Annotated in this window: 105 protein-coding genes, 1 other RNA gene and 2 pseudogenes (2 of these 108 only partly in view); 37 read left to right on the forward strand and 71 right to left on the reverse strand. The window is 63.3% G+C overall.

What is annotated here, in order from left to right; translation table 11 throughout:
• The 11 genes from hisB to BKX93_RS23735 form a co-directional block, all read right to left on the reverse strand.
• On the reverse strand, positions 1-34 hold the beginning of the coding sequence (hisB, locus tag BKX93_RS12280) for an imidazoleglycerol-phosphate dehydratase HisB (RefSeq protein WP_046156246.1). It extends 560 nt beyond the left edge of the window; only the first 34 of its 594 coding nucleotides appear in the window; its start codon is at positions 32-34; the stop codon falls past the left edge of the window.
• A 7-nt stretch (positions 35-41) separates the two neighbouring features.
• On the reverse strand, positions 42-1,112 hold the full coding sequence (gene hisC / locus BKX93_RS12285) for a histidinol-phosphate transaminase (protein WP_070980019.1): 1,071 nt from the start codon (positions 1,110-1,112) through the stop codon (positions 42-44).
• 79 nt (positions 1,113-1,191) lie between these two features.
• Positions 1,192-2,178 carry an ABC transporter substrate-binding protein gene (locus BKX93_RS12290; RefSeq protein ID WP_070980020.1) on the reverse strand — a complete coding sequence of 329 codons (987 nt, stop codon included), beginning with the start codon at positions 2,176-2,178 and terminating at the stop codon, positions 1,192-1,194.
• 60 nt (positions 2,179-2,238) lie between these two features.
• Positions 2,239-3,543 (reverse strand): histidinol dehydrogenase, encoded by a 1,305-nt coding sequence (hisD, locus tag BKX93_RS12295; protein WP_046167683.1) that lies wholly within the window; start codon positions 3,541-3,543, stop codon positions 2,239-2,241.
• A gap of 90 nt (positions 3,544-3,633) precedes the next feature.
• Positions 3,634-4,275, reverse strand: coding sequence for an ATP phosphoribosyltransferase (gene hisG / locus BKX93_RS12300; RefSeq protein ID WP_021478405.1), 642 nt, complete (start codon positions 4,273-4,275; stop codon positions 3,634-3,636).
• Positions 4,276-4,311: 36 nt separating this feature from the next.
• A complete protein-coding gene (locus BKX93_RS12305) occupies positions 4,312-5,052 on the reverse strand; it encodes a flagellar brake protein (RefSeq protein WP_115616176.1) in 741 nt (246 codons plus the stop codon).
• 69 nt (positions 5,053-5,121) lie between these two features.
• The gene (locus BKX93_RS12310) at positions 5,122-5,700 is read right to left on the reverse strand and encodes an SCO family protein (RefSeq protein WP_070980022.1); all 579 of its coding nucleotides are present in this window, start codon (positions 5,698-5,700) and stop codon (positions 5,122-5,124) included.
• Positions 5,700-6,599: a heme o synthase gene (locus BKX93_RS12315; protein ID WP_070980024.1), complete on the reverse strand. Its 900-nt coding sequence runs from the start codon at positions 6,597-6,599 to the stop codon at positions 5,700-5,702. The genes BKX93_RS12310 and BKX93_RS12315 overlap by 1 nt, the downstream gene beginning before the upstream one ends.
• The gene (locus BKX93_RS12320) at positions 6,596-7,627 is read right to left on the reverse strand and encodes a COX15/CtaA family protein (RefSeq protein WP_046156253.1); all 1,032 of its coding nucleotides are present in this window, start codon (positions 7,625-7,627) and stop codon (positions 6,596-6,598) included. The genes BKX93_RS12315 and BKX93_RS12320 overlap by 4 nt, the downstream gene beginning before the upstream one ends.
• 48 nt (positions 7,628-7,675) lie before the next feature.
• Complete coding sequence (locus tag BKX93_RS12325; RefSeq protein ID WP_046156254.1) at positions 7,676-8,185, reverse strand: hypothetical protein; 510 nt, start codon at positions 8,183-8,185, stop codon at positions 7,676-7,678.
• Entirely contained in the window at positions 8,172-8,786 is a 615-nt protein-coding gene (locus BKX93_RS23735; RefSeq protein WP_160298918.1) for an SURF1 family protein, read from the reverse strand. The genes BKX93_RS12325 and BKX93_RS23735 overlap by 14 nt, the downstream gene beginning before the upstream one ends.
• Positions 8,787-8,889: 103 nt before the next feature.
• Here BKX93_RS23735 and BKX93_RS12335 point away from each other — a divergent pair, with 103 nt between their 5' ends.
• Positions 8,890-9,087, forward strand: coding sequence for a DUF2909 family protein (locus BKX93_RS12335; protein ID WP_021478398.1), 198 nt, complete (start codon positions 8,890-8,892; stop codon positions 9,085-9,087).
• A gap of 6 nt (positions 9,088-9,093) precedes the next feature.
• Here the strand turns inward: BKX93_RS12335 and BKX93_RS12340 are convergent, their stop codons facing one another.
• From BKX93_RS12340 to bioD, 6 genes are all read right to left on the reverse strand, one after another.
• Positions 9,094-9,951 (reverse strand): cytochrome c oxidase subunit 3, encoded by an 858-nt coding sequence (locus BKX93_RS12340; RefSeq protein WP_046156255.1) that lies wholly within the window; start codon positions 9,949-9,951, stop codon positions 9,094-9,096.
• A 10-nt stretch (positions 9,952-9,961) separates the two neighbouring features.
• Positions 9,962-10,138: a DUF2970 domain-containing protein gene (locus tag BKX93_RS23740; protein ID WP_082107175.1), complete on the reverse strand. Its 177-nt coding sequence runs from the start codon at positions 10,136-10,138 to the stop codon at positions 9,962-9,964.
• Between the two features lie 2 nt (positions 10,139-10,140).
• Positions 10,141-10,683, reverse strand: a complete 543-nt coding sequence (locus BKX93_RS12345; RefSeq protein ID WP_070980025.1) for a cytochrome c oxidase assembly protein — start codon at positions 10,681-10,683, stop codon at positions 10,141-10,143.
• A 14-nt stretch (positions 10,684-10,697) separates the two neighbouring features.
• The gene (gene ctaD, locus BKX93_RS12350; protein ID WP_070980027.1) at positions 10,698-12,335 is read right to left on the reverse strand and encodes a cytochrome c oxidase subunit I; all 1,638 of its coding nucleotides are present in this window, start codon (positions 12,333-12,335) and stop codon (positions 10,698-10,700) included.
• Positions 12,336-12,348: 13 nt separating this feature from the next.
• On the reverse strand, positions 12,349-13,464 hold the full coding sequence (coxB, locus tag BKX93_RS12355; protein ID WP_070980028.1) for a cytochrome c oxidase subunit II: 1,116 nt from the start codon (positions 13,462-13,464) through the stop codon (positions 12,349-12,351).
• A gap of 174 nt (positions 13,465-13,638) precedes the next feature.
• Positions 13,639-14,271 (reverse strand): dethiobiotin synthase, encoded by a 633-nt coding sequence (gene bioD, locus BKX93_RS12360; protein ID WP_070980030.1) that lies wholly within the window; start codon positions 14,269-14,271, stop codon positions 13,639-13,641.
• Between the two features lie 228 nt (positions 14,272-14,499).
• Between bioD and BKX93_RS12365 the strand changes: the two genes are divergently transcribed.
• Positions 14,500-14,943, forward strand: a complete 444-nt coding sequence (locus tag BKX93_RS12365; protein ID WP_021478391.1) for a hypothetical protein — start codon at positions 14,500-14,502, stop codon at positions 14,941-14,943.
• A 272-nt stretch (positions 14,944-15,215) separates the two neighbouring features.
• Here the strand turns inward: BKX93_RS12365 and BKX93_RS12370 are convergent, their stop codons facing one another.
• From BKX93_RS12370 to BKX93_RS12380, 3 genes are all read right to left on the reverse strand, one after another.
• Positions 15,216-17,003, reverse strand: a complete 1,788-nt coding sequence (locus BKX93_RS12370; protein ID WP_070980032.1) for a 2-isopropylmalate synthase — start codon at positions 17,001-17,003, stop codon at positions 15,216-15,218.
• A 185-nt stretch (positions 17,004-17,188) separates the two neighbouring features.
• A complete protein-coding gene (locus BKX93_RS12375) occupies positions 17,189-18,592 on the reverse strand; it encodes a sensor histidine kinase (RefSeq protein WP_070980034.1) in 1,404 nt (467 codons plus the stop codon).
• Complete coding sequence (locus BKX93_RS12380) at positions 18,582-19,238, reverse strand: response regulator (RefSeq protein WP_046156262.1); 657 nt, start codon at positions 19,236-19,238, stop codon at positions 18,582-18,584. The genes BKX93_RS12375 and BKX93_RS12380 overlap by 11 nt, the downstream gene beginning before the upstream one ends.
• Positions 19,239-19,444: 206 nt before the next feature.
• On the opposite strand from BKX93_RS12380, the gene BKX93_RS12385 reads away from it, so the two are divergent.
• Together BKX93_RS12385 and asd are read left to right on the forward strand one after the other, a co-directional pair.
• Complete coding sequence (locus tag BKX93_RS12385; protein ID WP_070980036.1) at positions 19,445-20,431, forward strand: DUF2860 family protein; 987 nt, start codon at positions 19,445-19,447, stop codon at positions 20,429-20,431.
• 216 nt (positions 20,432-20,647) lie between these two features.
• Entirely contained in the window at positions 20,648-21,490 is an 843-nt protein-coding gene (gene asd, locus BKX93_RS12390; RefSeq protein WP_046167691.1) for an archaetidylserine decarboxylase, read from the forward strand.
• Positions 21,491-21,631: 141 nt separating this feature from the next.
• Here asd and BKX93_RS12395 read toward each other — a convergent pair whose 3' ends face one another.
• From BKX93_RS12395 to ilvB, 4 genes are all read right to left on the reverse strand, one after another.
• Positions 21,632-21,994 (reverse strand): hypothetical protein, encoded by a 363-nt coding sequence (locus BKX93_RS12395; protein ID WP_144408815.1) that lies wholly within the window; start codon positions 21,992-21,994, stop codon positions 21,632-21,634.
• A gap of 178 nt (positions 21,995-22,172) precedes the next feature.
• Positions 22,173-23,189, reverse strand: a complete 1,017-nt coding sequence (ilvC, locus tag BKX93_RS12400; RefSeq protein ID WP_070980037.1) for a ketol-acid reductoisomerase — start codon at positions 23,187-23,189, stop codon at positions 22,173-22,175.
• A 45-nt stretch (positions 23,190-23,234) separates the two neighbouring features.
• Positions 23,235-23,726 (reverse strand): acetolactate synthase small subunit, encoded by a 492-nt coding sequence (gene ilvN, locus BKX93_RS12405; protein ID WP_011134142.1) that lies wholly within the window; start codon positions 23,724-23,726, stop codon positions 23,235-23,237.
• Positions 23,727-23,736: 10 nt separating this feature from the next.
• Complete coding sequence (ilvB, locus tag BKX93_RS12410; protein ID WP_046156267.1) at positions 23,737-25,503, reverse strand: biosynthetic-type acetolactate synthase large subunit; 1,767 nt, start codon at positions 25,501-25,503, stop codon at positions 23,737-23,739.
• Positions 25,504-25,696: 193 nt separating this feature from the next.
• Here ilvB and BKX93_RS12415 point away from each other — a divergent pair, with 193 nt between their 5' ends.
• From BKX93_RS12415 to BKX93_RS12430, 4 genes are read left to right on the forward strand one after another with little or no spacing between them, the layout of a single operon-like run.
• Positions 25,697-26,263 (forward strand): RNA polymerase sigma factor, encoded by a 567-nt coding sequence (locus tag BKX93_RS12415; RefSeq protein WP_021478381.1) that lies wholly within the window; start codon positions 25,697-25,699, stop codon positions 26,261-26,263.
• Positions 26,260-26,640: a DUF3619 family protein gene (locus BKX93_RS12420; RefSeq protein ID WP_046167693.1), complete on the forward strand. Its 381-nt coding sequence runs from the start codon at positions 26,260-26,262 to the stop codon at positions 26,638-26,640. Before BKX93_RS12415 ends, BKX93_RS12420 begins: the two co-directional genes overlap by 4 nt.
• Positions 26,633-27,028 (forward strand): DUF3106 domain-containing protein, encoded by a 396-nt coding sequence (locus tag BKX93_RS12425; RefSeq protein ID WP_070980039.1) that lies wholly within the window; start codon positions 26,633-26,635, stop codon positions 27,026-27,028. Before BKX93_RS12420 ends, BKX93_RS12425 begins: the two co-directional genes overlap by 8 nt.
• Complete coding sequence (locus BKX93_RS12430; protein WP_046156269.1) at positions 27,025-27,546, forward strand: RDD family protein; 522 nt, start codon at positions 27,025-27,027, stop codon at positions 27,544-27,546. Before BKX93_RS12425 ends, BKX93_RS12430 begins: the two co-directional genes overlap by 4 nt.
• 48 nt (positions 27,547-27,594) lie before the next feature.
• Here the strand turns inward: BKX93_RS12430 and BKX93_RS12435 are convergent, their stop codons facing one another.
• The gene (locus BKX93_RS12435) at positions 27,595-28,488 is read right to left on the reverse strand and encodes a LysR family transcriptional regulator (protein WP_046156270.1); all 894 of its coding nucleotides are present in this window, start codon (positions 28,486-28,488) and stop codon (positions 27,595-27,597) included.
• 98 nt (positions 28,489-28,586) lie between these two features.
• Here BKX93_RS12435 and BKX93_RS12440 point away from each other — a divergent pair, with 98 nt between their 5' ends.
• Complete coding sequence (locus tag BKX93_RS12440) at positions 28,587-28,856, forward strand: DUF2798 domain-containing protein (RefSeq protein WP_083340683.1); 270 nt, start codon at positions 28,587-28,589, stop codon at positions 28,854-28,856.
• A gap of 4 nt (positions 28,857-28,860) precedes the next feature.
• Complete coding sequence (locus tag BKX93_RS12445; protein WP_070980042.1) at positions 28,861-29,283, forward strand: carboxymuconolactone decarboxylase family protein; 423 nt, start codon at positions 28,861-28,863, stop codon at positions 29,281-29,283.
• Here BKX93_RS12445 and BKX93_RS12450 read toward each other — a convergent pair.
• Positions 29,252-29,596 (reverse strand): hypothetical protein, encoded by a 345-nt coding sequence (locus BKX93_RS12450; RefSeq protein ID WP_070980044.1) that lies wholly within the window; start codon positions 29,594-29,596, stop codon positions 29,252-29,254. The genes BKX93_RS12445 and BKX93_RS12450 overlap by 32 nt on opposite strands.
• Before the next feature lie 178 nt (positions 29,597-29,774).
• A complete protein-coding gene (gene guaD, locus BKX93_RS12455) occupies positions 29,775-31,085 on the reverse strand; it encodes a guanine deaminase (RefSeq protein WP_070980046.1) in 1,311 nt (436 codons plus the stop codon).
• Between the two features lie 252 nt (positions 31,086-31,337).
• Between guaD and BKX93_RS12460 the strand changes: the two genes are divergently transcribed.
• Positions 31,338-31,835: a MarR family winged helix-turn-helix transcriptional regulator gene (locus BKX93_RS12460; protein WP_046156275.1), complete on the forward strand. Its 498-nt coding sequence runs from the start codon at positions 31,338-31,340 to the stop codon at positions 31,833-31,835.
• Between the two features lie 109 nt (positions 31,836-31,944).
• On the opposite strand, the gene BKX93_RS12465 is transcribed toward BKX93_RS12460, so the two are convergent.
• The 3 genes from BKX93_RS12465 to BKX93_RS12475 are packed head-to-tail and all read right to left on the reverse strand — an operon-like array spanning position 31,945 to position 35,641.
• Positions 31,945-33,252, reverse strand: coding sequence for an Nramp family divalent metal transporter (locus BKX93_RS12465; protein WP_046167699.1), 1,308 nt, complete (start codon positions 33,250-33,252; stop codon positions 31,945-31,947).
• 41 nt (positions 33,253-33,293) lie between these two features.
• Positions 33,294-33,935: a lytic transglycosylase domain-containing protein gene (locus tag BKX93_RS12470; protein WP_046156277.1), complete on the reverse strand. Its 642-nt coding sequence runs from the start codon at positions 33,933-33,935 to the stop codon at positions 33,294-33,296.
• Positions 33,935-35,641: a proline--tRNA ligase gene (locus BKX93_RS12475; protein ID WP_046156278.1), complete on the reverse strand. Its 1,707-nt coding sequence runs from the start codon at positions 35,639-35,641 to the stop codon at positions 33,935-33,937. Before BKX93_RS12475 ends, BKX93_RS12470 begins: the two co-directional genes overlap by 1 nt.
• 303 nt (positions 35,642-35,944) lie before the next feature.
• On the opposite strand from BKX93_RS12475, the gene kup reads away from it, so the two are divergent.
• The gene (kup, locus tag BKX93_RS12480) at positions 35,945-37,810 is read left to right on the forward strand and encodes a low affinity potassium transporter Kup (RefSeq protein ID WP_046156279.1); all 1,866 of its coding nucleotides are present in this window, start codon (positions 35,945-35,947) and stop codon (positions 37,808-37,810) included.
• Between the two features lie 61 nt (positions 37,811-37,871).
• Here kup and BKX93_RS12485 read toward each other — a convergent pair whose 3' ends face one another.
• Positions 37,872-38,438 carry a hypothetical protein gene (locus BKX93_RS12485; RefSeq protein ID WP_046156280.1) on the reverse strand — a complete coding sequence of 189 codons (567 nt, stop codon included), beginning with the start codon at positions 38,436-38,438 and terminating at the stop codon, positions 37,872-37,874.
• Positions 38,439-38,927: 489 nt separating this feature from the next.
• Here BKX93_RS12485 and BKX93_RS12490 point away from each other — a divergent pair, with 489 nt between their 5' ends.
• The 4 genes from BKX93_RS12490 to BKX93_RS12505 are packed head-to-tail and all read left to right on the forward strand — an operon-like array spanning position 38,928 to position 41,936.
• Positions 38,928-39,419, forward strand: a complete 492-nt coding sequence (locus BKX93_RS12490) for a helix-turn-helix domain-containing protein (protein WP_046156281.1) — start codon at positions 38,928-38,930, stop codon at positions 39,417-39,419.
• Positions 39,416-40,159: a queuosine precursor transporter gene (locus tag BKX93_RS12495; protein ID WP_070980048.1), complete on the forward strand. Its 744-nt coding sequence runs from the start codon at positions 39,416-39,418 to the stop codon at positions 40,157-40,159. Before BKX93_RS12490 ends, BKX93_RS12495 begins: the two co-directional genes overlap by 4 nt.
• The gene (locus BKX93_RS12500) at positions 40,156-41,484 is read left to right on the forward strand and encodes a chorismate-binding protein (protein WP_070980050.1); all 1,329 of its coding nucleotides are present in this window, start codon (positions 40,156-40,158) and stop codon (positions 41,482-41,484) included. Before BKX93_RS12495 ends, BKX93_RS12500 begins: the two co-directional genes overlap by 4 nt.
• Positions 41,481-41,936, forward strand: coding sequence for a hypothetical protein (locus BKX93_RS12505; RefSeq protein WP_046156285.1), 456 nt, complete (start codon positions 41,481-41,483; stop codon positions 41,934-41,936). Before BKX93_RS12500 ends, BKX93_RS12505 begins: the two co-directional genes overlap by 4 nt.
• Positions 41,937-41,940: 4 nt before the next feature.
• Here the strand turns inward: BKX93_RS12505 and ampD are convergent, their stop codons facing one another.
• Positions 41,941-42,486: a 1,6-anhydro-N-acetylmuramyl-L-alanine amidase AmpD gene (ampD, locus tag BKX93_RS25690; RefSeq protein WP_260799326.1), complete on the reverse strand. Its 546-nt coding sequence runs from the start codon at positions 42,484-42,486 to the stop codon at positions 41,941-41,943.
• A 57-nt stretch (positions 42,487-42,543) separates the two neighbouring features.
• Positions 42,544-42,960: pseudogene (locus BKX93_RS25695) on the reverse strand (GNAT family N-acetyltransferase); the annotation flags it as partial.
• A gap of 196 nt (positions 42,961-43,156) precedes the next feature.
• Between BKX93_RS25695 and BKX93_RS12515 the strand changes: the two are divergent.
• The gene (locus tag BKX93_RS12515; protein WP_046167702.1) at positions 43,157-43,684 is read left to right on the forward strand and encodes a hemerythrin domain-containing protein; all 528 of its coding nucleotides are present in this window, start codon (positions 43,157-43,159) and stop codon (positions 43,682-43,684) included.
• An 81-nt stretch (positions 43,685-43,765) separates the two neighbouring features.
• On the opposite strand, the gene tal is transcribed toward BKX93_RS12515, so the two are convergent.
• The 3 genes from tal to phoB form a co-directional block, all read right to left on the reverse strand.
• The gene (gene tal / locus BKX93_RS12520) at positions 43,766-44,827 is read right to left on the reverse strand and encodes a transaldolase (protein WP_070980052.1); all 1,062 of its coding nucleotides are present in this window, start codon (positions 44,825-44,827) and stop codon (positions 43,766-43,768) included.
• Positions 44,828-44,921: 94 nt separating this feature from the next.
• Positions 44,922-46,229, reverse strand: coding sequence for a phosphate regulon sensor histidine kinase PhoR (phoR, locus tag BKX93_RS12525; RefSeq protein WP_021475524.1), 1,308 nt, complete (start codon positions 46,227-46,229; stop codon positions 44,922-44,924).
• Positions 46,229-46,918: a phosphate regulon transcriptional regulator PhoB gene (phoB, locus tag BKX93_RS12530; RefSeq protein WP_021475523.1), complete on the reverse strand. Its 690-nt coding sequence runs from the start codon at positions 46,916-46,918 to the stop codon at positions 46,229-46,231. The genes phoR and phoB overlap by 1 nt, the downstream gene beginning before the upstream one ends.
• A 420-nt stretch (positions 46,919-47,338) precedes the next feature.
• On the opposite strand from phoB, the gene BKX93_RS12535 reads away from it, so the two are divergent.
• Positions 47,339-47,782 carry an Lrp/AsnC family transcriptional regulator gene (locus BKX93_RS12535; RefSeq protein ID WP_046156289.1) on the forward strand — a complete coding sequence of 148 codons (444 nt, stop codon included), beginning with the start codon at positions 47,339-47,341 and terminating at the stop codon, positions 47,780-47,782.
• Between the two features lie 67 nt (positions 47,783-47,849).
• Here the strand turns inward: BKX93_RS12535 and gap are convergent, their stop codons facing one another.
• The 6 genes from gap to BKX93_RS12565 form a co-directional block, all read right to left on the reverse strand.
• A complete protein-coding gene (gap, locus tag BKX93_RS12540; protein ID WP_070980054.1) occupies positions 47,850-48,848 on the reverse strand; it encodes a type I glyceraldehyde-3-phosphate dehydrogenase in 999 nt (332 codons plus the stop codon).
• 228 nt (positions 48,849-49,076) lie between these two features.
• Positions 49,077-50,765: an N-acetylglucosamine-specific PTS transporter subunit IIBC gene (gene nagE / locus BKX93_RS12545; protein ID WP_082107195.1), complete on the reverse strand. Its 1,689-nt coding sequence runs from the start codon at positions 50,763-50,765 to the stop codon at positions 49,077-49,079.
• A gap of 76 nt (positions 50,766-50,841) precedes the next feature.
• A complete protein-coding gene (ptsP, locus tag BKX93_RS12550; RefSeq protein WP_070980056.1) occupies positions 50,842-53,337 on the reverse strand; it encodes a phosphoenolpyruvate--protein phosphotransferase in 2,496 nt (831 codons plus the stop codon).
• A gap of 89 nt (positions 53,338-53,426) precedes the next feature.
• On the reverse strand, positions 53,427-54,449 hold the full coding sequence (locus tag BKX93_RS12555; protein WP_244887177.1) for an SIS domain-containing protein: 1,023 nt from the start codon (positions 54,447-54,449) through the stop codon (positions 53,427-53,429).
• The gene (gene nagA, locus BKX93_RS12560; RefSeq protein WP_046167790.1) at positions 54,430-55,551 is read right to left on the reverse strand and encodes an N-acetylglucosamine-6-phosphate deacetylase; all 1,122 of its coding nucleotides are present in this window, start codon (positions 55,549-55,551) and stop codon (positions 54,430-54,432) included. Before nagA ends, BKX93_RS12555 begins: the two co-directional genes overlap by 20 nt.
• Positions 55,548-56,282, reverse strand: coding sequence for a GntR family transcriptional regulator (locus tag BKX93_RS12565; protein ID WP_021475838.1), 735 nt, complete (start codon positions 56,280-56,282; stop codon positions 55,548-55,550). The genes nagA and BKX93_RS12565 overlap by 4 nt, the downstream gene beginning before the upstream one ends.
• A gap of 474 nt (positions 56,283-56,756) precedes the next feature.
• On the opposite strand from BKX93_RS12565, the gene BKX93_RS12570 reads away from it, so the two are divergent.
• Entirely contained in the window at positions 56,757-57,899 is a 1,143-nt protein-coding gene (locus BKX93_RS12570) for a lytic polysaccharide monooxygenase (RefSeq protein WP_046167791.1), read from the forward strand.
• Positions 57,900-58,029: 130 nt separating this feature from the next.
• On the opposite strand, the gene yedA is transcribed toward BKX93_RS12570, so the two are convergent.
• From yedA to BKX93_RS24705, 4 genes are all read right to left on the reverse strand, one after another.
• A complete protein-coding gene (gene yedA, locus BKX93_RS12575; protein ID WP_070980060.1) occupies positions 58,030-58,896 on the reverse strand; it encodes a drug/metabolite exporter YedA in 867 nt (288 codons plus the stop codon).
• 61 nt (positions 58,897-58,957) lie between these two features.
• Complete coding sequence (tolQ, locus tag BKX93_RS12580; protein WP_021475840.1) at positions 58,958-59,626, reverse strand: protein TolQ; 669 nt, start codon at positions 59,624-59,626, stop codon at positions 58,958-58,960.
• A gap of 26 nt (positions 59,627-59,652) precedes the next feature.
• Positions 59,653-60,234 (reverse strand): L-threonylcarbamoyladenylate synthase type 1 TsaC, encoded by a 582-nt coding sequence (gene tsaC / locus BKX93_RS12585; protein ID WP_186009416.1) that lies wholly within the window; start codon positions 60,232-60,234, stop codon positions 59,653-59,655.
• Between the two features lie 135 nt (positions 60,235-60,369).
• Positions 60,370-60,588 (reverse strand): hypothetical protein, encoded by a 219-nt coding sequence (locus tag BKX93_RS24705; protein ID WP_145929310.1) that lies wholly within the window; start codon positions 60,586-60,588, stop codon positions 60,370-60,372.
• Positions 60,589-60,941: 353 nt separating this feature from the next.
• Between BKX93_RS24705 and BKX93_RS12590 the strand changes: the two genes are divergently transcribed.
• From BKX93_RS12590 to BKX93_RS12630, 12 genes and pseudogenes are all read left to right on the forward strand, one after another.
• Positions 60,942-61,883 carry a KpsF/GutQ family sugar-phosphate isomerase gene (locus BKX93_RS12590; RefSeq protein ID WP_070980062.1) on the forward strand — a complete coding sequence of 314 codons (942 nt, stop codon included), beginning with the start codon at positions 60,942-60,944 and terminating at the stop codon, positions 61,881-61,883.
• Positions 61,884-61,906: 23 nt separating this feature from the next.
• Positions 61,907-62,659, forward strand: coding sequence for an ABC transporter permease (locus BKX93_RS12595; RefSeq protein WP_222103257.1), 753 nt, complete (start codon positions 61,907-61,909; stop codon positions 62,657-62,659).
• Positions 62,656-63,327: an ABC transporter ATP-binding protein gene (locus BKX93_RS12600; protein ID WP_070980065.1), complete on the forward strand. Its 672-nt coding sequence runs from the start codon at positions 62,656-62,658 to the stop codon at positions 63,325-63,327. Before BKX93_RS12595 ends, BKX93_RS12600 begins: the two co-directional genes overlap by 4 nt.
• Positions 63,311-64,486: a KpsE/RkpR family capsule polysaccharide export protein gene (locus BKX93_RS12605; protein WP_222103258.1), complete on the forward strand. Its 1,176-nt coding sequence runs from the start codon at positions 63,311-63,313 to the stop codon at positions 64,484-64,486. Before BKX93_RS12600 ends, BKX93_RS12605 begins: the two co-directional genes overlap by 17 nt.
• A 4-nt stretch (positions 64,487-64,490) precedes the next feature.
• Positions 64,491-66,155 carry a polysaccharide biosynthesis/export family protein gene (locus BKX93_RS12610; RefSeq protein ID WP_186009417.1) on the forward strand — a complete coding sequence of 555 codons (1,665 nt, stop codon included), beginning with the start codon at positions 64,491-64,493 and terminating at the stop codon, positions 66,153-66,155.
• Between the two features lie 10 nt (positions 66,156-66,165).
• Positions 66,166-67,287: a non-hydrolyzing UDP-N-acetylglucosamine 2-epimerase gene (gene wecB, locus BKX93_RS23745; protein ID WP_083340536.1), complete on the forward strand. Its 1,122-nt coding sequence runs from the start codon at positions 66,166-66,168 to the stop codon at positions 67,285-67,287.
• On the forward strand, positions 67,284-68,762 hold the full coding sequence (locus BKX93_RS23750) for a capsular polysaccharide export protein, LipB/KpsS family (RefSeq protein WP_083340537.1): 1,479 nt from the start codon (positions 67,284-67,286) through the stop codon (positions 68,760-68,762). The genes wecB and BKX93_RS23750 overlap by 4 nt, the downstream gene beginning before the upstream one ends.
• Positions 68,759-70,597 carry a glycosyltransferase gene (locus tag BKX93_RS23755; protein WP_083340538.1) on the forward strand — a complete coding sequence of 613 codons (1,839 nt, stop codon included), beginning with the start codon at positions 68,759-68,761 and terminating at the stop codon, positions 70,595-70,597. Before BKX93_RS23750 ends, BKX93_RS23755 begins: the two co-directional genes overlap by 4 nt.
• 170 nt (positions 70,598-70,767) lie before the next feature.
• A pseudogene (locus BKX93_RS26035) lies at positions 70,768-71,112 on the forward strand (capsular polysaccharide export protein, LipB/KpsS family); the annotation flags it as partial.
• A 27-nt stretch (positions 71,113-71,139) separates the two neighbouring features.
• Positions 71,140-72,804 (forward strand): capsular polysaccharide biosynthesis protein, encoded by a 1,665-nt coding sequence (locus tag BKX93_RS12620; protein WP_483294888.1) that lies wholly within the window; start codon positions 71,140-71,142, stop codon positions 72,802-72,804.
• A 21-nt stretch (positions 72,805-72,825) separates the two neighbouring features.
• Positions 72,826-74,148 carry a capsule biosynthesis protein gene (locus BKX93_RS12625; protein ID WP_070980072.1) on the forward strand — a complete coding sequence of 441 codons (1,323 nt, stop codon included), beginning with the start codon at positions 72,826-72,828 and terminating at the stop codon, positions 74,146-74,148.
• Positions 74,149-74,331: 183 nt separating this feature from the next.
• Positions 74,332-74,817 carry a hypothetical protein gene (locus BKX93_RS12630; protein ID WP_046156299.1) on the forward strand — a complete coding sequence of 162 codons (486 nt, stop codon included), beginning with the start codon at positions 74,332-74,334 and terminating at the stop codon, positions 74,815-74,817.
• Between the two features lie 47 nt (positions 74,818-74,864).
• Here the strand turns inward: BKX93_RS12630 and galE are convergent, their stop codons facing one another.
• From galE to rnpB, 6 genes are all read right to left on the reverse strand, one after another.
• Positions 74,865-75,869, reverse strand: coding sequence for a UDP-glucose 4-epimerase GalE (galE, locus tag BKX93_RS12635; protein WP_046156300.1), 1,005 nt, complete (start codon positions 75,867-75,869; stop codon positions 74,865-74,867).
• 110 nt (positions 75,870-75,979) lie between these two features.
• The gene (gene purD, locus BKX93_RS12640; protein ID WP_046167803.1) at positions 75,980-77,257 is read right to left on the reverse strand and encodes a phosphoribosylamine--glycine ligase; all 1,278 of its coding nucleotides are present in this window, start codon (positions 77,255-77,257) and stop codon (positions 75,980-75,982) included.
• Between the two features lie 131 nt (positions 77,258-77,388).
• Positions 77,389-78,966: a bifunctional phosphoribosylaminoimidazolecarboxamide formyltransferase/IMP cyclohydrolase gene (gene purH / locus BKX93_RS12645; RefSeq protein ID WP_070980074.1), complete on the reverse strand. Its 1,578-nt coding sequence runs from the start codon at positions 78,964-78,966 to the stop codon at positions 77,389-77,391.
• Positions 78,967-79,146: 180 nt separating this feature from the next.
• The gene (locus BKX93_RS12650) at positions 79,147-79,383 is read right to left on the reverse strand and encodes a helix-turn-helix domain-containing protein (protein WP_011134100.1); all 237 of its coding nucleotides are present in this window, start codon (positions 79,381-79,383) and stop codon (positions 79,147-79,149) included.
• 45 nt (positions 79,384-79,428) lie between these two features.
• Positions 79,429-80,487 carry a tRNA dihydrouridine synthase DusB gene (gene dusB / locus BKX93_RS12655; protein WP_046167805.1) on the reverse strand — a complete coding sequence of 353 codons (1,059 nt, stop codon included), beginning with the start codon at positions 80,485-80,487 and terminating at the stop codon, positions 79,429-79,431.
• Positions 80,488-80,624: 137 nt separating this feature from the next.
• Positions 80,625-81,084: RNase P RNA component class A (gene rnpB / locus BKX93_RS12660), an RNA gene on the reverse strand.
• A gap of 106 nt (positions 81,085-81,190) precedes the next feature.
• Between rnpB and BKX93_RS12665 the strand changes: the two genes are divergently transcribed.
• Complete coding sequence (locus BKX93_RS12665) at positions 81,191-84,355, forward strand: EAL domain-containing protein (protein WP_046167806.1); 3,165 nt, start codon at positions 81,191-81,193, stop codon at positions 84,353-84,355.
• Between the two features lie 10 nt (positions 84,356-84,365).
• Here BKX93_RS12665 and BKX93_RS12670 read toward each other — a convergent pair whose 3' ends face one another.
• The 5 genes from BKX93_RS12670 to BKX93_RS12690 all read right to left on the reverse strand — a co-directional run bounded on the left by BKX93_RS12670 (position 84,366) and on the right by BKX93_RS12690 (position 92,015).
• Positions 84,366-85,286, reverse strand: coding sequence for an FUSC family protein (locus BKX93_RS12670; RefSeq protein ID WP_070980075.1), 921 nt, complete (start codon positions 85,284-85,286; stop codon positions 84,366-84,368).
• On the reverse strand, positions 85,283-85,855 hold the full coding sequence (locus tag BKX93_RS12675) for a cysteine hydrolase family protein (protein WP_046156306.1): 573 nt from the start codon (positions 85,853-85,855) through the stop codon (positions 85,283-85,285). The genes BKX93_RS12670 and BKX93_RS12675 overlap by 4 nt, the downstream gene beginning before the upstream one ends.
• The gene (locus BKX93_RS12680) at positions 85,852-86,316 is read right to left on the reverse strand and encodes a MarR family winged helix-turn-helix transcriptional regulator (protein WP_046167808.1); all 465 of its coding nucleotides are present in this window, start codon (positions 86,314-86,316) and stop codon (positions 85,852-85,854) included. Before BKX93_RS12680 ends, BKX93_RS12675 begins: the two co-directional genes overlap by 4 nt.
• A 103-nt stretch (positions 86,317-86,419) precedes the next feature.
• On the reverse strand, positions 86,420-90,235 hold the full coding sequence (locus tag BKX93_RS12685) for a translocation/assembly module TamB domain-containing protein (protein WP_070980076.1): 3,816 nt from the start codon (positions 90,233-90,235) through the stop codon (positions 86,420-86,422).
• Between the two features lie 4 nt (positions 90,236-90,239).
• Complete coding sequence (locus tag BKX93_RS12690) at positions 90,240-92,015, reverse strand: autotransporter assembly complex protein TamA (protein ID WP_070980078.1); 1,776 nt, start codon at positions 92,013-92,015, stop codon at positions 90,240-90,242.
• A 305-nt stretch (positions 92,016-92,320) separates the two neighbouring features.
• Here BKX93_RS12690 and BKX93_RS12695 point away from each other — a divergent pair, with 305 nt between their 5' ends.
• Positions 92,321-93,328 (forward strand): MBL fold metallo-hydrolase, encoded by a 1,008-nt coding sequence (locus BKX93_RS12695; protein ID WP_070980080.1) that lies wholly within the window; start codon positions 92,321-92,323, stop codon positions 93,326-93,328.
• A 32-nt stretch (positions 93,329-93,360) separates the two neighbouring features.
• On the opposite strand, the gene BKX93_RS12700 is transcribed toward BKX93_RS12695, so the two are convergent.
• Positions 93,361-94,002 (reverse strand): TetR/AcrR family transcriptional regulator, encoded by a 642-nt coding sequence (locus BKX93_RS12700; RefSeq protein WP_083340685.1) that lies wholly within the window; start codon positions 94,000-94,002, stop codon positions 93,361-93,363.
• Between the two features lie 62 nt (positions 94,003-94,064).
• Here BKX93_RS12700 and BKX93_RS12705 point away from each other — a divergent pair, with 62 nt between their 5' ends.
• Positions 94,065-94,607 (forward strand): DinB family protein, encoded by a 543-nt coding sequence (locus tag BKX93_RS12705; protein WP_070981822.1) that lies wholly within the window; start codon positions 94,065-94,067, stop codon positions 94,605-94,607.
• A gap of 10 nt (positions 94,608-94,617) precedes the next feature.
• Here BKX93_RS12705 and BKX93_RS12710 read toward each other — a convergent pair whose 3' ends face one another.
• Complete coding sequence (locus BKX93_RS12710; protein WP_070980081.1) at positions 94,618-95,103, reverse strand: GNAT family N-acetyltransferase; 486 nt, start codon at positions 95,101-95,103, stop codon at positions 94,618-94,620.
• A 239-nt stretch (positions 95,104-95,342) separates the two neighbouring features.
• On the opposite strand from BKX93_RS12710, the gene BKX93_RS12715 reads away from it, so the two are divergent.
• The gene (locus BKX93_RS12715; RefSeq protein ID WP_070980083.1) at positions 95,343-96,539 is read left to right on the forward strand and encodes a GGDEF domain-containing protein; all 1,197 of its coding nucleotides are present in this window, start codon (positions 95,343-95,345) and stop codon (positions 96,537-96,539) included.
• Positions 96,540-96,572: 33 nt separating this feature from the next.
• On the opposite strand, the gene BKX93_RS12720 is transcribed toward BKX93_RS12715, so the two are convergent.
• The 12 genes from BKX93_RS12720 to BKX93_RS25145 all read right to left on the reverse strand — a co-directional run bounded on the left by BKX93_RS12720 (position 96,573) and on the right by BKX93_RS25145 (position 111,063).
• A complete protein-coding gene (locus BKX93_RS12720; RefSeq protein WP_070980085.1) occupies positions 96,573-97,238 on the reverse strand; it encodes a lysozyme inhibitor LprI family protein in 666 nt (221 codons plus the stop codon).
• A 355-nt stretch (positions 97,239-97,593) separates the two neighbouring features.
• Positions 97,594-98,295: an HAD family hydrolase gene (locus tag BKX93_RS12725; RefSeq protein ID WP_070980087.1), complete on the reverse strand. Its 702-nt coding sequence runs from the start codon at positions 98,293-98,295 to the stop codon at positions 97,594-97,596.
• Positions 98,292-98,600 (reverse strand): SMI1/KNR4 family protein, encoded by a 309-nt coding sequence (locus tag BKX93_RS12730; RefSeq protein WP_070980088.1) that lies wholly within the window; start codon positions 98,598-98,600, stop codon positions 98,292-98,294. Before BKX93_RS12730 ends, BKX93_RS12725 begins: the two co-directional genes overlap by 4 nt.
• A gap of 255 nt (positions 98,601-98,855) precedes the next feature.
• Positions 98,856-99,506, reverse strand: a complete 651-nt coding sequence (locus tag BKX93_RS23760; RefSeq protein WP_083340686.1) for an MAE_28990/MAE_18760 family HEPN-like nuclease — start codon at positions 99,504-99,506, stop codon at positions 98,856-98,858.
• Positions 99,503-100,612 carry a DUF262 domain-containing protein gene (locus BKX93_RS23765; RefSeq protein ID WP_083340540.1) on the reverse strand — a complete coding sequence of 370 codons (1,110 nt, stop codon included), beginning with the start codon at positions 100,610-100,612 and terminating at the stop codon, positions 99,503-99,505. Before BKX93_RS23765 ends, BKX93_RS23760 begins: the two co-directional genes overlap by 4 nt.
• A 450-nt stretch (positions 100,613-101,062) precedes the next feature.
• The gene (locus BKX93_RS12735) at positions 101,063-101,584 is read right to left on the reverse strand and encodes an REP-associated tyrosine transposase (protein ID WP_070980090.1); all 522 of its coding nucleotides are present in this window, start codon (positions 101,582-101,584) and stop codon (positions 101,063-101,065) included.
• Positions 101,585-102,079: 495 nt separating this feature from the next.
• Complete coding sequence (locus tag BKX93_RS12740; RefSeq protein ID WP_070980092.1) at positions 102,080-102,472, reverse strand: hypothetical protein; 393 nt, start codon at positions 102,470-102,472, stop codon at positions 102,080-102,082.
• A gap of 320 nt (positions 102,473-102,792) precedes the next feature.
• A complete protein-coding gene (lpdA, locus tag BKX93_RS12745; protein WP_070980094.1) occupies positions 102,793-104,592 on the reverse strand; it encodes a dihydrolipoyl dehydrogenase in 1,800 nt (599 codons plus the stop codon).
• 139 nt (positions 104,593-104,731) lie between these two features.
• On the reverse strand, positions 104,732-106,381 hold the full coding sequence (gene aceF, locus BKX93_RS12750) for a dihydrolipoyllysine-residue acetyltransferase (protein ID WP_070980096.1): 1,650 nt from the start codon (positions 106,379-106,381) through the stop codon (positions 104,732-104,734).
• 120 nt (positions 106,382-106,501) lie between these two features.
• Complete coding sequence (gene aceE / locus BKX93_RS12755; protein ID WP_046168855.1) at positions 106,502-109,165, reverse strand: pyruvate dehydrogenase (acetyl-transferring), homodimeric type; 2,664 nt, start codon at positions 109,163-109,165, stop codon at positions 106,502-106,504.
• Between the two features lie 300 nt (positions 109,166-109,465).
• Entirely contained in the window at positions 109,466-110,917 is a 1,452-nt protein-coding gene (locus BKX93_RS12760; RefSeq protein WP_046159022.1) for a beta-barrel assembly-enhancing protease, read from the reverse strand.
• Positions 110,914-111,063, reverse strand: a complete 150-nt coding sequence (locus tag BKX93_RS25145) for a hypothetical protein (RefSeq protein WP_160300463.1) — start codon at positions 111,061-111,063, stop codon at positions 110,914-110,916. The genes BKX93_RS12760 and BKX93_RS25145 overlap by 4 nt, the downstream gene beginning before the upstream one ends.
• Before the next feature lie 133 nt (positions 111,064-111,196).
• On the opposite strand from BKX93_RS25145, the gene BKX93_RS12765 reads away from it, so the two are divergent.
• Together BKX93_RS12765 and BKX93_RS12770 are read left to right on the forward strand one after the other, a co-directional pair.
• Positions 111,197-112,183 carry a DUF2804 domain-containing protein gene (locus tag BKX93_RS12765; RefSeq protein ID WP_070980098.1) on the forward strand — a complete coding sequence of 329 codons (987 nt, stop codon included), beginning with the start codon at positions 111,197-111,199 and terminating at the stop codon, positions 112,181-112,183.
• 40 nt (positions 112,184-112,223) lie between these two features.
• On the forward strand, positions 112,224-112,707 hold the 5' portion of the coding sequence (locus BKX93_RS12770; protein WP_046159024.1) for a hypothetical protein. Its footprint extends 272 nt past the window's final position; the window shows 484 of its 756 coding nt (coding positions 1-484); its start codon is at positions 112,224-112,226; the stop codon falls past the right edge of the window.

The raw sequence follows: 112,707 nt of genomic DNA on the forward strand, positions 1-112,707 counted from the left end.
CCAGCGTGTTGCGGGTGACAGTTGCGGTTCTCATTGCGGCTTCAGGCGAAAAAACGTTGGATGGCGGACAGCAGCGCGGCGTTTTCGTCCGGACTGCCCACGGTCAGGCGCAGGCAGTTAGCCAGCAGCGGGTGGCTGCCGTGCAGCTGCTTGATCAGGATGCCGGACGCCTTCAAGTGCTGAAACAGGGCCGGCGCGTCCAGCGCGCGGACGGTGACGAAATTGGCCTCGGACGGAAACGCCGCCAGTTGAGGCAAGGCGGCCAGCGCCGCCGACAGTTTCGCGCGCTCGGCGCGCAGCTCGGCCGCCTGGCGGTTGAACACGTCCAGGTGCTTCAGGGCGAAACGGGCGGCGGCGAGGGTCAGCACATTGACGTTGTACGGCGGCCGCACCTTGTTCAGCTGCTCGATCCACGCCGGACTGGCCGCGGCGTAGCCAAGGCGGATGCCGGCCAGGCCCAGCTTGGACAGCGTGCGCATCACCAGCAGGTTGCCCAGCTCGCCGGCCAGGTCCATGAAGCTGTCGGAGGCGAAGCTCTGATAGGCCTCGTCCACCACCACCAGCCCCGGCGCGGCGCGGCAGATCGCCATCACCTCGTCGCGGGCGTAGCGCGGCCCGGTGGGATTGTTGGGGTAGGACACGAACACCACCGCCGGCTGCTCGCGCTCGATGGCGGCGAGCGTGGCCGGCAGATCCAGCGTGAAATCACCGTTCAGCGGCACGCCGACGTACTGCAGGCCGGAGAACAGCGCGTTCATCTTGTACATCACGAACGACGGCTCCAGCGCCAGCAGCTTGGCGCCGGGACGCGCCAGCGCCTGGGAGACCAGCGTGATCAGCTCGTCCGAACCGTTGCCCAGCACGATGTCTGCCGCCGCCGGAATGGCGAAGGCGGCGCGCAGATCGTCTTTCAGGCCGCCGCCGTTGGCGTCCGGATAGCGATTCAGCGCCACCTGGGCCAGCTCGGCGGCCAGCTCATGCTGCAGCTCGACCGGCAGCGGCCACGGGTTTTCCATCGCGTCCAGCTTGATGAAGCCGGAGGCGTCGGCCACATGGTAGGCCCCGATGGCGGCGATCTCGGGCCGCACCAGTTGTTGCACAGTCAGTTTCATGTCTCTTTCTCGCCCCTTGCCGGCCGCGCGGCGCGCGCCAGGCCGGAACGTCCATCCTACAAGTTTCGCGGGTTTTGGGCTACTCGACCCAATGCGCCTTGCGCGCCACCTGCGGCGGCAGCGACAGGCCGGAACGCGCCAGCTCGCTGCGACTGAACAGGTATTCGCCTTCCGACGGCGTGACCGGGAACAATGAGGACAGGCTGCGGCTCTCGAACAGCGTCGCCTGCGCCATCCGCGCAGCCTCCAGCCCCTGCTCGCGCCCGGTCAGCACCCGGCCACCTATGGCCTTGCCCTTGCCCACCGCGAAATTCCAGAACGCGAACATCGGCAATTTGCTGTTGGCCGTGGTCCAGCGCATCACTTCGTCGCTAGGCACGACCTTGCCGTTGTCGTCACGCAGCGTGAAATACAATCCTACCCAGATCGCCTGGTAGCGCTGCGGCGCCTGCAGGACACGCTGCTGCCACTCGGCGAAGGTGTAGGGCAGCGCGATGTCGACATCTATGCCGCCCAACCGGATGTTGTCCCGGCCGACGAAGGCTTCGTCGCGGATGATGCGCGAAGTCAGGTCGCTGTCGAACAGGGCCAGCGCGCGCTTCAAGCCGGGCACCATGCGCCCCAGCTCGAAAATATTGCGCAGGATCAGCGGCCGCTCCAGCACGCCGCTGATATTGCTCGGCGTGGACTGGAAATAGTTGCGCGGATTGTTGTTGATGCCGAGATAGATGACCGGAACGCCGGCCTCGGCCAGCTTGCTCCCCACCAGTTGTAACGCGGCATCGTCGCCGACGATGACAAGATCGGGCTGGAAAGCCGCGATGCGCTTGCGCGCCTCCTCAACCCGGATCAGCACTTGGTCTCGCGGCAGGCGCTTGCTGTCCAGCGCATACACCGCCAGTTCGCACCGCCCGGACAGCTTCTCGTACAGCGCCGCGCGGTAGTCATGATCCCACTGGTAATCGCTGTGATAACTCTCCAGCAGGAACACCTTCTTTTCCGCGCCGAACGCCGCCGCGGCCAAGCACAGCAGGCCAACCGCCAGCCATACGCCTATCCTCGCCATCGCTCCCACTCCTCCGCCGGCCTTGCCAGCTTTCAGGGTAGAGGACGGCGCGGAAATGCCCTAGCCCGGCTTCCCATCCTCCAGCCGCAGCTCGGCGGCGCGGGCGTGAGCGGTCAGGCCCTCGCCGTGCGCCAGCAGGCTGGCGATGCGGCCCAGCTTCTGCGCGCCCGCCTGCGACACGCGGATCAGGCTGCTGCGCTTCTGGAAGTCGTAGACGCCCAGCGGGCTGGCGAAACGCGCGGTGCGGCTGGTCGGCAACACGTGGTTGGGGCCGGCGCAGTAGTCGCCCAGGCTCTCCGAGGTGAAGCGACCCATGAAGATGGCGCCGGCGTGGCGCAATTGCGACAGCAGGGCTTCCGGATCGGCCACCGACAGTTCCAGATGCTCCGGCGCGATATAGTTGCTGATCTCGCAGGCTTCGGCCAGATCGCGCACCTCGATCAGCGCGCCGCGGTTGGCGAGGCTCTGCTCGATGATGGCGCGGCGCGGCATGGACGGCAGCAGCCTGGCGATGCTGGCCTCCACCTTGGCGATATAGTCCGCCGACGGGCACAGCAGGATGGCTTGGGCGATCTCGTCGTGCTCAGCCTGGCTGAACAGGTCCATCGCCACCCAGTCGGGCGGCGTGTCGCCGTCGCAGATCACCAGAATCTCCGACGGGCCGGCCACCATGTCGATGCCGACCACGCCGAACACCCGGCGCTTGGCTGCGGCGACGTAGGCGTTGCCCGGACCGGTGATCTTGTCCACCTGCGGCACGGTCTCGGTGCCGTAGGCCAGCGCAGCCACCGCCTGAGCGCCGCCGCAGGTGAACACCTTGTCGACGCCGGCGATATAGGCCGCGGCCAGCACCAGGTCGTTGCGCTCGCCGCCCGGCGTCGGCACCACCATGATGATTTCGCCGACGCCGGCCACCTTGGCCGGCAGCGCGTTCATCAGCACCGAGCTCGGATAGGCGGCCTTGCCCCCCGGCACGTAGATGCCGACGCGGTCCAGCGCCGTCACCTGCTGGCCCAGCAAGGTGCCGTCTTCGTCCTCATAGCTCCAGCTGTGCGCCAGCTGCTTCTCGTGGTAGCGGCGCACGCGGTCGGCGGCGGCGGACAGCGCGTCGCGCACATCGGCCGGCAGACGTCCCCACGCGGCTTCCAGCTGCTCGCGGCTGAGCGTCAGGTCGGCCATGCCCGCCGCCTGCATGCGGTCGAAACGGTTGGTGTACTCCACCAACGCCGCGTCGCCGCGATGATGGACATCGGCGCAGATGGACGCCACGGCGGCGTCGACTGCGGGGTCCTGCGCGGTTTCGAAGGCCAGCAGCGCTTTCAGGCGCGCGGCGAAGTCGGGCTGGGAGGAGGACAGTTTCAACATGATGATTCTCTGATGCTTGGAGCTTGAAGAATGGGGAACGCCGGCCGCCGGCAATCGGTTGACCGGCGGCGCGTCATGAGTTGGAAACGGTCAGGCCGGCACGGCGCCGGCGAAAGCGTCCAGCACCGGCTGGATCGCGTCGTATTTGAGCTTCAGCGCGGCCTGGTTCACCACCAGGCGCGAGCTGATGTCGATAATGTGCTCGACCGCCTCCAGCTTGTTGGCGCGCAGCGTGCCGCCGGTGGACACCAGGTCGACGATGGCGTCGGCCAGACCAACCAGCGGCGCCAGCTCCATCGAGCCGTACAGCTTGATGATGTCGACGTGCACGCCCTTCTTGGCGAAATGCTCGCGGGCGATCTGCGGATATTTGGTGGCGATCTTCAGCCGCGCGCCGCGGCGCACCGCCGCGTCGTAATCGAAGCCTTCCTGCACCGCCACCATCATCTTGCATTTGGCGATGTTGAGGTCCAGCGGCTGGTACAGGCCGGCGCCGCCATGCTCGATCAGCACGTCGCGGCCGGCGATGCCGAGATCGGCCGCGCCGTACTGCACATAGGTGGGCACGTCGGACGCGCGCACGATCACCAGTTGCACGTCCGGGTGGTTGGTGCCGATGATCAGCTTGCGCGAGGATTCCGGATTTTCCGCCGGCACGATGCCGGCAGCCGCCAGCAAGGGCAGCGTTTCTTCAAAGATGCGGCCCTTGGACAGGGCAATGGTCAGCTTCATGATGTTCTACTGCGAAAAGGATTTCGATAAGTCCGGTCAACCCACCATCGCGCGGCGTTCGCGCTCGAGGAAGCCGACATAACGCTGGATGATGGTTTCCATCGGCGGCGTCAGGTTGAGATAGGAGCATCCCACCCGCATCGCCTCGTTGCCGTTGCGCATCCGCGCGGTCAGCCGGTGGCGCACCTCGACGCCCAGCGAGAGCGTGCCGAACGGTTTCAGGTCGATCGAGCACTGGCGGTACTGCTGGCCGATGTCGAAGCCTGGCGTATCGACGCCCGGCAGCCACAGGCTCAGGCCGCCCAGGCTGATGTCGAACAGCGCGAGATCGATCTCCCGCTGGCCGAAATCGCTGATATGGCAAAAAATCGGCTGGCCCAGCGGCGTCTGGATGCGGAAAAATTCGCGCCGCTGCAGCTTGATCACCTGCTCCGGCAGCCGGCACTGGAAGGCCGGCCGGTTATCCATCGTCACCCGGCTGATCTGGCCGGTGACGAACTGGGTCTTCACGCCCTCGGGAGAACAGACGAAGACATTGCGCTCGCTGTTCAGGACCTGGGTATTGGTTTCTTCCTCAGCGCCCCAGTCGAAGATGAAAACGCCGGCCTGGTAATCCACCTCCAACAGCCGGGTCAGAATGAAGTTTTTACCCTTGTTGGCAAAAACCGTCACCATATGGCCGTGCTTGGCGATATTGGTCAGATGCTGCGCGATCTCGGTCGGCGAGCTCAGGGTGAACTTGGCCAGATCCAGCGGCTGATGTGAACTTGCCGGCATGGCTGGCGTATTGTCGTTGCTCACGATATTCCGGCCTTCATGTCTGCGGGGTTGAGTGATACGCCAAGTTTAGCGTAACAACTGCCGGATATCAGAAGCAAGGTTGGCCGCCGGGGTGCCGTAGGCCTCGTACACCCTGAGCTTGCCTTCCTTGTCCAGCAGATAGGAACCGGCGCTGTGGTCGACGGTGTAGCCGCCCTCCTCGTTCTTCACCTTCTGCGCGACAACCTTGTACTGCTTCATCACCTTTTCGATGTCGCCGGCAGCGCCGGTCAGGCCGATGAAGCGCTTGTCGAAATGCGGCACGTAGCCGGACAGCACCTGGGGCGTATCCCGCTCGGGATCGACGCTGACGAACATCACCTGCACCTTGTCGCCGTCGGCGCCCAACTGCTTCATCACCGACGCGTACTCCAGCATCGTGGTCGGGCAAACGTCGGGACAGCTGGTATAGCCGAAGAACAGCGCCACCACCTTGCCGCGGAATTCATCCAGGCCGCGGGGCTTGCCGTGGAAATCGGTCAGCTTGAAATCGCCTCCCATCGAGGCATCCTCGATGGCGGTGCCCTTGAAATCGATTTTCTGGGCGCAGGCGGACAAAACCAACGCGGCGAACAAGCCTAGCAGGCACTTCAGGAGTCGGGACATCAGCTCAATGGAATCAGGTAGTAATGGTCAAGCAAAAGCGCCGCGAACAGCCAGGTCAGATACCAGATGGACCAAGCGAACAGGCGGCGCGCCAAAGTGTCAGCATACTGGCGATGCAGCCTGACGGCAAGGAACAACAATCTGCCGTCCAGCAGCAAAACCGCGCCAAGATATATTGCCCCCGCCTCGCCCAGCGCCACCGGCAACAGCGTGACCGCCGTCAGCAAAAAACCGTACAACACAATGGACAGCGTCGTGTAGCGCTGGCCATGGGTGACCGGCAGCATCGGCAAGCCGGCGCGGGCGTAATCGTCGCGCCGGTACAGCGCCAGCGCCCAGAAATGCGGCGGCGTCCAGGTGTAGATGATCAGGAACAGCACCAGCGCGAACGCGTCGATTTCGCCGTTGACCGCCACCCAGCCCAGCACCGGCGGCATCGCGCCGCTGGCGCCGCCGATCACGATGTTCTGCGGCGTGTTCGGCTTGAGCAACAAGGTGTAGACAATGGCGTAGCCGACAAAAGTTCCCAGGGTCAGCCAGGCGGTCAACGCGTTGCAGCAGGCCAGCAGCAGCGCCAGCCCCATGCCGCCGACCGCCAGCGCCGCCAGCAGCGTCTCCCGCGCGCCTATCTCGCCGGTGGCCGTGGCCCGCCAGGCGGTGCGCCGCATCCTGACATCAACGCCGCGCTCCACCAGGCAGTTGACCATGGCCGCCGCGCCGGCCACCAGCGCGATGCCCAGCGTGGCCGGCGCCACCACCGCGGCATCCGGCACGCCCGGGCTGGCGAGGAACATGCCGATCACCGCGCAGAACACGATCAGCGCCACCACCCGCGGCTTGGACAGCTGCCACAAGGCGTAGGCGTGTTGCCGCCACAGCGGCAGGCCGACGGCGCTCATCGCCCCTCTCCCGGCCCGCTCAAACGCTCGTGATGGAAAAACGGCAGCCTCGGCCAGGCCACGCGCCGTCGCGCCGCCTCCTTCTCATGCAGCCGGGACAACAGCAGCAAGGACGTCGCCAGCAGCAAGGCCGCGCCGGCGTTATGCGCCACCGCCAGCGGCAACGGCAGTTGCAGCAGCACATTGGCGATGCCCAGACCCACCTGGACCGCCCATGCCATCCCCAGGCACAGCAGGTGCCGCCGCAACGCTGGCTCCCGCCAGCCCAGCCACAGCAGCGACAGCAGCAGCAGAGACACCAGCAGCGCGCCCAGCCGGTGCAGCCAATGTATGGTCACCAGGCTGGCGAAATCGAGCAGGCTGCCGTCCGGCGCCTCGCCGAGTTCTCGCAACAGATGGAAGGCGTGATCGAAACGCAGCGCCGGCCAGCTTTCGCCGTTGCAGGCGGGAAAGCCCTGGCAAGCCAGCGCCGCGTAATTGCTGGACACCCAGCCGCCCAGCGCCAGTTGCAGCGCCAATGCCGAGACCAGCCAAGCGGCAAGCCTGACTTGCCTTGCGGGAACGGCGACGGGCGGCAAGCCCGGGGACAAGGCCATCCAGACGAGAATCTGCAGCACCGCCATGCCGCCCAACAGATGGGAAGTGACAATGACGGGCTTGAGCAGCAAGGTGACGGTCAGCATGCCCAACAGGCCCTGCAGGCCCAGCACCGCCAGCAACAGCCCCGCCGGCAGACGCTGGCGCCTTTCCCGCCAGGCCCGCCAGGCGATCAGCGCGATCAGCGCGCCCAGGCTGCCTGCCAGATAGCGGTGCAGCATCTCGCGCCAGGCCTTGCCCAGACTGACCGGTCCTTCCGGCGACAGCGCCTGGGCCTGGAGTATGCTGTCGGCCGCGTGCGACGGCGAAATCTGGCCGTAGCAGCCCGGCCAGTCCGGGCACCCGAGGCCCGCGTGGGACAATCTGACATAGGCGCCGAACGGCACCACGACGACGGCCAGCAGCAAAGCCAGCCAAACCAGTTTCCGCATGGCGAGCGCCCCCCCAGTGCACAGCGTGTCCGCCGGTCAGCCGCCGGCTCAGCCCAGCCCGTTGTTCACCTTCAACACCTTGGCCACTTCATCGATGATCAGGCGCGGATCCGCGCCGTCCCGATAGAACATCACCTGATTGCCCAGCGGATCGACCAGATAAAAGCCCAGGTTGCCGGCCGGCAAGGCCGACTCCGTCGAATGCGGCAGCCGGTGCGGCACATCCAGCCGCGGCGCCTGCTCCGAAACCTGCAAGGCCACTCTGGTCAGGCGACCAGCCGCTTCGCCCTGCGCCCTTTCTATCTGGCGCATCGCATGCCAGCGCTGCTGGCAACGCCCATGGCACTCCGTGCCCAATACCGCCGCCAGCACCCACTTTCCACGCGGCCATTGCGGCTGCGCCGCGGCGGCGAAAGGATGGGTGGGCAGCAATTGACCATAGCTGCGCCCGCCCTGGGGCGGCAACAACCAATAAGCCAACAACGCGGCCAGCACCGGCGCCAGGCACAGCAAGCCCATCGCCAGCAACGCCACCCGCCCCCGGTTAATGGATTTCATGCCTGCGCCTCCACATCAGCCAGCTGGCGCCGCTGATGCAGACGCCCAGCAGGAGCCATTGCAGCGCGTAAGCATAGTGGCGGTCTGGCATGAACTCCGGCACCACCGGCCAGTGCAACAGCGGCTCAGGGGAGCTTTCCAGCACCACCACGCCCTGGAACCAATGCCCGGGGTAGCGGCGGCGCAAGACCGCTTCGTCCACCGCGTCGACAGGACCTTCGGCGCCCTTGACCGCGCCAGACAGCACGAAATGGCGCGGCGTCGGCATCCGATAGCCCTGGGCCTGCACCTGCTCCGGCCGGAAAGCCGGCACGGGAGCGCCGTCGACCAGCCATCCCAGATCCAGCAACACCAGAGAACGATCGTCCCCCTGCCGCCAGGGCTGAAGGATGCGCCTCCCTGCCTGGCCGGCCATGAAGCTGTTGCGCAGCTCGATCACCGGTCCGGCCGGCTCGGCCCGGTTCAGCCTGACCCGGGTGAACTCCGGCGGCGGCTCCGCTTCGCGGTAGACCAAATCCACCGGCGCCACGCTCATCGCGCTGGTCAGTGAGTTCAGCAGCGCCTCCTTGTCTTGCCCCCTTTGCCACTGCCATACTGCCAATACATATGGTAATAAATTGATTACCAAAAGAAACAGCCACAGCGTTCGTTGCCATTTAGACTGCGGCTTGTGTTCCGGATCAGTTTGCGTGGAGGATACGGTCATGAAACTCGTCATCCTGTTGTTGCTTGCCTGTATCGTCCTGGCCCTGTTCTGGGGCTTGACCGGGCTGATGAAGGCCGAGCACGGCTCTCAGCGCCTGGTGCGCTCCCTGACCCTGCGGGTGGGACTGTCCATTGGATTATTCCTGCTGCTGTTGCTGGGCGCGCTGTTCGGCTGGTGGCGCCCGCACCATGTCTGATTTCCCTCATAGCCAGTAAACGAAGATAAACAGCAGCAGCCACACCACGTCCACAAAGTGCCAGTACCAGCTGGCCGCCTCGAAAGCGAAATGGTGATGGGCGTCGAAATGCCCGTTCATGCTGCGCAGCCACACCACGAACAGGATGATGGACCCCAGCAGCACATGCAGGCCATGGAAACCGGTCAGCATGAAAAAAGTCATGCCGTACGCGCCCGAAGCCAGCGTCAGGTTCAGCTTGCTGAAGGCGTGCCCATACTCGTGCATCTGCAAGGCCAGGAAGGTGCAGCCCAGCACCACGGTCAACAGCAGCCCCAGCGTGAACTGGCTTCTCTTCTCCTGCAGCAGTCCCCAATGCGCCCAGGTGACGGTGGCGCCTGAACTCAACAAAATCATCGTATTCAGCGACGGCAAGCCCCAGGCTTCCATCGCCTGATAAGCCTGGGTGATGCCCGGGCCGGTGGACAACGGCCAGGACGCTTCGAAATCCGGGTACAGGATCTTGTAGTCCAGCGATCCCAGCTCCGGCACCGACACCGTTCTCACCCAGAACAGCGCGCCGAAGAACGCGCCGAAGAACATCACCTCGGAGAAAATGAACCAGCCCATGCCCCAGCGGAAGGACATGTCCTCTCGCCCCAGATAGACGCCGAGCCGGCTTTCCCGGATCACGTCGCCGAACCAGCCCACCAGCATCGCCACCAGGATCAGCATCCCGAGCGCCAGCGACACCTTGCCCAGCAGCATCCCGTTGACGGCGAACGCCGCGCCCAGGCCGATGCAGAACAACGCCAGCGAACCCACCATGGGCCAGCGCGACGGCGTCGGCACGAAATAACGGTCCTGTTCTTCTACGCTTGCCATCTCACTCCTCCTAGCGGGTCACCCAGGACACCAGCAGCAGCAGGGCTGCGATCAGCCCTGCCGCCAGCGCCAGCGCGGTGATGATCAATTGCCACGGTTTGAGCGCTTGGTCGGCCTGGGAAGCCGCTCCCTTGCGCACGCCGATGAAGGCACCCAGCACCGCCTTGACTCCTTGCCCCCAGCTCATGCTCATCCCTTTCCCTGGCCCGGCACATCGAACACGGTATAGGCCAGCGTGATGCTGGTGATCGAGGCCGGCAGCTTGCGGTCTATCACGAACACGACCGGGAAGGTGCGGGTCTCTCCGGGCTGGAAACGCTGCTGGGTAAAGCAGAAGCATTCCAGCTTCTTGACGTACTCGCCGGCCTCGGCCGGCAGGTAGCGCGGCAGCGCCTGCCCCACCACCACGCGCGGGCTGGCGTTGGTGATCCGGTACTGAACCTGGACGAAAGTGCCCGGCTTGACCTTAAGATGAGTGGTCAGCGGCTGCACCTGCCATGGCAGGCCTGCCTGCACCGTGGAGTCGAAAGTCATCCTGACCTCGCCGTCGCCGGCGATCAGGTCCTCCTTCTCCAGCTCGTCCGCCTTGACGACGTCGTTGAGGCCGGTTTGCTCGCACACGATGCGGTACAGCGGAATCATCGCCCAGGCGAAAGCGAACATCAGCGCGACGATCAGCACCAGCCGCTTCACCAGCCGGAGGTTGCGCCGCCGCATCGCCATCGCGTCCATGCCCCTCTCCCCGCTCAATGCGAATGCCCGTCCCCGCCTTCCTGGCAGGACAGGATCACGCCGTTCTCGCCGACCTCGACCCGCGGTGCCTGCTCGAAGCTGTGATAGGGCGCCGGGGTCGGCAGCTCCCACTCCAGCGTGTTGGCGCCCTCCCAGGGCTTGTGCGGCGCTTTTTCGCCGTGACGCAACGTGTGCAGGATGTTGTACAGGAAGATCAACTGGCCCAGGCCGAACATGAAGGCGCCGACGCTGGCGATGCGGTTGAAGTCGGTGAACTGCAGCGCGTAGTCCGGAATCCGCCGCGGCATCCCGGCCAGGCCCAGGAAGTGCATCGGAAAGAAGGTGACGTTGAACCAGATCATCGACCACCAGAAATGCAGCTTGCCCAGCTTCTCGTTGTACATCCGGCCGCTCATCTTGGGGAACCAATAGTAGATGGCGGAAAACAGGCTGAACAACGCGCCGGCCACCAGCACATAGTGGAAATGGGCCACTACGTAGTAGCTGGCGTGCAACTGGATGTCCACCGCCGCCACGCTGAGCGTGATGCCGGACAGGCCGCCGATGGTGAACAGCAGGATGAAGCCTATCGAGAACAGCATCGGCGTCTCGAAGCTCATCGCGCCTTCCCACATGGTGGCGATCCAGTTGAACACTTTCACGCCGGTGGGCACCGCGATCAGCATCGTCGCGTACATGAAGAACAGCTGCGCGGTGGCCGCCATGCCGGTGACGAACATGTGGTGCGCCCACACCATGAAGGACAGGATGCCGATGGAGCTGGTGGCGTACACCATCGAGGTATAGCCGAACAGCGGCTTGCGGGCGAAGGTGGGGATCACCTGGCTGACGATGCCGAAGGCCGGCAGCGCCATGATGTAGACCTCGGGATGGCCGAAGAACCAGAACACGTGCTGGTAAAGAATGGGGTCGCCGCCGCCGGCCGCATTGAAGAAGTGGGTGCCGAAATGACGGTCGGTCAGCACCATGGTCACCGCGCCGGCCAGCACCGGCATCACGGCGATGATCAGGTAGGCGGTGATCAGCGAGGCCCAGGCGAACATCGGCATCTTCATCAGCGTCATTCCCGGCGCGCGCAGATTGAGGATGGTGACGATGATGTTGATCGACCCCATGATGGAGCTGATGCCTAGGATGTGGATGGCGAAGATGGTCATGTCCATGCCCATGCCCATCTGCGTGGACAGCGGCGCGTACAGCGTCCAGCCGGCGGCGGCCGCGCCGCCCGGCACCGCGAACGACATCAGCAGCAGCAGCGCCGCCGGCGGCAGCAGCCAGAAGCTCCAGTTGTTCATCCGCGCGAAAGCCATGTCCGGCGCGCCTATCATCAGCGGCAGCATCCAGTTGGCCATGCCGGTGAAAGCCGGCATGATGGCGCCGAACACCATGATCAGGCCATGCAGCGTGGTCAGCTGGTTGAACAGCTCCGGCTGGAAGAAGCGCAGGCCGGGGCTGAACAGCTCGGCGCGGATGCATAGCGCCAGCACCCCGCCGGTGAGGAACATGGTGAACGAGAACCACAGGTACATCGTGCCGATGTCCTTGTGGTTGGTGGCCATCAGCCAGCGGGCGATGCCATGCGGCTTGCCGTGGTGGGCGCCGCCGGCGTGGGTGGTTTCCGCGATTGCCATGAAGTCCGACTCCTTATGCCGCCTTGCCGCGCGCAGCCTTCACTTCCTTGGGCTGCACGATCTGGCCGGTATGATTGCCCCAGCTGTTGCGCTCGTAGGTGATCACCGCCGCGATGTCGGTATCGGACAATTGCTTGCCCCAGGCCGCCATCGCCGGATTCTTCTTGCCGCCGAACAACACGATCTCGATGTGGCCGGCCTTGTCGCCGGTGACGATGGGCGAGCCGTCCAGCGCCGGGAAAGTGCCCGGGATGCCCTTGCCGTTGGCCTGGTGACAGGGCACGCAGTTCTGGGCGTAGATTTTCTCGCCGCGCGCCTTCAGGTCCTCCAGCTTCCACACCTTGTTGGGATCGTCGGCGGCGGCTGCCATCTGCTTGAGCTTGGCCGCGCGCCACTTCTCATAGTCGGCCGGCGACTTGGCCTCCACCACGATGGGCATGAAGCCATGGTCCTTGCCGCACAGCTCCGAACACTGGCCGCGATATACGCCGGGCTTCTCGATCAGCATCCAGCTGTCGCGCAGGAAGCCGGGAATCGCATCCTGCTTGACCCCCAGCTGCGGCACCCACCAGGAGTGGATCACGTCGTTGGCGGTCAACAGCAGGCGGATCTTGCGGTCGGTCGGCACCACCAGCGGCTCGTCGACTTCCAGCAGGTAGTTGGCAGGCTTCTGGATGGTTCCCTCGATCGCTTCCCGAGGGGTGGCGAGATGGCTGACGTAGCCGAAATTGTCGTCCAGGTAGTCATAGCGCCACTTCCACTGGTATCCGGTGATCTTGATGGTCATGTCCTCGCTGCGGGTGCCCTTCTGCGCCAGCACCGCGCGGGTGGCGGGAACCGCGATGACCACCAGGATCAGCAGCGGCACCACGGTCCAGATGATCTCCACCGTGGTGTTCTCGTGGAATTGCTTGGCCTCGTTGCCAGCCGATTTGCGGTGATGAAAGATGGAATACAGCATCACCAGGAACACCACGGCGAAAATCACGCCGGTGACGATCAGCAGCATGGTATGCAGGTGATATTCGGTGCGGGCCAGTGGGGTGACCGGCTGCTGCAGGTTGAACTCAGCCGCGGCCGCGCTCTGGACGGCCAGCAGCAGGCATAGCGGAATGCGCAAACAAGACATGTTGCCCCCTAGGTCAAGACGACCGACACAATGCACTGCATGCACAAGCACCGGCTTGTCGCCGGCATGTTTTCATCGTAGGAGCAATGTCAAGAAAAACAAGAATGCGTCATGACGCGGCGCAATGCGCGCGGAACGGGGCATGGGCGGCGGCGGCCGCCCATGGGAAGACGCTCAGGCAGCCGGCCGGTAGGGGATTTCCAGCAGCAGCGGCGCCGGAATATGGCGTTTGAGCGTGGCCAGGTTCTCCGCATACGCAGCTTGCGGCGGCTGCGCGCAGTTGGCCACCCAGCCAGCCAGCTCCAGCCCGCTGTCTCGCACCGCCTTCGCCGTCAGCAAGGCGTGGTTGATGCAGCCCAGCCGCATGCCCACCACCAGGATCACCGGCAGCGCCAACGCCTGCGCCATGTCCGACATGAACAGGCTGTCGGACAGCGGGGCCAGCCAGCCGCCCGCGCCCTCCACCAGCACGATGTCGGCCTGCTCGCGCAAGCGCCGGCAATGATCGACGATGCGCGGCAGCTCGATCTCCACGCCAGCTTCGCGCGCGGCGATGTGCGGCGACACCGGCGGCAGGAAGCGATAGGGATTCATCAGTTCCAGGTCGGTCTGGCCAGTGGCCGCGGCGAGCCTAGCCACATCGTCGTTCCACCAGCCGCCGTCTGGCAGAATTTCGCAACCGGACGCCACCGGCTTCATCGCCAACACGATCTTGCCCTGCTCTCGATACGAACGGACCAGTTCGACGGCGGAATGGGTCTTGCCGATCTCGGTGTCGGTGCCGGTGATGAAATAGCCTTGGCTCATGCTCGCTCCCGATTATGGTTGTCCCGCCCAAACGCCGAATGAATGCGGGCCGGGACCGACGTTTTACACTAGGCCGCGCCGATCTTTCAATACTTCCGGCGCCAACGATCACGGTCTCCGCTTTCAACGGGGCATGCGCAATCCCATAGGCATAAAGAACAGGTAGCCGGATAAAGGCCTGCTTGCGACATGCCAAAATCGCAATCCTCAACTTTTTAGGAACTCGCCATGAAAGAGAGCGAAGCTTTGGCCGCGTTGGCCGGCATGGGCATCATGGTGCTGGTGGTGGTGGGCGCTCTGGTGCTGGCGGTCAGCATCTTCTATTTCCTGACCCTGCATCAGACGATGAACGCCGTCGGAGAAACCCATCGTCCGCTGGCCGGCGGCCTGATCTGGCTGGCGCTGATACCCGGCCTGGGGCTGGTCTGGTACATGATCTACATCCTGCTGCTGTCCAGCGCATTGCGCAAAGAGCTGGCGCAGCGGCAGTTGCCGGGCGACGGCGGCTTCGGCATCAGCCTGGCGCTGGTGATCTTGCAGGTGCTGTGCTTCATTCCTTACGTCAATCTGCTGGCCGCGCTCCCCGCTCTCGCGCTGTGGATCGCGCACTGGGTGAAAATGGCCGGCTACCGCAGGCTGTTGCAGCCTGCCCAAGCGGCATTGGCGGCATAGCAAGCCGCAGCCGCTCTGGCTTTCGCGGCAGATAGGGACCGCGCCCTCGACGTGCCAACGCCGACCTTGTGGGTCGGCGTCGTGCCGTCGGCCTTTTGAGCGTGGGCGCGATGATTTCGGCCGGATAGGCCTGCGCAGGATTTCACGCGGGATGGAGTGAAAGCCTTTTGGCTTGGCGGCTCGGGCCGCGGGGCGCAACGACAAGAACGGGATGGAAAACCTTGCCGCCTCCCCGCGGCCACGAGCCGCCGCGCCGGGAAACTTCAGTCGGCTCAGACCACGGCCTGAGCGCTCACCTTCTCCTCTACGGTCAGCTTGTTCAGCGCCGACAGATAAGCTTTGGCGCTGGCGACGATGATGTCGGTGTCTGCGCCCTGGCCGTTGACGATGCGGCCGCCGCGCGACAGGCGCACCGTCACCTCGCCCTGGGACTCGGTGCCCTTGGTGATGGCGTTCACCGAATACAGCTCCAGCTCGGCGCCGCTGTCGACCACCGCTTCGATCGCCTTGAACGCCGCGTCCACCGGGCCGGAGCCGCTGGACTCGCCGCGCTGCTCCTCGCCGTGCTCGACGAACACGATGCTGGCCAACGGCGGCTCGCCGGTTTCGCTGACCACTTTAAGCGACACCAGCTTGTAGTCCTCGCGCTCGATGTTCACCATCTCGTCGGACACCAGCGCGTGCAGGTCTTCGTCGAAGATCTCGCGCTTCTTGTCGGCCAGCTCCTTGAAGCGGGCGAAGGCGGCGTTCAATGCCTCCTCGCTGTCCAGCACGATGCCCAGCTCGGACAACTTGGTCTTGAACGCGTTGCGGCCGGACAATTTGCCCAGAGTCAGGCGGTTGGCGCTCCAGCCCACCGATTCGGCCGACATGATTTCATAGGTTTCGCGGTGTTTCAGCACGCCGTCCTGATGGATGCCGGACTCGTGGGCGAAGGCGTTGGCGCCGACGATGGCCTTGTTCGGCTGCACCGGATAGCCGGTGACGGTGGACACCAGCTTGGATGCCGGCACGATCTGCGTGGCATCGACGCGGCTGTCCACGCCGAACACGTCGCGGCGGGTCTTCACCGCCATCACGATCTCTTCCAGACTGGCGTTGCCGGCGCGCTCGCCCAGGCCGTTGATGGTGCACTCCACCTGGCGCGCGCCGCCCAGCACCGCCGCCAGGCTGTTGGCCACCGCCATGCCCAGGTCGTTGTGGCAATGGGCGGACCAGACCACCTTGTCGCCGCCCGGGGTGCGGGCGATCAGCTCGCGGAAGAAGGCTTCGGTCAGTCGCGGCACCGCGTAGCCGACGGTGTCCGGCACGTTCAGCGTGGTGGCGCCGGCCTTGATCACCTCGCCGAAGATGCGGGCCAGGAAGTCGATGTCGGAACGCAAGGCGTCCTCGGCGGAGAATTCGACGTCGTCGGTGTATTCGCGGGCGATCGTCACCGCCTTCACCGCAGCCGCCACCACCTCGTCCGCGCTCATGCGCAGCTTCTTTTCCATGTGGATGGGGCTGGTGGCGATAAAGGTGTGGATGCGGCCGCGCGCGGCCGGCTTGATCGCTTCGCCGGCGGCGCGCACATCGCGCTCGTTGGCGCGCGCCAGGCTACAGACGGTGGAATCCTTGATGGTTTCTGCGATCGCGCGGATGGCGTCGAAATCGCCGGGGCTGGCGGCGGCGAAGCCGGCTTCGATGATGTCCACGCCCAGGCGCTCCAGTTGGCGCGCGATGCGGATTTTCTCTTCCTTGGTCATCGAGGCGCCCGGCGACTGCTCGCCGTCGCGCAAGGTGGTGTCGAAAATGTAGAGGCGCTCGCCCATGTCGATAGTTCTCCCTGCCGCCTGGTTCGGCTCTCCGACCAGATAGTCGTTGAAATCAAAGCGCCTGCCCTGTCCGGCGGCCAGCTGCGCCAGCCGGCTCAGCTGGGTCAGCGGCAGGCTGCCGCGTTCCCTCCATTTGTATATCGCTGCGCGGCTCACCGGCTCGTCGGGGAACAGACGGTTCAGTTCGTCGGCCAGATGGCTCGGCCCGCCGAAGTCCGCGACCAGTCGTTCAATATCCACTTGCATCAATGTGCTCCTGCAGCATGTTTTGAACCAGACTACTCAAACATGAGACACAAGGTCAAATTTGACAGGAAAAATCTGTGTCAAATTCGTCACAAGACATGTCTAACTTTATTTATTAGACAAATTGTAGAATTTAATCGTAAAAAAAGGCGCCCTCTGGCGCCCGCACAAACGTGGCAAAGCATCTAATTTGGCGACCACCAGGGCAGGCTGACATGAAACGCCACGCCCCGGCCTTCCAGCCCCTCCGCCATCCGGATGCGGCCGCCTTGCGCCCGCACCGCCTGCCAAACAATGGCGAGCCCCAGGCCGGAACCCGGCGCAGATGCAGCCTTGCCCCGGTAAAAGCGCTCGAACAGATGCGGTTTGTCCTCGACGGCGATGCCAGGCCCGTCATCCGCCACCGCCAACTCTATCCGTCCATCGGCGGCGGCAAGCCGCACCCGGACGCGACCGCCGGCTCGGCCATACGCCACCGCATTGGACAGTAAATTGTCGACAATCGAGAGGAAGGAAACCAAGGCCAGGCTGGCCAGCAAGCCATCTGGCGACTCCAGCTCCAGCTCCATGCCCTTTTCTTCGGCCCGCGGCGACAAGCCGATCAAGGCATTGCGCGTCACCTCGACCAGATCGACCTGTTGCCGGCGCTCGCTCTCCACGCTTTCCAGCGCCGCCAGCCGCAACAGCTGCTGCACCAAATGGGAATGCCGGGCCACCGCCTGCTCCAAAGCGGCCAGGTTTTGCTGCCTGGCCTCGGCATCCTCCTCGCGGGCCAAGGCATGCGCCTGCGTGGAAATCACCGCCAACGGCGTGCGCATCTCATGGGCGGCATCCTGCACGATGGCGCGTTCGCGAGCGATGCTGTCGCGGCTGCGCCTCAGCAACTGGTCCAGCGCCTGGACAATGGGCTTCAACTCCCGGTAGGGCAAGCTCATGGACAAAGGAGAAAAATCATCGGAGGCGCGACGGTTCAGATAATCGGCCAAGCGCCTCAGCGGCAGCAAGCCGCGCGAAATGGCGAGCCACAGCGGCAGCAGGATTAGCGAAAAAGCAATGACCAAGGGCGCGATATATTGCTTAGTTATGAAAGGCAGCACTTCCTCGTCTGGAATCAGCGGTTCGAACACAGTCAAATATCCAGCGGGATAGAGACGCTCCGCCACCCGATACGCTTTTCCTTTCAGCTGAACCACGCCCTTATTCAAATCGCGCGCCGGCAGCGCGGTGGCCGGGGCGCCCGGCGAAGCGTAGATCCGCTCGCCTTGCCGCGTGCGCGCGGAAATCAACAAATCGCCCGGGTGATCGATTTCGACCTTGGAAGCCACGTTGATGCGCCGCGATGCGTTGAATAAGCGATCCGCCGTCTGCAAGGCTTGCCGATTTTGCTCCATTCCGCCAGGCGACAGCACCTCGGAAAGCAGATCGGTCACTCTCCACAAAACTTGGCGGCGGGATTCCGACGACCTCGACTCCTGGTATTCCCGCCCGACCAGCGCCAGCCATATCAAGGCGAAAGCCAGCAACAAAGCCAGCAACACCCGCCTCGTCAGCGACGGCGCCAAACCGTCCGCCAGCCGCTTAAACCACATATTGATAGCCCACGCCGCGCACGGTGCGGATGCGTTCGGCGCCTATCTTGCGGCGCAGATTGGACAAGTGCACCTCTATCGTCGCGCCGTCGACAATATCGCCAAGCGGCTCCAGGCGTTGCCCCAGCACCGTCTTCGACACGATGCGGCCAGGATCGCGCGCCAGTTCCACCAATAATCGGAATTCGCGAGGCGACAAGTCCAACGCCAGGCCGTCCAGCCAAGCCAAGTGCACGCGGGGCTTGAGGCTCAGCGCGCCCAGGCTCCAGACTTCGCTGGCCTGGCGGGCGCTGCGGCGGCATACCGCCCGCACTCTCGACACCATTTCCGACACCGCGAACGGCTTGCACAGATAATCGTCGGCGCCATCATCCAAACCCGCCAATTTATCGTTCAAATCGGCGCTGGCCGTGATCATGATCACCGGCACGGCGATCTGCCTGGCCCGCCAGGCGCGCAACAATGCCAAACCGCTGCCGTCCGGCAGACCCAAGTCCAGCAATACGCAATCGAACCGGTCCGGCTCGAACAGTGCGTCCGCATCCGCCAGCTGGCGCACCCATTCGGTCGTCACCGCTTCGGCTTTCAACGCGGCCTGCAAAGCCCGCCCCAGGTCCAAGTCATCCTCAACAATCAATAGATGCATTTTCGTTTTCACCGCGACAATCTTTGGCTTAGCAAAAGGTTGGCATACGCATACTTGCGCCATGCGAACGGGATGCCCTCTCTTTGCGCTGGCCATGGAGTATATGGTCGCGCGCTCAAGACAGACAATCGGCTTGGCCATCCAAGGCCAGGATGAATTGCCCGCCCGGCGACCCGCTCTTTTCACTCCATCCAAAGGAATATCCGATGAAACATCATGCCGTATTGATACTGCTCGCACCTTTGCTGGCAGTCGCCGCAGAGAATGAACAAGACGGTTTCTCCGGGACCTTCCAGCTAGGCGTCAGCCACTATCAACTGGCCAGCAATTACCTCAAGGCGCCGAACGACGGCCGCTCCAGCGCCGCCAGCCTGACGCAATCGCCGGCTTCGCAATCCGGCACCGCCCCCCTGTTCGAAGGCGAATGGAGCTATGGCTTCGCCGGCACTGGCACCCGGCTCTTCATCTCTCCTTCCAACACCACCTCCTTCGCTGCGGGAGGCGGCATGCAGTTCGGCGTGCGCCAGCAACTGCCGCAAGCCGGCGCGGTGTCGGCGGCGCTGACTTATGGCGAGAGCGAAGTATGGCTGGACCCCTATGCCTTGAATGTCGCCCGCCAGGACGGCAAGCTGAAAAGCGCGGGTCTGGCGCTAGGCTGGTCGAACATCCTGAATACGCCGTTCAGCGCCAACTTCAGCTATGCCAGGCAAAAGCTGGGCAATGAGCAAAGCGGACAGGCGCAAGGCTTGACGCTGGCCAATCAAGCCCTGCTGCAGCGCAATGGCAACAACTACGGCGTCCAAGCCGCTTATGCCTGGAAATTGGACAACCAGGGCGCGCATACGCTGTCCCCTGGCCTGATATACGCGCGCGCGGATCTGGACGGCAAGGCGATGAGCACCCGACGCTACGGGGTTCAATTGGCTTACGCCTACCAAGGCGCGGACTGGGACGCCACGACCTCGCTCGTCGCGCTTCGCACCCGCTATCAAGCCGGCAATCCGGTCTTCTCCGGCCAGAAAGCGGATAGCCGCAACGCTTTGCTCAGCCTGGGCCTGACCCGGAAAAACCTGTTCGGCGCCAAGGCCTGGTCCGCCTTTCTCAGCGGCAACTATGGCCGCTCCAACTCGGACCTCGCTTATTTCAACGAGCATATCCGGGAAGTGTCCATCGGCATGGGCTACCATTTCTGATCCAGCCGAAACGCGCGGCTATCGTCGCCAAGGCGCACGCTGGCGGCCCGCCATTCAGAGCGGCGCCGGATGGCTGCGGCGCTTTCTGTCGCGCGCTCGGCCATCAGGTGAAATCGGCGTGGCCCGCGCGAAAGCGCCGCGTCATCGGCGGACGGCGGGCCAGCCCCGCTTAGCTGCGATATAATGGGCGGTTAAACTCATCATCAGGAAATGCCCGTGTCCGAGCGCCTGTTCGTGCTGTCTCAACATATCCTGCCCAAACTGGCGCTGACCCGGCTGGCAGGCTGCTTCGCCGGCTGGAAGGGCGGCGGCGTCACCACGGCCGCCATCCGCCGTTTCATCGCCCGCTACCACGTCGACATGAGCGAAGCCGCCAACAGCGATCCGGCGGCCTACGCCACCTTCAACGACTTCTTCACCCGCGCGCTGCGGCCCGGCGCGCGGCCGCTGGCCGACGCCCGCCTGCTTTGCCCGGTGGACGGCGCGGTCAGCCAGCTGGGCCCGATAGACAGCGGCCGCATTTTCCAGGCCAAGGGCCGCGACTACAGCGCCGCGGCGCTGCTGGCCGGCGACGCCGAGCTGGCCGCCCGCTTCGCCGACGGCCACTTCGCCACCATCTACCTCAGCCCGCGCGATTACCATCGCATCCACATGCCCTGCGCCGGCAGGCTGCTGGAAATGACCTACGTGCCCGGCGAGCTGTACTCGGTGAATCCCGCCACCGCGCGCGGCGTGGACCGGCTGTTCGCGCGCAACGAGCGCGTGGTGTGCGTATTCGAAGACGAGCAGGGACAACCGTTCGTGATGGTGCTGGTGGGCGCCACCATCGTCGGCAGCATGGCCACCGTCTGGCACGGCGTGGTCAATCCGCCGCGCCGTCCGGCGCTGGAGAAATGGGATTACCGCGGCCAGGACATCCGCCTGGCCAAGGGCGAGGAAATGGGCCGCTTCCTGCTGGGCTCCACCGTGGTGCTGTTGTTCCCGGCCGGCCCGCTGAAATTCAATCCGCAATGGCAGGCGGCCAGCCCGGTTCGGCTGGGCGAGGCGATGGCGTCGTAAAGCCGCGCCGCGGATTGGGACGCAAAACGGCTGTCCTTTGTACGCAGCGCCCACTGCGATACGGACAGCCGTTTGTCCAAGCCGCGCCAGCCACAACCGCTGGCCAAGGCCGACAGAACGTACGCGAAGCGATGCCCTAGCTTACTCGCACTTGCACTGCAGCGTGACCTTGTAGTCCTCATCCCCGCCGCGGGAAACAATGCCCAGCGTGCCCAGCTTGAGCACGATGTCCGCGGCGGTTTTCGCCGCCTTCATCACCTCGCCGTCCCCCTGGTCTTTGGATTCTTCCTTCCGATCCAGGATGACCAGCTTCTTGTCTTGCTTCTTGCAAACCTCGCCAGCCTTGCCGACGGCGTTTTCCACCGCATCCTTGTACGAAGCCGCAGTGGCCACCGCGGTAAAGCTGCCTTCCTGCTGCGGCAGGATCGTGGCCTTGAAAGAAGAGCAGGCCGACAACCCTAAAACAGCCCCCGCCAATAACAACAAATGCATCTGATGTTTCATGAACTTATCTTGGTTTTCAACAGCTTTTCAGCAGTAGATCAATTACTCGGAATCTACAATATTAATGAAAACTAACATTTACTACAAAGTTTATTTATAAGTTTATTTCTTTATGTTATTTACGTGAAAAAGCCGGGCTCTCGCCCGGCTTCGTCATCGACAACAGACCGTTGATCGATCAGTTCTTGGACTGGTCCACCAGCTTGTTCTTGGCGATCCACGGCATCATCGCGCGCAGCTCGGCGCCGACCTTCTCGATCGGGTGCGCGGCGGTCAGGCGGCGGCGGGCGGTCATCGCCGGGTAGTTGGTCTTGCCTTCCAGGATGAACATCTTGGCGTACTCGCCGCTCTGGATGCGGTACAGCGCCTTCTTCATCGCTTCCTTGGTCTGCGAGGTCACCACTTCCGGGCCGGTCACGTACTCGCCGTACTCCGCGTTGTTGGAGATCGAGTAGTTCATGTTGGCGATGCCGCCTTCGTACATCAGGTCGACGATCAGCTTCAGCTCGTGCAGACACTCGAAGTAGGCCATTTCCGGCGCGTAGCCGGCTTCCACCAGCGTCTCGAAGCCGGCCTTCACCAGCTCGACGGCGCCGCCGCACAGCACGGCCTGCTCGCCGAACAGGTCGGTCTCGGTTTCCTCGCGGAAGTTGGTCTCGATCACGCCACCCTTGGTGCCGCCGTTGGCCGCCGCATAGGACAGCGCCACGTCGCGCGCCTTGCCGGACTTGTCCTGGTAGACGGCGATCAGCGTCGGCACGCCGCCGCCCTTCAGGTACTCGGAGCGCACGGTGTGGCCCGGGCCCTTCGGGGCCACCATGATCACGTCGACGTCGGCCGGCGGCACGATCTGGTTGTAATGGATGTTGAAGCCGTGGGCGAAGGCCAGCGCCGCGCCCTTCTTCAGGTTGGGCGCGATGTCCTTGTGGTAGACGTCCGGTTGGGATTCGTCCGGCAGCAGGATCATCACCACGTCGGCCTTCTTCACCGCCTCGGCCACTTCCTTGACCTTGTGGCCGGCTGTTTCGGCCTTCTTCCACGACGCGCCGTCCTTGCGCAGGCCGACGACGACGTCGACGCCCGACTCCTTCAGGTTCTGCGCGTGCGCATGGCCCTGCGAGCCGTAGCCGATGATGGCCACTTTCTTGCTCTTGATGATGGAGAGGTCGGCGTCTTTGTCGTAATAAACTTTCATTTCTTTATCCTTGGTATTTGTTTGCTAAGGGACTTGCAGTCCAGCTCAGATTTTCAGAACCCGCTCGCCTCGACCGATGCCGGATGCGCCGGTACGGACCGTTTCCAGGATCACTGTGCGGTCCACCGCCTCGATAAAGGCGCCGAGCTTGTCGCTCGTACCAGTCAGCTCGATGGTGTAAGTCTTTTCCGTCACGTCGATGATGCGTCCGCGGAAGATGTCGGCCATCCGCTTCATCTCCTCGCGGTCCTTGCCTACGGCGCGGACCTTGATCAGCATCATCTCGCGTTCGATGTGCTCGGATTCGTTGAGGTCTATCACCTTGACCACCTCGATCAGCTTGTTGAGCTGCTTGGTGATCTGCTCGATGACTTCGTCGGAACCGTGGGTGACGATGGTCATCCGCGACAATGTCGGGTCCTCGGTGGTGGACACTGTCAGCGAATCGATGTTGTAGGCGCGGGCCGAAAACAGCCCGACGACGCGCGACAGCGCGCCCGCCTCGTTTTCCAGAAGTATGGATAAGATGTGTCGCATGCCGGCCGCCTTAGCACATATTGCCGTAGTCACGGTTGTTCTCGAAAGGCACCTGCTGGATGGCGCGCATGTGCGCCGGCAGGTCCATCTGATCCAGGCCCTTGCCGTTCTGGATCATCGGGAACACGTTCTCCGACTGGTCGGTGCGGAAGTCCAGGAACACCAGGCGCTCCTTCAGCTTGTCGCTGAACGCCTCGCGCAGCACCGGCTCCACATCGGCCGGATTCTCCACCTTGAAGCCGACATGGCCGTAAGCCTCGGCGATCTTGACGAAGTCCGGCAGCGCGTCCATGTAGGACTCGGAGTAGCGGGTGCCGTAGAAGAACTCCTGCCACTGGCGCACCATGCCCAGGTAGCGGTTGTTCAGCGCCACCACCTTCACCGGCGTGTGGTACTGCTTGGCGGTGGACAGCTCCTGGATGTTCATCTGGATCGAACCCTCGCCGGTGATGCAGGCCACCTGGGCGTTGGGGTTGGCCAGCTGCGCGCCGATGGCCGCCGGCAGGCCGAAGCCCATGGTGCCGAGGCCGCCGGAATTCAGCCATTGCTTGGGCCGGTCGAACTTGTAGTACTGCGCCGCCCACATCTGGTGCTGGCCGACGTCGGAGGTGACGATGGCCTGGCCGCCGGTGATGTCATACAGCGTCTGCACCACCATCTGCGGCTTGATCAGCTCGTCGGACGGCGTATACAGCAGACAGTCGTGTCCGCGCCATTCCTCGATCTGCTTCCACCACTGGTTCAGCGCCGAGCCATCCGGCTTCTGGCCGGATTGCTTGAGCTGGTCCAGCATCTCGCGCAGCACCAGCTTGACGTCGCCGACGATGGGTATGTCGGCCTTGACGCGCTTGGAGATCGACGACGGATCGACGTCGATGTGGATGATCTTCTTGGCCTGGCCGAGGAAGTGCGACGGCACGCTGATCACGCGGTCGTCGAAGCGCGCGCCCACGGCGATCAGCACGTCGCAGTACTGCATCGCCATATTGGCTTCGTAGGTGCCGTGCATGCCAAGCATGCCCAGGAACTGGCGATCCGAGCCCGGATAGGCGCCCAAACCCATCAGCGTGTTGGTGCACGGCAGGTTCAGGGACCGCACCAGCTCGGTCACCTCGGCCTCGGCGCGGCCCTGCACCGCGCCGCCGCCGACATAGATATAAGGACGCTTGGCCTCAAGCAGCAGGTTCACTGCCTTCTTGATCTGTCCGCTGTGCCCGCGGGTGGCCGGCACGTAAGAGCGGATGTGCACGCTGTCCGGATAGCGGAACTCGGCGCGCGCCTGGGTAATGTCCTTGGGGATATCCACCACCACCGGGCCGGGACGGCCGCTCATGGCGATGTAGAACGCCTTCTTGATGGTCGCGGCGATCTCGTTCACGTCCTTGACCAGGAAGTTGTGCTTCACACAGGGACGGGTGATGCCCACCATGTCCACTTCCTGGAACGCGTCCAGGCCGATGGCCGGAGAAGGCACCTGGCCCGAGATCACCACCATCGGGATGGAGTCCATGTAGGCGGTGGCGATGCCGGTCACGGCATTGGTCGCGCCGGGACCGGAGGTCACCAGCGCCACGCCCACCTTGTCGCTGGAGCGGGAATAGGCGTCGGCGGCGTGGACAGCCGCCTGTTCATGCCTCACCAGCACATGTTTGAATTTGTCCTGTCGGAAGATGGCATCGTAGATTTCCAGTACTGCGCCCCCTGGGTAGCCGAAGACGAATTCGACCCCCTCTTCCTGCAGGCAGCGGACTACTATTTCGGCGCCCGATATCTGCATATCGCCTCTATTTCGTGTTGATTTCATCCCGTTTGCTCAAAGACCTTAGCGTATTGCTCAAAGTACGGTCAAGTGATTTTGTGCAGGTGCAAAATACCGCTAAGCCACGGTTATTTCAGAAGAAAAACTGCCACTAGCCTAGTGAATCATGCTCTGCTACCATCTTTGGTTGGCATCAACCTGAAATGCACAGATGGCAAGCCGCAAGGAAATGGCCGACTTCCTCGAGTCGGTGGAGAAGCGCGCCTTCAAGCAGGCGCTGTACGCGGTTCGGCATGAAGACAATGCGCTCGACATCGTGCAGGACTCGATGATGAAGCTGGCCGACCGCTACGCGCACGCGCCCGCGCACGAGCTGCCGCTGATCTTCCAGCGCATCTTGCAGAACACCATCCGCGACCACTACCGGCGCAGCAAGGTGCGCAGCTTCGTCAGCACGCTGCTGTCGTCGCTGATCCCCACCCACGCCGAAGACGACTCCCTCGACCCGCTCGAAACGCTGGATGTCGCCGCCGACGAGGCGCACACCAATCCGGAGCAGTGGTACCAACGCAAGGAAGTGGCGCTGATGATAGACGCGTCGCTGCAACTACTGCCCGCCCGTCAACGCGAAGCGTTTCTGCTGCGTTACTGGGAAGGACTGGATGTTGCCGAAACCGCTCTGGTCATGGGTTGCTCCGAGGGCAGCGTGAAAACGCACTGCTCGCGCGCCAACCACACCCTGGCGGCCATTCTTGCGCAGAAGGGAGTTTTGCTATGAAACACGCCAATGACGGGCAGGGGGACCATTTGCCCGTCCATATCGCCCGCATACTGGACAATCCCCATTCCGATCCGACGCCCCGGCAGCTTGCCCGCCTGAGGGACGCGCGCGCCGCCGCGATGCGCCGCTTCGAACAGCGCGCCGCCGAAAACTGCGGCCTGCAGGAGAAAATCCTGCTCTGGGCGCAACGCCACACCCTGCTGCTGAAGCGCGGCAGCGCCGCCCTGGGTTTCGCCGTTGTCACCGGCGTCGGCCTGATGCTGGTGGAAGGCCTGATGGCCGAAACCGACGCGGTGGACGCCACCGTGCTGTCCCAGGACCTGCCGTTGGATTCCTTGCTGGAGCCGCATTTCAGCCGGGGGTTGCATGAATAAGGCCGGATGGCTGGCCAAGGCGATCTGCCTGACCGGCCTGCTGATTCCAAACTTCGTCCATTCCTCCCCTCTGGCGGATCCGCGCTGGGAACAACTGAACAGCGAGCAGCAGCAGGTGCTGGCGCCGCTGGCCGCCGACTGGAACCGCTACGCGCCCGACAAGAAGCAGGATCTGCTGACCATCGTTCCGCGCTTCGCCGAGCTGACATCCGGCCAACAGCAGCGGCTGCAACGCCGGCTGAAGGCCTGGACCGAGCTGAGCGAGCCCCAGCGCGACGAAATCCGCGCCAACTGGAAGAAGCTGCAGCAACTGCCCCCAGCCCAGCGCGAACAGGCGCTGAGCCGGCTGCGCTCGCGCGACGCCAAACCACTCGCCTCCTCCCCATGACCGATAACGCCACTCCCGGCCTCGCCCGCTGCCTGGCCAGCCTGTTCTATGAATCGCTGCTGATCGTCGCCATGCTGCTGATCACCAGCGCCGCGATCACCCCGCTGCAGCTGGCGCTGGGCCAGGATTCCTGGCTGCTGCACAGTCTGATCCAGCTGACCGCCGCCGGCGTGCTGTTCGCCTACTTCGGCTACTGCTGGACCCGCGGCGGCCAGACCGCCGCGATGAAAACCTGGCACATCCGGCTGGTGACCGCCGACGGCCGGCTACTGAACTGGCAGCAATCTCTGATGCGCTTCGCCGTCGCGGCGATGCTGTTCGTCGGCCTGCCGGTGATCTCCTACCTGGGATGGCAGCGCAGCTACGGCGACCATCCGGCGGCGAAATGGCTGGCGCTGATCTGGTGGCTGCTGCCCTTCCTGGCCCGCTATTACGACAAGGACCGCCGCCACCTGCACGACCGCCTGTCCGGCACCCGGCTGGAGCTGCTGCCCAAGCCGCCGCGCGGCGGAAAGTAAGCGCGGCATGCATTGGCGCGCCCGGCCTCGAACGCACGCCGATGCTTGTCAGCCGCGCAGTTGCGGCAGATCCTCGGAAAATTCCAACAACGCGTCCAGCACCGCGCGCACCCGCGCCGGCAAGGCGCGCCGCTCCGGCCACACGGCGTAGACCGGCCGGGTGGCGATCTCCCACTCTTCCAGCACCCGGACCAGACGGCCATCCGCCAGCTGCCGATGGCAGATGCTGAGCGGGCTGACCGCGATGCCGACGCCGCCCTCGGCCAGCCGGCGCGTCAGCAGCATGTCGTTGGCCAGCAGGCCCGGCTCGGCCGGCCAGGCCGCCTCCTCGCCGCTGTCCCGCCGCCGCAGCTTCCAGTGCTGGAATGGCTCAGCCAGCAACAAGCGATGCGCGGCCAGGTCCGCTGGCCGCTCGGGCGCGCCATGCGCGGCCAGATAGGCGGGCGACGCCGTCAGTATGGTCCGCACCTCGCCCAGCCTGCGCTGCCGCAGCGAGGCGTCCGACTGCTCTCCCACCCTCAAGGCCAGATCGGCCATGCCGCTGTATAAATCATCCAGGCTGTTGCTCAGCTTCAACTCCAGCCGGAGCCGCGGATGCTCGCGCAGCAGGCTAGCCCACACCGGCACCAGCATGTCGTTGGCCATGCTCAGCGGCGCCAGCAGCCTTACTGCCCCTTCCACCCGGTTCAAGGCCCCGTCCAGCGACGCCGTCTCCTGCCGCAGCGCCGCCAACAGCGGCTTGCAGCGCTCGTAGTACTGCCAACCCTCATTGGTCGGCGCCAGCCGGCGCGCGCTGCGGCTCAGCAGCTTGCAGCCCAGCCGCGCCTCCAGCGCCTGCAGGCGACGCGTCAGCGTCGGGGCCGGCATTCGCAGCCGGCCGGCCGCTGCGCTGAGGCTGCCGGCGTCCACGATCGCCACAAACAAGTCCAGATCATCCAACATGATTGCAAAAATGGAATTTGATATTGATTTTTTGATTCTATTTTCATAATGCGCTTTTGAATAGACTCGCCTCATCGCTAACCCGAATGGAGCGCGCCATGAGCCCCGCCCTACGCCAACGCCTGCTGTTCTCTTCGCTGATGTCGGCGGCGATGTCTCTGGTGATGACTGCCTGGTTCACCGCCCTGAATCACGGACTTCATTCGGGCTTTGCCGGCTGGTGGCTGCTCGCCTTCGCCGAAGCCTGGCCCGTGGCGCTGGGCTCGGTGCTGCTGCTGACGCCGGCCGTGCAGAAACTGACCCTGCGCCTGCTGAACAGGCGCGCCCCTGCCGCCGGCTGCCGGCCAGCGCTGAAACCGAGAGGATGAAATCATGAGAATCGACTATGCCCAGCTGTCGCCCAAGGCCTACCAGGGGCTGCTCGCCTGCAAGAACGCGCTGGCGGAAAGCAGCTTGGGGCTGCCGCTAGTCGAGCTGGCTTACCTGCGCGTTGCTCAGCTCAACGGCTGCGCCTTCTGCCTGAAGCTGCATAGCCAGGCGCTGCGCCGCCGCGGCGAAAACCAGGAAAAACTGGACACGCTGGCTGGATGGGACGTGGCGGATACGCTAAGCCCCCGCGAGGCGGCCGCCATCGCCTGGACCGAGGCGGTGACCCGGATAGGCGAAACCCGCGCGCCGGACAGCGTTTTCCAGCCGCTGCGCGAGCATTTCAGCGACGCGGAAATCGCCGATCTGACCCTGGCCATCGCGTTGATGAACGCCTTCACCCGGGTGGCGGTGGCGATGCGGCAATGAAGCCATCAGGACTGTCAGGCATCGCCGGCAGCTGGAGAACCCGTTCGCCGGCCTGCCCCAGGCTGTCCCGCCACTGTTTCAGCCTATCCAGCGCGGCCATCTGATCCGGCCCCCAGCTCGGTTGCGGCTGAATGCCGTGATAGCCGATCAAGGTGTCCAGCGCCTGCAGGTAGGGGAGCCAATCCCGCTGCCGCGATCCGAGGGATGGCGGCGGCAATCCGCTCCAGTTGCTTGATGGATCGATATCCTGCTGCACACCGCCGCTGAACGGCAGATGGATCTGCGGCGCGAAAATCCAGAACCAGGGGTACATGGAACCTCCGTAGCCTACGGCGGCGGCCGGAATGGCAAGCCGCATCCGCTACGGTATACATCGGACTATCGCGATAAGAAATGCGTAAGAACACTTGTCATGATGCCGGCCGGCTTATCCACAGCGGCGCGCCGCCTTCCAACTTATCCACAACCCAACGGCGACCGGCCTTCCGCACTCAGCGCTCGCCCCTGCGGTACACCGCCGCGCCGGCTGCGTAGGTCGCGGCGATCGCGCGGTCGTCGCCCAGCATCATCTGCACGAACAGCGCCTCGGACAGGTCGCGGACATGGCGCATGCGGAAATCCAGCAGCGGGGTGGAGCGCAGGTCCAGCACCGCCAGATCGGCCTCCATGCCCGCCTCGATGCCGCCCACCTTGTCCGCGATGCCCAGCGCCTCCGCGCCGCCGCGGGTGGCCAGATAGAAAGCCTGGGCCGCGGTCAGCGGCTTGCCGTGGGTCTGCGACGCCATGTAGGCGGCGTTCATCGTCTGCAACATCGAGAAACTGGTGCCGGCCCCCAGGTCGGTGCCCAGCCCCAGCTTGACCGGCTTCTCCGACTCGACGCAGCGGCGCAGGTTCAGGCTGCCGGAGCCGAGGAAGAAATTGGATGTCGGACAATGCGCCAGCGAGGCGCCGCTGTCATGCAGCATCTCTAGTTCAGCGTCAGACAGATGCACCCCGTGGCCGTAGATCGCGCGCGGCCGCAGCAAACCATAGCGCTGGTAGACGCCGGCGTAATCGCGGCAGCCGGGGAACAGCTGGCGGACCCAGGCGATCTCGTCCAGATTCTCGGCAATATGCGATTGGATGGCGATGTCGGGAAACTCCGCCGCCAGCGCCCCCAGCATTTCCAGCTGGCCGTGGCTGGAGGTCGGCGCGAAGCGCGGCGTGATCACATACTCGGCGCGTCCCTTGCCATGCCAGCGCTCGATCAGCGCGCGCGACTCCTCGTAAGCGATCAGCGGCGTGTCCAGCAGCGCGGCCGGCGCGTTGCGGTCCATGCACACCTTGCCGGCCAGAATGCGCAGATCGTGGCGGGACGCCTCTTCGAACAACGCGTCCACCGACGCGGCGTGGACGGTGCCGAACACGCAGCCGGTGGTGACGCCGTTGCGCAGCTGTTCGCCGAGAAACACCCGCGACACTTCGCGCGCGTGATCCGCGTCGGCGAAGCCCTGCTCGGTGACGAAGGTGTAATGGTTCAGCCAGTCCAACAACTGTTCGCCGAAGGCGGCCATCATCTCGGTCTGCGGATAATGGACGTGGCAATCGATGAAGCCCGGCAGGATCAAGTGGTCGGGATAGTGTTCGATCCGCGCGTCCGGCGGCAGCGACGGCAGCAGTCCGGCCGCCGGGCCCCAGGCCGCGATGCGTCCGTTTTCCATCACCACCAGCGCGTCGCGCTGGAACACCAGGCAATCGCGCTCGGCTTCCCGGAACGGATTGCCCCGGAAAGTCAGCGCATCGCCGCGTACCGCTGTTTTCACACTCTGCTCCCGCCGCGCTGGGCGGCCTTCGCGCCAGATGGAAGTCGTTCAATCCAGCAATTATCTTCACATAAAGAATCTTTACATGTAAATATAGCTTCGTTCCCCTGCCGAAGCAAGCTGGCCCTGAATAAACGGCCAGGGTCTGATGCGCGGCAATTGTCTTTAGATGAAGATAGTATATTTTTAAGTCGTGATACTCTTGCGCCCGACTGGATTTGCCGCATTTACCTTTGCTCAGGAACCCGCAGCATGCAGCACGCACCCGACCAGATTGACCGCATCGTCGCCCTTTGGAACGAAGTCCGTCCCGACCTGGACACCTCAGCCACCCAGGTCATCGGCCGCATCGTGCGGATGGAGTACTTCATCACCCGACGGGTTCTGCAGGATTTGGCCCGCCATAATCTCAATGTAGGCGAATTCGACGTGCTGGCGGCGCTGCGCCGCGGCGGCGAGCCCTACCAGCTGTCGCCCAACCAGCTGCAGGGCATGGTGCTGATCTCGTCCGGCGCGCTGACCAACCGCATCAACCGGCTGGAAGAAGCCGCGCTGGTCAGCCGCTCGCCGGATCCGGACGACCGCCGCGGGGTGATCGTCACCTTGACCCCCAAGGGCTTGCAGGTGATCGAGGACGCCGCCGGCCACCACCTGGCCGCCGAAGCCGAGCTGATCGAGATGCTGGACGCCGACGAGCGCCAGACGCTGGCCCGCCTGCTGAAGAAGATGCTGCAGGCGCAGGAAGACTGATCCGGCAAACAGGCCGCCTTCCGGCGGCCTTTGTTTTATCCGTTGCGCGCCGGACCGTGCGTACATCACGGCAAGTAGGCGCAACGCCGCCCGGGCGCTTCCCAGCCGCTCACCCCACAAGCAGCGCGCAATTGGCGGCCAATATCAGCCAGAACAATCCCCAACCGCAGACGCCGACCCAGCGCGGCGCGGCGTGCGCGCCCATCAGCGTTTTATCCCCCGTCATCCGCAGCAACGGCCACATCGCCAGCGGCAGTTGCAGGCTCAGCACCACCTGGCTCCACACCAGCAGCGGACCCACCGCCTGCTCTCCCATCCAGCCGATGCCGGCCGCCGCCGGCAGCAAGGCCAGCGAGCGAGTGATCAGCCGGCGCTGGTAGCAGGGAATGCGGATGCGCAGAAAACCGTCCATGATCACCTGGCCGGCCACGGTGCCGGTCAAGGTGGCGCTCTGCCCCGCCGCCAGCAGGGCGACGCCGAACAACAGCGCCGCCAGCGAGCCGGCCAGCGGGCGGATCAGCTCGTGCGCGTCGGCGATGTCGGCCACCGCGGTGTGCCCGGCGGCGTGGAAGGCGCTGCCCGCCAGCACCAGGATGGCGCCGTTGACCAGCATCGCCAGCAACAGCGAGCCTATGGTGTCGATCCGGCACAGCAGCAGCGTTTGCCGCAGCGCGCCGTCCCCGCCGCCTTCCACCCGCCGGGTCTGCGCCACCGACGAATGCAGATAGAGGTTGTGCGGCATGATGGTGGCGCCGACGATGCCCAGCGCCAGCACGACGGCCTTGTCCATGCCCTGCGCCGGCAAGCTGGGCGCCAAGCCCGCCGCCACCGCCGGCCAATGGGTGTCCAGCAGCGCCAGTTGCGCCAGGAAGCACAGCGTGATGGTGGCGATCAGACCCAGCACGATGGCCTCCAACTGGCGGAAGCCGCGTCCCTTCAGCCCCAGCACGATCAGCGTGTCGAACGCGGTCAGCGCCACGCCCCACAACAACGGCACGCCGAACAGCAGCTTGAACGCCAGCGCGCAGCCCAGCACTTCGGCTACGTCGCAGGCGATGATGGACACTTCGGCGCTCAGCCAGTGGAGCAAACGCCCGGCGCGGCCGTAACGCGCGGCGCTGGCCTGCGCCAGATCCATGCCGGTCACCAGCCCCAGCCGCGCCGCCAGCATCTGCAGCAGCATCGCGGCGACGCCGGACAGCATCACCACCCACAACAGCTGGTAGCCGAAGCGCGAGCCGGCCTCGATGTCGGTCGCCCAGTTGCCCGGATCCATATAGCCGACGGCGACCAGCAGGCCGGGGCCGGCGAAGCGGCGCAGCCGCTGGCTGAAGGAGGCGTTCGGGTCTATGCGCACGCTGCCGTTGACCTCGGACGGGCAGAACGGCGCGGTGGCGGTGCGGGGAAGGGAGAACATGGCGGCCGGAAGGAGTCAGTCCTCCGGCAGCATAGCGCGGATCAGCGCTCGCGCGGAAGGCTGTCGCCGGCCATCTTCAACGACGGCGGCGCGGTCCACGCCCAGCGGCGCTTCCAGGCGCCGACCACCAGATCGGGGTATTCCGGCTTGCCCAGGCTGCCGTTGTAGCGGCCCAGCGCGCGGTACAGATCGCCGCGCTCGATGTCGAGATAGTGGCGCAGGATGGTGCAGCCGTAGCGCAGATTGGTGCTGAGGTCGAACAGATTATGCCGCGGCGTGCCGATGTGGCGCGGCCAGAACGGCATCACCTGCATCAGGCCGCGCGCGCCGGCGCCGGAGATCGCGTACTTGTTGAAGCCGCTCTCGACCTGGATCAGGCCCAGCACCAGTTGCGGATCGAGCCCGGCGCGGGTGGATTCGTACTGGATGGCGGTGAGCAGGCGCTCGCGCATCCAGGCGTCGGGAATCTTCTTCTGCAGCCGCGACGACATCTCCGCGAGCCAGGCCTGGCCCAGCCGCGGATCGTCGAACACCAGCCGGGGCGCGTTGACGTCGGAGATCGAGCGGCTCATCGCCGAGGCGACATTGGCCGACAGCGCCTCCTCCTTCTGCGCGCCGGCCCATGCTGGCGCATGCGCCAGCACAAGGCAGAACGGCAGGAGAAAAAGGAGGCTCGTCTTCATCAGGCCAGCTTGGAGAGGACATGCTCCAGAATAGCATCGGCGGCGACGGCGGTGGCTTCGCTGTCGCGGCGGTGCTGGTACTCGACCTTGCCTTCCTTCAGGCCGCGGTCGCCGATGGTGACGCGGTGCGGCGCGCCGATCAGCTCCCAGTCGGCGAACATCGCGCCCGGGCGCTCGCCGCGGTCGTCGAGGATGGCGTCCACGCCCTTGGCCAGCAGCTCGGCGTGCAGCTTGTCGGCGGCTTCCTTCACCGCTTCCGAGCGGTCGTAGCCCACCGGGCACACCGCCACCGCGAACGGCGCGATGGAATCGGGCCAGATCATGCCCTTGTCGTCGTAGTTCTGCTCGATGGCGGCGCCCAGGATGCGGGTCACGCCGATGCCGTAGCAACCCATCTCGAACGGCTTGGGTTTGCCATCCTCGTCCAGGAAGGTGGCGTTCATCGCGGCGGAATACTTGGTGCCGAGGTAGAACACGTGGCCGACCTCGATGCCGCGCTGGATCGCCAGCGCGCCCTGGCCGTCCGGCGACGCATCGCCTTCCACCACGTTGCGGATGTCGAACACTTCCGGCTCGGCGCAATCGCGGCCGAAGTTGGCGCCGGTGTAGTGCTGGTCGTCCTCGTTGGCGCCGATGACGAAATCGGCCATCTTGGCCACGGTGCGGTCGGCGATCACGCGGCCCTTGAAGCCCACCGGGCCCAGCGAGCCGGGATGGGCGCCGAAGGCGGCGCGGATCGCGGCCGGGCTGGCGAAGGTCAGCGGGTTCTTGATGCCGGCGATCTTCTGCGCCTTCACCTCGTTCAACTCGTGGTCGCCGCGCACCAGCATCAGCACCGCTTCGTCCTCTGCGCCCTCCACCACCACCGCCTTGACGGTCTCTTTGATGTCGATGTTCAGGAAGTCCACCAGCTCGGCGATGGTCTTGACCTTGGGCGTGTGCACTTTGGTCAGCGCAGCCGATTCGGCGGCGCGCTCGCCGGCCGGGGCCACGGCTTCGGCCAGTTCGATGTTGGCCGCGTATTCGGAGTTCGGACAGTAGACGATGGCGTCCTCGCCGGTGTCGGCGATCACCTGGAATTCGTGCGAGCGATCGCCGCCGATGGCGCCGGTGTCGGCCGCCACCGCGCGGTAGGTCAGGCCCAGGCGGTCGAAGATGCGGCGATAGGCGGCGTACATATTGTCGTAGCTCTTGAGGGCGTCCTCAGCGCTGCGGTCGAACGAGTACGCGTCCTTCATGGTGAACTCGCGGCCGCGCATCACGCCGAAGCGCGGACGGCGCTCGTCGCGGAACTTGGTCTGGATCTGGTAGAAATTCTTCGGCAGCGCGCGGTAACTGCGCAGCTCGCGGCGGGCGATGTCGGTGATCACCTCCTCGGCGGTCGGCTGCAGCGCGAAATCGCGCTCGTGGCGGTCCTTGAAGCGCAGCAGCTCGGCGCCCATCGCGTCCCAGCGGCCGGTTTCCTGCCACAGCTCGGCCGGCTGCACCACCGGCAGGCTCACCTCGATGCCGCCGGCGCGGTTCATTTCCTCGCGGATGATGGTCTCGACCTTGCGCACCACGCGCAGGCCCATCGGCATCCAGGAATAGATGCCGGCGGCCTGCTTGCGGATGAAGCCGGCGCGCAGCATCAGCTTCTGGCTGACGATGTCGGCGTCGGCGGGGGCCTCTTTCTGGGTGGAAATGAAAAACTGCGATGCGCGCATGGTGCGTCCTTGAAAATTCGGCTAAATGTAGACGATTGTAGCGTCGTCCCCGCCCCCCGGCCAAGCGCTGCCCGGCCGGACTCGCGGTTTTCGCCAGTTGTTGCAGTACAACAATCCTGCGCACAGCCCGCCGCGCTGTACTTGGCGGCCCCGCCGCTCTGGAGTAACCTGCGCGCTGCCGGGGTTTACGGCTTTTTTATTTTGCCCATGTCGTCGACAATGAGAGGGCATCCGGCCATGAACAACCCGGCCCCTCGCCGCCGCGCCTCCTCCGGCGGCGGCGTCCAACCGTAATGGAAGCTTATGCAGGATCACAATAAACAGGCGATGGCGGGCCTGACCCTGGCCGCGCTCGGCGTAGTTTACGGCGACATCGGCACCAGCCCGCTGTACACCTTGCGCGAGTGTTTCGTCAGCCAGAACCTCCCCACCACGCCCGACAACATCTTCGGCATTCTGTCGCTCATCTTCTGGTCGCTGATCTTCGTGGTGTCGATCAAATACGTGGCCTTCGTGCTGCGCGCCGACAACCGCGGCGAAGGCGGCATCATGGCGCTGATGGCGCTGGCCCGCCATTACACCACCCATGCCGCGCGCTGGAAGATCGTGATGCTGGGCCTGTTCGGCGCCGCGCTGTTCTACGGCGACGCCATCATCACGCCGGCGGTGTCGGTGCTGTCCGCGGCCGAGGGCATGGAAGTCCTCTCCCCCGGCATGGAGGCCTACGTGCTGCCGATGGCGGTCGGCGTGCTGGTGGGCCTGTTCCTGCTGCAGCGCCACGGCACCGCCAGGGTCGGCCTGATGTTCGGCCCGGTGATGATGATCTGGTTCGCCATCCTCGGCATCCTCGGCCTGCACCAGATCATCCAGCAGCCGGCGGTGCTGCAGGCGCTGAACCCGTGGCACGCGGTCACCTTCCTCAGCCAGAACGGCTTCCACGCCTTCCTGACGCTGGGCTCGGTGGTGCTGGCGCTGACCGGCGCCGAGGCGCTGTACGCCGACATGGGCCACTTCGGCAAAACGCCGATCCGCCGCGCCTGGTTCAGCCTGGTGCTGCCCGGCTTGGGGCTGAACTACTTCGGCCAGGGCGCGCTGCTGATGAGCAACCCGGCCGCGATCAAGAACCCCTTCTTCCTGCTGGCGCCCGACTGGGCGCTGCTGCCGATGATCGCGCTGGCGACGCTGGCCACGGTGATCGCGTCGCAGGCGGTGATCTCCGGCGCCTACTCGCTGACGCGCCAGGCCATCCTGCTGGGCTACTGCCCGCGCCTGGAGGTGAACCACACCTCTGAGAAGGAAATCGGCCAGATCTACATGCCCTTCATCAACTGGGCGCTGCTGGTCGCCGTGCTGGTGGTGGTGCTCACCTTCAAGACCTCGTCCAGCCTGGCCGCCGCTTACGGCATCGCCGTCACCGGCACCATGCTGATCACCACCGCGCTGTTCTTCGTCGTCGCGCGCGTGAACTGGCGCTGGCCGCTGCCGCTGGCCCTGGGCATCACCCTGCTGTTCGGCGTGATCGACACCGCCTTCTTCGCCGCCAACATCCATAAAGTGGCCGACGGCGGCTGGCTGCCGCTGGTGATGGGCATGGTCATCTTCACGCTGATGAGCACCTGGAAACAGGGCCGCGACATCCTGTTCAAGCGCCTGCGCGAACAGGCGCTGCCGCTGGACGACTTCATCCACAATCTGGAAGCCTATCCGCCGGCGCGGGTGGAAGGCACCGCGGTATTCCTGACCAGCACCCTGCACGGCGTGCCGCACGCGCTGCTGCACAATCTGAAGCACAACAAGGTGCTGCATGAGCGCGTGGTGCTGATGACGGTGCGCACCGAGGACGTGCCCTATGTGGCGGAGGAGGAGCGGCTGGAAATCGTGCAGATGTCGGCGTCGTTCTGGCGGGTAATGGCCCGCTACGGCTTCAAGGAAGACCCGAACGTGCTGGAAGTGCTGGACATGTGCGCCAAGGAAGGCTTCCAGATGGAGCTGATGGACACCTCGTTCTTCCTGTCGCGCGAAACCATCGTCTCCACCGACCATCCCGGCATGGCGCGCTGGCGCGAGAAGGTATTCGTGTGGATGAGCAAGAACGCGTTGCGCGCCACCGACTTCTTCCAGGTGCCGACCAACCGCGTGGTGGAGCTGGGCGCTCAGGTGGAGCTGTAGCCCGACGTTTCGCCCAATAAAAAAGCGCGCCGATGGCGCGCTTTTTTCATCTCCCGCAGCGTCAGCGCGCCGCGGGCTGTCGCAGCCGGATCTGCGCCGACGACGACCAGGCCCGGCACTGCTCGTACATCGCGCAAAAGCTGGCCAGCCCCTGGGCGATGGTCATCGGCCAGATGCGCTCCGGCAGCGGCTGCACCCCGGTCAGGATGGGCCATTCGATATTGTCCGGCGGCATCAGGTCGCGCCGCTCGGTCGCCAGCAGGCGGGCGTCGGCCATCGCCAGCTCCGCCCGGTCGTCGCCGGACAGGTGCAGGCCGAAGCGCGCCTCCACCGCCGCGGTCAGCCGGTGCTGCAAGGGCGGGCTGTCCTGAACGTCGGGCCTCACCACCTCGCCGGCGTAGGCCTTGGCCGCGCCGTACAGCAAGCCCGCCAGCTTCAGCCGCGGCGGCAGCAGATCCGCCATCCTGACCGCATGCTCGGCCTCGCTGTAAAACTGGCGGCAGGCGCCGCCGAAGCGGCAGACATGCGCCAGATGATGGGCGATGTCGGCGATGTCGATGTCGTCCGGCTGGGGATCCAGCACGTTCAGATAGCGTCCCGACACCGTTTGTATGAATGCGCCTCTCATCGCCCCTCCCTCCCGCGGAGGCCGATGCCGCCGCGCAACCATCCCGCCGTCACTGATTTCATCCCTGTCATCCCTGCGCACAGCAATTATTTCGACTTGATCATTGATCAAAGCAATTTCAGCAGCATAAAATCCAAAAACTTAAAGCGGCTTCGCCAGAACAGGCTAAATAACCCGGATATTTTCAAACCGACATGGCCTTGATGCCAAAACGAGAAAATTCAAATCCATCCAGCGGAAGACCCTGAAAAACACACTTAGAACTATTCGGATTTATTTCTTTCAAAACAACAACTAATAATCCGGATATGACATAGATCATAAGAACTCAAATCTAGCACAGCTACCTGGTCTTTTTCCAGAAAAACGTTAAATACCTTTTGGCATTTACTCGCAAACCAATATGTCAAAACTTAAAATATTTATATAAGAACCAATTAAGCCAAATTCGAAATGCAGGCAAAAAATCTTTTCAAACCCCATTCTGTATTGCATGAATTCAAGCTCAACGCGCTGCGCAGAATCCGGGATCGAAAACTGTCGATCAGCGAACTGGCGCGCATTACCGGCATCAAGCAGTCCACGCTGCACCGCGGCCTGTTCGAAGACCGGGAGCTGACATTCAGCAACGCCCACGCGATCGGACATGCGCTGGACATCAATCTGGGCGGCGGCGAGCCCCCCAGGATGGCGCCCGTCATCACCGGCTTCGATCAATTGAACGCGCTGAGCGAGGGCAGGCAGCCGCTCTGGGACGAATTCATCCTGCTGGAGCCGGCGCTGGACGACACGGTGCTGGCCATAGACCAGACGCTGTTCCGCCAGCGGGTGTTCCCCCGCCGCGCGGTGGTGTTGCTGCAAACCGACCATCCCAAGCACGGCCGCCTGGCGTATCCCGACCACGGCGCGCTCAGCCTGGAAGACACCGGCCACGCCGCCATCGGCGCGGTCGCGGGCATTCTTTTCCGGAAAAACGCATGAAACCGCTCAAAGACCTGGCCGGCCGCATGCTGGCCTGCATCGATCCGATCGTGATCCTGTCCTTCCTGATCCTGATTTCGGCGATCGCCTCCAACCTGACCTCGTACAAGGTGGTGCAGGTGTTCGGCACCGAGGCCAGCCTGGGCACCTTCACCATGCCCATCATCCTGATGCTGCTCAACCCGATCGCCGAGGTCTACGGCAAGAAGCGCTCCAACCAGATCCTGTTCGCCACCTGCCTGGCCGAAATTCTGTTCGCCGTCTCCTTCACCGCGCTCAGCCAGTCGCAGCGCGACTGCGGCCTGCTGCCATTGGCCGACCGCGGCCATTGCGAGGCGCTGAACCAGAGCTATGTGCTGATCAGCGAACACATCGTGCGCGGCTCGATCTCGTTCGCGATCGGCTGCCTGATCGGCAGCCAGTTCAACACGCGCTTCCTGCTGTACCTGAAGAATCTGTGGTCGAGCCGGCTGTACTTCATCCGCGACATCTTCTCGTCTGTGATCGGCGAGGTGGTGTACACCGCCATCTGCTTCATGATCGCCTTCTACGGCGTCTTTCCCTTCGCCACCATCCTGAAGATCTTCGCCTTCAGCCTGATGTTCAAGTTCTCGTCCACCGTGGTCCTGTCCTGGATCTCGCAATACATCGTGCTGCTGCTGTACCGCTACCAGGCCTGGAGCGAGGGCGATTCCGGCGGCCGCAAAGTCAAATTCTCTTCCCGGTATCTGCAAGTATGAACAAGATCAGGCTGCACTCCGTCGAAGCGCCGTCCACGAGCGCCCGCCCGCCGCTGTTCGCGCTGCGCTGCAACTACGACTACAGCGGCAAATACGCGCTGCATGGCCGCGCAGTCGAACGCGCCGCGCTCAGCGCGCTGCTCTTCGCCGACCGCGTTCTGCTCATCCCGCGCAGCCGCAACGGCGTCCGCATCGCCGAGGCGCTGGCGCCGCGGCTTGGCCTGCTTCCCGACGCCGCCGCGCCCGGCGCGCTCCGGCTGCCGCTCGACCCCGCCGCGCCGCTGGCATCCCGGCTGCAGCGGCTGCTGGACATCCCCGCCTGCTTCGACGCGGATCCGCGCTTCGGCCTGTACGGCTTTTTCTGCTATGAGCTGATCCACGCCAAGCTGGGCCTGGACGCCGGCTTGCTGGGCGTGTTCCACCTGCCGGAGCGGCTGAGCGAGGACGGCGCCGCCATCGACCTACTGCTGGACACGGCCGACGCCGGCGGCGAGACCTGGCCGCTGGCGCTGGGCCCGCTGCTGGACGCCGACGATTTCGCCGCCGGCCATGGCCTGCCCTACGAGCGGATGTACGCCATCGCCAGCCGGCGCATCGCCGACGGCGGCCTGCGCTCGGTCAATCCCAGCTACGCGATCCAGCGCCCCTGCCCGCGCGACGGCTACCAGATCCACCAGGACCTGCTGGCGCGCAATCCCGCGCCTTACAACCTGTATTTCGACGGCGGCGACTTCCAGCTGGCCGGCTCCTCGCCGGCGATGTTCCTGCGCCTGCGCGACGGCCGGCTCTCCACCAGCCCCATCTGCGGCACCGTCGCGCGCGGCCGCGGCGAGGCCGAAGATCAAGCGCAAGTGGAAAAGCTGCTGGCGTCGGACAAGGACAGGTTCGAGCTGGAGGAATGCGTGAAGGCCGACATGCTGGCCAAGGAAGCGAGCTGCGAGGACATCCGCGTCGACATCGAACGGGAAGTGGAGCGCTTCGCCAATGTGTTCCACACCTCGGCCAGCGTCAGCGCGCGCCTGAAGCCGGGCAAGACCTTGGCCGACGCGATCTGCGACCACCTGTGGCCGGCCACCGTCATCGGCACGCCGGTCGACGCCGCCGCGCGGCTACTCGCGGCACACGAAAGCCGCCGCTGGTACGCCGGCGCCTTCGGCTATCTGTGCGCCGGCGAAGCGGAGCTCGGCACCATGATCCGCACCGCGCTGCTGGCGGACGGAAAGGCCACCACCCGGGTGGGCAGTACGCTGAGCGCGCACTCCAGCCCGCAGTTGGAGCGCAGCGAGCTGGAAGCCAAAGCCTCTCTGATCCTGGGGGTGTTGTGAGCGCCCTCACCATAGAGGACATCGATGCCGACGCGATCACGATACGGCTGGTCAACACCGCCAAGACTTACCTCGTGCCGCTGGACCGGGTAATCCGCTTGCAGTGCCTGCAGGGGCTGCCGCGGGATGAAATCCTGCTGGCCGGCGTGCTGGCCGGCAAGGTGGCGCGCAAGCGCCCCGCCCTCCTGGCGCAGTATGACTTCTCCGACGTCGCCGTCTCCGGCGACTTCCGGCCGCAGCATGTGGTGTTCGAGCGCAGCGTCGGCTTCCTCGCCGACGGCGACGCCCGGGTGGACCTGCCGTTCCGCGAGCTGCTGGGCAATCTGGACGCGATCTCGCGGCTGAGCGACGAGGCGGCGTTCTATCTGGGTTTCAGCTACGCGCTATTCGCGCTGCCGGGCGAGGATCTGGCCTTCGACGACCACCCCCGCCCCTACCTGACGCTGAAATAGCGGCTCAGAACCCCAGCCCGCTGTCGTCCTGGGCGCGGCGCCAGTCGAACCAGGGGCCGGGGTCGGTCTTGCGCCCCGGCGCGATATGCTCGTGGCCGGCGATGGCGGACAGCGGCAGCCCGCGCCGCAGCTCGCGCGACAGCGCCGCCAGCGTGCGGTACTGCGCCTCGCTGAAAGGCTCGAAATCGCAGCCCTCCATCTCCACGCCGATGGAGAAGTCATTGCACTTCTCGCGTCCCCGCCAGCTGGAGACGCCGGCATGCCAGGCGCGCTTGCCCACCGGCACGAACTGCAGCAGGTGGCCGTCGCGCCGGATGAAGAAATGCGACGACACCCGCAGTTGGTGCACGCCCTGGTAATAGGGGTGCTCGTCCGGATCCAGCCGGTTGGAGAACAGCTGCTCGACGCCGGCCCCGCCGTAACGGTAAGGCGGCAGGCTGATATTGTGGATCACCAGCAGCTCCGGCGCGCAGCCCGGGCTGCGTTCGTCGCAGTTCGGCGACGGCAGCTGCTGGGCGCCCTGCATCCAGCCGTCCGCGCCCAGCGCCAGCGCCGGCGCGGCGGACGGCCGGTAGACCAGCCGCCACAGCGCCAGCCCGTCGGTGGTGTTCCAGCGCTGCTCCAGCACGAAACCGGCCTTGTGGTACAGCGCGATGGCCGCCTGGTTGACCTCGGCGGTATCCACGCTGACGCGGTCCTCGCCCTGCAGCGCGCGGTTCAGCAGCCGATAGCCCCAGCCCTGCTGCAAATGCGCCGGGTCCACCACCGTGCGCTCGATGTGCATGCCGCCATCGGAACCGCGGGACGTCACCAGCAGGCCGCGCAGCTCATTCCCTTCGAAGGCGGCCAGAATGCGGTCCCGGCAAGAATGCAACGCCGCCAGGTCCGGCCACATCACCGGCAGGGCCGGATAATTCAGCCACTCCACCTCCAGCCGGTGCGCGTCCAGCTGCAGCCGCAGGGCCCGCCGCGCCAGCGCCGCGTCGCCGCGGGCCAATTCCGTCACTTCGAACGGCAACTCCATTTCATCTCTCCGTCATCTTCGGATCGGATCATCTCGTACAATTCCGGCTTGTGTTCCATCGCGCAAAGCGGTATCAAGAACTTGCGTCGCGCGTCGCGCGGGCGGAAAAGCGTCGCTCACCGCTTGAGGCGCATCATGTCCACGGCCCTGGCATGGCGGCACAATCATGCCAGAACCCACGCAGGAGACCATCTTCATGCTCACACTCGACACCTTGGGCAAAGCCGCCGCCGCGCCCAGCTTCGAACAACCGCTGGAAATGCTGCAGGCCTGTCACGACAAGATCCGCCGTTTCTGCGATCAACTGGACAAGCTGCCGCCCTATATCGAGGAGCACGGCGTCGACGACGCCGCGCGCAACACCATAGACGACGTGGTCCGCTATTTCGACGTCGCCGGCCCCGCCCATCATACCGACGAAGAGGAAGAGCTGTTTCCCCTGCTCGAAGAACGCCTCCCCACCGCCGCCTCGCGGCTGGAGCAGCTATCCGCCGAGCACGGCTACCTGCACTCCTGCTGGAACGCCATCCGCGACGACCTGGTCGCGCTGCGCGACGGGCGCATCCGCCAGATCAGCAGGACCGAGCTGCAGGAATTCGCCCGCCAGTACCGCGAGCACGCGGCCGCCGAGGAGGAATGGCTGTTTCCCGCCGCCGCCGGCGCGCTCAGCGCCGAAGAGCTGCGCCAGGCCGGCGCCAATATGGCCAGGCGCCGCCAGGGCTGAGTCCGCCTCTGCAAGCGAAACGGGCTGCCCGCTTCCGCCGGCAGCCCGTCGCTGTCTTCACCCTTTGACTCGGCGGTCCGCTCAGGCGGTCAGCTTCAGCAACTGGGCGAAAGCGTCCTCGAACAGCTTCAAACCGTCCTGCTGCAGCTTCTCGCCGACCGCCGCCAGATCGATGCCGGCGGCTTCCACAGCGGCCAGCAGCGCCTTGGCATCGTCCATGTTCTGCGGCAGCGTCAGCGCGGCGTCGCCATGGTCGCGGAAGGCGGCCATGGTCGCGTCCGGCACGGTGTTGACGGTTTCGTCGCCGATCAGGCTCTCCACGTACAGCACGTCGCGGTAAGCCGGGTTCTTGGTGCCGGTGGACGCCCACAGCAGGAATTGCGGGCGGGCGCCGGCGGCGCGCAGCTTGGCGAACTCTTCGCCGTGGAAACGCTCCTGGTAGCGGGCGTACGCGGCTTTGGACAGCGCGATCGCCACCTTGCCCTGATGCGGCTCGGCCACTTGCGGATCCAGCAGGCTGTCGACGCGCGACAGGAAGAAGCTGGCCACGGCCTTGACGCCGGCCACCGGCTGGCCGTCGGCCAGGCGAGCCGACAGGCCGGCGATATACGCGTCCCAGACCGCTTCCACCTGCGGCAGCGAGAACAGCAGCGTGATGTTGACGTTGACGCCTTCGCGGGTCAGCGTCTGGAACGCGCGGACGCCCTCGGCGGTCGCCGGGATCTTGATCATCGCGTTGGCGCGGCCGATCTCGGCCCATAGGCGGCGCGCGGCGGCCAGGGTGCCGGCCTCGTCGCGCGACAGCTCGGGCGACACTTCCAGGCTGACGTAGCCGTCGTTGCCCTGGCTGGCTTCGTACTGCGGCAGCAGCAGGTCGCAGGCCGCCTGGATGTCGGCCACCACCAGCTTCTCGTAGCGGGCCTCGGCGGACAGGGCGGCGTTCTGCTTCAGAACGGCCAGTTCGCCCTGATAGCTCGCGTCGCCGCTGATCGCCTTGTAAAAAATGGCCGGATTGGAGGTCACGCCGGCGATGCCGTCGTCGGCCAGCAGGCGGGCCAGTTCGCCGGAGGCGATCAGTTCACGGGACAGGTTGTCCAGCCAGATGCGCTGGCCGAAGGGACGGATGGCTTGCAAACGATTCATGGTGAGGCGTCCGGGTATTGCTTGAGATAAAGAATCCATCCTACCCCGGCAACGCCGCCGCGCCAAGAGGAGAGGCGCGGCGATTTGCGCTGGCTCAGGCGGCCTGGCTGTCGTTGCGGCGCTCGCGCGGGAACACCGCGCTGAACGTGCTGCCCTTGTCCGGCTCGCTCTTGATTTCCAGCCGGGCGTGGTGGCGGGCCAGCACGTGCTTGACGATGGCGAGGCCAAGCCCGGTGCCGCCGCTGCCGCGCGAGCGGCCGCGGTCGACGCGGTAGAAGCGCTCGGTCAGCCGCGGGATGTGCTCGCGCGGAATGCCGATGCCGGTGTCGGCGACGGAAAAACGCAGCTGCTCGCCCTCATCCTGCCAGGACAGGGTGATGCTGCCGCCCTCCGGCGTGTAGCGCACCGCGTTGGACACCAGATTGCCGAACGCCGAATGCAGCTCCTGCCCGCTGCCCCACAGGCCGGCGTCGCAGCAGCGCGCCAGCTTGACCTGGTGCCGCCCCTGGGACAGCCCCTCGGCCTCCACCATCAGCGTGTCCAGCATCATCTGCATGTCCACGTGCTCGGAGCTGACGGCCTTCGGGCTGTTCTCCAGCCGGGACAGCGCCAGCAGGTCTTCCACCAGGCTCTGCATCCGCCGCGACTGCTCCATCATCATCGGCAGGAACTGGCGCAGCGTGCGCTCGTCCACTTCCGGCATGTCGTTCAGCGTTTCCAGGAAGCCGCCGACCACGGTCAGCGGCGTGCGCAGCTCATGCGAAACGTTGGCGACGAAATCGCGGTGCACGGTCTGCACCCGCTCCAGCTGGGTGATGTCGCGGGTCAGCAGCAGCTTGCGGGTGGAATCGAACGGCACCAGCTGCAGCGAGATCACCAGTTCGCGCGGCTGGCTGAAACTCAGCGTCAGCGGCTGGCTGAAGCTGGCGTTCTTCATATAGGTATGGAAGGCCGGCTGGCGGATCAGGTTGAGGATCTGGTTGCCGACGTCGCGCTTGCGGTCCAGGCCCAGATGCTCCACCGCCATCGGGTTCACCCATTCGATGCGGTCGTGCTCGTCCAGCACCACCACGCCGTCCGGCATCGCCTCGCCGGCGTTGATGAAGCGCTCCAGCGCGTGGGTCAGCTTCTTCTTGCTCTGGCTCTGGTTGCGCATGGTGCGGTAGAGGATCATGAACACCGAGTGCCAGACGCCGAAGCCGTCCGGCACCCGCTCGGGCACCGGATGGCGCAGCCAGCGCAGCAGCAGCGCGATGTGGTAGAGGTTGAAAGCCAGCCAGCCGCCCAGCGAGATGGCCAGCACCAGCAGCGCGTCGGTCGCCGACGACAGCGCCCAGAAACCGGCGCTGACGATCAGGATGGCCGCCAGCCACAGCGCGGTGCGTTGCAGGAGTTCTCGCATTACTGCTGGACGGAGAAGCGGTAGCCGGTGCCGCGCACGGTCTGAATCAGGCTGTCGTGCTCGGTGCCCTCCAGCGCGCTGCGCAGGCGGCGGATGTGCACGTCCACGGTGCGCTCCTCGACGAAGACGTGGTCGCCCCACACCTGGTCCAGCAGTTGGGCGCGGGAGTGGACGCGCTCCGGATGGGTCATGAAGAAGTGCAGCAGGCGGAATTCGGTGGGGCCAAGCTCGATCACGCTGCCGTTGCCGGTGACGCGGTGGGTCACCGGGTCCAGCCGCAAGCCTTGCACGTCGACCGCGTCGTCGGTCATCTGCGGCGCGCGGCGGCGCAGCACGGCCTTGATGCGGGCCAGGAGCTCGCGCGGCGAGAACGGCTTGGTGATGTAGTCGTCGGCGCCGGTTTCCAGACCCGCGACCTTGTCCTGCTCGTCGGAGCGGGCGGTCAGCATGATGATGGGGATGTGGCGGGTGCGCTCGTCGGCGCGCAGGCGCTTGGCGACGTCGATGCCGCTGGCGCCCGGCAGCATCCAGTCCAGCAGCACCAGGTCGGGCAAGGCGTTCCTCACCAGCGTCAACGCCGCCTCGGCGGTGCCCGCGCGCAGCACATGATGGCCGGCCTGGGCCAGGTTGAAGGCGATCAGCTCCTGAATCGCCGGTTCGTCTTCGACAAGCAGAATGTTGGCGGCCATGTGGCTATCCTCGGGTTTGATTTTGCGGCAAGCATACAAACGCCAGATGACACTAATATGACATGTCTTGGAAAGTTCCCGCGCCGCGATTTTCCCGTAAACCGCCCTCTCGCGCCAGACCCCAAAAAAAACGGGCCTGCCTATCAGGCAGACCCGGAATGGTCGTCGTCAAAAACATTGATCTGACAAGAGACCAGGGACAAAGAGATCACCAGGACAGTCTCAAATGAGGGGGTCGAGCGACTCGCTCATCCGCAACCAATCTTGGAGCGGAGCAAACGGCGGGACGTGCCGCTTGTTCCAGATACGGGCTGAATTTTACGTAGCTATACTGCTGCATAGGCCACTCGACAATAGGATTTTTCTACATTTAGCTTTATTATCTATCTTTATTTCGTCATATTTCCTTTGATTCGAAACATGGACAGATTCGATCGCAAAATCCTCGCTGCGCTGCACGAAAATGCCAGAATCAGCTTCGCCGAACTGGCGCGGCGGGTAAACCTGTCGGCGCCGGCGGTGGCCGACCGGGTGGCCAAGCTGGAGCAGTCCGGCGTGGTCACCGGCTACCATGCCCGCATCGATCCCAACCGGATCGGCCTGCCCATCGCCTGCCTGATCGAATTGACAGTCAAGCACTTGGAGTACTACCTGGTGATCGAGCAGATCCGCAATACGCCGGAAGTGATCGAATGCGCGTCCATCACCGGCACCAGCGGCCTGATGATACGGGTGGCGGTGGACACCATGCCGGCGCTGCAGGCGCTGATCGCGCGGCTGATGCAGTTCGGCGACACCAAGACCTCGATCATCATCGACATGCCGGTGCCGCCGAGGATGCCGATGCTGAGCGAAGACGAATGAAAAAACGGCCGGGGCCCCTAGGGCGCCGGCCGGAACAGAGAACAACTCTCCCTTACAGCGTCGCGGCTCAACCTGCCACGTGCTTGACGAAGCGCAGCATGTTGCAGGTGTAGCCGTACTCGTTGTCGTACCAGGCCACCACCTTGATGAAGGTCTTGTCCAACGCGATGCCGGCGTCGGCGTCGAAGGTGGACGGCGCGGTGTTGCCGACGAAGTCGGTCGACACCACTTTTTCATCGGTGTAGCCCAGCACGCCCTTCAGTTCGCCTTCGGCGGCGGCCTTCATCGCCTTGCAGATGTCGGCGTAGTCGGCTTCCTTCTCCAGCTCCACGGTCAGGTCGACCACGGACACGTCGGAAGTCGGCACGCGGAAGGCCATGCCGGTCAGCTTCTTGTTCAGCTCCGGAATCACCTTGCCCACGGCCTTGGCGGCGCCGGTGGACGACGGGATGATGTTTTCCAAGATGCCGCGGCCGCCGCGCCAGTCTTTGGAGGACGGGCCGTCCACGGTCTTCTGGGTGGCGGTGGCGGCGTGCACGGTGCTCATCAGGCCGCGCTTGATGCCCCAGTTGTCGTGCAGCACCTTGGCCACCGGGGCCAGACAGTTGGTGGTGCAGGAAGCGGCGGAGACGATGGTTTCGCCGGCGTATTTGTCATGGTTGACGCCGTAGACGAACATCGGGGTGTCGTCCTTGGACGGCGCGGACTGCACCACTTTCTTGGCGCCGGCGTCGATGTGCTTCTGGCAGCCTTCCTTGGTCAGGAAGAAGCCGGTGCAGTCGATGACGATCTCGGCGCTCACCTCGTTCCACTTCAGGTCGGCCGGGTCTTTCTCCGCGGTCAGGCGGATGGTCTTGCCATTGACCACCAGGCTGCCGCCCTCGACCTTAACGTCGCCCTGGAAGCGGCCGTGCACCGAGTCGTACTTCAGCATGTAGGCCAGGTATTCCGGGTCGAGCAGATCGTTGATGCCGACCACTTCCAGCTCGGGAAAATCCTTGGTGATGGCGCGGAACACCATGCGACCGATACGACCGAAACCGTTGATACCGACTTTGATAGCCATGATGAAGTCTCCTTGTCAGCTTGTGGCAGCTCAATGAACGATTCGATGGAGTGAACATCGCCACCGAAAAATGCGAATTCCGCGGACCGGGCCTGTCGCCGCCGGGCGGGGATAAGGCGCCCCGCCAAACGAAAACAGCGCAGGCCGTTTCCGGTCCCGCGCTGTCACTTTCCTCTGATTTTCGCTTGTAATCAACACGCTACATCAAGTGTTTGCGATTTTAGCGCCTCATCCTTGCAAAACCGCGGCGTACGGCGCGGCGTCGGCCCGCAGCACCACGTGCAGCAGGCTGGCGGACACCGCGGTGACGCCGCTGGCGCCCAGCTGCAGCAGCGCGGCCTGGTCCACCAGCGCGGCGTCGGCCACTTCCACCCGCAGCCGGCTGCCGGCCACCGCCTCGATCTTGCGCACATTGCCGGCGCCGCCCAGCGCCGCCAGCCAGCGCGCCTTGTCGATGCTGGCGCCGCCCGCCGCGGCTGCGGAAGCCAGCGACTCGGCCACCGCCGGCGCGGCGGCTTGCGGTTCTGCGGCGGCGCTGCCCAGCGCGCCGCGGATTTCGTCGGCGATCAAATCCGCCTCTGGCCCCAGCACCACCTGCACGCTGCCGGCGGCCGGCTTGATCAGGCCGCGCGAGCCCAGCGCCTTCAGCGCCGCCTCGTTGACCTTGTCGTTGCTGGCCACCTGCAGGCGCAGACGGGTGGTGCAGGCGTCCACCGATTTCAGGTTGGCGCCGCCGCCCAGCGCGTCGATGAAGGCGCGCGCGCGGCCGGTGCCGGCGCCGACTTCAGCCACGGCCACCATCACGTCCTCGCGGCCGGGGGTTTTCAGGTCGAACTTGCGGATGAAGAACACGAACAGGCCGTAGTAAACGATGAAGTAGGCCGCGCCCACCGGCAGCAGCAGCAAGGGCTTGGTGGCCAGGCCGAAGTTCAGCAAATAGTCGAACAGGCCGGCGGAGAAGCCGAAGCCCAGCTTGACGTCCAGCGTCTGCATGATGGCCATCGCCAGGCCGGTCAGCACCGCATGGATCGCGTACAGCGCCGGCGCCAGGAACATGAAGGCGAATTCCACCGGCTCGGTGACGCCGGTCAGCATCGCGGTCAACGCCATCGAAAACAGCAGGCCGCCGACGGCCGCGCGGTTTTCCGGCTTGGCGGTGCGGTACATCGCCAGGCAGGCGGCCGGCAGGCCGAACATCATCACCGGGAAGAAGCCGGACATGAACATGCCCGCGGTCTTGTCGCCGGCGAAAAAGCGGGTCAGGTCGCCGTGCACCAGCTTGCCGGCGGCATTGGTGAAATCGCCCACCTGGAACCAGACCATGGTATTGAGGATGTGGTGCAGGCCGGTGACGATCAGGATGCGGTTGAGCACGCCGTAGAAGAACACGCCGATCTCGCCCGCGCCGATCAGCCATTTGCCGACGCTGTCGATGCCGTGCTGGATCGGCGGCCAGATGTAGCCGAGCACCGCGCCCAGGATCAGCATGGAGAAGCCGGTGACGATGGGGACGAAGCGCTTGCCGCCGAAGAAGGCCAGGTAGCTGGGCAGCTTGATGTCCTTGTAGCGGTTGTACAGATAGCCGGCGATCAGGCCCGACAGAATGCCGGACAGCACGCCCATATTGATCTTGTCGTCGATCACCTTCAGCACCGCGGTCAGCACCAGGAAGCCGATGGCGCCGGCCAGGCCCGACGTGCCGTTGTTGTCCTTGGCGAAACCCACCGCCACGCCGATGGCGAAGATCAGCGCCAGGTTGCCGAAGATGGCGTCGCCCGCCTGAGCCATGATCTTGATGTCCAAGAGGTCGGGCTGGCCCAGCCTCAGCAGCAGGCCGGCCACCGGCAGCACGGCGATCGGCAGCATCAGGGCGCGCCCCAGCTGCTGGATGCCGGCAAACTTGTTAAGAGTACTCACAACATATCTCCCAGGTTAATTCTGGTGCCGTCTTGTCCGATGGCGGCTCCCCAGCACTTCGCACCGATGCCCGCCGTCACACGCCGGGCCACAGTTCCGTCACCCTGCCGCGCACCGCCTGCGGCGACCCAAGCGCCAACAGCCTCAGCGCCTCTTCCTCGCAATGCCGGCGCGACAAGCCGCGCACCAGGCTCTTCACCTCCGGCACCAGCCGCGGGCTGACCGACAGCTCGGCGACGCCCAGCCCGATCAGCACCGGCACCGCCTGCGGATCCGACGCCATCGCGCCGCAGACGCCCACCCACTTGCCATACTTCTTGGCGCCTTCCACCGTGATGGCGATCAGGCGCAGCAGGCCGGGATGCATCGAATCGATGCGCGAGGCCAGCGTGGCGTTGCAGCGGTCCATCGCCAGCGTGTACTGGGTCAGGTCGTTGCTGCCGATGGAGAGGAAGTCGGCGTGCCTGGCCAATTGGTCGGCCAGCAGCGCCGCCGACGGCACTTCCACCATCACGCCCAGCTGCGGCCGCTCGGCCAGATTCATTGCGCCGGCCAGCTGCTCGATGCGCTCGCGCAGCTGGATCAGCTCGCCGACGTCGGCGATCATCGGCACCAGAATGCGCAGCCGCGACAACGGCTTCACCGCCAGCAAGGCGCGCAGCTGGGTGTCCAGCATGTCCGGATAGGCGAAGCCGGTGCGGATGCCCCTGAGGCCCAGCGCCGGATTCGGCTCCGGCGGCAGTTGCAGGTAGGGCACCTCTTTGTCGCCGCCCACGTCCAGCGTGCGGATGATGGCGTTGCGGCCGTCCAGCGCGTCCAGCACCGCCTGGTAGGCCTCGGTCTGCTCGGCCTCGGTCGGCGCGTCGCGGCGGTCGATGAACAGGAATTCGGTGCGCAGCAGCCCCACCGCGTCGGCGCCGTGGGCGACGCCCTCGCGCGCGTCGTCGGCGTTGGCGATGTTGACCGCCACTTCGATCGCCACGCCGTCGACAGTGATGGCCGGCGCGTTGGCCGACGCCTGCATCGCGCGCCGCTTCGCCTCCAGCTTGTCGATCTCGGCGCGGGCGGCGGCCAGATCGGCCGCGCTCGGCTGCGGATTGGCCAGGCCGGCGCGCGCGTCCAGCACCAGGGTCTGCCCCTGTTCCAGCGCCAGCGCCGACGGCCCGCAGGCCACCAGCGCCGGAATGCCCAGCGCCCGCGCCAGAATGGCGACATGGCCGCTGGCCCCGCCGGCGGCGGTGATGATGCCGGCCACCTTGCCGCGCGGCAGGCGGGTCAGCTCGGACGGCGCCAAGTCCTCGGCCGCCAGGATGGAGGCGTCGAACAGCTCCGGCCCCTGCTCCGGCTCGCCGTACAGCGCCACCAGCACCTGGCGCTCGATGTCTTTCAGATCGGCCACCCGTTCGGCCAGCAACTGATTGCCCAGTCCTGCCAGGATCGCGCACTGGGCGCGCACCGCGCGGCGGAAGCCGAAGCCGGCGCCGCGGCCGGCATCGATGTCGGCCTCGGCCGCGCACAGCAGCTCGGGATCGTCGAGCAAGGCCAGATGGGCGGCGAAGATGTCGCTCTCGGCGGTGGCGCCGCGGCGCAAAGCCGCGTCGATGCCGGACGAGATCGCGCCGCGCACCCGGGCCAGCGCCGACGTCAGGGCGGCCCGCTCGGCGGCTTCGCCCGCGCCCTGTTCCGGCAGCGGCATCTCAAAAGCGTCCAGCCTGACCACGCGGCCAATCGCCAGGCCCGGCGCGGCGGCTACGCCGGCGAGATAGCCGGCGACCGGTTCGCGGGCCTCAGCCGGCGCCGCGGCGGCATGGCCGGCTTCGCTGCGGGTTTGCAATGCCTCGATCACGGCGGCCAGCGCCGCGTCGGCGTCATGGCCGCTGGCGATGACCGCGACGCGGTCGCCCTCCGCCACGCCCAGGCCCATCAGCGCCACCACGCTGCGGGCGTTGGCCCGCTTGCCGGACAATTCGATGGACACCTCGGCGGCGTGCCGCTTGGCCGCCTGCTGCACCAAGGCCGACGGCCGCGCGTGCAGGCCCCCCTCGTGGCGCACCGTAGCCTCGCCGCGGCGCTCCGGGCCGCCGGCGGACTCGCGAGGGGAGACAGCCTCGCGAGCCGCCAGGGTCAGGAAGTGCGAACGGCCGGCTTCAAGCAGGCCTTCGGCACGGCGGGGAAAACTGAATTGGTCGGAATTGGCGATGACCACCATGGTCTGCAGCGACGGCGCCTGGCGCGCCACCGCGTCCAGGTCCACCTCGATCAGCGGCTGGCCGGCTTGCACGCGGTCGCCGACGGCGACCAACGGACGGAAGCCGCGGCCTTCCAGCTTGACGGTATCGATGCCGATATGGATCAGCACTTCGGCGCCGTTGTCGGCGGCGATGGTCAGCGCGTGGCCGGTGCGGGCCAACTGGGCCACCGCGCCGCTACAGGGCGCCAGCAGCGTCGGCGACAGCGGGTCGATGGCCAGGCCATCCCCCATCATCCGCCCGGCGAATACCGGATCGGGCACGCGGTCGAGCGCGATCGCCGGCCCGGAAAACGGGGCCAGCAGTTCGAGCGTTGTGGTCATCGAGCGTCCTTATTCTGTCGATTCTGTTGTCGGCGGGCCGCGTCGCCGCGGCCGCCACGGCGGTCTGCGCCGCCTGTCTGCTCATCCGGTCAACGGGTGCGGGTCACCTTGGACAGGTGGCGCGGCAGATCCGGATTCAGGCCGCGCGCCTCGGACAGGCGCGCCGCCATCAGATAGAAGCTCTGGATCGCCAGCAGCGGATCCAGCGCCTCGTCGTCGGCCACCGCCAGCGTCAGGTCGCGGCTGGCCACATTGTCCGGCGCGGCCAGCAGCACGCGCGCGCCGCGGCCGCGCATTTCCTCGGCCAGATCGATCAGGCCCTGCTGCTCCGGGCCGCGCGGCGCGAACACCAGCAGCGGGTAGCCGTCGTCGATCAGCGCCATCGGGCCATGCTTGATCTCGGCGCCGGAGAAGGCCTCGGCCTGGATCGCGCAGGTTTCCTTGAACTTCAGCGCCGCCTCCAGCGCCACCGCGAAGCCCAGGCCGCGGCCGACCACCATGATGCGTTCTGCCGGCTTCAGCACCTCGATCGCGGCCGACCAGTCCAGCCCGGCGGCGTCCTGCAGCCGTTGCGGCAGGTTGGCCAGCGCGGCGAGCAGCGCCTCGTCGGCCTGCCAGTGGGCGACCAGGCGGGCGACGGCGGACAGCGCGGTGATGTAGCTCTTGGTGGCGGCGACGCTCTTTTCCTCGCCGGCGCAGAGCGGCACCGCCCAGTCGCAGGATTCGGCCAGCGGCGATTGCTGCTTGTTGACCAGCGCCACGGTGTGGGCGCCGGCGGCGGACAAGGACTTCATGGTGTCCACCAGGTCCGGACTCTGGCCGGATTGCGACAGCGCGACGGCCAGCTGGCCGTCCACCGCCAGCGGCGACTGGTGCAGAGTGACCAGCGACATCGGCAGCGACACCACCGGAATGCCCAGACGCTGCATCACCAGGTAGGCGAAGTAGCTGGCGGCGTGGTCGGAACTGCCGCGGGCGACGGTCAGCGCCAGCCGCGGGCTGATGCGGCCCAGCTCGCGCCCCAGCGCGGCCAGCCCTTCATCGGCGTACATATGTTGCGCCGCCACCGCTTCGGCGGAATACAGCGCTTCCTCAAGCATCAACGAGGCCAATCTCTTCTCCCTCAACGTAGACTTGCTGCAGATTCAGTTCGGCGTCCATCACCGCGATGTCGGCCCAGGCGCCGGCTGCCAGCCGGCCGCGGTCGGCCAGGCCCAGGTAATCGGCCGGGTACAGCGACAGGCGGTTGGAGGCGTCGGCCAGCGGCAGGCCGATCTTCACCAGATTGCGCAGCGCCTGGTCCATGGTCAGCGTGCTGCCGGCCAACGTGCCGTCGGCAAGCCTGACCCCGCCCATGCATTTGGTGACCGAATGGGAGCCCAGCTTGTACTCGCCGTCCGGCATGCCGGCGGCGGCGGTGGAGTCGGTGACGCAATAGAGGCGCGGAATGGCGCGCAGCGCGGTGCGGATGGCGCCGGGATGGACGTGGAGCAGATCGGGAATCAGCTCGGCGTACTCGGCATGGGCCAGCGCCGCGCCGACCACGCCCGGCTGGCGGTGATGCAGGCCGGTCATGGCGTTGAAAAGATGGGTGAAGCCGGACGCGCCCTGCTCCAGCGCGGCCACCGCCTCCTCATAGCTGCCGAGGGTATGGCCCATCTGCATCCGGACGCCCTGTTCGCTGAGTTCGCGGATGATGTCGAGGTGGCCCGGGATTTCCGGCGCCAAGGTGATCAGCGAGATCGGCGCCAGCGCGCGGTAGCCGTTTATCTGCGCCATCGCCGCCCGGCAGGCGTCGTCGGGCTGGGCGCCCAGCTTGCCGGGGTTGATGTACGGACCTTCCAGGTGCACGCCGAGCACGCGGCTGCCCGCCGGCGCGCGCTCCTTGCTGCAGCGGCCGATGTCCGCCAGCACGCGGGAGATTTCCTCCGGCGGCGCGGTCATGGTGGTGGCGAGCAAGGAGGTGGTGCCGAAGCGCGCGTGCAGCCGGGCGACATGGGAGACGGCGTCGCCGCCCTCCATGATGTCCACGCCGCCGCCGCCGTGCACGTGCAGGTCGATGAAGCCCGGCAGGATGTAGCGTTCGGGCTGGCGGCCCGACGCCAGGCGGGCGTCTATCGCTGCGATGCGGCCGTCGGCCGCCAGGCGCACGGCGCCGTCCATCCAGCCGGAGGCGGTCAGGATGCGGCCCTGCAAGGTCTGCGTTTCAGTCATCGTTTCAGTTCAGCTACGAAATCGTAATAATCGTTGCGGCAATAGGTGTCGGTCAGCTCGATCGCCACGTTGTCGGCGTTGAAGCCGATCCGGGTGATCAGCAGCATCGCCTCGCCGGGGCGGATGCCCGCAAGCTGGGCCACGTCGCCGGAGGCGTTCACCGCCCGGATATGCTGCAAGGCCCGCACCACCGAATGGCCCGCCGCGTCCAAATGGGCATACAGCGAAGTGCCCACCGCCTGCGGATCGGGCAGGTACGCGACCGGCATCGTACTCATTTCAATCGCCATCACCACGCCGTCGGCGAGGCGCTGGCGCTTGAGCCGCGCCACCATCGAGGTCGGCGACAGCCCCAGTTTGATCACCTCCTCGTTGCTGGGCGGAAACACGCCGCGTTCCAGCCACACCGACGAAGGCACAAAACCGCGCAGCCTCAGTTGCTCGGTGAAGCCGGTCAGCCGCGACAGCGGCTGCTCCAGCCTGGGCGTGATGAAGGTGCCCGACCCCTGGCGCCGGCGGATCATGCCCTGCTCCAGCAGCACGTCCATCGCCTTGCGCGCGGTCACCCGCGAAATGCCCAGCTCTTCCGAAAACGTCCGCTCCGACGGCAGCGCCTCGTCCGCTTGCCACCAGCCGGCGTTGATCGCGTCGGCCAGCTTGCGCGACAGCTGCAGATACAGCGGCGTGCTCAGGTTTTCATCCGGTTTCAATGCTTGCCAGCGGTTTTCCATGGTCGTCTGAAGTGGTCTGAAAACCGCAGTGTAAGCCCAGTCAAGCCGCGCCGGTATCCCAACGCGGGACAGCTTGCCGCGTAACCGTTCCATTACAGCTCGCACGGTAATACCACATTAATACCACGTCAATACCAATTATCAAGCCAAGCCCCCTTCGCGCATCGCGCATGGCAACAAAACGACAAAACCGGGCAATCTGGAGAAATCGGGAGAAACCGCGGCAACCTGGAATATGAAGATGGCTGCCGCGGGACGCGCCGCCCGACGACCAATCGGGCAGGTCAAATGACAGACGATCTTTGCAAGAATCAGAAATTGCGCCTCAGCGCATGAGAATTGGCACTAATACCAATTAATAAACTTACATTTAATATGATGATCACATTTTCAATCATTTAGCCGATTCAAGGACGCCGAACGTCCTGGCTGATGACGATGCGCTGACATACCACTACCAGACAAGGAGTCCGCATGAAACTGCATTGGCATCTTCCCGCCGCGCTGACCCTGAGCTGCCTGAGCGCCCCGCTGTGGGCCCATGGCGCGATGGAAATCCCGATCAACCGCGTCTACAGCTGCTTTCTGGAAGGCCCGGAAGCGCCGAAGTCCTCTGCCTGCCAGGCCGCCAAACAAGTGGGCGGCACCCAGGCGATGTACGACTGGAACGGCGTCAACCAGAACCCGCAGGGCGACAACCACCAGGCGATGGTGCCCGACGGCACGCTGTGCGGCGGCGGCAAGGCCGAATTCAAAGGCTTCAATCTGGCCCGCGACGATTGGCGCGCCACCAGCATCGTGCCGGACGCCAGCGGCAACTTCGAATTCATCTATAAAGCCACCGCGCCGCACGCCACCAAGTACTTCAAGTTCTATGTGACCAAGAACGGCTGGAATCCGAAGCAAGCGCTGAAATGGTCGGATCTGGAGCCGTTCGGCACCATCAACGGCAATCCGACGCAGGATGCCAGCAAGCGTTACCACATGACGCTGAAGCTGCCGCAAGGCAAGACTGGCCCCCACATCATCTTCAACGTCTGGAAACGCTCCGACAGCGAGGAAGCGTTCTATTCCTGCTCCGACGTCAATTTCGGCGGCGACGCCGCGCCGCCGGCGGCCAATCCGTGGAAGGAAATCGGCAACGTCGCCGCGCGGGAGAATCTGCCGGCCGGCAGCAGCGCCACGCTGCGCGTGTTCGACAGCCAGGGCCGCGACGCCGAAAAACACACGGTGGCGCTGAACGCCGTCAGCGGCCAGATCGCGAATTGGCCGTACGAGTTGGCGCAGAAGGTGAACGCCGCCTCGCCGTTCATCCGCATCGGCGTGATGAAGTCGCAGCAGCGCGCGGTTTCCATCGTCCCGGTGAAGGACGCCACGGCCAATCGCGTCTATCTGAACGACAGCTACAAGGGCTACGGCTTCGCGATCGACCTGAAGAAGGGCGATGCCGGCTCCCAGCCGCCGGCGGCCAACGCCTGGAAGGAAGGCGATAAATACGCGCAAAGCCAGGTGGTCAGCTACCAGGGCCGCCAATACCGCTGCCTGCAGCCGCACACCGCCTGGGCAGGCGCCGGCTGGACGCCATCCACCCAGCCCACGCTGTGGCAGCCGATCTGAGCTCAGCGCCCGCTATGAAAAACGCCGCTCCCGGGAGCGGCGTTTTTTTGCGTGATTGGCAAGGTAGTGGTCCCGCTACAGGCTGGACGCCCCTACCGCCCCGACATGCATGCAGGAGAGACCGGCCGCCTCATGAACGCCGCCAGCTGATCAACACCACCGCGGTGACGATCACCACCATCGCCAGCATCTCGTGCGCGCCGACATGCTCGCCGAGGAACACCGCGCCCAACAGCACCGCGATCACCGGATTGACGTAGGCGTAGCTGGTGGCCGCCGCCGCCGACACCGTTTTCAACAGATACAGGTAGGCGCTGTAGGCGATCATCGAACCGAACACCGTCAAGTACAGCAGCGCGGCCCAGCCTTCGACGCCGGGCCAGGCGGCCAGACGCTCGCCGACGGCGAAACTGGACGCGATCAGAGCCAGGCCGCCGAAAATCATGGTCCAGGCGCTGCCCATCGCGCCGGCCGGCTGCGGCAGCTTCTTGCTCCAGGCCGAACCCAGCGCCCAGCCGGCCGAGGCCAGGATCAGCAGCGCCGCGCCGCGCGGGCTGGCGCTAAGGCTGGAACCCAGGTTCAACAGCGCGATGCCGGCCACGCCCAGCGCCATGCCGGCCCACTCCAGCGGCCGCGACTGGTGGCCGAACAAGCGGGCGAACAGCAGCGTGAACAGCGGCACCGTCGCGATCACCAGCGCGGCCACGCCCGACGACACCTCTCGCTCGGCCACCGTCACCAGGCCGTTGCCTATCGCCGGCATCAGCACGCCCAGCAGGGCCGCGCCGCCCAGTTGGCGCGCACTCGGCCACGGCGTCCTCTTCCACGCGAGATAGATCAGCACCAGGCTGCCGGCCAACAGGAAGCGGATGCCGGCCATCAGCAGCGGCGGCCAGGATTCGACCCCGATGCGGATGACCAGATAGGTGGAGCCCCAGACCAGGTAGAGGGCGAGGAAGGCGGCCAGCGTCAGCGGCGCGAGGCGTGAAAAAGGCATGGTTCAGTCCGTAAATTCCGAACCGAAACCATGCCGTATGCAAGCCGAAACGGCAAGCGTCTTAACGCGTCGCCAACCGCTGCAGGATGTTGGAGAACTCTTCCATATAGGTGTCGAAGCGGGTGGCTAGGCGGTCGACGTCGGTGGCGAAGCGGTTGTAGGCCACCACCGCCGGAATCGCAGCGAACAGGCCGATGGCGGTGGCCACCAGCGCCTCGGCGATGCCCGGGGCCACGGTGCTCAGCGTGGCCTGGCCGGCGTTCCCCAGCCCGATGAAGGCGTGCATGATGCCCCACACGGTGCCGAACAGGCCGATGTAGGGGCTGACCGAGCCGACGGTGGCCAGGAAGGAGGTATGGCTGTCCAGCGTGTCCAGCTCCCGCTGCGCCGCCGCCCGCATCGCGCGGCGGGAACCATCCATGATGTCGGACAGCTCGGCGCCGCTGCGGCCGCGCTGCTTCAGGAACTCGGCGAAGCCGGACTGGAAGATGCGCTCCATGCCGGCGGTGTCGCTGCGGCGGCACACGTCTTCATACAGGCGGTTCAGATCGGCGCCGCTCCAGAAATTGCGCTCGAACTCCTCGCTGTGGCGCTTGGCCGAGCGCAGCACCGAGATCTTGTTGAAGATCAGCGCCCAGGACAGCAGCGACGTCAGCGCCAGGCCCGCCATCACCAGTTGCACCAGCAGGCTGGCGTTCAGGATCAGGCTGATAAAAGAAATCTGTTGCACGTTTTATTCCTCAGTTCACACGCGGCCTAGCGCAATACGCGGCCGCTCTCCAGATCGATGATGGTCGATGGCTTGCGCCGCTTGCCGATGCGGCCCGGCAGCGTCAGCACCTTGTCCTTGAAAGCCATTCGACAGGCTCGCGCCGTCTTCAGCGATTTCTGCCCGGCCCGGTTGGCCGAAGTGGACACCAGCGCCGTGCCAAGCCGACGGCACAGCGCCGCCGCCTCGCAGTGCGCGGTGACCCGCACCGCGATCTTGTGGTGCCGGCCGCGCAAGGCCGGCGGCACCCGCCGCGACGCCGGCAGCAAAAAGGTATATGGACCGGGCCAATAGCGTGCCAGTTCCGCGCGCTGCGCGGCGGACAGCGGTTTGACCAGGTGGCGGATCTGCTCGAAATCGGCGGCGATGACGATCAGCCCCTTGTGGTTGGGCCGCGCCTTGATCGCCAGCACGCGGCGTATCGCGCGGGTGTCGAGCGGACGGCAACCCAAACCGTAGCAGGATTCAGTGGAATAGGCGATCACGCCGCCATCGCGCAGCTGCTTGCGGGTCCGTTGCTGCAAACGGCTGCCAGGCAGGCGCGGCAAAGGACCGGAACCGGACTTCATGATTGATCAAGCTAGATGGAAACAGGAAGCAGCCATTGTAGCGGCAACGGCGCAAAAACACAGGCGGAAATGCGAGGGAATACGGGAGGAGGATGCCGAAGCGGCGACGCGGCGCGCGTCGGCATCGGACACGCGTCAGAGCAGCAGGTGCTCGCGGTCTTCAGGAGGGTCTTCCGGCGCGGCGCGCCAGGCATAGCAACGCGCAGGCACGCCGGCATCCGAGTTGAACTGCTTCAACCAATAAGCCAGTCGGCGCCAGCAGCGCTTTTCATGGGTCAGGAAACGCAATAGCCGGCTGCGACTTCCAGGCTCCGGATCGGCCGGCAGGCCGTGTTCAGTAGTCAGTGCGGACATGATGGCTCGCTCCAGGATTGAGGTATGAATGCACTCTCAAGCGAACTGTAGCGGCCGGGGTGTCAAATTCCCGCAGAAACGGCGGCTCGCCGCATCAAATTTTCATAAATACGCTATTTCTTCTGCTCCTGCCATTGGAATCACGAACCAAGAGAGAGTCTGCGCACATTCTATTTTGTTACAAAAAGAACAACTATTTGTCATTGATTGGATTTAAATGCCCTTTAATCATATTGTAAACGAAATGAAAACGAGTATTTTTTAAAAAAACTGCAACAAAACGTTCAAAGCCATGGCAGAATTATACATTCCGATACAATTTTGATACCAAGCACGCACTTTAAACCATAAACATGACCCAGCATGCGCACACAGGATCGGCAGTCTTCGCGGAGCAGGCCCGAGCGCTCCAGGCTCAGGCGGACAGACTGTCTGACGACTTCGACCATGCGGTGGAGCTGATTCACGCCACGCAAGGCAAACTGATCGTCTGCGGCATGGGCAAATCCGGCATCATCGGCCGCAAGATCGCCGCCACTTTCGCGTCCACCGGCACCTCCAGCTTCTTCGTCCACCCCGGCGAAGCCTTCCATGGCGACCTGGGCATGATCAGCCCGCAGGACAGCGTGCTGCTGCTGTCCAACAGCGGCGAGACCGAGGAAGTGCTGCGCCTGCTGCCTTACCTGAAACACATCGGCGCGCCGGTATTGGCCATCACCGGCAGAAGCGATTCGACGCTGGCCCGCGAAGCGGACTGCGTCTTGCTGGTACCGATCGAGCGCGAAGCCTGCCCCCATAATCTGGCTCCCACCACGTCGACCACCCTGACGCTGGTGATGGGCGACGCGCTGGCCGTGGCCTTGATGGAACTGCGCCAGTTCCAGCCCACCGACTTCGCCCGCTTCCATCCCGGCGGCTCCCTGGGCAGAAAATTGCTGACCCGCGTCCGCGACGTGATGACGCCGACCGTTCCCAGCAACCATCCCGGCGATGATTTCAAGCAAGTGGTCAACCACATGACCAAGGGCTGCATGGGCCTGACCGTGGTGCTAGACGATGATGGCTGCCTGCTGGGCATCATCACCGACGGCGACCTGCGCCGCGGCATGGAACGCAGCGACGCGGCCGATACGCTGAGCGCCCGCCAGCTGATGACGCCCACGCCGTTGACCATTCCCTGCGATGCGATGTTCGCGGACGCGGAAGAGCTGATGCTGAAACGCAAGATCACGTCCCTGATCGCGGTGGACCAGCGCAACCGCCCGGCCGGCATCGTCAAGTATTTCGATCTGTGATGGCGCGCAATGGTTGGAACATCATGTGCAATTCCGTGCATGCGTTGTTCCTGAGAGAGCTCAAAACCCGCTTCGGCGAATACCGGCTGGGCTATCTGTGGGCGCTGCTGGAGCCCGTCCTGCAGATGATGGTGATGCTGGCGATCATGGGTTTCCTGTTGCATCGCGTGATGCCGGACATTTCCTTCCCGGTCTTTTTCGTATGCGGCATCGTGCCCTACTCGCTGTTTTCCAACATCGCCACCCGCTCGCTCAACGCCATTGAGGCCAACCGCGGGCTATTCAGCTATCGCCCGGTGCATCCCGTGGATGCCGTATTGGCGCGCTCATTGCTGGAGTGCCTGATCCAGGGCGGCTGCTTCGCGGCGCTGCTGGCCGGCCTGTGGCTGCTGGGCGAGCCGATGCGCATCGACAATCTCCCCATGCTGCTCTCGATCTGGCTGGCGCTGGCGCTTCTATCGCAAGGGATAGGTTTCGCCTTCATGGTGCTGGGACATGCCTTCAAGGCCGCGGACAAGATTTTGCCGCTGCTGCTCCGTCCGCTGTATTTCGCCAGCGGCGTGATGTTTTCACTGCATGTGTTCCCGCCCGAGTTTCGCTATCTGGTGGACTGGAATCCGCTGCTGCACGCCTTCGAGCTGATGCGCCATGCCGTTTCCCCCAGCTATCCGCTGTACGACATCAGCCTGAGCTATTTATGGCTGTGGGCGCTGGTTTCCCTATTCATTGGACTCTTGCTTTACAAGGCCCGCGAACCGGCCATTCTGCGCTCATGATCCAGATCCGCAATCTCAGCAAGTCCTATCGCACCCCGGCAGGACGGCACTACGTATTCAAAAACCTGACGGTGGACATCCCATCCGGCGTCAGCGTGGGCCTCATCGGCCGCAACGGCGCCGGCAAGTCCACGCTGCTGCGCATCTTGGGCGGCATGGACCGGCCAGACTGCGGTTCGGTGCATACCGACCGCACAGTCTCCTGGCCGGTAGGTTTGTCCAGCGGCTTCCAAGGCAGCATGACTGGCCGCGAAAACGTCAAGTTCGTCGCCAGGCTCTACGCCGACAAGCATGAACTGCTGGAAAAAGTGGCCTTTGTCGAAGCCTTTGCAGAGCTGGGCAAGCATTTCGACATGCCGATCAAGACCTATTCCTCAGGAATGAAATCCCGGCTGGGATTTGGCTTGTCCATGGCGTTCGACTTCGACTACTACCTGATCGATGAAGTCACTGCGGTAGGCGACGCCAGCTTTAAAGCCAAAAGCGCCCGGTTGATGGAGGGAAAGCGCCGGCAAAGCCAGTTTTTGATGGTGTCGCACAGCATGGCCGAGATTCAGCGCATCTGCGACGCCGCCCTGCTGCTGGGCCGGGAAGGCGTGCGCTACTACAACCAGATCGACGAGGCCATCGAGGCCTATAAGAAAGAAGAAGATGTTCAAGTGGTTTGAAAATCCAGGATCCCAGGCAGATGGCGCATCCGTCCTCCCCTCATCCTTGTTGCTGCAAGGCTGGCTGCGACGCGCCAGCCGCGACAAGTTGGCCCTGCTGCTGATTGCCCTTCCGCTGTTATTGACCGGCCTCTACTTCGCCACCATCGCGCATGATCGCTATGTCAGCGAGTCGCGCGTCATCGTCAAGCGCGGATCGGACGATCGGGGAGGCAGCCTTGACCTGGGCTTCCTGCTGGGCGGCAACGCCTCCACCCTGCGCGAAGACGCCATGCTGCTGCAGCAATACATCCACTCTCCGGACATGCTGGCGCGGCTGGACAAAACGCTGGACCTGAAGCAGGCCTTCGCCGAACCCGCCGGTTGGGACTGGTTTTATCGCCTGCCGGCCAACGCTACCCGCGAGGAGTTCCTGAATTACTATCGCGGACGCGTCGACGTGCAGTTCGATGAGAAAACCGCGTTGCTGGTCATCCGCAGCCAGGGATTCACATCGCGGTTTTCTCAACAGCTCAACCAGGCCATCCTGGCCGAAAGCGAGCGCTTCATCAATGAGCTGTCGCACAAGATCAGCCGCGAAGACATGGCCTTCGCCCAGAAGGAAGTGGACTACGCCTACCGCGAACTCAGCCGGGCTCGCGAACAGTTATTGAGCTATCAGAACCGCCACGGCCTGATCGACCCGCACGCCCAGGCGCAGGCCACCGGACAACTGGTGGCGGAATTAGAGGGCAAACAGGCGCAACTGGAAGCGGAGCTGCGCAATTTGCAAAGCTATCTGCAAAGCGACTCGCCGCAAGTCATCGCCGCCCGCAACGCGCTGGATGCGTTGACAACCCAGGTCGCCCGCGAGAAGTCCAAACTGGTCTCGCCCGATGACGACAAGTTGAACCGCAAGACCGCGCAGTTCCAGGAAATACGCGCTTATGCGGAGTTCCGCACCGACCTGTACAAGCTGGCGCTCACCGCGTTGGAAAAATCCAAAGTCGCCTCCGCGCACAAACTCAAAAGCCTGGCCGTGATCAGCGCCCCCCAACTGCCGGAAGAAGCGGAATACCCCCGCAGGCTCTACGTGCTGGGCTCGCTGCTGCTGCTTTGCGGCTTGCTGTACGGCACCGTGCGCCTGACGCTGTCCATCATTGAAGATCACAAAATTTAAAACAATGCGCCTGACACCCCTCATCCTGTTGTTTGCCTCCAGCTCGGTCCTTGCCCTGCCCGGCACGCCCATGGGCAGCCCGGCCGCGCCCGATGCCGCCGCCGTAGCCGCGATCAAAAGCGCGTCGACCACGCCCCTGCCCGCCGCGCCGCAGGCGGCCGCGGAACCGCAAGTCCCGGTGCAAGCGCCCAGCCGCATGTTCGGCTCGCAGCTGTTCGGCGGTACCTTCCGCCACAGCGCCGGCATCGGCTTCAACCCCGACTATCAGATCAGCATCGGCGACCGCATCTCCTTGCGCCTGTGGGGCGCCTTCATGTACGAGGGCCAGCTGGCCGTCGATCCGCAAGGCAATATCTTCGTCCCCAATATCGGCCCCGTCACCGTGTCCGGCGTGCGCAACGGCGAACTCAACACGGTCCTCTCCAATCACGTGCGCCGCGTATACAAGGCCAATGTCCACGCCTACGCCTCGCTGGACATCGCCCAACCGGTGAAAGTCTTCGTCACCGGCTTCGTCAAGCAACCCGGCCTGTATGGCGGGATCGCGGCCGACAGCGTGCTGAGCTACCTGGATAAAGCCGGCGGCGTGGACGCCGAGCGCGGCAGCTATGTCGACATCTCGATCCGCCGCGGCGACACCCTTCGTAAGCATCTGAACCTTTATGACTTCCTGCTGAATGGCAAACTGGATCTGGTGCAATTTTCCGATGGCGACGTAATCATCGTCGGCCCGCGCCAGCACACCTTCGCCGTCAACGGCGAGGTATACAACGTCAACGACTTCGAGTTCGGCAAAAACCAGATCAGCGTCCATGACGCGCTGGCCATGGCGCGCCCCAAACCCGGCGCCACCCATATCAGCATCACTCGGCGGCAAGGCAGCGCAAAAACCAGCGAATACTACCCTCTCGCCGGCGCCGGCAGCGTCACGCTGAATGACGGCGATCAGCTGACCGTGACTGCCGACCGCTATGCCGGAACGATCCAGGTCCGCGTGGAAGGGGCGCATTCCGGCGAGCACGCCATCGTGCTGCCCTATGGCGCGACGATGGCTGACGTATTGGCAAAGGTCCGCTCCAACAGCATGTCGCAAACCGATTCCATCCAGTTGTTCCGCAAGTCGGTGGCCGAACGCCAGAAAGCCATGCTGGCCCTGTCCTTGCAAAAACTCCAGGAAACCGCCTTTTCCGCCCGCTCCTCCACCAAGGAGGAGTCCGAGCTGCGCACCCGCGAAGCCGAGCTGATTGAGCGCTTCGTCGCCAAGGCCGGCAAAGTCGAGCCCAAGGGCCAGGTCGTGCTGAACGAAAAAGCCCTGCAAACCACCCTGCTGGAAGACGGCGACGTGATCCGGATACCGGAAAAAACCAGCGTGGTCATGGTCCATGGCGATGTGCTGTTCCCCAATGCCGTCAGCTGGCAGTCGGGACTGAACGTGGGCGACTACGTGGAGCAAGTGGGCGGTTACAACCAGAGCGCCGACAAATCCCGCCTGGTTCTCATGAAACAGAACGGCGAGGCGCTGCCCGTCAGCGAACGCGCCAAAGTCGCCGCCGGCGACGAAGTGATGGTGATGCCCAAGATAGACAGCAAAAACATCGAGGTCACCCGCGGCATCACCCAGATTCTGTACCAGATCGCCGTAGCGGCAAAAGTTATTTTAGACCTTTAAAGATATATATATGCGCATACTAACTATTTTCGGCACTCGGCCTGAAGCAATTAAAATGGCCCCTTTAGTTATTGAACTTAATAGCATAAAGGGAATAGATGCTCGTGTTTGCGTCACGGGACAGCATAGAGAAATGCTTGATCAAGTCCTAAAATTATTCGAGATAGAACCAGATTATGATTTGAATATAATGCGACCAAATCAAACGCTGCAAAGTGTTACCACCGACATCATTTCCTCTCTATCTCCAATATTAGAAGACTTCAAGCCCGACTCTGTTTTGGTTCACGGAGACACTACAACAACCTTTGCTGCGTCGATTGCTGCTTTTTATAAGCAAATAAACATCGCTCATATTGAGGCTGGATTGCGAACAGGCAACATCTATTCGCCTTGGCCAGAAGAAGGGAATCGAAAACTTACCAGCATCATTGCACATTTACATTTTGCGCCCACAATCAGCTCATATGAAAATTTGCTCAAAGAAAATATTCCTAGCGATAAAATATTTATCACGGGCAATACTGTAATTGATGCTTTATTGATGGCCATTGAAAAATTAAATAATTGTGAAACTTTAAGACGCTCCATTGAAGAGAAATTCTCTTTTCTTGACAAAAAAAGAAAATCAGTACTGATCACGGCACATAGACGAGAAAATTTTGGCGACGGAATTAAAAATATATGCAATGCAATTAAGAAACTTGCCGATGAATATAAAGATTTTGACTTCATATATCCGATTCATATGAATCCAAAAATTCAAGTTCCAGTCAAAGCCGCACTAACAGGCATTCCAAACATACACTTAATAGAACCTCTAGATTACTTGCCATTTATTTACATAATGTCACGCGCAACCATTATTTTAACTGACTCTGGTGGCATTCAAGAAGAAGCTCCAACCTTAGGAAAACCGGTTCTCGTGATGCGCGATACCACAGAAAGACCTGAAGCAGTCGCAGCAGGAACCGTTAGATTAGTTGGTACAAATACGGAGACTATCATCAAGGAATTTAAAAAAATTATAGATGACGAAGATGAATACAACAGAATGGCAAAGGCAAAAAATCCATATGGCGATGGTAAGTCACGAAAGATTATTGTTAGCAAGATAATTGGAGATCAATGATGATATTATTTTCAGACAATCACAATTTTAAAAAACAAAACTTCCCAGCCCTTTTCAAGACACTTGACAATAATTCCATCCTCTATGAATTTGACCAATCCAATACAGAACTAAAATCCTCTTGGGGAAGGTACTCAACCAGCAATAATCAAGAGCACTCCATCCATGATCACTCAGACTTAATTAATGAACAATCATTTGGCATTTATTTATACCCTATATATAAGTTTGAATTACTCTTCATCTGCGCATCCAATGAGGAATGGATAGCACTTGGCGAACATTGTGAAAAAGCTACCATCAGATTTTTCATGACCAAATATCCTGAAAAGCTGAATCAACTTCGCTTTATCAGCAAGTTTTGGCTAGAACACTGGAGAGATTGTTTTTCCGCAAAGAAACCAACCATTGGAATTTCATTTGGCGGAAATACAATATATACAAGAGCCTTTTGCGAGATAGCCAAGATCAACCAAATACCTTCTTTTATAACTGAGCACTTTTTTACTGGGACTGATTTTTATTTTGAAAAAAGATATGAATCAATAACTAATAACTCATTATTAAAGAGTAAATCTTACACTAAAAGAAAATTGGCTCAACAAGCCAACCACATCCATAGCATTCAAAAGCTAAGCCTTGCAAAAAATAAAAATGTAGTTCAGCCTTCTTATCAATCCTTTCACAAAAAAGACTATTGCTTAGTTATTGCACAAGTCAGCAATGATTTTGCTATTTTATCCGACAGAAACAAATACAAAAACTCGATACAATTTTACATCGACTTCATAAATAAATTCTTAACAAGTACGAAAAGAAATATCGTTATAAAAACACACCCCTATGAAAAAAGGAAAAATTCTGAAGGGCGCGCCATAACATTTGAAATACTACATAATTTCATAGGAAATTTACCTCAAGAGCAACAAGAACGCATTTCATTAGTTGAGGATTATTCAATTCATGGCCTCATTGACAATTGCAAATATGCGATTACGTTAAACTCGCAATCAGCATTTGATGTGGTTGCAAGAGGAAAGCCAATTGCATGCTTTGGAAATCCTTTCTATGGGCACCATGGATTTACATACGATTTTGATACCATCGATGCTTTTTTTAAAGAACAACCTATAGCACTTACCACGGATCAACTAACACTTTTTTGGGAATACATGTCAGTCTGCTTTTCACACTTAATTGGCGAAAGCGACAGCATTAAAATTCAAACACTACTCGACATTCACAAAATACCAAAAAATAAGAATTCCCATAATCAAATTTCTCGTGCCAATTCAAAAGAACCATCTATTGCAAGCGATAAAACCCAAATAACACGCAATAAACCATCAGCTAACATTTCACCTTATGGGGCTGTCAGCAAGAGAAAATTAAGGAAATTGATAAAAAATCCAAAAGCATTCTTACTGGATAGCAAATCAAACCTTTTGAATAAAATTGGACAGTTAATAAAATGAAAATCGCTATATACATTAATAATGGGATTTCTGAAAAATATACCTCCCCTCTCTTTCACCTATTTTCTAAAGAGATAAGCTCACGCCACAACATACGCTCTTCCTTCAAAAAAATATCCAAAAAAGAATTTAATATATTTACCGAGGCAACAAAAACCATTACCGACATAATTAAGAAGCATAACTTATCTTCTTATGGTTTGATTCTTGATGCCTCTACTATTAATCTTGATTTTATCCATGAAATCCTTGCTGCCAAATTCTGCATTTTGCTAGGCGAAGTTGACATTAAACAAAAAAATATTCTAGAAAAGCTACCAATTATCAAACATGGTGGAATTTTCAAGAAAGTAAGCAAATCCGAGCACTGCACACTCTCCCTTTGTGAACATGATGCCCTCCCTTCAATTTATGAATCCTTCATTGAGAAGGATATCTGCACCGATAACTTACATGTTATAACTACACATGAAAAAAATAACCATGTGATGATGTCTGATATGTTCTCAGACATTGGTGTCAAACTCTCGTACTATATTTCTACTCCCGCCATATATGAGTTTCTAATCAAAAATTCAGCCAATTTAATTTCACCAATCACAAGATCCTTAGAAATAGATTTTTCCAACAATCTCGCAATAGAAACATATATTTCTACGGATAAACTGGCTGATAAGATACATTATCTCTCTGAAATAAGTAGTAATGAGCCAGACAATATTAGTGACGATTCTGTAATTAATATTGTTTGTTACAAGCCATCATATTTATTTAAAGACCTAGTCGAGCGATTTGAGAAAAGAGGATGTATTCATTCTGACTTCCCATTAAAAAATGCTAGTTCATATATCTGGATGCGCCCACAGGAAATATGGCATTTGGATTACCTCGAAAGAGGCATTGACAATCCAGAAATATCAAAAAACTATAAGTCATCATATGACTCCATGAAGTCAGAGTTACCTACTCACGAAGATATAATTAAAAAATCTATTGCAATTCACCATGGAACCTGCTTTGAACCTCTCTATCAATTTAATTATAATAATCTAGCTAAATCCCTTTCTTCAATTAAGCATGTTGTCGGGGTTTGCGAGATCGAAGAATGTTATGGCCCATCGTATTCTATCGCCAATAAAAACAACTTCACATTCATACCAATTGGGTATGACGACAATGTATTTACCTCGAATTTCTGGAAAACTTCAGAAAAGCCCGCAAAATCCAAATTGAATATTGGTTTTGTAGGAAGGGCCTATGGAACAACAAATAAAGACTTATTGAAAAAAAGCTCACTCGCTGAGCCAAAGGGTTATCGAAAAGGTGGCGATCTATGTCTAGATATTTCGCTACGCCTAAAAGCAATAGGAATAGACTTTGAATTACATATTTTGGGACAGAATTGGGAAGAGCTAACAAGTCAGTTCGATGCCTATGAAATAGACTATAAGTATTATGCTCGAGATAAAAATATTACATATAAAGACTATCCAAAAGTCTATTCGGATATGGACATTTTGCTCATTTCTGCTAGGTGCGAAGGTGGACCAGTAAGTGCGATTGAAGCTTTATCACTAGGAATAAATGTTGTCAGCACTGATGTTGGCGTAGTTAAGTTTCTGGAGAAAAAACTTTCAGCATCAAAAGGATGCGCGACATTCCAATACGACAAAAAATGGCATATTGCTGACACTGAAGCTGCGGTTAAGCATATCAATGATATTTATCACAGAAAAATATTCAAAGAAGATAGAGAGGAGATAAGATCTGCAGTAAAAAAATACACCACCGATCATTGGGTACTTTCCATTTTTAATATGGCTAAAGACCTCTAACTTCAAAATGATGCAATTGCTCTTCATCATATTAAATTTTCTGGGATAGAAACGCAGGTTCTCCATATTCATCCGCAATTACAACAAGGCATACATACATCTGGTGCTTACTCATGTCGATGCGGTCTTGGAATATGGCGACCTGTACTACTAATAAACAAGTCCATACAATGATCGCAATAAGATCCGCGGGCATCGCTCGCATTCCGCATCTGACAGCCCTGATCGGCTTGCCAGTGCGGTACATACGTAGCCCGTGGGTGCGTAATACAGCTAGATTGGTTGCGGTAGCGGGTTGGGGATTGCGGCCATCGTCTCTCCACGCGCAAACACTTGCCCACTCGCTCTCGCTCCCCTACTGGTCGCTGGAAGATGGATTTCTCCGCTCCTTGGGGCTGGGTGTTGATGGTGCTTTCCCTCTATCCATCGTACTGGACGATATCGGCATCTATTACGATGCCACTTGCCCTTCTCGACTGGAGCAAACTCTGAACGCTGGCCCATTATCAGTCGCGTCGATTCCGAATGCAGCCAGAGGCTTAATGTGGATCAGACATCACCGCCTGTCGAAATATAATCACGCACCACCGTTTGTCCAACCAGAGCAAGGCCGTAGTGTTCGCGTATTAGTGCTGGATCAAACCGAAGGAGATATTTCCGTACGCCTTGGAGGAGCACACAAGGCCTCATTTGAACAAATGCTGGCAGTTGCCCGCCGGGAACATCCGTATGCTGAAGTATGGATCAAGACCCACCCGGATGTTCTCGCAGGCAAGAAGCGCGGCTATCTGCCACAGGTGCCAGAAGACGCACGGCTGCTGGCCGAAGACATCTGTCCGCAATCGCTGCTTTCCCAAGTTGATATCGTTTATACCGTCACCTCTCACATGGGTTTCGAAGCGTTGATCGCCGGCTGCAAGGTCGTGTGCTTCGGCATGCCTTGGTATGCCGGCTGGGGATTGACCGACGACCGCCATCCCGACATGCCCAAGCTGAGCGAGCGGCGCCAGCGGCGCTGCACGCTGGAAGAGCTGTTCCACGCAGCCTATCTGCAATACGCCCGTTACATTCATCCGGAGACCGGCCAGCCAGGCACCTTCTTTGACGTTGCGGAATGGATTCGACAGAACCGGGAACTACGGGAACAGACCAGCGGGACGCTCTGGTGCGTGGGCATGAGCTTGTGGAAGCGGGCAGCTGTCTGGCCCTTTCTCAAGACGCCGGACAACCGCCTGCGTTTCATTTCCAGACTAGACAAGCTGCCCGCCGCCTTGCCGCCGGACAGCAAGCTGGTGGTTTGGGGCATGCAGCCGGATATCGCCGAATGGGCGGCGCAGCGTGGCCTGCCTTTGCTCAGAATGGAGGATGGCTTTCTGCGCTCGGTCGGTCTCGGCTCCAACTTGATGCCCCCGATGTCGCTGGTGGTGGACCGCGGCGGCCTGTACTACTCACCGCATTCAGGCTCCGACCTTGAGCGCTTGCTCAACACGCTGCAGCTTGATGATTGGCAAATCACGCGTGCGGCGCGTCTCAGGCAACAGTTGGTCGAGTTGAAGCTCAGCAAGTACAACGTGGGGGGCGGTTTCCAGGTTCCCGCGGAAGCCGCGGGCAAAACCGTAGTGCTGGTGCCGGGACAGGTGGAAGATGACGCCTCGATCCGCGAAGCCTCGCCGGAGATACGCTGCAACCTTGAGCTACTGCGTGAGGCCCGGCAACTTCGCCCGGATGCCTGGCTGATCTACAAACCGCATCCTGACGTCGTATCCGGCAACCGCCAAGGCATGGTCCCTGCCAGCGAGCTAGCCCGATTGGCCGATCAGGTCGCCACGGGAGCAGACATTGCCGACTGCCTGGCGGCGGCAGATGAGATCCATACCATGACCTCTCAGGCAGGATTCGAAGCCTTGCTTCAGGGCAAAAGAGTTCACTGCTACGGCAGTCCGTTCTATGCAGGATGGGGGCTCACCGTTGACCGGCTGCCGCTCCCGCACCGCCAGCGCCGGCTGACTTTGGACCAGTTGGTCTACGGCGCATTGATCGCCTACCCCCGCTATACGATTCCCGGTCACGATGGCTTCGCCCGCGTGGAAGTGGTTGTGGAATATTTGCGTCGGCAAAAAGCCTGCGACCATGCAAACTATGTCTCAACCCGCTGGCTGGCCCGTCAATGGCGCAAAGCGCGCGGCTTGCTGCGCACCCTTCGCTGACCATAAAACATCAAAAGAACCATGCTTGCCGCCCAACCTTTGCTCAGACACCGCCGGCTGCTGCTGCTGCAGGGGCCGATGGGGCCCTTTTTCAATGCCCTGTCCGATTGGCTACGCGACAATGGCGTCGCCGTCCACAAGATCAATTTCAATGGCGGCGACAGGCTCTATCATCGCCGCCTGCCAAGCACCGACTACGATGGCCGACAGGAAAACTTCGCGGCCTGGCTGACCTTGTTTCTACAAGACAAGCAAATCGATGGCGTGGTCTGCTTTGGCGACTGCCGCCGCTATCATCGCATCGCCGCCGAGCTTTGCCGAGACCGGAAACTGGCCTTCTATGCCTTCGAGGAAGGTTATCTGCGTCCAGACTATGTCACCCTTGAGTCCGGTGGCGTCAACGCTTATTCGAAATTGGCAGACGATCCGGCCGCCATTCTGAAGCATGAGCCCAGCGACTCCCCCGCACCCCGGCCAACTCAGCCATCATTCCGCAGGATGGCGTACACCGCCATCAGTTATTACGCCGCCGGCTGGCTATGGAGACGGCGATATCCTCATTACCAGCACCACAAGGATTTCTCCCCGTTCCGCGAATGCGCGCTATGGCTGCGTTCCGGCTGGCGCAAGCAGTGTTATCGGCTAAGCGAGCGCGCCATCACCCGGCGCGTGCTGTCCGGCCCCGGGCAAGGCTATTACCTGACGGCATTGCAGGTCTTCAACGACAGCCAGATTCTGAATCACAGCCACTATAGAGACGTGACGGATTTCATCGACGACGTCATTTCATCCTTCGCGCGCCACGCTCCCTCGGATCGGCATCTGGTGCTGAAACACCACCCTATGGACCGCGGCCACCGCAATTACCGTCATTTGATCGAAGGTTTAGCGCAGAAAGCCGGCATCGCCGACAGGGTACATTACCTGCACGACGCGCATCTGCCTTCCTTGTTGAAGCAGAGCCTGGGCGTGGTCACCGTCAACAGTACCGTCGGCTTGTCCGCTCTGCACCACGGCAAGCCTCTGGCGGTCATGGGGCGCGCGCTGTATGACATGGAGGGGCTGACTTTCCAACATGGGTTGGATCGTTTCTGGCGAGAGTGTCAACCGCCGCAACGAGAGTTGTATGGCAAGCTGCGCTCCTATCTGATCAGACACACCCAGCTCAACGGCGCTTTTTTCGGCGAATCGCACTGGCTGCCTCGCCAAACACGCCGGCGTTCTTTCACATCTGCCTTTGCGCCCCTATTGCTCTCTCTGACAACGGTTTTCCTTATTGAGCTGGACGAGGCTGCAGAAATCACTGCTCTGTGGGAATGGCTAGGCCGTCTGTGGCCAACCTAAAAACAGCGGGTAAAACACGATGCGTTGCCAAAACTTGAGCCAAAACCTCTCTGCAGGCAATAAGTCAAATTCGTCTTATAATTTAAAAATATATGTAAAAATAAAATTACATGCCAATTATTTACACAAATTGTGAATTTGATTACTGTCAGATGCCATAACCCACAATAATGGAGTGTCTAGATGTCCGTTCGTTCCGCGTTGTTCGCCGCTCTGTTGCTCCCCGCTCTTCCGGCATTGGCCGACGTATCGCTGCTGGTCCCTTTCGCCTCCAAACATTACGGCTGCAATAGCCACAAGCACAATTGCGATTTCGAGCAGTTCAATCCCGGACTGGGCGCGGAGTGGTCGCCTCAGGAATATCCATGGGGCCGGCCCATTGTTCGCGGCGCCGTTTATCGCGACTCCGCTAAAAAAACCGCGTACTACGCTGCCGCCGGGTGGCGCAAGGATTTCAACGTGGCAGGTGACTTCAAGATGGGGCTGGGCATCTACGGCGGCTATCTAAACGGTTCCGACCACAATGGCTTCGCTGCCCTGCCCTTTGTATCGGTAGGCTACAAGAAATTGTCGTTCGAAGTCGGGTACGGCGACTCCAAGCTAGGCCACCACAAGCACAAGGAAAATGTGGACCATGTGCTGACATTCAACGCCCGCTACGATTTCTAAGCTATATCAGCATAAAAAATGGTCCGGCATTGCCGGACCATTTTCATTTATGGAAAACCCGCCGGGTTCCGGCTCTGCCAGCGCCAGCTATCGCGGCACATTTCTTCCAGGCCCTTTTCAGCTCGCCAGCCCAGCAGGCGCTCGGCGGCGGCCGGGTTGGCCCAGCACTCCGCGATGTCGCCCGGGCGGCGCGCGACGATCTCGTGCGGCACGGCCACTTCGTTGACGCGCTCGAAGGTCTTCACCATGTCGAGCACCGAGTATCCCTTGCCCGTGCCCAGATTCGCCGTCAACAAACCGGGTTGCCCGTGCAATGCCTGCACGGCCTTCACATGGCCGACGGCGAGGTCCACCACATGGATGTAGTCGCGTACGCCGGTGCCGTCATGGGTAGGATAATCATTGCCGAATACCTTCAGGCAAGCTTGCTTGCCGCTGGCGACCTGGGTGATGAAAGGCATCAGATTATTCGGGATGCCGTTCGGGTCTTCCCCGATATCGCCGCTCTCGTGCGCGCCGATCGGATTGAAATAACGCAGCAACGCGATCCGCCATTCCGGTTCCGCCTTGGCGAAATCGCGCAGCATGTCCTCGACGATCAGCTTGCTGCGGCCGTAAGGATTGGTCGCCGACAGCGGAAAATCCTCGGTGATCGGCGTGCTGGCCGGATTGCCGTAAACGGTGGCGGAGGAGCTGAACACCAGCCGGTTCACGCCATGGCGCTTCATAGCGCGCAGCAGCGCCAGCGTGCCGCTGACATTGTTCTCGTAATACTCCAGCGGTTTGGCCACCGATTCGCCTACGGCCTTCAAACCCGCGAAATGGATCACCGCGTCGATGGGATGGCGGAACGCTTCATTCAGCGCCGCCTCGTCGCGGATATCGCCCTGGATGAAAGTCAGCGGCTTGCCGGCCAACGCCTGTACCCGCCGCAGCGCCTCTTCCTTGCTGTTGCACAGATTGTCCAACACCACCAGCTCATGGCCGGCCTCCAATAATTTAACGCAAGTATGGCTGCCGATATAACCGGCGCCGCCAGTCACCAAGATCATCGTTTCTTCCTATTTTTTTGAGCGCGCCACCATTGTAGGGAAAGATAAAGAGCGCTGTCCAAAGCAAAACAGCGTCCGGACGGACGCTGTTTCATTGTCGAGCCAAGCGATCAGTGCTTGCGCCCGATCGCCCGCGCGCCGATGTCGCGGCGGAACTGCTTGCCGGCGAACTCGATGGCGTCGGCCAATTGGTAGGCCCTGCCCTGCGCCATCTTGACGCTGTCGCCCAGCCCCACCGCGCACAGCACCCGGCCGCCGCTGGCGCGCAGCTGATGCTGCTCGTCGAACGCGGTGCCGGCATGGAACACGATGCCGTCCTCGCTCTCGGCGGGGATGCCGTGGATAGCGTCGCCCTTGCGCGGCGCGTCAGGATAGCCGGCGGCGGCCAGCACCACCCCCAAGGCGACGCGGCGGTCCCACTCGGCTTCCACCTTGTCCAGCCTGCCGTTGACGCCGGCGTCCAGCAACACGGTGAAGTCGGTTTTCAGGCGCGCCATGATGGGCTGGGTTTCCGGGTCGCCGAAACGGCAGTTGAACTCGATCACCCTGGGGTGGCCCTCGTCGTCTATCATCAGCCCGGCGTACAGGAAGCCGGTATACGGATGGCCGTCCTTCTTCATGCCCTGCACCACCGGCTGGATGATTTCGCGCATCACGCGGTTGTGCACCTCGGGCGTCACCACCGGCGCCGGGCTGTAAGCGCCCATGCCGCCGGTGTTCGGCCCCTGGTCGTGGTCCAGCAGCCGCTTGTGGTCCTGGCTGGTGGCCATCGGCAGCACGTGCTCGCCGTCCACCATCACGATGAAGCTGGCTTCCTCGCCCACCAGGAAATCCTCGATCACCACGCGGCTGCCGGCATCGCCCATCTTGTTGCCCAGCAGCATGTCGTCGATGGCGGCGTGCGCCTCGTCCAGCGTCATCGCCACCACCACGCCCTTGCCGGCGGCCAGGCCGTCGGCCTTGATCACGATGGGCGCGCCCTTGCCGTCGACGTAGCCATGCGCGGCCGCGGCGTCGGTGAAGGTCTGGTAGCCGGCGGTGGGAATGCCGTGGCTCTGCATGAAGGCCTTGGCGAAGTCCTTCGAACTTTCCAGCTGCGCGCAGTACTGCGTCGGGCCGAACACTTTCAGGCCCTCGTTGCGGAAGGCGTCCACCACGCCGGCGGCCAGCGGCGCCTCGGGGCCGACCACGGTCAGGTCGATCTTCTCTTCCTTGGCGAAAGCCAGCCACTCGGCCACGCCGTTGGCCGGGATATTGGTCAGATTCGCGTCCTGCGCGGTGCCGGCGTTGCCCGGCGCGACAAAGACCTTGGACACGCGCTTGGACTTGCCAATGCGCCAGGCCAGCGCGTGCTCGCGGCCGCCGGAGCCGATCACGAGAACTTTCATCGGGTTTCCATTCTATTGTGTGGGGCGGCGGCCCTAAGCCGCCGCCTGTTGGCGCCTACCTGAATAGCATAGCGCCAAGTCGGTTTCATTACCGCCGTTTCCGTCGGGACGCGGCGGCTTGCCGGCTGTTGTCAGTGGCGGAAATGGCGCACGCCAGTCAGCACCAGCGCGATGCCGTGCTCGTCGGCGGCGGCGAACACTTCTTCGTCGCGCATCGAGCCGCCCGGCTGGATGATGGCCTTGATGCCCTGCTCGGCGATGACGTCGATGCCATCGCGGAACGGGAAGAAGGCGTCGGACGCCGCCACCGCGCCGGCCAGGCTCAAACCGGCGTCCTGCGCCTTGCGCGCGGCGATGCGGGTGGAGTCGACGCGACTCATCTGGCCGGCGCCGATGCCGGCGGTCTGGCCATCCTTGCAGAACACGATGGCGTTGGACTTGACGTACTTGGCCACGCGCCAGGCGAACAGCAGGTCCGACATTTCCTTCGGCGTCGGCTGGCGCTTGCTGACCACGCGCAATTCGTCCAGGCCGACGTTGCGGATGTCCGGCGTCTGCACCAGCACGCCGCCGCCGACGCGCTTCAGCTCGAAACGGTTGGCGCCGGCCTGCAGCGGAATCTCCAGCACGCGCACGTTCTTCTTGGCGGCGATGATGGCCTTGGCTTCCTCGGTGAAGGACGGCGCGATCAGCACTTCCAGGAACTGGCCGGTCACGGCCTCCACCGTCGCCGCGTCCACCGGGCGGTTGAAGGCGATGATGCCGCCGAAGGCGCTGGTGGTGTCGGTGGCGAAGGCCAGCTTGTAAGCGGCCAGCGTGTCCGGGCCGACCGCCACGCCGCAGGGATTGGCGTGCTTGACGATGACGCAGGCGGTATCGTCGAAGGTCTTCACCGCCTCCCAGGCGGCGTCGGCGTCGGCGATATTGTTGTACGACAGTTCCTTGCCCTGCAGCTGCTGATAGTGGGCGATGCTGCCTGCAGCTGGGTCCAGATCGCGGTAGAAGGCGGCGGCCTGGTGCGGGTTCTCGCCGTAGCGCATGTCCTGCACCTTGATGAACTGGGCGTTCAGGCGGTTCGGGAAGGCGACGCGCTCGGGCTTGCCCGCCACCACGCCGTCGGCCAGGCTGGTCAGGTAGTTGGAGATCGCGCCGTCATAGGCGGCGGTGTGGGTGAAGGCCTTCTTGGCCAGCTCGAAACGGGTGGCCTTGGCCAGTTTGCCGCCGCTGGCCTTAAGCTCGCCCACCAGCGCCGGGTAGTCGGCGCTGTCGGTGACGATGGCGACGTGGGCCCAGTTCTTGGCCGCAGAGCGCACCATGGTCGGGCCGCCGATGTCGATGTTCTCGATCGCGTCCTCCAGCGAACAGTCCGGATTGGCGATGGTGGCCTCGAACGGATAGAGATTGACGCAGACCAGGTCGATATTGCCGATGCCGTGCTCGGCCATCGTCGCCACATGCTCGGGCAGGTCGCGCCGGCCCAGGATGCCGCCGTGCACCTTGGGATGCAGCGTCTTGACGCGGCCGTCCAGCATTTCCGGGAAGCCGGTGTAATCGGACACTTCGGTCACCGGCAGGCCGGCTTCCAGCAGCAGCTTGGCGGTGCCGCCGGTGGACAGGATGTGCACGCCCAGGGCGGACAGCTCCCTGGCGAATTCCAGCACGCCGCTCTTGTCGGACACGCTGATCAGCGCTCGTTCGATCTTGGTCATGTTTCTCTACCGCTTTGGCTATGGATGAACACAATAAAAACCCGGCCCAGGCCGCCGACGACGCGCATCGGCGAGATTTCAACTTTAGCAATCGGCAGCCTGTCCATCGAATCCCCGCCTCCCGCCGCGCGGGAGGGGCAAAAAAAACCGGCCACCCTGTTACGGTGTGGCCGGTTATCTTCAAATCAAATCATACGACTTCATCTTCTTGCGCAGCGTGTTGCGGTTCAATCCCAGCAACTCCGCTGCTCGCGTCTGGTTGCCCTGGGTGTGTATCAGCACCACCTCCAGCAGCGGCTTCTCGACACAGGCGAGCACCATGTCGTAGATCGCCGACGGCGCCTCGCCGTCCAGGTCGCGAAAGTATTGCTCCATCGCCAGCCGCACCGACTGCGATATGTGATCGTTGTTTTGCATCTTGTTATTGGTATCCAGAAGTCGGGTCCCCACCAGGCCGCGGCGTCAAGCGCCGCATGCCTCTCCCTCCGCCACGGCGCCGCCGTCGCGGTCCAACTTGTCCTCATCCTCGACTACATAGCTTAGACGATCGCCGGCGTCGCCCAGCCTGGAGAAATACTCACCCACCGCCAGCCGCTGCTCGTCGGTGCTCTCCAGCTTGTACATCTGCTGGCGGAAGGCGTTGCCGCCGGCCAGGCCCTTGGTGTACCAGGCGATGTGCTTGCGGGCGATGCGGCAGCCCGAGTACTCGCCGTAAAAACCGTAAAGCTCGTCCAGATGCTCCAGCATCAGCGCGCGTATCTCGTCCACGGTCGGCGGCGGCAGCGTCTCGCCGGTGTCCAGATAATGCTGTATCTCGCGGAAGATCCACGGCCGCCCCTGCGCCGCGCGGCCTATCATGATCGCGTCGGCGCCGGTGTAGTCCAGCACCCGGCGGGCCTTCTCGGGCGAGTCGATGTCGCCGTTGGCCACCACCGGGATGGACACCGCCTGCTTCACCGCGCGTATCGTGTCGTACTCGGCGTCGCCGCGGTACATGTCCTCGCGGGTGCGGCCATGCAGCGCCAGCGCGGCGATGCCGGCGTCCTCGGCCATCTTCGCCACCGCCAGCGCCGTCTTCACCTCCCGGCTCCAGCCGGTGCGGGTCTTCAGCGTCACCGGCACGTCCACCGCCTTCACCACCGCCTCCAGGATGCGGCCGACATTGTCCAGGTCTCGCAGCAGCGCCGAACCGGCCGCCACATTGCACACCTTCTTCGCCGGACATCCCATATTGATGTCGATGATCTGCGCGCCGTGCTCCACGTTGAGCCGGGCCGCGTCGGCCAGCATCTGCGGCTCGCCGCCGGCGATCTGCACCACGATGGGCTCGACCTCGCCTTCATGGTTGGCGCGGCGCAGCGTCTTGGGCGTGGTCCACAAGGCCTTGTTGGCGGTGATCATCTCGGACACGGCCATCCCCGCCCCCAGCCGTTTGCACAGCATGCGGAAAGGCCTGTCCGTCACCCCGGCCATCGGCGCCACGATCAGCCGGTTTTTCAGTTGGTACGGTCCTATCTGCATGACAAATAAATTACGGGTAATGGCTGGGAAGGGTCGGTATTGTATAGCGATTTTCGCCGGGCGGGAAAAGTTTTTGCTTATTTTTTAAGCAGATTCGATAGCCGCGAGTAATCGCGTCCGGAAGGAATAAGGAATGGGGTGGGAGTCAGCCGATAAGCCGGGTTCTGTCGTTGGACAATCATTCCTCTAGGCCTGCCGTTGCCGACAGGCTCAAGCAACCTACCCGGGGACAACGCGAGCCACGTTAGCGCCCCCCTATTTGGTCTTGCTCCGGATGGGGTTTAGCCTGCCGTCCGTGTCGCCACGTCCGCGGTGCGCTCTTACCGCAAGCGGGTTTCCCCGCCCGTCCGGGCCGGCTTGCGCCTCCCGGTACACCTTTTCACCCTTGCCTGATCCGCCCTTGCGGGTTTTTCCGGGGCAAGCCCCGAAAAAAGACTTTGTCGACCTTGCGGTCGACAAGTCCGGCCATCGGCGGTTCAGCTCTCTGTTCCACTTTCCGTCGCCTCGCGGCGCCCGGTCGTTAACCGGCATCCTGCTCTATGGAGCCCGGACTTTCCTCCCCGTCCTTGCGAACGCGGCGATTGCCTGGCCAACTCCCGAGCGCGATTTTAACGGAAATTGGATATCGCCGCCTGACAATTTTTCATGACATTCAGGATAATCCCGTATACTGACCATCCCTTTTCGAAGTCCAGAGATCGTGATGGAATGGAATCCCGCCCGGCTGTCGCGCCTGCAGCTGTCCGGCACCCTGGCCATCGTGTTCGCGCTGGCGCTGACCCTGGCCAGCTATTTCCTGATGATGAGCTGGCGCGATTTCCAATCCGGGCGGCAAAACATCGAACAGGAAGCGACCGCGCGCGCGCGCGACGGCCTGCAAGCCTACGCCGACCACGCCGCGCTGCTGCTGTCGGCGCTGCGGGAGCGCACCAATGACACCATGCGCCACCAACTGCGCGAGCAGGTGGACCAGGCCTGGAGCCTGGCCGACGCCATCTGGCGCCGCGAGCATGCCCGCCAGAGCCCCCGGCAGGTGCAGCAGCTGATCGTAGAGGCGCTGCGGCCGCTGCGCTACTTCGACGGCCGCGGCTATTTCTTCATCGACACCCTGAACGGCCGCTGCGTGCTGCTGCCCACCGCGCCCGAGCGCGAAGGCCAATCGCTGCTGGACAACCGCGACGACCGCGGCCGCCGCATCATGCGGGGCCTGCTGGACTCGGTGGACAACGCCGCCGGCCGCGGCTTCTCCGCCTACCGCTGGTATCTGCCCGGCGCCGGCCGCATGGACGACAAGATCACCTACGCCCGCCGCTTTCCACGCTACAACTGGCTGATCGGCAGCGGCGAATACATCAGCAATGTCGAAGCCGCGTTGCAGCAACAAGGCCTGGACACCTTGGCGCGGATGCGCGCCGGCCAGGCCGGCGGCGAGCTGATGATCGTGGACGGCGGCGGCATCATCCGCCTGTACCCGACCCGGCCGGCCTTGGTCGGCAAACCCTACCTCAAGCTGCCCGCCGCCGAGCGCGCCCGCGTCGAACAGCTGGTGCAGCTGGGCAAGCACGGCGGCTTCGTCGAATACAGCCAGCAGGACGACGCCGGCCTGGCCTCCGACAGCTATCTCGCCTACAGCCGCCAGTTGCCGGGCTGGGACTGGACCCTGGTCACCAGCGTCAAGGTGCAGACGATACGGGACGACAGCCTGCGCGCCGCCCAGCGGCTGAAGGGCCGGCTGGCCGAACGCATCCTCGCCACGCTGGGCATGACCCTGGTGGCGATGCTGTTCGCCGGCCTGCTGTGCTGGTACTTCGTGCGCTGGGTCGGCGCGCTGGTGCGGCGCTACCAGCAGGATCTGGCGCAGAGCCATTTGTCGCTGAAGGAGCAGGCGCGGGAGCTGAAGCTCAGCCATTTCATGATCGACAACGCCACCGAGCTGGTGGCGCTGCGCAACAGCCGCGGCGAAGTGGTGTACTGCAACCAGGCGCTGCGGCAAGCGCCGCAACTGGCGGACGCGCTGTTCCGCCATCCCGGCGGCGGCTACCCGCTCACCTTCGAAACGATGGAGGGCGCCGGCGAGTCCGAGCGCTGCCTGGAAGTCACGATCAACCAGCTCAACTACCAGGGCGACGCCTACCTGTGCGCCACCGCGCGCGACATCAGCGGCCGCCGCCAGGCCGAACGCCAGCTCAGGCTGGCCGCCCAGGTATTCGAATCCAGCAACGAGGCCATCCTGATCTCCGATCCGGACAACCGCATCCTCACCGCCAACCGCGCCTTCGGCCACATCACCGGCTACGGCGAAGCCGAGGTCCGCGGCCTCAAAGCCTCAATGCTGTTCTCCGACCGCCACGAGCCGGCCTTCTTCCAGCAAATGTGGCAGACGCTGCAGCAGCGCGGCCAGTGGTCGGGCGAGATCTGGAACCGGCGCAAGAGCGGCGAGCACTTCCCCTGCTGGGTCAACATCAGCGTGCTTCTGGACGCGCAGGGCGAGATCAGCCACTTCGTCGCGCTGTTCACCGACATCTCCGAGCGCAAGGAGCAGGAAGCGCGGGTCCAGCACATGGCCGAATACGACGCGCTGACCGACCTGCCCAACCGCGTGCTGGTCAACGACCGCCTGCACCAGGCGATACGCCAGGCCGAGCTGCAGCACAACCAGCTGGCGGTGCTGTTCGTCGACCTCGATCACTTCAAGAACATCAACGACACCCTGGGCCACTGCGCCGGCGACGAGCTGCTGAAAGAGGTGGCGCGGCGGCTGGCCGGCGCGGTGCGCGGCCTGGACACCGTCGGCCGCACCGGCGGCGACGAATTCGTGCTGATCCTGCCGTCCATCAACCAGCCCGGCGAGGCGGCCCAGATCGCCGAGCGCATCCTGCGCACCATCCAGCAGCCATTCCAGATCGGCGAGCATTCGCTGGTGGTCGGCTGCAGCATAGGCATCAGCCTGATGCCGGACGACGGCAGCGACATCCAGACCCTGCTGATGAACGCCGACCTGGCGATGTACCACGCCAAGGCGCACGGCCGGAACACTTTCCGCTTCTACACCCGCGAGATGAACACCCAGGTGGCCGAGCGGCTGCTGATGGAAAACCGGCTGCGGCGGGCGATGGAGCAGGAACAGCTGTACCTGGTCTACCAGCCGCAATACGACATGGCCGGACAAAGGCTGCTGGGCTGCGAGGCGCTGCTGCGCTGGCGCGATCCTGACGAGGGCCTGATCATGCCCGGCCGCTTCATCCCGGTGGCCGAGGACACCGGCCTGATCGTGCCGCTGGGCCGCTGGGTGCTGGACCAGGCCTGCCGCCAGGCCAGCCTGTGGCTGCATGCCGGACTGGCGCCGATGCGGGTGGCGGTCAACGTCTCCGCCCACCAGCTGATGCGGCACGACTTCATCGACGACGTGCGCGAGGCGCTGCAACGGCACGCGCTGCCCGGCCATTGCCTGGAACTCGAAGTCACAGAGAGCACGCTGATGGCCGATGCCGACCTGGCATCGCGCCAGTTGGCGGTGATCAAGGCGATGGGGGTGCGGCTGGCGATAGACGACTTCGGCACCGGCTACTCCAGCCTCGCCTACCTGAAGCGCTTCGCGCCGGACGTGGTGAAGATAGACCGCTCCTTCATCAGCGACCTGCCCGGCGACGAGGAAAACGCCGCCATCGTCAGCGCCATCGTCAACCTGGCCCGCGCGCTGAGCATGGAAACGCTGGCCGAAGGCGTGGAAAACGAAAACCAGCAGCGCTTCCTGCAGACGCTGGGTTGCGAAGCGATGCAAGGCTATCTGCTGGGCAGCCCGCTGGCCGAGGAAATGATGACGCGCCGGCTGGAACAGCAACAACCGCGCCCGATGCAGCCGGCGTAAGCGCGGCGGTTCAACGCGGCGACGCCAGCCAGCCACCGACAGCCAACACCAGCAACACCAGCGCCGCGGCCGCGCCGACATCCAGCAAGCGCGCCAGGCCCAGGCCGCCAACCAGCGTCAGGTGCGCGGCTGCCAGCATGCTACGGGCGGCGAAGGCGGGACGGTAGGCGCGGAACAGCGTCAGGCTGAGCATCCCCGCCGCGGCCATCGCCCAGGCCAGCGGCGCGCTGTCGCTCAAGGCCAGTCCCAGCGCCACGCCGCAAGGCACGCCGATCAGGGCGGCGCTGACGCGTTGCCAGCTCTTGCTCCGCACCGCGGCCCAGCCGCCCACGCAGACGCTGGCGGCCGACCACACCAGCCACTGGCCGTACGGCAAACGGCTGGCCGCCGCCCACCAGGCCAGCACCCCGACGCAAACAAAAGCCAGCCCGAATGCGGGCGACTCGCCCGGCTTGCGCTCGGCGCCGCCGCGGCGGCCGGCCAGCAGGTGCAACGCCCAGGCGGCCAGCGCGCCGCCGGCCAGCCAAGGCAGCTCGGCCGACGCGGACGCGCCCCGTTCGGCCATCTCATAGCCCAGATACAAGGCCGGGATGAAAGTGAAATTGGCGACCGAGCGCCAGGCGGCGCGGCGGCGGCCCAGCCGGCACCCCAGCTCCGCGGCCAGCCCGCAAGCCAGCGCGAACCACGCGGGCCAGCGCCACAGCCAGGCCAGGAGCAAGGCGCCGCCCAGCGCGGACAGCGCCTGGAGCAAACTAGACGACGCATCCAGCCGGCCGCGCTCCATCGCGATCAGGCAGCACACCGCCAGCATGCCGCCGCTCAGCCAGCGCGGGTCGCCGTCGATCAGCGCCATGCCCAGCGCCGGCAGCAGCAGGGCGACAGACCGCGGCGCCAGGTAGCCGTCGCAGTGCCGGGCCAGCGCGGCGATCACAAGGCCTCCAGCTGCTCCTGCGTGACGATGCCGGCGATCGCCGCCAGCTGCCGCATCGACATCTGGTGCTCCTCCTCGCTGGCTGCCGCGCAGGCGGGCTCCAACACCAGCACGCGGTAGTCGCGGTCGTGCGCGTCGCGCGCGGCGGCCTGCACCGCCCAGGTGCTGCTGACGCCGGCCACCACCAAGCGCTCGATGCGCTGCGCGCGCAGTACCGCTTCCAGGCCGGTGGCGTAGAAGGGGCTGACCCGGTGCTTGGCGACCACCGCGTCTTCTGGACGCACATCCAGCTCCGGATGGAAGGCGGTGCCCTCGCCCTGCAGGTTCAGCGCCTGCAATTCGGCCGCGCGGCTGAAAATGGCCGAGCCCTGCGGCATTTCGACATAGGACGGCGAGAAGCCCACCTTGACGTGAATCACCAGCCAGTCCCGCGCGCGCGCCAGCGCGATCGCGCGGTTGGCCTCGGCGATCACGCCGCGTTCGGCGGCATGGCCGGCGCAACGCGCCACCCGGCCCTGCGGATGCATGATGTCGATGATGTAATCCAGCGTCAGCAGTGCGGTTTTCATGCTTGCTCCTTGATCGATGTGGGTTCGGACGCGGCCAGCCGCTCCAGCAGCTCGCCGGCCCGCAGCAGGATGCCGCGCTCCTCGGCGCTCAGCCCCTGCAGCGCTTGCTGCAGCCAGCCGTCCCGCAGTTGGCGGTTGCGCCGCAGCGCGGCCTCGCCGGCCTCGGACAGCCCGACGCGCACCCGGCGGCCGTCGTCTGGGTCCTGGGTGCGGCGGATCAGGCCGGAAGCGTCCAGCTCGCGCAGCGCGCTGGCCAGATTGGACGAGCGCAGGTTCTCCCGGCGCGCCAGCTCGGTCGGCGTGATGTCGCCGCCGGCGCGGTCTATCGCGCCCAGCACCGCCAGCAGCCCGAAAGGCAGGACATCCAGGCTGCCCTGGCGGCGCAGCCTGCGCACCATGGACATCAGTTGCCGGCGCAGCAGGCTGGCCTCGGCGGTAGGCAGAAAATTGATTTCGCTCATTTTTCTATTTTTACATAGCTATATAAACATAGCAATATCGGAATGCAAGGCGGAAAAAAGCCCGGCGGTTTGGCCGGGCTTTCGATGGCGGCGCGAAGCGCGCCTAGTCGAAACGCAGCGTATAACGTGACTCCGCCGACATCGCCGTGCCGGCGCGCAGAATCACCGACCAGCCCTTGGACAGCTGGTAAGCCAGCTTCACCGCCTGGTCGGCGCTGCTGATGCCGTACTCGTAGCCCAGGTAGAGCTCGCGCGTCAGCTGGCGGCCCACGGTCACCACCTGCTCGGCCGGGCTGACCGTGCCGTTGGCCAGCGTCTTCTCCTTGCGGCTGGACACGCCCAGATCGTCGAACAGGCCGATGCGGTCGTTGATCGAACCGGCCAGCATCATGCCGGCCGACGCGGCCAGGTCGTTGTTGTCGCGGTCGCCGCTGGCGGGACGGCCCAGCACCAGCCAGGCCAGCCTGTCCTTCTCCGCCATCGGCTCGTCGCTGATCAGCCTCACCTTGGGCATGGCCACCGAACCGCTGACCTCCACGCCCGCCCCCACCGGCGACAGCCGGCGCTTGGCCTGGACGTTGAGCAGCGGGTTGTCCAGCGGACCGTTGAAGGTGATGGCGCCGAAGGTGATGTCCAGATCCTGGCCATAGGCCTTGTAGCGTCCCTTGACCACCTTGACCTGGCCCTTGGCCGCCGGCGCCTCGCCCGGATTGGCGCTGACATGGACCATGCCGGACAGCTCCACGTCCAGCCCCTGGCCGGTAAAGCGGAAGCGGTCACCCAGATCCAGGTCCAGCGCCACCGTCAGCGGCATGGTGGCGAAGGCGGACGGCTCCGCCGGCGGCCTGCCCACCACCACCACGTCGCCGCCCAGGTCCGGCGCGCCCAGTTTGGGCAGGCCGATGCGGCCCTGATCGGCGCGGATGCGGCCGCTCAGCGACAGCTTGCCGCCGACGAAGGCCAGCTCGCTCTGGCCGGACACCACCAGCCGGCGTCCCGGCCGGTCGAACACGCTGAAGCGCTGCAGCGCCACCTTGACCCGCGCGTCGGGCAGATCGTCGCTGAGGTCCAGCGTGCCGCTGGCGGTGACCTCTCCCTTGCCGCTGACAAAGCGCAGCTGCTGCAAGGTCAGCTTGCGGCCGTCGACGCGGGCCAGCAGATTGCCGTCGGCCAGCGCGATGCCGGTGCGGCGGTCGGCGAATTTCAGCTGGTCGCCGCGGATCTGGCCCAAGGCCTGCGGCGCGGCCAGCGGGCCGCTCAGATCCAGGCTGGCCTGCAACTGCCCGCCCAGCTCCAGGCCGGGGCCGGACAGCTCGGCCAGCGTGGACAAGGCCGGCAGGCTGGCGCGCAAAGTGCCGGACACCGGCGTGCGGCCGTCGATGTGGCCGCCGTTCCACGGCAGGCTGCCCTGGCCTTGCGCCTGGGCGAAGCGGCTGTCCAGATTGAGCTTGAACGCCAGTCGGCGTCCGTCCAGGTCCAGATCCACCCGCGCGGTCTTCAGGCCCAGCGGCACCGGCCGGCCCTTGCCTTGCGGCAGCTGCACGTCGCCGCCGCTGCGCCACACCGCCAGCTGGCCCTGGCCGGACGGCGCCAGTCCCCAGTCGGCGTCGAACTGCAGGTTTTGCTCCACCGGCAGCTTCAACAGCGGCCCCAGCTCGGCCAGTTTGATGCCGCGCGCGCTGCCGTGGCTGCTGAGCGCGCCGTTCGCCTGGCGGGTGAAGTCGGCCAGATTGAGATTGCCGCCCAGCAAGGCCAGCCGCGCTGCGCCCAGCTTCACCTGGCCGTCGCCGCCGACGAAGAGCGCAGCCGGCGCCTGCAGGCTGAGGCCGGGCTTGCCGGCCAGATCGAGCTTCTGCACGCTGCCCTGCCAGCCCCCGGCCGCGGTCAAGCCGCCGCTGGCTGCCAGTTGCAAGTTGTAGTTCAAATCGCCTTCGCGGAAGCGTCCGTCCAGCTGCAGGCCGTGGCGGGCGCGGGTGCCGGACGCGCGGGCATGCAGCTGCTCGGCGCGCAGCGTGCCGGCCTGCAGCGCAGCCACGTCCAGGCTGAGCTGGAAGGGGCTGGCCTGGTCGGCCTTGATATTGCCGGCGAACTGCAGCGATTGCAGCGCCACGCCCCCCGGCAGCTTCAGCCGATCGGCCTGCAGCTTGGCGTTGAGCAGCGGCGCCTTGGGCACGCCGGCCAGTTCGCCCTGCCCCTGTATGGTGCCGGCGAAGCCGGGTCCCAACAGCGACAGATTGGGCGCGTTGATCGCCAGCTTCAGCTTGTCGCCGGCCACGCCATAACTGCCGTTGGCCTGCAGCCGGTTGTCCGCCAGGCGGATATCCAGCAGCAATTGCTTGAGGCGGCGCGGGTCCAGCAGCACGTTGGCGCTGCCGGACAACGGCGCGCCGGATAGCTTGCTGGGCGCGAACTGCAGCTTGGCGCCTATCTCCATCGGCTCGGCCAGCTGGCCCGCCATCTTCAGCGTGGCGTTCAGATCGCCCTTGGGCAGCTTGGGCTGCAAACGCGACGGGTCGGCGTGGCTGAGCGCGCCGTTCAGTTCGAACAACTGGCGGCCGGACAAGCCCAGCTTGCCGTTGACGCTGATCGCGCCGCCGCCGGTTCCCAGCTCCAGCTTCTTCAGCAACAAGGCTGGCTGCTTGCCGCCGGCCAGCTCCAGCAGCGCGTCGGCGCGCAACTGGCCGCCTTTCAATTGGGCGGCGACGCGCGGCTCGGCCGGCGCGCCCTCCACCGTGATCCGGCCGCCTATCGTTTCATCCGGCGCGGCCTCGTGCAGCTGGCGCAGCGCCACCTTGCTCAGATCGGCCGCCAGCTTGATCGCGCCCGGCTTGAATTCGCCCGACAGATCCACCCGGCCGCCCGCCGCCTCGACATGGCTGTTGTACAGCTCCAGCGCCTTCTCGTCGGCGCGGAATTCGCCGACCAGCAGCGACAACGGCAGCTTGTGCGCCGACAACGCGCCCGGCTCGGTGTTGATCAGCGTCAGGCCGCCCTTGACCCTCTGGCCGGCGTCCGGCTCGGCGAACACCGCGAAACTGAGCCGGCCCTTGGGCCAGGACGGCAGCAGCGATTGCGGATTGATGTTGCCGACGCGGACGTCCAGCCGCGCCAGCCGGTTGAAGGGATTCGTGTCGAACGGCCTCAGCGCGCCGGACAGCTCCACGCTGACGCCCTTGCCGTCCATCTGGCCAGAGAAGGCCGGCTTGAGCAGATCGCCGGACAGATCCAGCCTGGCCTTCACCGCCACCTGCTCCAGCTCGCCGCGCGCGGCCAATTGGCCGGACAGCGCGAACGGCGACGCGGCCGCCAGATCGAGGCCGGCGTCGACGCCGCCCCACGGCGTGTCCAGCCGCTTCAATTTCAGACGATGGCGGGCGCCGTCGTAGTCGTAGCCGGCCTGCAGCCGGTACAGGCTGACGTGGGCCGGCTCCAGCGTCAGGCTGGCCAGCGACAGCTCGCCGACGCGGACCTTGAGCGGCAGCGCCAGCGATTGCGGCGCCTGCAGCGGCGCCGGTTTTTCTTCCGGCTTGGCCCGGCTCAGCACGCGCATGTGGCCCAGCGCCAGCCGGTCGATGTCCAGCCGGCCGCGCCACAGCTCCAGCGGATGCCAGTCCAGCTTCAGCGATTCGATGTCCACATCGTCGCCGGCGCTGCGCACGCGGATGTCGCGCAGCGCGAAGCCCTGCCACAACGCGCCGTCCACCGCGCCGACGCTGAACACGCCGCCGCTGAGGCGGCTGGCGCCCTGCAGCGCCCAGGCGAAGCCGGCCGGGCTGGCGCTGATCCAGCCCAGCAAGGCCAGCAGCAGCGCGAACATCAGCGCCAGCGCGCCGAAGAAGGCGCGCCAGCGGCGCGGCCGCCGCGGAGGGGTGGGCGCCTGCTCCGGCGCCTCGGTTTGGGGGGTCTGCTTGTCGCTCATGGGATCAGAAGGCCAGGCCCAGGCTGAGGTTCCAACGGATCTTGCCGTCGCGCTCAGCCTTGGCGATGTCGAAGGACAGCGGCGCCACCGGGCTCATCCAGCGCACGCCGACGCCGTTGGCGTGCTCGGGCTGGAAGCCCTTCCAGCTGTCGGCGGCGTTGCCGGCGTCGGTGAACAGCGCCAGGTACCAGTCCGGCTTGATCGGAATCTGGTATTCCAGGCTGCCGGTAGCCACCACCCGGCCGCCCAGCACCGCTCCTGAGCCCTTGGGATCGGACAGGCCCAGGCTCTGGTAGTCGTAGCCGCGCACGCTGTTGGCGCCGCCGGCGCGGAACAGCAGCGTGGACGGCACCTGAGAGCCGTCGCGCGCCCACACCTGGCCCAGCTCTGCCCGGACAACCAGCGTGCCGTACTTGGGGAACGGCGACCAGTAGCCGACCGCGCGGCCATAAGCGCGCACCAGCGAAGTGGACGAGCCGAACTGGCCTAACGAACCAGACAACCTACCATCCAGCAGGTAGCCGCTGCGCGGCCGCATCAAATCATCGACCGCACGCTGGGTCCAGCCATACACCAGCTGGGTGACGTGGGTATCGGTAGTCTCGCCGCCGGCCTCGGCGCTTTCCTTCAGGAACTCCACCCCCATCCGCGCCTCGATGTTGCCGCGGCTGCGGATGCGCCATACGCCGGCGTCCACCGTATTGGTCTTCAGGCCCTGCACGGTTTCCGACTTGAACGAGCTGGTGATGGAATGGGAATAGCCGTCGGACTGGCGCGGGAAGCCCAGGCCGAAGCTGACCGCCTGCTGGTCCCGCTTCCAGTCCAGCAGCAGCGAGCCGGTATAGCCGCGGCGGAAGATGTTGTAATGGTCGTAGCCCACCCGCACGCCAGGGCCTTCCTGGGAGTCGTAAGTCAGACCCAGTTCCACCTTCTGCCGCGGCATCTCCACCACGTCAACCGTCACCGGCACGCGGTTATCGGCGATGTGGTCGAAATCGGCGCTGACGATCACCGACGAAAAATGCGGGTCCTGCTCCAGCGCCGACTGGTAAGCCAGCACCTTGTCCTGGCTGTACGGCGAGCCGGGATTGAAGTCGGCCATGCCCAGCGCCACTTTCTCCGGATAGCGCTTGATGCCGTTGACGGTGATCTTGCCGAACGCGATCAGCGGGCCGCTGTCCAGCTTCACTTCCAATGTGGCGCGGCGGGTGGCGGGATCGACCCTGGCTTCGCTGGACACGATGCGCGCCCGGGGGAAGCGGTCGGCCTGCAGCCGGCGCAGCACCGCGCGCTTGCCGGCATCCCAGTCCGTCTGGCGATAAGGCGCGCCCATCGGCAGCGTCCAGGCCTCCAGCACCTGGGCCAGCCGCTGCTGGTAGTCGCTCTGTTGGCGGATGTCGCCGTCCAGCCGGATGGTGACGTCGTCGATCAGCACCGGCTCGCCCGGGCTCACCTTGACCCGCACCCGGTTGCCGGCCTCCAGCGCCGCGTCCACGCGGGCGCCGAAATAGCCCTCGGTCTCCAGCAGCTTCTTCGCCTCGTCAGGCGTGCTCTTCACCAGCGCCTCCAGCCAGCTCTGGTCGACGTCCGGGTCCTTCTGGTTTTCCACCAGATCCAGGTTGTCGCGCAGCAATTGCGCCAGATCGGACGGCGCGTCGATTTCCACGCTGTATTCAATGCCGGCCTGCGCCTGCGCCACCGCCAGACAGGCGGCCAGCGCCAACAGCCGGCCAGGGCGGCATGCGAGAAAGCGCGGAGGGAGAATGGAAAAACGTGGCATGGTTCGATTCAAAAGGGGATGTCGCATGGTAACGGAAGTCAGCGGGGCTGGCGACCGGCAAACGATTGTCAAACAAGGGGTATCTGACCGTATCCGCCCCGCTCAAGTTCACTCCGGGCTTGTCCATGCGCAAGGCATCAAACCGGGAAAAGCCCGCATCCGCGAATATTTTCCCCATCAATACCCAGCCCAATCCCCCTCGCTCCCTCCCTCTTTTCATAAAATCACATTGAAATATAAGAATTAGTCAAAACATTGAATATGCATCTTAGTATTTCACACCAATATCAATTGAAGCGACCGCCATGAAACCATCGTTGTCCGCCCTGCCCATTCGAACCCTTGCCGCCGCGCTGTTCGCCGGCCTGCAATTACTCTCTCTCGCCCAGGCGGCGGAACTGCCCGCCTCCTCCGAGCCCGCCCAGCTACGCAATCAGGCCCCCGGCTTCTTCCGGATGCAGCTTGGGGACTTCACCGTCACCACCCTGTTCGACAAGAGCCTGCAACTGCCGACATCCGTGCTGCAAGGCGCCGCCCCCGGCCAGATCCAGACACTGCTCGATGCCGGCGACAACCCTCTGCCCGCGTTTCCGGTATCCGACAATGCCTTCCTGATCCACACCGGCCGGGAACTGGTGCTGATCGATACCGGCGCCGGGCGCTTCTATGGCGAAGGCGATGGCTCGCTGCTGGATAATCTGCGCGCAGCCGGCTACCAGCCCGAACAGGTCGGCAAGATCATCCTCACCCACCTGCATGCCGACCATATCGGCGGCCTGCTGCGCCCCGACGGCCAACCGGCCTTTCCCAACGCCGCCATCTACAGCCACTCGGCCGATTTCGCGCTCTGGACCAGCGCGGAAATGGCCCGATCGACGGACCCGGCCAAGCGCAAACTGCACGGCATCGTGAAAGCCGTCTCCGCGCCTTACCGCGCGGCGGGACGCTGGCATGCCTTTGATGGCCAAGCAGAGATCGCGCCCGGCGTCACCGCCGTGCCGCTGCCGGGCCACACCGCCGGCCATACCGGCGTGAAAGTCAGCAGCCACGGCGAAACGCTGTGGGCGGTGGGCGACATGATCCACAACCTGGCCGCCCAATCGGCCCAGCCAGAGATCTATGCCAGCTTCGACACCGACGGCGGACAGGCGGCGGCCACCCGGCGGCAGGCCTTCGCCCGCATCGCCGCCGGCCACGACTGGATCGCCGCCGCCCACGCTCCCTTCCCCGGCATCGGCCGCCTGCGCGACGACGGCGGGCGCTTCGCCTGGCTGCCGGCGGAGCGGCTGCCGCTTGCCGAATCCCCTCGCTGAGCGTGCCGCCGCTTGAGCGGCAGACGCCAATCTCAAGCAGTCGCAGAACGCCCGGCGGGGATGGCCGCAACGCCCAGGTAGGAGCAGACCAAGCCCCGCAGCTCTCGCCCCAGGCCCGCATGCGCCAGCAGGCCGCGCCGCGCCGCGTTGTGGATCACGCCCTCGATCGCCGACGACAGCAGGTGGGCGGCGACGCCGTCCGCGTCATCCGGTCCGCGATGCCTGGCGACGATGACGCCGTACAGCCGCAGATATTCGTCCAGGAACGCCCGGTGCGCCGCCTCGCCGGCATAGGGATTGGGCAGATCGAGCAGGACCCGGTGCAGCGCCGGATAATCGCGGTGGATGGCGATCATCCCGTCCACCAGCGCCTCGGCCAGACCTTCCGGCGCGGCCTGGCCATCGACGGCGCTACGCAGCACAGCCAGCACCGCCTCAAAGTGGCGGCGGCGGATGGCGTCGAGCAGCGCGGTCTTGTCGGGAAAGTATTGATACAGCGAGCCGATGCTGACGCCGGCGACGCCGGCCACCTCGTTGGTGGTGAAACCGGCCCAGCCGCGAGCGTCCAGAACGCGAGCGCCGGCCTCGACGATCGCGTCCACCATCGCGCGGGAACGTGCCTGGCGCGGGGCCTTGCGCATGGCCGCCGCGGCGCCGGGAATGCGAGTGGACACGCCTGCCTCCTCGGAAAACAATTCAATCATGTCTACATAGCATGAATGGAGAGGCCGGCACCATGAGCGCGAACCAACTATTGACGCGGATGTTCCGCTACCAGGCATGGGCCAACGAGGAGATGCTGGCGGCCATCGCCGGGCTCGACCCCGAACGCCACGCCGAGGAGCGCCGCCTGGCGCTGCGGCTGATGAACCACTGCCAGGTGGTGAACCGGATCTTCGCCGCCCATCTGCAAGGCATCCCGCATGGTTTCGCCGCCGACAACACGCCGGATACGCCGGAGCCGGAAGCGCTGCGGCGGGAGACCGCGGCGCTGGACCGCTGGTATCTGGACTACGCCGCCGGCGCCCCGCCGGCGACGCTGGCGCAAGCCATCCCCTTCGCCTTCACCGACGGCGACAACGGCTATATGACGCGCGAGGAAATGCTGACCCACGTCGTCACCCACGGCGGCTACCACCGCGGCGAAGCCGGCCGGCTGCTGACCCAGGCCGCCGCGCGCCACCCGCTGGGCGTCGAACTGCCCTGGGACACCTACGCGGTGCATCTGCACCGAACCGAACCCGCGCGCCGGCGGCAAGGCGAAACCCAATCGGCCTGAGGCCGGCGGCTTAGAAAACCGCTTGCGCCAACGGCAGGCTGAAGCGCACGCGGTGCTGGCCGGGGCCGCTGTAGTCGAGCGCGACCGGCACGCCCTCTTCCACGCCATCGCCCTCCAGCAGCGCGAAGCCCATCCGCCGGTGAAACGCGATGGACGCCGCGTTGCCCGGCGAGGTGATCGCCTGCGCCGCCAGGCATCCCCGCTCGCGCGCCGCCGCGAAGAAGCGGCGGTACAAGCTGCGCCCAATCTCCTTGCCGCGAGCCGTCGGCGATACCCCGACAAAGTGGATGTAGCCGATCTCCGGCCGCGACTGGGACTGGAAACCCACCAGGAAACCGACAATCTCCTCCCCCTCCACCGCCGCGAAGCCGGTATCGGCGAAATGGTCGAAGAACATGCGGTGCAGCAAGTGCCTCACCTGGCGCCCGCCCCACCAATCGTCCATCACCGAGGAAATGAACGCGAAATCGCTGGGTTGAATCTGTCGGATCTGCATACGGCAAGCCTTTCTGTAGCGATCGTCGGCCAGCCTCCCGCTCCGCGGCTGGCAGCAGATGGATGGATGAATGCGGAAGCCTTGGCCAAAACCGCATTATGCCATTGATATTTCCGCTTAAAACAAACCTCGCCCGCAATGGCTACGTATTTGTTCGTACAAAAACCATCTATCTTGAAGCAGGGTCGCTCCCGCTCGCCGCGCTTGCGATCAACCCTCAGAATCCTGGCGAGGCGACCATGTTCGATAGAAGCGACAAAGGCATCATGCTGAAGGCCATCGTGGTGGCCGCTCCCATCCTGCTGTGCATGGGCCTGCTGCCGGTCTTGTCCTTCTATATCGAAAAACTGCAGGAGCGGGGCAGAACGGAAATCGTCGAATACATCTCGATCGCCCAGGCGGCGATGGAGGTGAAGTTCGACGCCGCCGACCTGAACGGCTGGCAAACCGGCTACGCCTTCGACATCGTGCGCAACGTGGACGGCGCCAGCCGCGACAACGCCATCTCCCGGTCGGAATTCCTGCGCTCCGCCGACAATTTCCGCCGTGACATCCAGTCTCTGCGCGACATGCCGCTGGCCGCCGATCAACGCAGCCTGCTGGACAGCGTGCAGCGGGATTTCAACGCCTTCATGGAGCGGGACCGCGACATCATCGCCATGTACCGCTCCCACTCGTCCGCCTTGCACGACAAAGCGTCCAGCCTGGTGATGGGCGAGGAAATCCAGATCTTCAACCACATCTCCCAGAACACCAACGCGCTGGCCGTCTCCATCACGCTGGACCTGATGAGAAAAGTGGCGCAGTCCAACTCCTACGGCATCGTCGCCCGCTGGATCATGCTGGTGATGTGGATCGTCGCCAGCTCGATGGCCATCCTGCTGGTGCGGCTGCTTCACAAATGGCTGGGGCAGATGCGCGGCCTGATGGAAAAGCTGGAAGCCCTGGCCGGCACCGACGAGCTGACCCAGCTGCCCAACCGCCGCACCTGGGACATCCAGATTGAAATGATGCTGGCCACCGCCCGCCGCTACAACCAGCCCATCGCGGTGGCGCTGTTCGATCTGGACCATTTCAAGCATTTCAACGACAGCTACGGCCACCCCGAAGGCGACCGGCTGCTGCGCGAGGTGGCGGTGCTGATCAAATCGCGGATGCGGCAGTCGGACCTGTTCGCCCGCTTCGGCGGCGAGGAATTCGTGCTGGCGCTGATGGACTGCGACCTGCCCCAGGCCGTGATCCGCATCGACTCGCTGCGCCGCAACCTGCCGGACAACCAGACCTTCTCGGTCGGCGTCACCCTGTGGCTGGAAGGCGAACGGATACACAGCACGCTGGCGCGGGCGGACAAGGCGCTGTACCTGGCCAAGAACGGCGGCCGCGACCGGGTGGTGAGCGTGGAGCCGCCTCAGGAGGCAAACCAGGGGCAGGGCTGATTCCGCCGACCGCCCGACCAGCCCGATAGCGGCTCACCTGGCGTCTGGCGCCTTCCGATATCTCCCTTTGAAAGTAACGTTCATCCCGCCGCATTCGGCATGCTCGTCGCCAACCTCCAGTCCCCCCGCGCCGAAGCGCAGCGTGAACCCGCACTCCGCCGCCGGATCGACATAATGGACAAGCTTTCCCGCCAAAACCGCCGTGCCATCCACCATAGCCGTATTCACATTGCCCGTGGCGGCGTTGCCGACCCAGTTGGCGTTGCCCGTGATGCGGACACGCTGGCCGGACAAGACGATCACAACGATCTCCGCGCCGTCCGCATCCAGCCTGCCGTTCCGGTAACGCCTGTACACCCCGGTATAGGCATCCCCCGCCAAACTTGCCCTGGCATGCTGCTCCAGCTCCTGCAGCTGGACACGATACGCTTGCCGGAGGCTTGCCGCATCTCCAGACCCGCCTCGGCCCCAGGCCAGCCAGTAGCGCTGCCACTCCTTGACCGCGGCCCGGCTGGCGCTCTTCTCCAACGCCAGCCGATAAGCCGCGGCAAGCTCCTCATCGAGCCGGGACAAGACGGGATCGGCGCAAATCGTTTTTTCGACCGGCTTGCGCGCCTTGGCGCAATCGAAACTCGCCGCCCCCGCCAGCAGCGGAAACAGCAAGGCCACGCCATACAGAATCTGCTGGATTGTTTTCATTTCACCCCCATGGTTTGCCGTCACACGCTCAGCGCCTGCATGAGCAACTACGCCATGACTCAAGCGTGTCCAACCACTCGTTCCGACACCCGGAAATCATCCGGAACCAAAGAAAACAGGGCAGCCATCGGCCTGCCCCGCGTCATCAAACCCGCTTTGCGCTCAGCCGGCAATCCGCCCCATCCGTTCCGCCAGCCGCAAGTGGCAGGCGGCGGCCAGTTTGACCAAGTCGCCATTGTTGACCGGCATCCGACCCGGCGATCAGATTGCCGTGCAGCCATGTAGCACGGGTGCCCATAGGGGCGGCCCTCGAGCATGGCTGCAACCCAACCCGGCGACGAGCCTGCTCACCACGTCACGGCACGGCCATTGCCTCCAACAGCAGCGCCAGCGACGAAACCTGTCGATAGCGCATCGCCTCGCCAGTTGGCCAGGCGTGAAAACCGCTCAGCCAGATGGGCGCCATCCCCGCCCGCGCGGCGCCGATCACGTCATTGAGCGGATGGTCGCCGACATATCTGCAATCCTCCGGCCTCACCCCGAGCGCCTCGGCCGCCAGCTGGAAAATCGCCGCATCCGGCTTTTTCACGCCGGCCGATTCTGAGCTGACCGTCAATTCGATCGCCGACGCGAACGGCAACCGCGCCACTTTCTCCAACCGGGTGCGGTGGCTGCCATTGGAGACCACCCCGATGCGGACGCCATTCGCGCGCAAATAGGCCATCGCCTCCGCCGCGCCCGGCATCGCCGCGGTGCAAACGGCGTTGTAGCGCTCCCAATGCGCCAACAACGCCTCCTGCGTGACCGGCTGCCGCCAGGCTATCTCCGTCTGCAAACCATGGGACACCGCTTGCTTGATCGAAACGAACGGCGAACCGGCCGGCAGATAGCCGCCGTTGTCGCAACGCTTCACCACCTCTGCGGCCAGCTCCACCCCGCCGGAGCCGATGGCGTGACCGAAATCGCGCCAGAACTGGCTGGCGTAGAGATCAATGCTGTTGTTCCGGTGTACCAGCGTGTTGTCCAGATCGAAGAAAACAGCCCGCGGCAGCGTCATGCCACATCCGCCGCATCGACCAAGCCGCCATACTCCTCCGAATATGCATAGCAGCCATCCAGCACCCCGGACACAAAATCGGCGAAATACGCTTCAAAGCTGGCCGCCACGCGCTCGCGGTCGCCGGTTTCATGCCACATTGTGATCACCTGCCCAACCGTGCCCGATGCCGCCGGATCCAGATCCAGGCACAGATGATCGCCGCCGCCGTTATGGGTGAAGGGAATCCAGTGCGGGTTCCACCAATCGTTCTTGATGCCCGCTTCCGGCTCCGACGTTTCGCCATCGAAAGCGCCATCGTCCAAGTAGTTCCTTCCAGATGCGCCACTGTCGGTACACCTCTTCGCAAGACAGAAACTCCATGCCGTCGAACAGAAAGTCGCCATCGCTTTGCGGCACACAAAACGCCATTTCAAAAGTGCCAGACTAGGTATTGCTAAATTCTTAGCATTCCAATCTCGCACTAAAAAATTTAGCATTTTAAAATGGCAGGTATTTTCAAGCAATGCTCACTACAAAAGTTACTCACCCAATTTATAACATAGTCACCACATAAAAACTTAGCAAGCTAGTTTATACCTCCCTTGATAAGCATTATCCTCCAAAGCATCACTAAATAATCTCATTAGCGAAATAGTTTCATTAGTCAATACATTTAAATCACTAACATCTATCATTACATCCTCTCCGTGAGCTATAGCATTCCTCCTTTTCAATAGAAAAACATCTATAAATGTCTTCTTGTCAGCAAATCTGTCAAACGATATGCCACAAATCAAACAAATTTCGCAAAGCACCTCTGATTTTAGATTGGCCTTAGTACTCACAATATCTTCATTTACTTTGCTAAATCTAATATCTGTAGAATTGAGAATCTCATCTATCAAATTACATCTATCAAAAATATTTGACTTTGAAGATGACAAAGCTGCAAGCCTAGGCAAGAAATGATTTCGCAAAAACTGTCTATCAAGATTCCCAAACTGAAGCTTGCGAATAGCCACATACTCTAGATATTTTCTTGCCGAAAATCTAACATACCCTTCCCAGTGTGCATAGCAAATTGGAATCAATGCTCTTAACAGCACCTTTTGTAAAATTCGATCCGCACGTAAAGCAGCTGTCTTCAGATCTGAGATCTCCTTAATACGCCACGTCCTATCTTGGTCAAGAATATCTGACAATACCTCTTCTGTGTATGGTTTACTCACGGCTGAAACCATCTTTCACCAAATGGAACTGTTCGCTGTATGCGAGTCGTTCCTCTCAAGCCCGGCGAGGTAAATCTTTCCACCTCTTGTTGTTGCCAAAAATCTATAATTTTTCCTCTAACAAATGATTCCGGGTTCGGCAAAGCCAAAATAGCATCAATATTCTTTGCAACTCCAACTGCAATCGTCTCCAACCCAATAAGACCAACCTTTCCAACATAGCGTTCAGCAGCATAACGCCTTAGCGCATCTCGCCCACCAACAATACTTAGAAGGTTAAACACTCTCTCCAGTATACTAATTTTCTGATGGTAATTACCTGAAGTAGCAAGACTAATAACTCCCTCATCAATATACTCTTCAACATCAAGGACCCCATCATATGGAATTGACAAATGAACTAAAAATCTCACAGCCAACTCCATGTGCCTTTGCTTTTCGATCTGATCTTCAGTTACATCCACAACCGTTTTAAATGGATCACTTTCAGCAACACCTTTTATCATGCGGAAAAAGTCACCATTCACCATTAACATTATACAATTTCTTAATTCTTGTGCATTTGCTTGCGTCCCACCAGAATTCAACCTCTGAAAAAGATCAAATTTTGTCTGATTATCGCTAGGACGCTTCAATATCTCTACACCGATTCTAGCTCGCCGAATAGCAAGTTGGTAGCTTTTATCAAGTGGCCTTTGCTCATCAACGGAGGCATCCTGAATCCTATCAGACTGCTGCCATACAGAATTATGCAAGGATGGTAAGTATTTAGTTGCTTCTAAAATAGAAGGCTGTTCAACTTGACCATCTGGACTCTTTAACAGCCCCATAAACTCTAGAATTGTAGATACCCGCTGAAGACCATCTATAAGCTCCCACTTCCCATCCTCTTTTTCAAAGACAAAAATAGATGGTAGCGGAATACCCAACAAGAGTGACTCTATTAATTTTGATTTTTGTCCGATACTCCATCGAAACAATCTTTGAAAATCAGGAGCAATAATTATCTCTTCATTTTCATACATGCTCACAATTTCGCCAATAGACATTTGATATGCATCGGTTCGGACCAATCGCTGAGCATTTGCAATTTCATCAGATAACATATATCGCTCCTTATAAAATAATACTAAAACATGTAGCTTTGGGGAATATAGCTTATATTATACCACCACCCAATCTGGACAGCTCCATCAGACTTTCATTCGAGCAATAGTGCATCGCCTCTTTAAGTGGGGCACACCCTCCACTGTAGAACTGAACCAACGCACCCTACATCAACCCGGTAAGTTGGGTTGCCCCGTAGGTTGGCGCAGAGAGCTGCGAAACCCAACGTTCACCGCGCCCTATTCTTGCAACTGCAAGGCAACGCGTTCCCCCGCCCAATCCGCAGGCAACCACCCATGCCTGACATAGCGATGGAAGCTGGAATACGACCAATCCACCACCCGCTCCACATGGCCATGCTTGACCGGGTTGTAATGGATACAACCCGGTAAGTTGGGCTCCATCGTAGGTTGGCGCTGAGCGCAGCGAAGCCCAACGTTCACCGCGCCCTACTCCTGCAACTGCACCACAACACCTTCCCCTGCCCAATCCGCAGGCAACCACCCCAACCTGACATAGCGATGGAAGCTGGAATACGGCCAATCCACCACCCGCTCCGCATGGCCATGCTTGACCGGGTTGTAATGGATATAGTCCACATGCGCTTGCAGATCCGCTTCATCCCGGATCTGATGCTCCCAATACCGCCGCTGCCAGATGCCGCGCTCCCGCTTGCGCTCTCGACTCTCCCGAATTCGTTCGACTTTGGGCATATTGCGCGAAAATGCCGCCTTGATCAGAGCCATTCTTATCGCGTAGTCAGCGTCGCCCTCCGGCAAGGCCCATACCGCATGGAAATGATCCGGCAACACCACCATGGCGACGATCTCAAATGGATGGCGGTCTCGCACTTGGCGAACAACCTGCCGCAAAACGTCGATATGGCGAGTCAGATAATCTTGTCGCCGATCCGCCAAGTTGACAGTGAAGAACCATGTGCCGCCTTCTGCCATTGAACGACGATAACGCATGGATTGCCTCCAGCACACCCGCGGTAAACGTTGGGCTTCGCTGCGCTCAGCGCCAACCTACACTCCAACGAATCCCAGGCCATCTGAAACATAGAACCGCACCAACTCACCAACATCCCCAGCAGCGCAAGCCGTCTCCGAAGCCATTCCCAAGGAGCCGCCGGCTGTTCGACATGGGGCGACGTTAGCGCCTCGCTAGTTCCGGCGGCTCCTTGGGAATGGGTTTGGAGACGAGGTTCCGCAGCGCTGTTGGGGCGGCCTGGGATTGCCAAGGGGCTGGCCGCACAGCCCCTGGCCCGTTCGCCGGGCGGAATCGGCACCAAAATCAATCGTCCGCACAGCGGACACAAAACCGCGACACCAAAACCGGTGCGTCGCCCCTGCAGGGTAACGCACCCCTACCCGCACAGCACCCTAATCGGCTTAGCGGACATCTCTATGGCGAGAACTATCATCGGAAAGCGGATATAGGTCTGTCCGAATAGGTTGTGTGAATTAGCGGAGTTTGCGGACCTTTTGTCCTTCCCAGCCGCATGATGCGCCGTGATAGTAGGAACAGTCTGTTTCCGTCACGCTAGCACTCTTGCCATTGGGCGAAAAATTGACTTGAATTACGCACTGCTCGCCTCCTTCTTCCTTCTTGTACGGCTTGAACTGCAGCACATTGCCTTTGAGCTTGCCTATTCCTGCAACGGAGCCAGAGCATCCCTCCTGAGCTACCGTGGTGGACGCCGCCAACGTACCGCTGTCTGAGTCCAAGACGATCAGTTCCAAGGAGATGGGGGCGCTTTTGAAACTGCCCTCCACTTGTACGGGAGACACGGTGGAGGCCGCGTGAGTAGTCAGTGAGAAACCAAGTACTGCGGCAAAGAGTATTGGGTATTTCATCACGATTCCTTTTTATTTAGAAAGATGGCGTGTATCGATGTCATGCTTAATGGTTTTTGAATCACATATTCTATGCCATGGCTCAGTTGGCTGCATTTCATTGCCAATGCAAATGTTGTATTTGCTGGCCAACTTGCTTTAGCGCGTAGGGAGCATCGCCCCTGCGAGGTGACATACTCTACCGACGGAGGTGAAACATCCGCTTGGTGGCTCCCCCTCTACGAAACCCAATTGCCATACCGCCTGGCAAAAACAAAAAGGGCAAGCCCCCAGGCTTGCCCTCTCTCCATCTGACAGCGGTCAAAACCGCCGATCAAACCTTACTTCTTGCGTTGCGGCGGCAGGTCCGTGCAGGTGCCGTGCGCCACTTCCGCCGCCATGCCGATGGACTCGCCCATCGTCGGGTGCGGGTGGATGGTCTTGCCGATGTCGGTCGCGTCGCAACCCATCTCGATCGCCAAGCACACTTCGCCGATCATGTCGCCGGCGTGCGGGCCTACGATGCCGCCGCCGATGATCTGGTGGCTTTCGGCGTCGAAGATCAGCTTGGTGAAGCCTTCGTCGCGGCCGTTGGCGATGGCGCGGCCGGAGGCGGCCCACGGGAACACGCCCTTCTCGATCTTCAGGCCTTGCTTCTTGGCTTCGTCTTCGGTCACGCCCACCCAGGCCACTTCCGGATCGGTGTAGGCCACACCCGGAATCACGCGGGCGTCGAAGTAGGCCTTCTGGCCGGCGCAGTTTTCCGCCGCCACGTGGCCTTCATGCACGCCCTTGTGCGCCAGCATCGGCTGGCCGACGATGTCGCCGATGGCGAAGATGTGCGGCACGTTGGTGCGCTGCTGCTTGTCCACCTGGATGAAGCCGCGGTCGGTCACCGCGATGCCGGCGTTTTCCGCGCCGATCAGCTTGCCGTTCGGCGCTCGGCCGGTGGCGTACAGCACCAGGTCGTAGCATTGCGGTTCTTTCGGGGCTTGCTCACCCTCGAAAGTCACCCACACGCCGTCTTCCTTCGGCTCCACGGCCACGGTCTTGGTGTTCAGCATGATGTTGTCGAAGCGGTGCGCGTTCCACTTCTGCCATACCTTGACCAGGTCGCGGTCGGCGCCCTGCATCAGGCCGTCCAGCATTTCCACCACGTCCAGGCGCGCGCCCAGCGTGGAGTAGACGGTGCCCATTTCCAGGCCGATGATGCCGCCGCCGATGATCAGCATGCGGTCGGCCACGCCCTTCAGCTCCAGCGCGCCGGTGGAGTCCACCACGCGCGGGTCGTTCGGGATGAACGGCAGCTTCACCACGCGGGAGCCGGCGGCGATGATAGCGTTCTTGAACTTGACGATCTTCTTCTCGCCCGATTCTTCGCGGCCCTTGCCGGTAGTCACCGAGACTTCGATGTGGTGCGGGTCGATGAAGTGGCCGTTGCCGCGCACGATCTCCACCTTGCGCGCCTTGGCCATGCCGCCCAGGCCGCCGGTCAGCTTGGCGATGACCTTTTCCTTGTAGCCGCGCAGCATGTCGATGTCCACTTCCGGCTTGCCGAACTTGATGCCGTTGGCGGCCAGGTGGCTCACTTCGTCGATCACCGCGGCGTTGTGCAGCAGCGCCTTGGACGGGATGCAGCCCACGTTCAGGCACACGCCGCCCAGGGTGGCGTAACGCTCGACGATGACCACTTTCAGGCCCAGGTCGGCCGCGCGGAAGGCGGCGGAGTAACCGCCGGGGCCGCCGCCCAGCACCATCACGTCGCACTCCACGTCCGCGCCGCCGCTATGGGAAGCGGCGACCGGAGCGGCCTGCGGCGCGAAGCCGGCCTGAGTGGTGGCGGAGGCGACGCCGGTGGTTTCCACCGGTTTCGGAGCGGCCGGTGCCGCGGCGGCTGCGCCGGCGGCTTCCAGAATGACGACCACGTCGCCCTCGGACACTTTGCTGCCCACGGCGACGCGCACTTCCTTGACGGTGCCGGCGGCTTCGGCCGGCACTTCCATGGTGGCCTTGTCAGTTTCCAGCGTGATCAGGCTGGCTTCTTTTTCAATCACGTCGCCCGGTTTGACGAACACTTCGATCACGTCCACGTTGTTGTGGCCGCCGATGTCCGGGACTTTCAATTCGATCAGATTGCTCATGGTTTTCCATCCGCAATGTTGGGAGGCCGGCGCAAAGCCGGCCGCCTCGAGTCTGGCTGATTCTGCAGGGTGGAGCTTCCCCCTGCATCCTGCGGCAAGAAGACGAGGCCCCGGCCAAGCCGAGGCTTCCGCCCAGCCGTTACAGGATCAGACGGCGCACGTCGGTCAGCAGCTTGCCCAGGTGCACGGTGAAGCGCGCGGCGGCCGCGCCATCGATCACGCGGTGATCGAAGGACAGGCTCAGCGGGCACATCAGGCGCGGCGCGAATTCCTTGCCGTTCCACACCGGCTTGATCTGCGATTTGCAGACGCCGAGGATGGCCACTTCCGGCGCGTTCACGATAGGCGTGAAGCTGGTGCCGCCGATGCCGCCCAGGGACGAGATGGTGAAGGTCGCGCCTTGCATGTCGGTCGGTTTCAGCTTGCCTTCGCGGGCCAGCTTGGACAGGTCGGTCAGTTCCTGCGCGATCTGGCGCAGGCCCTTCTTGTCCGCGTCCTTGATCACCGGCACTACCAGGCCGTTAGGCGTGTCGGCGGCGAAGCCGATGTGGTAGTACTGCTTCAGCACCAGGTTGTCGCCGTCCAGCGAGCTGTTGAAGTTCGGGAAGGCCTTCAGCGCTTCGGCGGCGGCCTTGATGATGAAGGCCAGCGGGCTGATCTTCAGGCCGGACTTTTCCCATTCCTTGCCCACGGTCTTGCGGAAGTCTTCCAGCTCGGTGATGTCGCACTCGTCGTTGAACGTGACGTGCGGGATCATCACCCAGTTGCGCGACAGGTTGGCGCCGGAAATCTTCTGGATGCGGGACAGCGGCTTGGTTTCGATCGGGCCGAACTTGGCGAAGTCCACCTTTGGCCACGGCAGCAGGTCCAGACCCACGCCGGAGCCCGCCGGCGCGGCGGCCGGGGCCAGCGCGGCCGGGTTCTGCATCACGCCCTTGACGAAGGCCTTGACGTCGTCTTCGGTGACGCGGCCCTTGCGGCCGTTGCCCTTCACCTTGCCCAGATCCACGCCCAGTTCGCGCGCCAGACGGCGCACGGACGGACCGGCGTGGGCTTTGGAGAAGGCGATTTCGTCGATGGCGGCGGACACGGCGGCGGCTACCGGCGCCACGGCCGGAGCGGCTGCAGGCGCGGCGGCTACCGGGGCCGGAGCCGCCGGGGCTGCTGCCGGAGCCGGCGCAGCGGCTGCCGGGGCGGACGCGGCGACAGCGCCCTCTACCACCACAATCAGGTCGCCTTCGCTGACCTTGTCGCCCACCTTGATCTTCACTTCCACCACCTTGCCGGCGGCGGTGGCCGGCACTTCCATGGTGGCCTTGTCGGTTTCCAGCGTGATCAGGCTGTCGTCGACGGCGATTTCGTCGCCCACTTTGACAGTCACTTCGATCACATCGACGCCGTTATGGCCGCCGATATCCGGCACGCGGATTTCGCTGCGGCCGGATGCGGCGGGCGCTGCCGGCGCGGCGGCGACCGGAGCCGGGGCTGCGGCCGGGGCGGCAGCGGGAGCCGGCGCGGCTGCGGCCGGGGCCGGAGCGGACGCGGCGGCGCCCACTTCGATGATGGCGATCACGTCGCCTTCGGAAATCTTGCCGCCGACGACGGCTTTCACTTCCTTGACCACGCCGGCGGCTTCGGCCGGCACTTCCATGGTGGCCTTGTCGGTTTCCAGGGTGATCAGGGAGTCGTCCACGGACACGGTCTGGCCCGGGGCGATGAATACTTCGATGATGTCTACGTTGCTGTGACCGCCGATGTCGGGCACTTTCAGTTCGATCAGATTGCTCATGAGCTTTCCATTCGTAGGGCGGAAGCCCCTCTCGGGGCGTTCCGCCGGATATCCGCTACAGATTCGCTTGCCTTGCAAAGACGGAAGGCCCCGGCCTGGGCCGGGGCTTCCATCCTGGAATCACACCTTCCAGCTCGGCAGCTTGTCAGTCTTGATGCCGTACTTGGCGATGGCTTCCGCCACCTTGGCGCCGTCAATCTTGCCGTCGCGGGCCAGAGCGGACAGGGCCGCCAGAGCCACGTGGTAGCGATCCACCTCGAAGAAGGAGCGCAGGTTGGCGCGGCTGTCCGAGCGGCCGAAGCCGTCGGTGCCCAGCACGACGTAGCGGCCCGGCACGTAGGCGCGGATCTGGTCGGCGTAGTTGCGGATGTAGTCGGTCGCGGCGATCACCGGGCCGTTGCGGGCGGCCAGCTGCTGCTCGACGTAGGAGGCGCGGGCCTCGGCGGTCGGGTTCAGCAGGTTGTGGCGCTCGGCTTCCATGCCGTCGCGGCGCAGCTGGTTGAAGGAGGTCACGCTCCAGATGTCGGCGGCTATGCCGAAGTCGGCCTTCAGCAGGTCGGCCGCGGCCATCACTTCGCGCAGGATGGTGCCGGAGCCCATCAGCTGCACCTTGACCTTGGCATCGCCGCCGTCCTGCAGCAGGTACATGCCCTTCAGGATGCCCTCTTCCGCGCCTGCCGGCATCGCCGGGTGAACGTAGTTTTCGTTCATCAGGGTCAGGTAGTAGAAGACGTCTTCCTGCTCGGCGTACATGCGGCGCATGCCGTCCTGCACGATCACGGCCAGCTCGTAGGCGAAGGTCGGGTCGTAGCTGATGCAGTTCGGGATCAGGCCGGCCTGGATGTGGCTGTGGCCGTCTTCGTGCTGCAGGCCTTCGCCGTTCAGCGTGGTGCGGCCGGCGGTGCCGCCCAAGAGGAAGCCGCGGGCGCGCATGTCGCCAGCCGCCCAGGCCAGGTCGCCGATGCGCTGGAAGCCGAACATCGAGTAGTAGATGTAGAACGGAATCATCGGCTGGCTGCTGTTGGCGTAGCTGGTCGCCGCGGCGATCCAGTCGGCCATCGCGCCCGGCTCGTTGATGCCTTCCTGCAGGATCTGGCCGTCCTTGGATTCCTTGTAGAACATCAGCTGGTCATGGTCCTGCGGCACGTAGTTCTGACCCTGGGTGGACCAGATGCCGTACTGGCGGAACATGCCTTCCATGCCGAAGGTGCGGGACTCGTCCGGCACGATCGGCACCACGCGCTTGCCGATGTTCTTGTCCTTCATGATGGTGCCCAGCATGCGGACGAAGGCCATCGTGGTGGAGAACTCGCGGTCGCCCGACGCTTGCAGCTGCGCGTCGAAGGCGGACAGTTCCGGCACCGCCAGCGGCTGGTTGACCGGATTGCGGGCCGGCAGGTAGCCGCCCAGCGCCGCGCGGCGTTCGCGCATGTACTTCATTTCCGGGCTGTCTTCGGCCGGCAGGTAGTACGGCACGTTCGGCAGGTCCTCGTCGGACACCGGGATGCCGAAGCGGTCGCGGAAATTGCGCAGGCTGTCCAGGTCCATCTTCTTGGCCTGGTGGGCGATGTTCTTGGCTTCGCCGGACGCGCCCATGCCATAACCCTTGATGGTCTTGGCCAGGATCACGGTCGGACGGCCGTTGGCGTTGTGGGTGGCCTCGTGGTAGGCCGCATACACCTTGTGCGGGTCATGGCCGCCGCGGTTGAGGTTCCACACCTCTTCGTCGGACATGTTGGCCACCATTTCGCGCAGCTCCGGGTACTTGCCGAAGAAATGCTCGCGAACGTAGCCGCCGTCTTTGGATTTGAAGGTCTGGTAGTCGCCATCCACGCACTCGTCCATGCGCTTCTTCAACAGGCCCTTGGTGTCCATGGCCAACAGCGGGTCCCAACGGGAGCCCCAGATCACTTTCAGCACATTCCAGCCGGAACCGCGGAAGTCGCCTTCCAGTTCCTGAATGATCTTGCCGTTGCCGCGCACCGGACCATCCAGGCGCTGCAGGTTGCAGTTGATCACGAACACCAGGTTGTCCAGGCCTTCGCGGGCGGCCATGGCGATGGCGCCCAGCGATTCCGGCTCGTCCATCTCGCCGTCGCCGCAGAAGCACCACACCTTGCGGCCCATGGTCTTGGCCAGGCCGCGGCTTTCCAGGTACTTCAGGAAGCGGGCCTGGTAGATGGCCATCAGCGGGCCCAGGCCCATGGATACGGTCGGGAACTGCCAGAAGTCCTTCATCAGCCATGGGTGCGGATAGGAGGACAGGCCCTTGCCGTCCACTTCCTGGCGGAAGTTGTCCATCTGGTCGGCGGTCAGGCGGCCTTCCATGAAGGCGCGGGAATACACGCCCGGGGCGATGTGGCCCTGGAAGTAGATCAGGTCGCCGTCCTGGTTTTCATTCTGGGCGCGCCAGAAATGGTTGAAACCGACGTCGTACAGCGTGGCGGAGGACTGGAAGGACGCGATGTGGCCGCCCAGCTCCAGATCCTTCTTGCCGGCGCGCAGCACCATGGCGGCCGCGTTCCAGCGGTTGATCGAGCGGATGCGATGCTCCATCTCGTGGTTGCCCGGGGACTTGGCTTCTTTGCCAACCGGGATGGTGTTCTGGTACGCGGTGGTGGCATCGAACGGCAGGTGGGCGCCGCGGCGGCGGGTGCGCTCGACCATGGTCTCCAGCAGGAAGTGCGCGCGTTCTGCGCCTTCGTTGTCCAGCACCGATTCCAGCGCTTCAGTCCACTCCTGGGTTTCCAACGGATCGATATCGTCAGGGAAAGTTGCAGCCATCTCTGGTCCTCACAGCGGGTGACTTCGGGGACCGAGTCTCGAACCGGCCGGCCCCGCGTTTATGCTATCGGCTCGGAAGCGAGCCAATGATTTGATTTGCGATTATAAACGAACAGTTTCGCAAATAAAAATGTTCATTTTCGAATGAGCATCGTGCGACCACGCCAGTGTACGACTGGATGGATTCGCAAAGGAATAGCCGTCGACAGCTAAGACAGCTGGAAGTCGCGAAAAAAACGGATGTTGCGCCGCATCATGTTGTTTTTTTGCGATAAACAACGCGATCCTGAAACAATTGTTTCAATTCCGCGCAGCCTTGCGCTCCTCCTTGGCCAGCTTCTCCACCTCGCGCAGACGGGCTTCCAGCATGGATCTCAAGTAGAAGTCGTCGCCCTTGGCCTTGCCGGCCAGCTGGTACTGCTCCAGCGCCGCGCCGTAGCGTTGTTCGTAATAGAACGCATTGCCCAAGGCGGCGTGGTAACGCAGCGGGTCCTTGTCGGCGTACAGCTTCGCCTCGCGCCGATACAGCGCCGGATCGTCGCGCCGGTTGTCCAGCAGCTGGCGCAACTGCGCCTGGGCGGCCTTGCGGTCGCCGCCGTCCAGCGCGGCGTCCAGCTGGGCCAGTTGCAGCGACTCGCTGCGCGGGAAAACCGACAGGCCCTCGCTGGCGGCGCGGGTGGCGGCGGCCCAGTCGCGGCCGTCGCGGGCGATCTCCACCTCCAGCCCGTACAGCATCGGATTGTCCGGCAGCTTGGCGCGGGCCTTGGCCAAGGCCTCGCTGGCGCCCTTGCGGTCATGCTGCAGCAACTTGGCGCGCGCCAGGCCATACCAATTTGCGCCTTCGCTGAGGAACAAGCCGCGCTGCAGCGCGCTGTCGTAATGGGAAACCGCCTCTTCCGGCGACATGGTCAGCGTGCGCAGCTTCTCGCGCACCAGCAGGTAGTCGACGCTGTCGGCGCGCATCCGCACCGGGTAGTCCAGCGCGCGGTTCTGCGCCTCGCTGATCCGCTCCAGCGTCACCGGGTGGGTGCGCAAAAAGGCGTAGGCGGTGTTGTCGCTGTAGCGGCTGGCCTGCTCCAGCCGCTGGAAGAAGGACGCCATGTAGCGCACGTCGAAGCCGGCGGCGCCCATGTATTGCATGCCGACGCGGTCCGCCTCGCGCTCGAAATCGCGCGAGAACGCCAGCTGGCGGGAAATGGACAGGCCCATGCCGGCCGACACCGCGCCCATCGCGCCCTCGCCGCTGCCGGCCTTGGCCGCCAACGCGGCGGCGACGATGGTGCCCAGCAGCAGCAAGGGGCTGGTGGCGCTGTTGGCCGCCTGCATCCGCGCGATGTGGCGCTGGGCGACGTGAGCGGTTTCGTGTCCAAGCACGGCGGCCAGCTCGCCTTCGCTCTGGGAGGCCAGCATCAGGCCGATATTGATGCCGACATAGCCGCCGGGCATGGCGAAAGCGTTGATGCCGGGATCAGCGACGCAGAAATAGGTGAAATGGACGCCCGGCACCGCGGCCGCCGCGGCCAGCCGGCCGCCGATGCCGTTCAGGTAGGCGTTGACCTCGGGGTCGTCCACCACGTCGCCGGCTTCCCGCATCGCGCGCAGCGCGTCGCGGCCGATGCGCGCCTCGTCGGACAATGACAGCGAGGCGTCGGAAATCTCGCCCAGATCGGGCAGATCGGCGCGGACGGTCAGCGGCTGGGCCAGCGTGGAGGCCAGCAGCGCGCACAGCAGGCTTTTCTTCGCGAAGCTCATGGCAGCCGCGAACGGATCAAGCCGGCATCGGCAAAGCCGCGCGCAATGTTGAACAATTGCACCCATTCGCCATGACGAAAGGGTTCATCCAGGCTTTCCGCACGGGGCGGCTTCTGCAACGCGAACAGCAGGCGGCTTTTCATCATAGGGCTTATGATAGCCGCGAACGATGCGAAATGGCATGCGCGCAATTGTGCGCAATGTTAAACAATTGTAGCGCGCTGCCATGACGGTCGGATTCCGCTAGACTCGATCGCATCCCCCTACCGGTGCCTCGCCATGCCCACCCTGCCCTCCGCCCCGCTCCGCCTCACCGCTCCGGATGGCCGCGCCGCCTTCGGCGTCTACCAGGGCATCGTGCCCGAGCTGAGCTGGCGGGCGCTGGCGCTGACGCCGCTGCAGCGCCTGTCCCGCAAGCTGCACCACAAGCGCTGGCAGTACGCGGCCCTCGCCCACGACGATTTCCTGATCGCCGCCGCAGTGGTGGACGTGGGCTGGAACGGCACCGCCTTCGCCTATCTGTTCGACCGCAAGCAAGGAAAAGTAGCGGCCGCCGCCAGCGCCAACGGCTTGCCCGGCATCGGCGTCAGCATGGCCGACCGCGCCTTCGGCGACGCCCGCTTCCGTCTCCCCGGCAAGCGCTTCGCCTTCGAGCGCGCCGGCGACGTTCTGCGCCTGAGCGTGGCCAGCCGCGAACTGAGCCTGGACGCGGAGATCGACCTCTCCGCGATGCCGCCGGTGCTCGCGGTGGTGGCGCCGGCCAATTATCTGGCCCACAGCACCCACAAGAGCGGCGGCCTGCCCGCGCGCGGCGAGGCCCGCTGCGCGGCCGGACGCTACGATCTGTCCGCCGCCACCGCCTCGCTCGACTACTCCAACGGCCTCTTGGCCCGCGAAACGCGCTGGTGCTGGGCCAGCGCCCACGGCGCCGGCATCGGCTTCAATCTGCAGCAGGGCTATATGGGCCGCGAGGAAAACGCGGTGTGGCTGGACGGCCGGCTGTGGCGCGTCGGCTCGGCGACGTTCGACTACCAGGCGGAAAACCCGCTGGCGCCATGGCGCATCCGCAGCGACGACGGCATGGTGGACCTGGTCTTCACGCCGGAAGGCGCGCGACGCGAGGACAAGAACCTGATCGTCGCCGCCAGCCGCTACGTGCAGCCGGTGGGCCGCTTCGACGGCGAACTGATCGACCCCGACAGCGGAACGCGCCACGCGGTGCGCGCGCTGGCCGGCGTCACCGAGGACCATGTCTCGCGCTGGTAAAACTGCGCTGCTCACCAGAGACTTTGAACAGGCTATCAAGATGCTGCTGTTGAAATTGCTGCTGGTGCCGGCGCTGATCTGGCTGATCAGCGCCGCCGCCAGAAAATGGGGACCGGGCGTGGCCGGCGCGCTGGCCGGCTTCCCGGTGATCACCGGATCGATCCTGCTGATCCTGACGCTGGAGCAAGGACCGGACTTCGCCCGCCAGGCGGCGCTGGCCTCCGCGATGGGCGCCGCCGCCAACGTGGTGTTCGGCATCGCCTACAGCTGGTCGGCGTTGCGCTGGCGCTGGCCGCTGTGCCTGCCGCTGGGCGTGGCCGGCTACGCGCTCGCCGTCGCCGCCAGCCAGGCCGCGGCGCTGCCGCCGTGGCCCGCGGCGATGCTGGGCCTGGCCTTCCTGCCCTTGGCCGGCTTCCTGTTTCCCGCCCCCCCCGCCACGACGAACCCCCTTCCCCGCGAAGCCGGCATGGCGCTGCGGATGGCGGCCGGCGCGCTGCTGGTGCTGATCATCACCAGCCTGTCGC

Origin of the sequence: Chromobacterium vaccinii (assembly GCF_001855275.1) — a bacterium.
GTDB classification, from domain to species: Bacteria; Pseudomonadota; Gammaproteobacteria; order Burkholderiales; family Chromobacteriaceae; genus Chromobacterium; species Chromobacterium vaccinii.

Excerpts from the sequence above, each read along its gene's own strand:
- BKX93_RS12465 (WP_046167699.1), bottom strand. The coding sequence starts at position 33,252 with ATGTTCTCCCTTCCCCGCACCGCCACCGCGCCGTTCTGCCCGTCCGAG.
- BKX93_RS12675 (WP_046156306.1), bottom strand. The coding sequence starts at position 85,855 with ATGAAAACCGCACTGCTGACGCTGGATTACATCATCGACATCATGCAT.
- nagA (WP_046167790.1), bottom strand. The coding sequence starts at position 55,551 with ATGACTGAAACGCAGACCTTGCAGGGCCGCATCCTGACCGCCTCCGGC.
- BKX93_RS12310 (WP_070980022.1), bottom strand. The coding sequence starts at position 5,700 with ATGTCCCGACTCCTGAAGTGCCTGCTAGGCTTGTTCGCCGCGTTGGTT.
- BKX93_RS12685 (WP_070980076.1), bottom strand. The coding sequence starts at position 90,235 with ATGAGCGACAAGCAGACCCCCCAAACCGAGGCGCCGGAGCAGGCGCCC.
- BKX93_RS12365 (WP_021478391.1), top strand. The coding sequence starts at position 14,500 with ATGAAAGAGAGCGAAGCTTTGGCCGCGTTGGCCGGCATGGGCATCATG.
- BKX93_RS12425 (WP_070980039.1), top strand. The coding sequence starts at position 26,633 with ATGAATAAGGCCGGATGGCTGGCCAAGGCGATCTGCCTGACCGGCCTG.
- BKX93_RS12625 (WP_070980072.1), top strand. The coding sequence starts at position 72,826 with ATGCTTGCCGCCCAACCTTTGCTCAGACACCGCCGGCTGCTGCTGCTG.
- BKX93_RS12620 (WP_483294888.1), top strand. The coding sequence starts at position 71,140 with ATGTGGATCAGACATCACCGCCTGTCGAAATATAATCACGCACCACCG.
- phoR (WP_021475524.1), bottom strand. The coding sequence starts at position 46,229 with ATGCGAGAACTCCTGCAACGCACCGCGCTGTGGCTGGCGGCCATCCTG.
- BKX93_RS12595 (WP_222103257.1), top strand. The coding sequence starts at position 61,907 with ATGTGCAATTCCGTGCATGCGTTGTTCCTGAGAGAGCTCAAAACCCGC.
- BKX93_RS12515 (WP_046167702.1), top strand. The coding sequence starts at position 43,157 with ATGCTCACACTCGACACCTTGGGCAAAGCCGCCGCCGCGCCCAGCTTC.
- BKX93_RS12370 (WP_070980032.1), bottom strand. The coding sequence starts at position 17,003 with ATGCAAGTGGATATTGAACGACTGGTCGCGGACTTCGGCGGGCCGAGC.
- BKX93_RS12415 (WP_021478381.1), top strand. The coding sequence starts at position 25,697 with ATGGCAAGCCGCAAGGAAATGGCCGACTTCCTCGAGTCGGTGGAGAAG.
- wecB (WP_083340536.1), top strand. The coding sequence starts at position 66,166 with ATGCGCATACTAACTATTTTCGGCACTCGGCCTGAAGCAATTAAAATG.
- ptsP (WP_070980056.1), bottom strand. The coding sequence starts at position 53,337 with ATGACCACAACGCTCGAACTGCTGGCCCCGTTTTCCGGGCCGGCGATC.
- BKX93_RS12605 (WP_222103258.1), top strand. The coding sequence starts at position 63,311 with ATGTTCAAGTGGTTTGAAAATCCAGGATCCCAGGCAGATGGCGCATCC.
- BKX93_RS23755 (WP_083340538.1), top strand. The coding sequence starts at position 68,759 with ATGAAAATCGCTATATACATTAATAATGGGATTTCTGAAAAATATACC.
- galE (WP_046156300.1), bottom strand. The coding sequence starts at position 75,869 with ATGATCTTGGTGACTGGCGGCGCCGGTTATATCGGCAGCCATACTTGC.
- kup (WP_046156279.1), top strand. The coding sequence starts at position 35,945 with ATGCAGGATCACAATAAACAGGCGATGGCGGGCCTGACCCTGGCCGCG.
- hisG (WP_021478405.1), bottom strand. The coding sequence starts at position 4,275 with ATGAAGCTGACCATTGCCCTGTCCAAGGGCCGCATCTTTGAAGAAACG.
- BKX93_RS12315 (WP_070980024.1), bottom strand. The coding sequence starts at position 6,599 with ATGAGCGCCGTCGGCCTGCCGCTGTGGCGGCAACACGCCTACGCCTTG.
- BKX93_RS12760 (WP_046159022.1), bottom strand. The coding sequence starts at position 110,917 with ATGAGCTTCGCGAAGAAAAGCCTGCTGTGCGCGCTGCTGGCCTCCACG.
- aceE (WP_046168855.1), bottom strand. The coding sequence starts at position 109,165 with ATGGCTGCAACTTTCCCTGACGATATCGATCCGTTGGAAACCCAGGAG.
- aceF (WP_070980096.1), bottom strand. The coding sequence starts at position 106,381 with ATGAGCAATCTGATCGAACTGAAAGTGCCCGACATCGGCGGTCACAGC.
- BKX93_RS12430 (WP_046156269.1), top strand. The coding sequence starts at position 27,025 with ATGACCGATAACGCCACTCCCGGCCTCGCCCGCTGCCTGGCCAGCCTG.
- BKX93_RS24705 (WP_145929310.1), bottom strand. The coding sequence starts at position 60,588 with ATGTCCGCACTGACTACTGAACACGGCCTGCCGGCCGATCCGGAGCCT.
- tsaC (WP_186009416.1), bottom strand. The coding sequence starts at position 60,234 with ATGAAGTCCGGTTCCGGTCCTTTGCCGCGCCTGCCTGGCAGCCGTTTG.
- phoB (WP_021475523.1), bottom strand. The coding sequence starts at position 46,918 with ATGGCCGCCAACATTCTGCTTGTCGAAGACGAACCGGCGATTCAGGAG.
- BKX93_RS12680 (WP_046167808.1), bottom strand. The coding sequence starts at position 86,316 with ATGAGCGAAATCAATTTTCTGCCTACCGCCGAGGCCAGCCTGCTGCGC.
- tal (WP_070980052.1), bottom strand. The coding sequence starts at position 44,827 with ATGAATCGTTTGCAAGCCATCCGTCCCTTCGGCCAGCGCATCTGGCTG.
- lpdA (WP_070980094.1), bottom strand. The coding sequence starts at position 104,592 with ATGAGCAATCTGATCGAATTGAAAGTCCCGGACATCGGCGGCCACAAC.
- BKX93_RS12320 (WP_046156253.1), bottom strand. The coding sequence starts at position 7,627 with ATGCGGAAACTGGTTTGGCTGGCTTTGCTGCTGGCCGTCGTCGTGGTG.
- BKX93_RS12385 (WP_070980036.1), top strand. The coding sequence starts at position 19,445 with ATGAAACATCATGCCGTATTGATACTGCTCGCACCTTTGCTGGCAGTC.
- BKX93_RS12565 (WP_021475838.1), bottom strand. The coding sequence starts at position 56,282 with ATGGAAAACCGCTGGCAAGCATTGAAACCGGATGAAAACCTGAGCACG.
- BKX93_RS12380 (WP_046156262.1), bottom strand. The coding sequence starts at position 19,238 with ATGCATCTATTGATTGTTGAGGATGACTTGGACCTGGGGCGGGCTTTG.
- purH (WP_070980074.1), bottom strand. The coding sequence starts at position 78,966 with ATGACCAAGATCGAACGAGCGCTGATCAGCGTGTCCGACAAGAGCGGC.
- BKX93_RS25145 (WP_160300463.1), bottom strand. The coding sequence starts at position 111,063 with ATGATGAAAAGCCGCCTGCTGTTCGCGTTGCAGAAGCCGCCCCGTGCG.
- BKX93_RS12305 (WP_115616176.1), bottom strand. The coding sequence starts at position 5,052 with ATGCCGGCAAGTTCACATCAGCCGCTGGATCTGGCCAAGTTCACCCTG.
- BKX93_RS12290 (WP_070980020.1), bottom strand. The coding sequence starts at position 2,178 with ATGGCGAGGATAGGCGTATGGCTGGCGGTTGGCCTGCTGTGCTTGGCC.
- BKX93_RS12335 (WP_021478398.1), top strand. The coding sequence starts at position 8,890 with ATGAAACTCGTCATCCTGTTGTTGCTTGCCTGTATCGTCCTGGCCCTG.
- BKX93_RS23765 (WP_083340540.1), bottom strand. The coding sequence starts at position 100,612 with ATGTTATCTGATGAAATTGCAAATGCTCAGCGATTGGTCCGAACCGAT.
- BKX93_RS12695 (WP_070980080.1), top strand. The coding sequence starts at position 92,321 with ATGAAACCATCGTTGTCCGCCCTGCCCATTCGAACCCTTGCCGCCGCG.
- BKX93_RS12765 (WP_070980098.1), top strand. The coding sequence starts at position 111,197 with ATGCCCACCCTGCCCTCCGCCCCGCTCCGCCTCACCGCTCCGGATGGC.
- BKX93_RS23740 (WP_082107175.1), bottom strand. The coding sequence starts at position 10,138 with ATGAGCTGGGGGCAAGGAGTCAAGGCGGTGCTGGGTGCCTTCATCGGC.
- BKX93_RS12345 (WP_070980025.1), bottom strand. The coding sequence starts at position 10,683 with ATGGACGCGATGGCGATGCGGCGGCGCAACCTCCGGCTGGTGAAGCGG.
- BKX93_RS12325 (WP_046156254.1), bottom strand. The coding sequence starts at position 8,185 with ATGAAATCCATTAACCGGGGGCGGGTGGCGTTGCTGGCGATGGGCTTG.
- ilvB (WP_046156267.1), bottom strand. The coding sequence starts at position 25,503 with ATGCAGATATCGGGCGCCGAAATAGTAGTCCGCTGCCTGCAGGAAGAG.
- BKX93_RS12475 (WP_046156278.1), bottom strand. The coding sequence starts at position 35,641 with ATGCGCGCATCGCAGTTTTTCATTTCCACCCAGAAAGAGGCCCCCGCC.
- BKX93_RS12630 (WP_046156299.1), top strand. The coding sequence starts at position 74,332 with ATGTCCGTTCGTTCCGCGTTGTTCGCCGCTCTGTTGCTCCCCGCTCTT.
- BKX93_RS12340 (WP_046156255.1), bottom strand. The coding sequence starts at position 9,951 with ATGGCAAGCGTAGAAGAACAGGACCGTTATTTCGTGCCGACGCCGTCG.
- BKX93_RS12720 (WP_070980085.1), bottom strand. The coding sequence starts at position 97,238 with ATGAAAACAATCCAGCAGATTCTGTATGGCGTGGCCTTGCTGTTTCCG.
- BKX93_RS12610 (WP_186009417.1), top strand. The coding sequence starts at position 64,491 with ATGCGCCTGACACCCCTCATCCTGTTGTTTGCCTCCAGCTCGGTCCTT.
- yedA (WP_070980060.1), bottom strand. The coding sequence starts at position 58,896 with ATGCCTTTTTCACGCCTCGCGCCGCTGACGCTGGCCGCCTTCCTCGCC.
- bioD (WP_070980030.1), bottom strand. The coding sequence starts at position 14,271 with ATGAGCCAAGGCTATTTCATCACCGGCACCGACACCGAGATCGGCAAG.
- BKX93_RS12395 (WP_144408815.1), bottom strand. The coding sequence starts at position 21,994 with ATGAAACATCAGATGCATTTGTTGTTATTGGCGGGGGCTGTTTTAGGG.
- BKX93_RS12570 (WP_046167791.1), top strand. The coding sequence starts at position 56,757 with ATGAAACTGCATTGGCATCTTCCCGCCGCGCTGACCCTGAGCTGCCTG.
- ctaD (WP_070980027.1), bottom strand. The coding sequence starts at position 12,335 with ATGGCAATCGCGGAAACCACCCACGCCGGCGGCGCCCACCACGGCAAG.
- BKX93_RS12590 (WP_070980062.1), top strand. The coding sequence starts at position 60,942 with ATGACCCAGCATGCGCACACAGGATCGGCAGTCTTCGCGGAGCAGGCC.
- BKX93_RS23750 (WP_083340537.1), top strand. The coding sequence starts at position 67,284 with ATGATGATATTATTTTCAGACAATCACAATTTTAAAAAACAAAACTTC.
- BKX93_RS12420 (WP_046167693.1), top strand. The coding sequence starts at position 26,260 with ATGAAACACGCCAATGACGGGCAGGGGGACCATTTGCCCGTCCATATC.
- BKX93_RS12535 (WP_046156289.1), top strand. The coding sequence starts at position 47,339 with ATGGACAGATTCGATCGCAAAATCCTCGCTGCGCTGCACGAAAATGCC.
- BKX93_RS12650 (WP_011134100.1), bottom strand. The coding sequence starts at position 79,383 with ATGCAAAACAACGATCACATATCGCAGTCGGTGCGGCTGGCGATGGAG.
- BKX93_RS12710 (WP_070980081.1), bottom strand. The coding sequence starts at position 95,103 with ATGCAGATCCGACAGATTCAACCCAGCGATTTCGCGTTCATTTCCTCG.
- BKX93_RS12470 (WP_046156277.1), bottom strand. The coding sequence starts at position 33,935 with ATGAAGACGAGCCTCCTTTTTCTCCTGCCGTTCTGCCTTGTGCTGGCG.
- BKX93_RS12500 (WP_070980050.1), top strand. The coding sequence starts at position 40,156 with ATGAACAAGATCAGGCTGCACTCCGTCGAAGCGCCGTCCACGAGCGCC.
- BKX93_RS12495 (WP_070980048.1), top strand. The coding sequence starts at position 39,416 with ATGAAACCGCTCAAAGACCTGGCCGGCCGCATGCTGGCCTGCATCGAT.
- ilvC (WP_070980037.1), bottom strand. The coding sequence starts at position 23,189 with ATGAAAGTTTATTACGACAAAGACGCCGACCTCTCCATCATCAAGAGC.
- BKX93_RS12735 (WP_070980090.1), bottom strand. The coding sequence starts at position 101,584 with ATGCGTTATCGTCGTTCAATGGCAGAAGGCGGCACATGGTTCTTCACT.
- BKX93_RS12450 (WP_070980044.1), bottom strand. The coding sequence starts at position 29,596 with ATGTACCCCTGGTTCTGGATTTTCGCGCCGCAGATCCATCTGCCGTTC.
- BKX93_RS12460 (WP_046156275.1), top strand. The coding sequence starts at position 31,338 with ATGCAGCACGCACCCGACCAGATTGACCGCATCGTCGCCCTTTGGAAC.
- BKX93_RS12705 (WP_070981822.1), top strand. The coding sequence starts at position 94,065 with ATGAGCGCGAACCAACTATTGACGCGGATGTTCCGCTACCAGGCATGG.
- dusB (WP_046167805.1), bottom strand. The coding sequence starts at position 80,487 with ATGCAGATAGGACCGTACCAACTGAAAAACCGGCTGATCGTGGCGCCG.
- hisC (WP_070980019.1), bottom strand. The coding sequence starts at position 1,112 with ATGAAACTGACTGTGCAACAACTGGTGCGGCCCGAGATCGCCGCCATC.
- hisD (WP_046167683.1), bottom strand. The coding sequence starts at position 3,543 with ATGTTGAAACTGTCCTCCTCCCAGCCCGACTTCGCCGCGCGCCTGAAA.
- BKX93_RS12715 (WP_070980083.1), top strand. The coding sequence starts at position 95,343 with ATGTTCGATAGAAGCGACAAAGGCATCATGCTGAAGGCCATCGTGGTG.
- BKX93_RS12725 (WP_070980087.1), bottom strand. The coding sequence starts at position 98,295 with ATGACGCTGCCGCGGGCTGTTTTCTTCGATCTGGACAACACGCTGGTA.
- gap (WP_070980054.1), bottom strand. The coding sequence starts at position 48,848 with ATGGCTATCAAAGTCGGTATCAACGGTTTCGGTCGTATCGGTCGCATG.
- BKX93_RS12440 (WP_083340683.1), top strand. The coding sequence starts at position 28,587 with ATGAGCCCCGCCCTACGCCAACGCCTGCTGTTCTCTTCGCTGATGTCG.
- BKX93_RS12445 (WP_070980042.1), top strand. The coding sequence starts at position 28,861 with ATGAGAATCGACTATGCCCAGCTGTCGCCCAAGGCCTACCAGGGGCTG.
- ilvN (WP_011134142.1), bottom strand. The coding sequence starts at position 23,726 with ATGCGACACATCTTATCCATACTTCTGGAAAACGAGGCGGGCGCGCTG.
- BKX93_RS12485 (WP_046156280.1), bottom strand. The coding sequence starts at position 38,438 with ATGAGAGGCGCATTCATACAAACGGTGTCGGGACGCTATCTGAACGTG.
- BKX93_RS12375 (WP_070980034.1), bottom strand. The coding sequence starts at position 18,592 with ATGTGGTTTAAGCGGCTGGCGGACGGTTTGGCGCCGTCGCTGACGAGG.
- purD (WP_046167803.1), bottom strand. The coding sequence starts at position 77,257 with ATGAAAGTTCTCGTGATCGGCTCCGGCGGCCGCGAGCACGCGCTGGCC.
- BKX93_RS12435 (WP_046156270.1), bottom strand. The coding sequence starts at position 28,488 with ATGTTGGATGATCTGGACTTGTTTGTGGCGATCGTGGACGCCGGCAGC.
- BKX93_RS12600 (WP_070980065.1), top strand. The coding sequence starts at position 62,656 with ATGATCCAGATCCGCAATCTCAGCAAGTCCTATCGCACCCCGGCAGGA.
- BKX93_RS12665 (WP_046167806.1), top strand. The coding sequence starts at position 81,191 with ATGGAATGGAATCCCGCCCGGCTGTCGCGCCTGCAGCTGTCCGGCACC.
- BKX93_RS12740 (WP_070980092.1), bottom strand. The coding sequence starts at position 102,472 with ATGAAATACCCAATACTCTTTGCCGCAGTACTTGGTTTCTCACTGACT.
- coxB (WP_070980028.1), bottom strand. The coding sequence starts at position 13,464 with ATGTCTTGTTTGCGCATTCCGCTATGCCTGCTGCTGGCCGTCCAGAGC.
- BKX93_RS12690 (WP_070980078.1), bottom strand. The coding sequence starts at position 92,015 with ATGCCACGTTTTTCCATTCTCCCTCCGCGCTTTCTCGCATGCCGCCCT.